We start from the raw sequence: 114652 nt of genomic DNA, 5'->3' as shown, positions 1-114652 counted from the left end.
CGTCCCCGACACCGAGGACCCCGTCGAACGGACGCACCTGCTGGCCGAGGCGACGAAACTCGCGTTCACCGACGGCCACCACTACATCACCGACCCGGAGTACGAGGATGTCCCGCCGCTGGCGTCGAAACAGTGGGCCGAGCGACGGGCCGAAGCAGTGGGTCCGGAGGCCATCGAGAACGCCGAGGTGGGGATGCTCGACTCGCCGGCCGAGGACGCCGACACCGTCCTGCTGACCGTCGCCGACGGGGAGGGCAACGTCGTCTCCTTCATCAACTCCCTGTTCAACGGGTTCGGGAGCGGCCTCGTGGCGGGCGAGACGGGTCTCACGCTCCAGAACCGCGGCGCGTCGTTCTCGCTGGACGCCGACCATCCGAACGTCGTCGCACCGGGCAAGCGGCCGTTCCACACCCTGATTCCGGGCCTCGCGCGCTTCGGTGCCGACGACTGGGCGGCCTTCGGCGTGATGGGCGGGTACATGCAACCGCAGGGCCACGTGCAGGTGCTCTCGAACCTCCTGGACCGCGAGATGCCGTTGCAGGCGGCGCTGGACGAACCGCGCTGGCGCTACTGCGAGGACGGGACGTTGGCGACGGAGGCCCGCTTCGACGAGGACGTGGCCTCGAAACTGGCCCGCCGCGGACACGACGTCGGCGTGGACGTCCCCCTCTACTTCGGCGGCGCACAGATAGCGCGATACGAGGACGGGACGCTTTCGGGGGCGACGGAACCACGGAAGGACGGCACCGTCGACGTGTACTGAGTCGGGAGAACAGCTACGTCACTCGACGAGGCGCTCGATTTCGGTGACGAGGACGTCGCTCGCGCCCACGCTCTTGAGGTCGTTGATAGTCTCGAAGACGGCCGACTCCTCGACGACGGCGTGGACGGCCACGTCGTCGGAGCCGGCGATGTCCATCACCGTCGGCCCGCCCATCCCCGGCAGGACCTCTTTCACGTCGTCTAAGGCGTCTTCGGGCGCGTTCATCATCAGGTAGCGCTTGTCCTCCGCGGAGAGGACCGAGCCCAGCGCCATATCGACCTGCTGGACCTTCTCGGCGTCGGCGGTGTCCTCGCGCGCGAACAGGCGCACGGAACTCTGGAGCACCTCGGCGACGATTTCGAGACGGTTCATCCGGAGGGTCGTCCCGGTGGAGGTGATGTCGACGATGCCGTCGGCGATGTCGACGTGGGGAGTCAGTTCCGTGGCACCGGAGACTTCGGTGATATCGACGTCGACGCCCTGTTCCTCGAAGAACCGACGGGTGATGTTCGGGAACTCCGTGGCGACGCGGCCGCCCTCGAAGTCGGCGACGGCGGTGACGCTGTCGTCGTCCTCGGGCGCCGCGAGGACGAGGCGACAGCGGCCGAAGTCGAGGTCGCGCAGGTCCACGAGGTCGACCTCGGCCTCTCGCACCTGGTCGAGGCCGGTGATGCCGATATCGGCGGCGCCGTCGGCGACGTACTCCGGGATGTCGGCGGCGCGAGCGTAGAGGACGGTGACGTCGGGGTCGACCGTCTGGGCGTACAGTTGGCGGTCGGCCCCGTCGACGAGGTGGAGGCCGGCCCGTTCGAGTAGTTCGACGCTCGGGTCGTGCAGGCGGCCCTTGTTGGGGACGGCGATGCGCATACGCCCTCTGGGCGGCGGCGGGCCAACTGTCTTTCCCTCGCGGGTCACGCCCGGTGGGGGAGCGCGAGGTAGGCCAGCGCCGCCAGCGCCGTCAGCCCGGCCATCAGGTAGAACGCGGCGTCGAACAGGCCGGCGTCGGCGAGCAGTCCGACCAGCGTCGACCCGAGCGACCCGACGGCGAAGAAGGCGGAGCGAAGCAAGCCCCACCCGGTCCCCTGCACGTCGTCGGGGAGGACGTCGACGACGTAGGCGTTCGAGAGGGGGCCGGCGCTCATCCGGATACCGATGGCAGCCGCGCCGGCGGCCAGCGCGACGGTTCCGTCGAGTCGGGGCAGCAACGCCAGCGGCACCGCGCTCACGAGCGCCACGGCGGTCAGCACGGGTGGGGAGCCGTAGCGGTCGGCGAGGCGGCCGGTCACGAACTGGGAGACGGCGCCGCCGACGAACAGCGCCGCGAGGACGGCCCCGGCGGTGCTCTGGTCCAGCGTCTTCACCGTGACGAGGTAGGTCGTCAGGAACGCCGTCGCCGCCTGAAAGACGAACAGCATGACGGTCGCACCGGCGACGGCCAACAGGAGCCGTCGCTGGCGAATCCCGGCGACGGCCGCCCGCAGGTCCTCGCGGAGACGGCGGCCGTCCGTCGCCGTCGGCCGGTCCGAAACCGAGAGCCAGAGGGCGAGCGCCACGACCAGAAAGAGGGGCGCGACGCCGCCCAGCGCGACCCGCCAGCCGTACCGGGCGGTGGCGACGCTGGCGACGAACGGGAGTGCGGCGGCACCGATAGAGCCCGCGGCCATCACCGCGCCGAAGGCAGTCCCCTCGTTCGCGTCGAACGTCCGCGAGAGGACCGTCCCCCGCGTGGGACCGTACAGTCCGGTCCCGAGGCCGAACGCGGCCGTCGCCAGCAGGAACAGAGCGTAGGTCGTCGAGACGAAGTACGCCAGCAGGCCCGCCCCCGAGAGGACGGCCGCGGCGACCAGCAGAGTGCGCTCGCCGACGCGGTCGATGAGCGCCCCCGTCGGGAACTGCATCGCGGCGTAGGTGAGCCACAGCACCGTCACCGCCAGCCCCGCCGCCGCGTTCGAGAGGCCGAACTCCTCGCTGATGGTCGGCAACACCGCCGGGACGACGAACCGCATCCCGAGGACGAGGAACCACCCGGCGGCGACGGCCCCGAGTAGGCTGCCGGGATGGCCCTCGCGGAGGCCGCTGACGGCGCGACGCACGGTGTCGGTGACGGCCATCGGAGTACCGAGCGAAGGCGCGCGACCGATAAGACGGTGACGGAAGGGGCGACGGCGGACCCGGCCGAACTAAGAGCGGGGCCACCCAACCGCCGGCCATGAGCGAACTCCTCGTGAGCGGTGGACGGGTCCTCCGTCCGGACCTGACAGTCGAACGCGCCGACGTCCTCGTCGACCAGAGCGCCGGCGAGATACTGGCCGTCGAGGCCCCCGGCGAACTCGCGGGCGACGACGAACTCGACGCCAGCGGTGGCCTCGTCATCCCGGGACTGGTCAACGCCCACACCCACGTGGCGATGACCCTCCTGCGGGGCTACGCCGACGACAAGCCGCTGGACGCGTGGTTGCAGGAGGACATCTGGCCCGTCGAGGCCGAACTCACCCCCGAGGACGTCCGCGTCGGCGCGGAACTCGGCCTCGTCGAGATGGTGAAGTCGGGCACGACGGCGCTCTCGGACATGTACTTCCACGTCGACGAGATAGCGGCGGCCGTCGAGCAGGCCGGCGTGCGGGCCGTGCTGGGCCACACCGCCGTCACCGTCGGGAAGGACGACGAGGGCGCTCGCGCCGACGTGCAGGAGAGTCTGGACGTGGCGCTGGAACTCGACGGCGCGGCCGACGGCCGGGTTCGGACGACGTTCCAGCCCCACAGCCTCACCACCGTCGGCGAGGAGTACCTGCGGGAGTTCGTCCCCGAAGCCGTCGAGGCGGGCCTGCCGATGCACCTCCACGCCAACGAGACCGAAGCCGAGGTCGCCCCCATCGTCGAGGAACACGGGATGCGCCCGCTCGAATACGCCGACGACGTGGGGCTACTCGGCGAGGACACCTTCCTCGCACACTGCGTCCACGTCGACGACGACGAGATCGACCGGCTGGCCGAGACGGGCACCGGCGCGGTCCACTGCCCGGCATCGAACATGAAACTCGCCAGCGGGATGGCCCCGGTCCAGCGGCTGCTAGACGGCGGCGTCACCGTCGGTCTGGGTACCGACGGCGCGGCCTCGAACAACGACCTCGACATGTTCGACGAGATGCGCGACGCGGCGATGCTCGGGAAACTGGCGGCCGACGACGCCAGCGCCGTCGCCGCCGAGACGGTCGTCCGGATGGCCACCGAGAACGGGGCCGACCTGCTGGGCTTCGACGGCGGCCGTATCGAACCCGGCGCGAACGCCGACCTCGCGGTCCTCGACCTCGACGCGCCCCACCTGACGCCGGCCCACGACCTCGTCTCGCATCTGGCCTACGCCGCCCGCGGGAGCGACGTGCGCCACACCGTCTGTGACGGCGCGGTGCTGATGCGCGACCGCGACCTGACGGTGTTCGACGAGGCGGCGGTCCGCGAGCGAGCGAGCGAGCACGCGACGGCGCTCGTCGAGCGAGCCGAGGAGAGTTAAACGTTCAGAGCGAGTCTTGAACCGTATCGGGCGTTCTACGCCGGTATATTCGAACGTGGGAATCGGACTGAACGGTGTGAACGAGAGGGGGGTTTAGAGGGGTATCCGGTGGACGACTGGGACGTAATGCGAAACCAAGTGATCGCCCTCCTCACGGTCGCCGCACTGTTCGGCGCTGCGCTCGCGCCGGCGGCGGCCGCCGCCGACACCGCCGACGAATCGATCGCCGTGACCGTCACACAGGACGACGACGTGACCGTCGAAGTAACGCGGAACGGTTCCACCGTCGAGAACGCGACGGTGACCGTCGCCACCGTCGACGGCAGTTACGCCGGGTCCGGCAGCTACGAGACGGACGCGAACGGCACCGTCGCGCTCCCGACGCCCGACGAGCGCGTGAACGTCACCGTCACCGCCAGCGACGACGGCGAGACGGCGGCGACGACGGCCGAGCTCGACCCCGACTTCGCGGTCGACGTCGAACAGAACCGTGACGTCGTCGTGACGGTCACGCGGGACGACGCCGCCGTCGAGAACGCGACGGTCAACGTCAGCACGCGCGAGGCCAACAGCGACTACGACGGCACCGGGAGCTACGAGACGGACGCGAACGGCACCGTGGTCCTCCCGACGCCCGAGGACGACGAACCCGTGACCCTGACCGTGACCGACGGCGAGACCGCCGAACTGAACGTCACGCTGGTCGACGACATCGACGTCTCGGCGGCCCAGAACGACGACGGGACCGTCACCGTCGACGTGACGCGCAACGACACGGCCATCGAGGACGCCAACGTCTCGGTCTCGACCGACGGCAACGCCACCTACGAGGGGACCGGCGACTACGAGACCGACGCCGACGGCGAGGTGTCGCTGGCCGCCCCCAGCGAGAACGTCACTGTCGAGGTGAACGCCAGCGCCGACGACGCCGCCGATTCCACCACGCTCGCACTCGAATACGTCAACCAGACCGCCGAGGACGAGGAGTTCGACGGCGTCTCCGCCTTCGTCCACTACCTGCTGGAGAACGGCGCCACCGGCATCGGGCCGGAGGTGTCCGAGTACGTCACCCAGAACAACCCCGGGAACGCCCCCGACGACGCGGGCCCGCCCGAGGACCGTGGCCCTGACGAGGACGACGAGGACGAGACCGAGAGCGACGACGAGGACGACGCGGACGAAGATGAGACCGAGGAAGAAACCGAGGAGGAGACCGAGGACGCGGAGACCGAGGACGAAGAGCCCGAACAGGACGACGACGATGACGACGACGAAGCGGACGAGGACGGCGAGAGCGGGCCGCCGGACCACGCGAACGGGAACGCGAAGGGCCGATAACCGGACGCCTTCGGTAGCGTTTTACGAACTCTCCGCTTTCTGTCGGGCATGACCACGCCCATTTCGGAGCGACTCGACGACGTCGAGGCCGCCCGCGAGTCGGGCCGGCGGAAGATGGACTGGGCAGCACAGCACATGCCCATCTGTGCCTCGCTGCGCGAGGATTTCGAGGCCGACCAGCCCTTCGCCGGCGAGCGCATCGGCATGGCGATGCACGTCGAAGCGAAGACGGCGATTCTCGCCGAACTGCTGGCGAAAGGCGGCGCGGAAGTCGCCATCACCGGCTGTAACCCGCTCAGTACGCACGACGACGTGTCGGCGGCGCTGGACGCCGTCGACGGCGTCACCTCCTACGCCGAACGCGGCGTCGACGACGAGGCGTACTACGCCGCCATCGAGGCCGTCATCGACCACGAACCGACGATTACCGTCGACGACGGGATGGACCTCGTCGCTGCCATCCACGAGGACTACCCCGAACTCGTCGACACCATCGTCGGCGGGTGCGAGGAGACGACCACCGGCGTCCACCGCCTGCGCGCGATGGACGAGGACGGCGAACTCGACTACCCAGTCTTCGCCGTGAACGACACGCCGATGAAGCGCCTGTTCGACAACGTCCACGGCACCGGCGAGTCCTCGCTGGCCTCCATCGCCATGACGACCAACCTCTCGTGGGCCGGCAAGACCGTCGTCGTCGCCGGCTACGGCCACTGCGGGAAGGGCGTCGCGAAGAAGGCCAGCGGCCAGAACGCCGACGTCGTCGTCACCGAAGTCGAACCCCGCCGGGCTTTAGAGGCCCACATGGAGGGGTACGACGTGATGCCGATGGCGGAAGCGGCCGAAGAGGGCGACGTGTTCATCACCACGACGGGCAACCGCGACGTCGTCGTCGAGGAGCACTTCGAGAAGATGCAGGACGGCGTCTTGCTCGCCAACGCCGGCCACTTCGACGTGGAGGTCGACCTCGATGCCCTCTCGGACCTCGCGGTGGACACCTACGAGGCCCGCGACGGCGTGCAGGCCTACGAGATGGCCGACGGCCGCCGCCTGAACGTCCTCGCGGAGGGTCGTCTCGTGAACCTCGCGACGCCCATCGCGCTCGGCCACCCCGTCGAAGTGATGGACCAGAGCTTCGGGATTCAGGCCGTCTGCGTCCGTGAGATGTTGGAGAACGGCGACGCCTACGACGCCGGCGTCCACGACGTGCCCGACAGACTGGACAAGGAAGTCGCGGAGATCAAACTGGACGCGGAGGGCGTCGCGTTCGACTCGCTGACGGATACTCAGGCCGAGTACATGGATTCCTGGCAGCACGGGACGTAGGGCGGGGCACGAGCGGAGCGAGTGGCCCGCCAGACGCGCAGCGGGGAGTGTAACGACCCGCGAGCAGTAGCGATAGCCGAGCGAAGCGAAGATTTCGGAAAACGCGAGCGGCGACCGCAGGAAGCCGCGAGAAAGAGCCGAGAACGCCTTTTCTAAGCCGTCTACGCCGCCACAGCAGCGTCGCTCGTCTCGGCCTCACCCTGTTCCTCGTCGATGACGTCGTCCAGCCACCCGCCGCGCAGGAAGAACGCGACGCCGGCGACGGCGGCGGCGACGTTGGAGGCGGCGATACCGTACCACGCGCCGGGCGCGCCCATGCCGACCACGACGACGAGCGCCGCGGCGACCACGATGCGGAAGCCCCACAGCGTCAGCAGGCCCAGCGCCATCGAGAGGCGGGTCGACCCCGCACCGTGGAACGCGCCGTTTATCATGTGGAAGACGGCCATCACGGCCCACGTCGGCGCGACGATGCGGAGGAACGCCGTGCCGTGGTCGACGACGGCGGCGGCACCCTCGCCGGTGATGAATACGCCGACGATGGCTGGGGCGAACCACGTCACGACGACGCTGGCGACGAGGAACACCGCGACGAGGATGCCGCTGGCGAGCAGGACCGTCCGGCGGGCCCGAGCGCGCTCCCCGGCGCCGAGGTTCTGGCCGACGACAGTCTCGACGGCCATCCCCATCCCTATCATCGGGAGCCACACCAACGAGGTGAGGCGGCCGCCGATGCCGTAGGCGGCGACGGCGTCGGAGCCGACGAGCGCGACCAGCGCGGTCATCACCGTCACCGACAGCGCCTGCGTGCTGGTCTCGACGCTGAGGGGCGCGCCGACGCCGACGATTTTGCGAATCTCCGACAGGTCGGGCCGGAGGTCCGACAGCGAGAGTTCGATGCCGACCCGGCCCGAGAACAGCAGCCAGAGGCCCACCGCGGCGGCCAGCCCGCGGGAGAATATCGTGGCGATGGCGGCGCCCTCGACGCCGAGGCCGGTGAACCCCGTCGCCGCCAGCGCGCTCGCGGCGAGGCTCTCTAGACCGAACCACGCGAACAGGGGGTTGTCGGCGAAGCCGAGGATGAGTAGCGGGTCCAGCACGACGTTGAGCGCGACGCTGCCGACCATCAGGTACATCGGCGTCTTCGTGTCGCCCCAGCCACGCAACAGCGCCTGAAAGACGAAGAAGCCGAGCATGAAGTACAGGCCGAGGAAGACGTAGCGGGTGTAGGTCACGGCCATCTCGTGGATTGGCGTGCCCGCCTCGGTGCCGATGACCTGCAACAGCGTCGGCGTCAGGAGGTAGCCCACGACGGAGATGGCCACCGAGAGGGCGGTGACGAACACCAGCGTCTGGCCGGCGACGTGGCTCACGCGGCCGTCGTTCTCCGCACCCGTGTGCTGTGAGATGAGGATGGTGCCGGCACCGGTCATCCCGCCGCCGACGCTCACCAGCAGGAAGACGATGGGCCACGAGAAGGAGAGGGCGCTCACGGCGTCCTGCCCGAGGCGGCCGACCCAGAAGGTGTCGGCGAGGTTGTACAGCGTCTGGAGGAGCTGTGTGGCGACCAGCGGCGCGGCCAGCGTCACCAGCGGCCAGAGCAGGCGACCCTGCGTGAACCGCTCGGACTGCTCGCTCGTCGCCGTCATCGTCGACACCTCCGGGGAGGGGAAGAGAAGGGGACCGACATGGTACTGACTGGTCGGTCAGTCAGTATAGCCGTTCCGTGAGTCTGTGACTCTTCCCCACACAAGCGATTTAGTCGGCGGTAGCGGCCGCCTCGTCGTCCGACCGGTCCTCCCGGTCGTCCTCGTCGACGACGGACTCGTCCCAGTCGCCGACGAGGAACCAGACCCCGACGAGGGCCGCGGCGGCCACGTGCGAGACGGCGATGCCCCACCAGACGCCCATGGCACCCATCCCGACGGCGGTTATCAGGACGAGCGTCGGGGGGATGCGGAAGAACCACTGCGAGGCGATGGAGAACCCCAGCGCCGTCCGGGTGCTGCCGGCCCCGCGGAATGCGGCGTTCAGGAGGTGAAAGAGGCCCATGAACACGTACGTCGGCCCGATGATTCGGAAGTAGTCGGCGCCCATCGCCAGCACTTCCGGAGCGGTCTTGCTCACGTCGAAGAAGAGGGCGACGATGGCCGCGGCGAAGGCGTACGCGCTCAGACTCGCGAGCAGGAAGACCCCACCGCCGAGGCCCGCCGCCAGCAGGACGGCCCGGCGGGCGCGGCCCGACTGGTCGGCCCCGAGGTTCTGCCCGACGGCCGTCTCGACGCCCTGTGCGAGGCCCACCGCCGGGAGGTAGACGAGCGTGTTGATGCGGTTGCCGACGCCGTAGGCGGCCACGGCGTTCGTCCCGACCATCGCCACGAGGACGGTCATCCCGGTGTAGGCCAGCGAGTCCGCCGAGCGTTCGAGGCCGGCGGGCCCGCCGACGTCCAGAATCTTCCAGACCGTCTCCCGGTCGGGCCAGAGGTCAGACAGCGAGAGCGCGAAGCCGAGGCGGCCCGAGAAGAGGAGCCAGAACCCGGCCAGTGCGGCCCCGCCCCGCGAGATGACGGTGGCGACGGCCGCCCCGGCGACGCCCATCCCCGAGAAGCCAGTCAGCGCGTACAGCGTCGCTTCGAGGCCGCCGAGGCCGAGTAGCGAGAAGACGACGTTGCCGTCGAAGCCCAGCACGAAGAACGGGTCCAGCACGGCGTTGGCGACGACGCTCCCGAACATGAGGTACATCGGCGTCTTCGTGTCGCCCCACCCGCGCAGGATGGCCTGAAACGCGAACGCGCCGAACATGAACGCCGTCCCCGCGAAGACGATGCGGGTGTACTCGACGGCCATGGCGTGAATCGCCGTCCCCGGCGTCGTCCCGATGTACGGCAACAGCGTCGGCGTCAAGAGGTAGCCAACGACCGACAGGAACCCCGAGACGACGGCCGTGACGGCGATGGTCTGGCCGGCGACGGCCCGCACCCGGTCGTCGTTGCCCGCGCCGCGGTGCTGTGAGACGAGGACGGTGCCGGCGACGGTGAGCCCGCTCCCCAGCGAGATAGTGAGGAAGATGAACGGGAGCGAGTAGGTCAGCGCCGCCACGGCCCCGTCGCCCAGTCGGCCGACGACGAACGTGTCGACGAGGTTGTACGCGACCTGCAGGAGCTGTGTCCCCACGAGCGGCAGGGAGAGAGCGAGCAGTGGCCGCAAGAGCGGTCCCTCGGTCAGGTCGACTGAGCGGTCGGTCGCTGGCACGTAGCAGGTCCAACGATATACGAGGTGATAATTCGTCGGGATTCGAAGCGGGGCGGAACGAGGATTTTATTCGGCCACACGCGCAACGCCAGTCCATGCAGCCGCTCCACGCACGCTATCCGTTCCTCGCCGCCGCCCGGGAGGCCGTCGAGGCCGCCGCGGTCGACCTCGGTGAGGTCGTCGCCACCGACGAGGCGGTCACCCAGCGGGCGCTGGAGCGGGTCGAACACGCCATCACGGACGGCACCGTCGGCGAACCACACCGGCGGACGCGGGTGGAACTGCTGTCCTATCCGGTGGCCCGCGTCCTCGTCTCGCTGGTCGACCAGCACGTCTGCACCCGCAAGTACGCCCGTGCGGAGGCCGAGACGGCCCGGGAGCGGTTCGGCGAGGAGTTCGAGGCGACGACGGAGTTCAAGTCGACCCAGAGCGAGCGCGTCGAGTTGCGGGACCTGCTGGCGGAGTTCGACCTCGCGAGCGCGGTCCACGAGGCCGAGACGGGCTACTGGGTCGACGTCGGTGCGTACCTCGATTTGGCGGCCGACCAGCGGGGCGACCAGTGGCGGCTGGTCAACCGGCCGCTGGCCGACGGTCGGGTTCGCGTCGCCGCCGAAGAACTGCACGTCCTGCTGAAACAGGCCATCCGGCACCGCGTCGCCGACGGCCTGCCGTTCGACGTGCCCGACGCCATCGCGACCGAACTCGACGCCGAGGTCGAACGGCTACGGGAGATACTCGCCGAACTCGACCTGACCCGGGAGATAGACACCGTCGTCCCCGAGATGTTCCCGCCCTGCATGCAGGCGTTGCTGGACAAGGTCCAGCAAGGCGACCACCTCGAACACCACTCCCGTTTCGCCATCGCCGCCTTCCTCACCAGCATCGGGATGACGACCGACGAGATCGTCGACCTCTTTCAGGTGAACCCGGGCTTCGGGGAGGAGGCCACCCGCTATCAGGTCGACCACATCCGCGGCGACACCAGCCCAACCGAGTACTCGACGCCGGCGTGTTCGACGATGGTGTCCTACGGCGACTGCGTCAACAAAGACGACCTCTGTGAGCGCATCTCGCACCCGATGGCCTACTACGAGCAGAAGTTAGACGACGCCGAGGACGACGAACTGGTCGACTGGCGCGAGGAGAACGGCGAGAGCGGCGAGGACGAGGCCGACGCTTAGAACTCCTGCCGTTCCATCCAGATGCCAGCGGCGAGCATCACGACGATGAACAGCCCGATAGCGCCGATTATCGCGATGCCACCCTGGTCGGTGAGCCCACCGTTGCTGGAGTAGTTCAGCGAGACGAAGACGGCGGCGGCGACGAACGTCACGAGCGCGATGGTCGAGACCACTATCTGCACGATGGCCTCCCGGTCGATTTCCATGTGGCGCGATATCGGTGGCCCGGGCAAAAGGGTGTCGAAGCGGCCCCAGACGACCCACGCAGCGGCGTGCTGGCCGAGACGTTTACCTCCGTGGAGGCCCTACGTTTCCACTGGACACACCGAGAAACACAGCCGTGTCCGCCCGCCATGACACTCATCGAGCCATCCGCCGACTCGGAGCGCACTGCACTCGCACCGGACCCCAGCAGACTCGACTCCCGGGCCCTCCGGGCCTGGACCGAGCGCATGGCCGTCCGGCCCCGCGACGGGAGTACCTACGCCGTCACCTCCGAGAGCGGCCACACGTACCTCGTCGACCTCACAGACCACTCCTGTACCTGTCCCGACCACCAGATTCGCGGCGAGCGGTGCAAACACCTCCGCCGGATCGCTATCGAGATTACGGCCCGCAGAGTGGCACCGCCACACCACCAGCGCGCCCGCTGTGACGTCTGTGGCGCCGTCACGTTCGTCGACGCGGACGCCGACCCGCCGCACCTCTGTGGACACTGCCGGGTGTCGCCGGGCGACGTCGTGGTCGACCGTGAGACGGGCGACAGCCTCGTCGTCGCCGGCGTGGCCGACCAGCGTGCCGACGAGTACGTCATCCCGGCGACCGGCCGGACCGTCGCCGCCCACGACACCAACGAGGGCTATCCCGAGGACGACGTCGTGGTCGAAGTGACCTACCTCGCCGACGCGACCCGTCGGGACGACCCGCGCCGGTACGCGTTCCCGTACAGTCGGCTCTCGCGGACGGACCAGCAACTCGTCGAATGACCGAGGGCCACTCTCCGGTCGCGTCCCTCGCTACTCCAGCATCGCCGCCGCTTCGTCTTTGTCCAAATCGCCCCGCTCGAACGCCGAGAGGATGTCGAGTACAGCCTCGTCCGGGCCGTCGTCGGCCACCTCGTCCAGCGTGACCTTCTCGGAGTGACCGACGAACTCCTCGAAGTCCGTCCCCTCCGAGAGGGCCTTCTCCTTCTTGACACGGTAGTTGCCGCCGTCGGTCGTGTAGAGGTCGCCGGGGTGGAAGAAGTACCAGTCCTCGCGGTCGAAGCGGACGCCGATGCGTGGTTTCGCGCCGAAGTTCCGTGCGAAGAACAGCAGGGCCTCGACCTCCTCGCCGGTCAGATAGATGGGGTCGCCGGCGCTGGACTTCGCCTCGATGGCGTAGAACGTCTCGCCGTCGCCGGTGAGCACGTCCGGCAGTTCCCGCTCGGTAGCGCTACCGCTGGCCGGCGCGCGCATCACCGCGAACCCGGCCTCGTCGAGGGCGTTGACCAACTCCCGCTCGCGGCGGTCCCCCTTCGCGTTCGAGTTTGCCATTGCCCGGTGGTAGGCCCTCCGCGGTAAAACCGTTCAGGTCCGTCGTTCATTCCGTTCATCCGCCGTCGAGCGCCTGAACGAACGGTCCTTTATATACAATGGTGGTCCTGACGGGTGGGTATGGACAGACGAACATTCATCAGTACGACCAGCGCGCTCGGAGCCACCGTCGTCGCCGGTTGCGGCGGGACGAGCGGCGGCGGGTCTGGCGGCGGGAGCACCGACGGCGACGCGACCGACAGCGCGGCGACGACCGAGTCGACGACGGGGACGTTCCGGTTGCTCGTCAGCGACCGGCCGGCGGCCATCGGCGACTTCGACTCGCTCGACGTGACGTTCGACGAGGCACGCGTGTTCAGTGCCGAGTCGGTCGAAGAGACAGAAGCCGAATCAGAGACCGAGGCCGAGACCGAGACGGAGACAGAAGAAACGGCCGAAACCGAATCGGAGACCGAGGCTGAGACCGAATCGGAGACGGAGACCGACGAAACGGACGAAGCCGACGACGGTGACGACAGCGACGACGGCGAGGGTGACTTCGAGGTGTTCGACCTCGACGACCCGACGGTCGACCTGACGGAAGTCGTCGGCGACAAGGCCGTCGGCGTCCTCGACGGTAGACTGGAGGCCGGCCGGTACGCGAAGATAGAGCTCTCCGTCTCGGACGTCGAGGGCGTCGTCGACGGCGAGACGGTCCCGGTGAAGGTGCCGAGCGAGAAGCTCCAGATAGTCAAGCCGTTCGAGGTGACCGCCGGCGAGGGCGTCGAGTTCGTCTTCGACATCAACGTCGTCAAGAAGGGACCGAACGGCTACAACCTCCTGCCGGTCATCAGCGAGAGCGGTGTCGCCGGCAGAGACGTCGAAGTGGAGGAAGTCGAGCGATCGTCGGACGCCGAGACGACCGAGACGGAAGTGGCCTCGGAGACCGACGACGGGGCCGCCGGCGAGTCGGGCAACCGGACGCAGGGACAGTCCGGGAACTGAACTCAGTCCTCGGCTCGCGACTCTATCTCGCGGATGATCGCCTCGTTCTCGCCGCCGTCGCTCCGGATCGCCTTCGCGTAGCGCTGGTACTCCTCGGGCGAGACCTGCACCGTCTTCGACTCGCCCCGGTGGGTGAGTTCCAGTCGGACCATCCCCTGGGGGTCGTTCCGGGCGCGGAAACTCGCCATCGCGGTGAAGACGAACCAGAAGGCGAGGCCGGCCCCGAGGAAGTACGCCATCGTGGTCTCGAAGGCCATCGTCTCGGCCCCGGTCGTCCAGCGGGCGGGATACGCTCGCTGGAAGAGGACGATACCGACCAGACAGAGGCCGGTGCCGAGGACGACGCCGGCCTGTTCGCGCTTCGAGGACGGCAGGACGGCGACGACCGAGAGGAACATCGCGGGGATACCCAGTCCGCCCAGCGTCCCGGCGAGTTTCTCGGCGGCCCGGAGGTCGTTCGCGCCGAAGACGGCCGACAGCGGCGTCGTCACCACGAGGATGGCGACGACGACGGCCAGCGCTCCCACGACACCGAGGGCGGCGCCGGCGTAGACGCGGCGGGGGTCACGCCCCGCGAAGCGGGAGTCACCGCCGTATGCGTCTCCGAGACTCTCCATGCCCCTCCGTTCGTCCTGCCCCCACAAAACGATGCGTCAGACGTGCGTCGGACCCGAGACGGCCGGAGCGGCGGTCTCAGGGGCCCACGGGCCATCGCGGGCGACCGGTGTCGAAATCCAGTTCGACGGCGACGTTACTCGCTCTGGATGCGCGGGGCCAGCATGTAGGTGACGCGGCCCTCGCCTTCGGCGAAGTTGAAGTGCATCTTGACCGGGAACTCCTCGCCCAGTTCCATCTCGACCTCGGCGTCCTTCGGGATGGCCTTGTTCATGTTCTTCAGGTAGTCCAGCGAGAACAGCGAGTGGGCGTTCCCGGCGGTGAGGTCGATGAGGTCGTCGCGGGTGAGTTCGAGGTGGACGTCGTCGGTGTCACCCTCGGCGTCGACGTAGAACAGTTCGTCGGTGGCGTCGACCCCCAGTGCGATGTGGTCGCTGACCATGTCGGCGGCGGTGACCGCGCGGTTGATGTCTTTCCCCTCGATGACGATGTGTGCCGAGAGGTCGAGGTCCGGGAGGTCCGGTTCCTGTCGGATGGAGTCGGGGTCGATGAGGGCCAGCGTGTACTCTAGCCCGTCGATAGCGATGTGGAGTTTGCGGGTCTCCTCGTCGAGTTCGAGGTGGACCAACTGGCCGGCGTCGGCCATGCCGGCGATGTCCTCGAGTCGAGAGAGGTTGACGCCGATGAGGCCGCCGTCGGTCTCGTAGGACTCGAAGGCCGCCGCCTCCAGTCGCAGGTCGACCATCCCGACGTTGGCGGGGTCCACCGCCCGAATCTCGAGGCCGTCCTCTTCGAGGTGGATCTTGCACTCGTCCACCAGCACGCTCACTGAATCGAGAGCCGATTTGAGCGTGTCCGCACTCACGATGGCGTTGAACATCTTGAACCGGGCTACGCCCCCATGCATTAAAAAGTCCCTCATTGACCCGCGTGCGCGTGCGACCCTCGGTGTGCCCGACAGCGGGCCCGCGCCCGGCCGGCGGTGGGGGAGGCGGACGCGACCGCCGTGTCGCCGACTTGTATGTGCAAGCCTGCAGTTCAGTGGCGCGGCGACCCACGTCGTCGATACGATGCCGACACCGGACAGCGCCTCGAACGCGTACTCCCGACGGGCGGTGCTGGGTGCGAGCGCGTCGGTTCTCGGTGGGTCGTTGCTCGCGTCCACCAGCGCGTCGGCACGGACGACGACCAAGGCCGTCGTCGCCGACGGGTCGGGGACCGGCGACCTGACCGGATTCTTCGTCCACTTCGGACAGTCGACGAACCCCGTCGAAGCGCAGACGGCGACCGACTGTGGGTTCGCCGACTGGCCCGACGACGAGACGACGGCGTACGACGTGACGCTCATCGACCGTGCGAGACCGGACTACGAGCAGTACGAGCGGACGGTGTACGTCCCCGATTCGACGGACTTCCAGCCGGGAAACCTCTACGTCGTCAACTCACAGGAACGGTGTACGACCGGCTACGTCGGCGTCAGACTCGTCCAACTCGGTTCGAGACAACTCGAAGCCGCCGTCAGCGGCGACGCCGAGGCCGTGACGGAGACGAGCGGCGGGAGTGGCGCAGGGTTCGGCGTGGTCGCGGCGCTCGCGGCCGCACTGGGCGTCGGTGCCCGCCGTGGCAGTCGGGACGACTGAGACGGGACGGGCGGCCCAGCGGCGCTTCAGACTTCGGGCTGGAACACGTCGTGGTTCGGTTCCCCTTCGCGGTTGATGACCGCCATCATCCCCTTGCGAGCGACGCGGGAGAGGGCGTGGTCGACCAGTTTGATGGGACCGGGCACCTCGGCGTGCAACGTCGCCACGACGGTCGACCCGGGTTTGACGGGCGTCGTCTGGACGAACCGGTGGGGGTCGCTGGCGACCGCCCCCTGTGGCCAGACCTCGTCCCACACGGAGCCGATGGGGTGGAACGACGAGTCGAGGTTCGGGCCGCCGACGGCGAAGTACACCCGGGCCGTCTCACCGGTCTGCATGCTCGGGACGCCGTAGCCGTCGGGCGTGATAGCGTACTTCTCGCCGTTCATGAGGACGTAGGTCGGCTCTTCGGCCTGCATCGACTCGACGTCGAAGTCGTGGTGTCCCTCCTCGCCGGCCTCGCCCTTGGTGTAGAGTTCGTGCTGGCCGAAGTAGAACTCGTGGTCCACCTCCGGCAGGCCATCCTTCGGTTCGACGAGTATCATGCCGAACATCCCCGAGGAGATGTGCATGTCGAGGTTCGGGACCGCACAGTGGTAGATGAAGCTCCCGGGGTAGGTGGCCTTGAACCGGAAGGTCTTGGTCTGGCCGGGCGTGACCATCGACGCCTCGGCACCTCCACCCGGCCCACGCACGGCGTGGAGGTCGACGTTGTGGGGCATCGAGTTGCCCTCCTCGTTGGTGATGGTCAACTCGACGGTGTCGCCGCGGCGGACCCGAATCATCGGCCCGGGAATCTGGCCGTCGAAGGTCATGTACGTGTACGTGACGCCGGGTTCGACCTCGGCGACCTGCTCTTTCGTGGTCATCTCGACCGACACCGTCTTCGGCGTCGACCGCTCGATGGGGGCCGGGATGTCGGTCGGGTCGGCGGCGATACGGTCGACGTCGGTCTGCTTGGCGGGGTTCATGCTTGGCTCCTGTGGGGTGGTCCGTTCGGTCGGCTGTTCGGTCTGGGCACCGGGAGCACCGGCACAGCCCGCGATTGCGGCCGTGCCGACGCCCAGCGCCTGCAACACGCGGCGCCGCGTCGCCGTCGGGATGGATGACATGAGTGGGACCTCCGTTACAGGTGTATCTCTGCACCGGACGCACATATACCGGAAAGGGAACTCTCAGGACCTGAGACGTGTTCTCACGGCGTAGGAAGACGAGTGAACGTGTTCGGGTGGGGAACGGGACTCCGTCTCAGTCCGCCGTCGCGGCCGAACCGCCTGCGGTCGGGTCCCTGTCGGTGTGGCCCCCGAGGACGGCGTTGACGACGGCGCCCAGCAACAGGACGACGCCGCTGAAGTACAGCCACGTGAGCAACAGCATGATGCCGGTGAGGACGCTGACCCCACCGCCGCCGGTGGCGACGACGACGTACACCTGAAACAGCCCCTGCAGGAGCGCCCACCCGACCGCCGAGACGAGGACGCCGGGCAACACCTCTCGGGCGGTCACGTCCGTGTTCGGGAAGACGTAGTACATCGGGAGGAACGCGACGACGAGGCCGGCCGCCAGCACCACCGGGAACAGCACACCCAGAACGGGAACCTCGCTGGCGACGGCGCCGAACGCGGTGGTGACCGCGACGGTCGCGCCGACCGAGAGGACGAGCGAGACGAGGACGACGACGCCGTCGCGGAGTTGCTGGACCAGCGAGCCGTCCGCGTCCACCTCGTAAATCTCCTCGAAGGCGGTGTCCAGCCCACGGAAGAGCTTCAGCGCCCCCCAGACGAGGACGACGACGCCGACGAGCGAGGAGGGGCCGGCGCTCCCGCCCCGGCTCTGGAGGAGTCGGTCGATTAGCTGTCCGACGACCGGCGAGACGTTCGCCGAGACGAGCGCGAGGAAGCGCTGTTCCCAGCCCGCACCGACGAGCGCGAGCGCGAGGACGACGAACAACAGGAGCGGCACCAGCGAGACGAACGCGGTGTACGCGATGCTCCCGGCGAGGAACGTGACGTTCTTCTCGCTGAACTCGGTCCCGACGGTGCGGAGAACCGACGTGACGTTCGCGGTGGAGACCATGCCCGTCGGCGTTGTGTCTCGACGTGGAAAAGGCACGTCGTCGCGGTCGGCGTCGACGGCGCGGTACGCGATTCGGCACGCCTTTCCGCGTCGGCCGCCTCCGTACCGGTATGACCGAGACGACGTGCGACACAGCGTCGCGACGCGTATCACGCCGGACGGTGACCTGACCATGTCCGGGAAAGACGACTACTACAACCGAGCCAAACAGGAGGGGTATCGCGCCCGCTCGGCCTACAAACTCCAGCAACTGGACGAGACGGCCGGACTGCTGGGTGAGGGCCGCACCGTCGTGGACCTCGGGGCCGCACCGGGTGGCTGGCTGCAGGTGGCCGCCGAACGCGTCGGCGACCGGGGCACCGTCGTCGGCGTCGACCGCCAGCGCATCGACCCTCTCGACGACCCGGCCCCGACCGTCGAGTACGTCCGCGGGGACATGACCGAGGACAGCACCAAAGCCGAGATTCGCGACGTGGTCGGCGGCGACGCCGACGAACTCGGCGGTCCCGTCGACGTGGTCCTCTCGGACATGGCGCCCAACATGACCGGCGAGTACGACCTGGACCACGCCCGGTCGGTCCACCTCGTGCGGCAGGCCTTCGAGGTGGCGACGGACCTGCTCTCGTCGGGCGGGGACTTCGCCGCGAAGGTGTTCGACGGACAGGACCTCGACGACCTGAAAGCCGACATCGAACCGGAGTTCGAGTACGTCCGGGAGGTCCGCCCCGACGCCTCGCGTGACTCGTCTTCGGAACTGTACCTCGTCGCGAAACACCGCCTCACGGCCCCCGTCCGCGAGGGTGAGGTGGTCGAGGTGACCATCGAGGACGTCGGCGAAGAGGGTGACGGCATCGCCAAAGTGGAGAACTTCACGCTGTTCGTCAGCGGCGTCGACGAGGGCGAGACGCTAGAGGTGCGCGTCGACGACGTGAAACCACGGTACGCCTTCGCGCAACCCGCGGAGTAGGGCGGCGCACTGCACCGCCGGACAGCGATCGGGCACCCGCTCACTGCACCGCCGGCGTGGCCTCGTCCTCGTCGTCCTCGACGCCGGCCAGCGCGACGACGGCGTAGACGAACGGGGTGTCCAGCAGCGCGATGAGCAGTTTCAGGAGGTACTGACCGACGACGAGCGACAGCGCCGCCGACAGCGGGACGCCCTGAAAGAGGACGAACCCGACGCCGACGAAGATGACCGTGTCGACGAGTTGGCTCGTGGCCGTCGACCCGACGTTCCGGAGCCACAGCGCCTCGCCGTCGGTGGCGTCGCGCAGCGCGTGGAAGACGAACACGTCGAGGTTCTGGCTGACGACGTACGCGCCGAGGCTGGCGGCGACGATACCGGTACTCGCGGCGAGGACGTTGCGGAACGCCGCCGGGTCGACCGGTTGGGCCGCGGCGGGGAGGCCGGGGGCGAGGATGGTACTCCAGACCAGCGCCAACAGCACGAAGTTCATCAGGAAGCCGACGTTGACGACGACGGTGGCGGCCCGGCGCCCGTACAGTTCGGCGTAACAGTCGGAGGCGAAGAACGTCAGCGCGTACGCCAGCGCCGCGCCGGGGAGGACGAGCGTCTCGCCGGCCACGGGCAGGGAGAACGGGAGACCGAAGGCCAGCAGTTTCGACGCCGTCACCTGCGAGACGACCAGCGCCGTCACGAACAGGGCGACGAGGCCGACGCGAACCGGGTGCTCGCCGCTACTGCTCATCGTCGAGTCGTCCCTGTCGCTCGTCGATGTCGTCCAGTATGTCGAGCGTCTTGCGGACGGAGGCACGGATGGCCTCGCTCCGGTTGACGAACTTCCCCTCTTCGCCGACGTGGGCGTCTAAGTCCTCCAACAGTTCCGCGGGCACCTCGACGCTTATCTTGGGCATATCGAAAGCATACCGACACCACCGCTTAAATCGGTCGTCTCGTCGCCTCAGTCGGCCGGTTCGCTCCGGCCCTTCGGCGTCCGGCGGCCGCCGAGCGTGTACACCCAGAGGATGCCCAGTCCCAGCAGGTAGGCCGCCGCCGTCGGGATGCCGACGATGAACATCGTGAAGATGCCGTTCGGCGAGAGGATAGCCGAGAGGGCGACGATGCCGATGACCACCTCGCGCCAGCGCTCGTACATCAGGTGAAACGGGACGATGCCCGCGCGGTGGAACAGGAACATCGTCACCGGGATCTCCGCCAGCAGACCGATGCCGATGGTGAGGAAGAACACCAGCCACCCGAACTTGCTGATGCGGTAGGCGATGACCATGTTGGCCTGCAACTGGTCGTAGGCGATGGCCGAGATGGTCATCGGGGCGACGTAGAGGAACCCGAGCAGACTCCCGCCGATGAGCGCCACGAACAGCGTCCCGCCCCAGACGAGGAGGACGTTCCGGTCGCCGACGACGAGGCCGCGTTCGCGCATCGCCGGCCACGCGAAGTACAGCAACAGCGGCACCACCGAGATGGCGCCGAGGATGGTCGAGAACTTCACGATGAACACGAGGTGTTCGACCGGGTGGAGCGTCACGATGTTGACGCCCTCCGCCATCCCTTCCGGGAGACGGCTGACGAAGATGCGCTGGATGCGGCCGATACCGCCCTGGTACAGGAACAGGAACGCCGCCGACAGCACGACGCCGAACACGCCCAGCACCCAGAACGCCTTCGAGGCGATGGCGTCGAAGATGAAGCGGATGTCGTAGTAGTAGCCGCCGATGTCGTCCTCGGTGGTCTCGTCGTCGGTGAAGGCGTTGACCATCCCCGCCGTCGTCGAGGCGAGGACGTCCTCTTCCTCGTCCGCCTCGGCGTCGCCGTCGGCGCTCTCCGTGGCCGTCCCCTCGGGCCCGTCGTCCTCGTGGGCCATGTCCCACCGGTCGAGGATCAACTGGGCTTTCTCCTGGTTCTCCTCGGAGAGGGCGCGGTCGGCGTGGGCCAGCGCCTCCTCCTCGGTCATCTCCTCGAAGGCCTCCGGCGGCGCGACTTCGATGGCCGACGCACTGAGTTCGCCGATGTCGATGGCCGTCGGGTCGCCGTGGCGACGGCCGGGCCCGACCGCGTTCTGGTCGAGCGCCTGCAGGACGTGGTAGTAGACGACGGCGACGGTCGCGAACGACCCGAACACCGCGGCCAGCAGGACGGCCGTCCCCTCGACGGAGAGGCCGAACAGTTCGGGCCGGGCGAGGTTCCCGGTGAGTCGGGTCGAGTACTGTGCGGCGACCGCCTCGACGGCCTGTACGTACTGGAACGCGCTCGTCGTCACCACGTAGTAGGTCAGCCCACCGACGAGGACGGCCGACCCGAGGACGGTGTTCCAGTGCTCGACGGCGACCCGGCGAGTGCTGACGAGGTCGCTGGAGCGTTTGACCGTCACCGCGAGTTTCGAGAGCGCGAGACTCAGCGCGTAGAGGCCACACAGCGGCGCGGCCCACATAATCTGCGTGAAGGGGTCCGGCGGCGAGAACAGCGCGCCGAACCCGAAGATGGCGATGACGGCGTAGCGCCATTTGTCGCGGAACGTCTCGTAGGGGACGATGCCCGTGTACGAGAGGACCGTCATCATCAGCGGCAACTGCGCGGCCAGTCCGAACGAGGCCGCCAGCAGGAAGACGAACTGTGCCCACTTGACGATGGAGTACTGGGGCACGAACCCGGCGGCGTCGGCGTTGCCGGCGAGGAAGTTGAACATCAGCGGGAAGAACAGTTCGTAGGCGTAGGCGACGCCGGCGGCGAACAGACTCAGACTGATGACGACGAACAGCGCGCCCTTCCAGAGCGGAATCTTCTCGGCGGGCCACCACCCGCGACGCCGCAACCCGTCGCGGCCGAAGTAGACGAGCAGGGGGAGCGACATCAGGATGCCGACGACGGCCCCTATCTTCACCTGCAAGAGGATGACGTCGAAGGGGGTGACGGCGACGATACTGGTCGCCTCCTGCGTGGTGAGGTCCATCTGGGAGTACAGCAGGTCCTGTCGGAGTCGGTCCCAGGCCCCGTACTGGAGGGCCATGATGGTCCCTATCATCCCGACGACGAAGACGATGAACACCTTCTGGAGGTGGGTCTGGGCGGTACTGAGCATCGCACCCAGCGTCGCACGGCCACTCTGGACCGTCTGGACCGTGTCCTCGTCGATTGCACTCGCCATCGTCCGTGAGGGTAGCCGATTCTGCGTTATCAATTTGTTCATCACACGGGCGCGTTCACGGCCCCAGCGCGGCCGCTCGAAAAGAAAGTTTACAACCACCAACCGCCAAAGCGCTTCCAGATAGATGGTGGACGGGGACGCAGACGACGACCGCCCACGGCCCGAGGACCCGCTACTGTCCTCGGACGACCGGAGCGACAGTGACGTCCACCCCGAGGAACGCGGCCACGACCGTCACGGTCGTCCCGACGAGATGGGCCCGAGCGAGGACGACCCCGGACAGGCCGACGACGGCGCGTCCGACGACGTGACCGGCCCGGGCGACAGACCGGTCGGCGGCCACGAGACGACGGCGGGCGCCCACGGCCTCCCGGGGCCGACCCGAGCGGGCCTGTTCGACCGCGACCCGGACGAGGTTAGCGCCGCGACGCCCGCCGACGTCCCGACGGACTGGGGCATCCCGGCGACGCCATCGCCGACCGGTTCGGCGGGGGCCGGTGACCCGGGGTACGACCCCGACGGCGAGGCCGGCATCGGCGGCGCGCCCGACGACCAGGAGATGCCGCTGGCCGACCACGTCGAGGAGATGGCGACGCGCCTGTTCATCGTCGTCGGCGTGATGGCCGCCGTCGCCGTGTTGACCCTCCCGGCGTCCGACGAACTCATCAACTTCCTCTGGTACTCCTTCCTCGACGGCCCGGCCGAGGCGTGCGGGCAGTTCGCCGTCGACGCCCAACCCGGCGGCGAGAGCACCGTCTCCGGTGCGGACTGCCCGCACGTCTACAGCCCGCTGGCGCTGATTCTCGCGCGCCTGAAGGTCGCCTCGCTGGTGGGCTTCATCGCCGCCCTCCCGGTGTTCGTCTACGAGACGTACCTGTTCATGCGGCCGGGGCTGTACCCCCGCGAGCGGCGCTACTACCTCGCGGCGGTCCCGACGAGTCTGGTGCTCGCGGCCATCGGCGTCGGCTTCGCGTACTTCGCCGTCCTGCGGGCGATGTTCGACTACTTCATCACCTACTCCGACCGGGCCGCCGACCTCGCGTTCGGCCTCGGTGAGACGTTCAACCTCATCATCCTGATGCTGGGCTTCTTCGCGCTCGTCTTCCAGATTCCGCTGTTCGTGATGCTCGCCATCATGATGGGCGTCACGACCAGACGGTGGCTCGTCGACCGGCGCCTCTACTTCTGGGGTGCGTTCGCCGCCATCGCGTTCGTCTTCAGCCCCGACCCGACGGGGATGGCGCCGCTGATGGTCGCCGTGACGATGATCGGCCTGTTCGAGGGGACGCTCCTCCTGCTGAAGTGGACCGGGAGCAGTTCGCCCGTCCCGACCGCCGAGGACCTCGCGAACCGGCGGCCCTACGCCTACGCCCTGTTCGCGCTGGTCGGCTACGTCCTCAGCCCCGCGCCGGTGCCGACGGGCTACTACGGGCAGTTGCCGACGAGCGTCACGAGCACGCTCGCCGAGGTCGGCCTCGCGCCGCCGATACTCGTCGGTGGCGGCCTCATCGTGCTGTTCGAACTGACCGCGTACGTCAACAAGAACTACTACGGCAGCGTGAAACTGTGGCGCGGCCTCCGGAAGGCCCGCCTGCCGGTCTGGACGGTGGCCATCGTCGTCGGCTACCTCTCCAGTCCCGACCCGACGCTGTTCCGACTGGTGAACCAGTTCGGACTGGCGACGACGGCCGCCGTCGGCGTCGCCGCGGCCCTCGTCGTCCTCTTCGAGGGCGGCCTGCTGGTCGCGCGGTACCGCGGCGGCAGTACGGCCGAACCACAGGAGTGACACCCCGTGGCGACCGTTCTCCTCGCTCGACACGGCGAGACACACTGGAACCGCGAGGGGCGGGTGCAGGGGTGGGCCCCGACGCGACTCACCGACCACGGCCGCGAGCAAGCGCGGGCGCTGGGGTCGTGGCTCGCCGACGAGCGAACGGTAGACCGCCTCGTGACCTCGGACCTCCGGCGGACCCGCGAGACGACCGAACAGGTGCGTGAGACGGCGGCGGAACTGCCCGACCCGACCGTCGACAGCGCGTGGCGAGAGCGGGGTTTCGGCGTCTATCAGGGCTTTCTGGCCGAGACATTGTTCGAGCGCCACCCCGACCACGACCCCGAGAAGAGCGTGTCGTCGCTCGACGCCACACCGGAGGACGCCGAGAGCGTCGAGACGTTCTGTGACCGGGTCTCGTCGGCGTGGGCCGGCCTGCGGGCGACGGTCGGGCCGGACGAGACGGTGGTGCTGGTCACGCACGGCGGCGTCGTCAAGGTGCTGCTCGCCGCGGTGACCGAGCGCTCGCTGGACGCGACCATCACCGCCCACTCGCCGCCGAACTGCTCGGTGACGGAGCTACGGCTGGACGGGTCGGACGCGGAACTCGTCGCAGAAGGCGTGCGGCCGTGGCGCGAGTGAGTTACTCGGCGGTCGGGTAGTCGGCGTCGAAGACGTTCGAGACGACGTCGTCCTCGTCGTCTTCCTGCTCCGGACTGACGCTCCCGGTCTGGTAGCCGTGGAGGTCCAGCGTCACGTGGTCGAACCCGCAGTCCGCGACGTGGTCGCGGGCCGCCCGGACGAAGTCTGGGTCCAGTGCCGTCTCCAGTTCGTCCTCGCCGACCTCGATGCGGGCGAGGCCGTCGTGGTCGCGGACCCGGAACTGCTCGAAGCCCCACGTCCGCAGGAGCCGTTCGGCCTTCTCGACGCGGGAGAGGCGGTCCTCGGTCACTTCGAGGCCGGTCGGGATGCGCGAGGAGAGACAGGCCATCGAGGGCTTGTCGGCGACCGAGAGGTCGTACTCGCGGGCGATCTCCCGAACCTCCGATTTCTCGATGTCCTGTTCCAGCAGAGGGGAGTAGGCGTCGAGTTCGTCGACGGCCCGGAGGCCGGGGCGGTGACCCTCGCCCACGTCGGAGGCGTTGGTGCCGTCACAGACGACGTCGATACCCAGTTCGCGGGCGCGGTCGTACATGGCGCCCAGTCGCATCGAGCGACAGTGATAACACCGCATGTCGTCGTTGCGCATGAACTCCTCGCTGTCGAGTTCGGAGAACTCCACTATCTCGTGACGGATGCCGATCTCCTCGGCGACGCGGGTGGCGTCCTGCAGTTCCTCGGCGGGCAGGGTCTCCGACTTTGCGGTACAGGCGACGGCGTCGTCCCCGAGGGCGTCGTGGGCCAGCGCAGCGACCACGCTCGAGTCGACGCCGCCGGAGAACGCGACCACCACGCCGTCTCGCGACGCGAGGTCCTCGCGGGCGGCAGCCATCTTCTCCGCGACAGCAGACATAGCGACGACTACTGGGTCGACGGTGAAAACGGCTTCGTGTCCGGTGTGACGACCGCCTGCCGGAGACACGAGATATTTACCGTCGCCTCGGGAACTCCCGGCCGATGCCCTCCACTAGTCAGCGTCTCGCCGCGGCAGTGGCCGCCCTCGCGGTCCTGCCGGGCGTCGCCGCCGCACAGCAACCGACCGGGCAGGTCACCCTGTCGCCGCTCGCACAGTTCGCCGCGGCCGGCGGGTACAGCCTCCTCGTCGGCGCTCTCCTACTCGCTGCCGCACCCGCCTGGACCAGAAACGCCGTCGACGACATCTTCGAGGACCCCGGCGTCGTCGTCGCCGTCGGCACGCTCGGCTACCTCGCAATCATCGTCGGCCTCGTCCTGCTGGCGCTAACGCTCATCGGACTCATCGTCACCATCCCCGGCCTGCTGGCGCTGTTCGTCGTCGCGCTGGTGGGGACGCCGCTGGGCGCGTACGCCGTCGGCCGGTGGCTCACCGGGGTCGGCGACGTCGACAACCGCTGGGCGGCGCTGGCGGTGGGTGCCGTCGTCGTCGGGGCGGTCAGCGCCGTCCCCGTCGTCGGGGACCTGCTGAACGCGCTGGTCGCCAGCCCCGGCATCGGCCTCCTCCTGTTGCGGGGGAAAGCCAGTCTGCTGGACTGACGAGGACGCCCGAGAACGAGCGGAGCCTTCTTGCCGCCGACCCCCGGAGTTCGGATATGGACATGACACGTCGCCCCCGACGGCTCCGGACCGACGGGGTTCGCCCGCTGGTACGAGAGACCGAGGTCTCGGCGTCGGACCTCATCGCGCCCGTCTTCGTCGACGCGACGACGGACGAACGGGTCCCCATCGAGACGATGCCGGGCCACGAACGCGTCCCCGTCGACGAGAGCGTCGCCCGCGTCGAGGACGTCCTCGAGACCGGCGTCGAGGCGATAATGGTCTTCGGCATCCCGGAGTCGAAGGACGAACGCGGGAGTCGGGCGTGGGCCAGCGACGGCGTGGTTCAGGAGGCGGTCCGACGAATCACCGACGAGACGGACGCCTACGTCATCACGGACGTCTGCCTCTGTGAGTACACCGAGCACGGCCACTGCGGGGTGCTGGAGGAGACGGCCGAGTCCGACCCGGACCTCACCGTCCGCAACGACGAGACGCTCGGCTTGCTGGGCAACATCGCCGTCAGTCACGCACGCGCAGGCGCGGACATGGTCGCGCCGTCGGGCATGATGGACGGGATGGTCGGCGCCATCCGCGAGGCCCTAGACGAGGACGGCCACAGCGACGTGCCGGTCATGAGTTACGCGGCGAAGTTCGAGTCCTCGTTCTACGGGCCCTTCCGCGACGCCGCCGACGGCGCGCCGGCGTTCGGTGACCGGCGACACTACCAGATGGATCCCGCGAACGCACGCGAGGCCCGCCGGGAGGTCGAACTCGACGTCGAACAGGGCGCGGACGTGTTGATGGTCAAGCCCGCCCTGCCGTATCTGGACGTCGTCCGGGACGTGCGGGAGACCTACGACCACCCGGTCGCCGCCTACAACGTCTCCGGCGAGTACGCGATGTTGCACGCCGCCGCGGAGAAGGGGTGGCTGAACCTAGAGGAAGTCGCCTACGAGTCGCTGCTCTCCATCAAGCGGGCCGGTGCCGACCTTATTCTCACCTACTTCGCAGAGGACGTGGCCGACCGCCTCTGAGAGCGGCGGGCCCCGTGACCGCCCACTCCGTTCGTCGGTATCTCGCCAACCGTCCAGTAACGTGTGCCGAGAGTAGACGCGCGTCCAGAGGGAGCGATATCGAGAGCGCGCGCAAGCGAAACCGGCCGATTTCGGCCCGTTCGGCCGGACTCGCGGTCGACATTCGTCCAAAATCCCGGCAGACAGCTGCCGAGTTTCTTGACGGAGAACAACCTTATATCCATAATATCATACGGTAATCTGGACGGTCGTCTACCCAACGCCCCGAAATTTGCGATTTCGTAAACCCAATCCTTATGTAGTGTTGTTGCCAGAGATTTCTCCGTGAACGAGTTGACAAAGTCGGCACCGAATACGATAAAGTTGGACGTTCAAACGCAATAACCACAACACGATACAAATCATGGTACTCGAACCTCTGCAAACCTCACCGGAAACGCTCGAAACGTTGGTCACGGGAGTCAACCTCCTGTGGGTACTCGTCGTAACGTTCCTCATCTTCTTCATGCACGCCGGCTTCGCCATGCTCGAGGCGGGGCAGGTGCGCTCGAAGAACGTCGCGAACCAGCTCACGAAGAACCTCCTCACGTGGTCGGTCGGGGTGTCGGTGTTCTTCGTCATCGGTGCGGGCGTCTCGTCGCTCGTCGGCGGCGGCGGCTTCTCGCCCGCCTTCGTCGCCGAGAACCCGAACGACTGGGTCGGCTGGCTGTTCGGCGCCGTCTTCGCGATGACGGCGGCGACCATCGTCTCCGGGGCCGTGGCCGGTCGCGCGAAGCTCCGTGCCTACGTCACCTACACGTTCCTGCTGGCGGCGGTCATCTACCCGGTCGTCACCGGCATCACGTGGGCAGGTGCCTACATCAGCTTCGGCGGCGCCGCGTTCCACGACTTCGCCGGCGGCATGATCGTCCACGGCATGGGCGGCATCGCCGGCCTCACCGCCGCTTACGTCCTCGGCCCGCGCATGGGTCGGTACAACGAGGACGGGTCGGTGAACGTCATCCCCGGCCACTCGCTGACCTTCGCCGTGCTGGGGACGCTCATCCTCGCCTTCGGCTGGTACGGCTTCAACGTCGGCACGGCCGCGAGCGTCTTCGTCTTCACCGACGGCTCGCTCCAGCTCGGCGCGTTCTCCTACGTCGGTCGCGTCGCCATGACGACGACCATCGCGATGGCCGCCGGCGCTATCGGCGCCGCCGGCGTCGCGTGGGCGAAGACCGGGAAGGTCGACACGCTGTACGTCGCCAACGGGCTGCTCGCCGGTCTGGTCGGCATCACCGCGATTCCGGACACCACCTCGTGGTGGGGCGCCTTCCTCGTCGGCGGCCTCGCGGGTGCACAGCTCCCGATCGTGTTCAGCTTCATCGAGAAGCGCCTCCAGATAGACGACGTCTGTGCGGTCTTCCCGGTCCACGGGAGCGCCGGCGTGCTGGGGACGCTCATGTTCCCGTTCGTCGCCGCCGAGGCACCCGCAGGCGGCATCGTGAACGCCTTCATCGCACAGGTCATCGGCGTGGTCGCCATCGCCGCGTGGACCATCGTCGCGACGGCAGCGGTGTGGGGCGTCCTCAAGGCCATCGGACAGGCCCGCGTCACGCCAGAACACGAACAGGAGGGCCTCGACGTCAGCGAACACGGCGTCGAGACCTACCCCGAGTTCGGCTCCGGCGAGAGCGTGGTCGCCGACGGTGGCATGGTGAGCGAGAACGTGCGTACTGACGGAGGTTCCAAAGATGACTGAAGACACTGACATCAAGATGATTGTCGCAATGGTTCGACCGGACAAACTCGGCGACGTCAAGCAGGCGCTCGCGGAAGTGGGCGCGCCCTCGCTGACAGTCACCAACGTCTCCGGCCGCGGCTCACAGCCCGCGAAGAAGGGGCAGTGGCGCGGCGAGGAGTACGTCGTGGACCTCCACCAGAAGGTCAAGATCGAGACGGTCGTCGCAGACATCCCCGCTGACGAGGTCGTCGAAGCCATCGCCGAAGGCGCCCACACGGGCGAGAAGGGCGACGGCAAGATATTCGTCCTCCCGGTGGAGGACGCCTATCAGGTCCGGACGGGTAAGACCGGCCCAGAGGCAGTCTGAGCGGCACGCGATGGTCGACGACATCGACAGGCAGGTCGTGAACGCCTTGCTCCGGGACGGCCGGGCGAGCGCTCGTGACGTCGCCGCCGAGACCGGCGTCGCGGCCACGACCGTCTCGCGCCGGATGGACCAACTGGTCGAGTCCGGCGTCATCGAGGAGTACACGCCCCGACTCGACTATCAGGAGCTGGGCTACGAGGTCACCGCCGTCTTCCAGCTATCGGTCGACGGCAGTGGTCTCGTGGACGTGACCGAACGCCTGCGCGACCTGAAGAACATGGTCGCGGTGTACGAGGTCACGGGCAGCCACGATATCGTCGCCGTCGGGAAGTTTCGCGATACGAACGAGATGAACGCTCGCATCAAGGACCTGCTCACGGACCCGGACGTCGAGAGCGCGTCCACCTCGGTCGTGCTGAACACCGTCCGCGAACACGAGCAGTTCCCGGTCGACGACACCGACGCGTAGTCGGGCCGTCGGGGCCGCAGTTCTCTCCCTTTCGATACCGCCGAGCCCGTGGCTCGCCGTTCGCTGTCGGTTCGCCCACGGCACCACCGTCGAGGCCGGTGCCAGCCCCGCCGTGCGGTGGCGTTAAGCCGTTCGCGCCGTTCGAAGGGGTATGGGCCTGCAAGTCGACGTGCGGAAACTCGACCTCTTCAACCAGATGGCCAAGGAGGGGTCGGGGACCGTCGCGGACAACCTCGGCCAACTGACCGGCCTGAACGCGTCGGTACACACGTCACAGATCAACTTCCTCGACATCTCGGACGTCAAGACCCACATCGGGAGCGAGCGACAGGTCGGCATCTTCGTCGAGCTGAACGAACCGCCCTACGGCTACGTCCTGTTCATGCTCGACCCGGCCGACAGCAAGCGACTGGCCGGGGCGATGATGGGCGGGATGGGTGACCCGAGCGACGGCGACGGCTTCTCCGACATGGAACGGTCGGCCATGCAGGAGATAGGCAACATCATGACCTCGGCGTTCATCGACGGGTGGGCGAACGTGCTGGACACGACCATCGACATGGGGACGCCGAACTTCGTGTACGGCCCGGCGAGCGGCATCGTCGACAAGATGGGCGGGTGGCCGGAGTCGGAACTCGTCTTCGTCATCGACTCCCAGATCACCGTCGAGGACGGCGACCTCGGGATGACCGTCTACACGTTCCCGGAACTCGAATCGCTCGTCGCCCTCATCCAGAACATCGACGCCGACACCGACGTGGCCGTGGACACGAACGCCGGCGACGTGTTGTAGTCAGTCGTCGAGGTACCGCTCGCCCCAGTCCTGTAGCGCCTCGATTGCTGGGGCCAGCGCCTCGCCGTCGTCGGTCAGCGAGTACTCGACGCGGACCGGGCGGTCGTCGACGACGGTCCGGTCGACGACGCCCGCCGCTTCGAGGTCCGCGAGCGTCTCCGAGAGGACCTTGTTGGTGACAGCGCCGATGTCGTCGGCCAGGTCGCCGAACCCCAGCGGCCCGCGTGCGAGCAACCGGTGGACGACGACGGGATGCCACTTGTGTCCCAACACGTCCACGGCACAGGTCAGCCCACACCACGGGTCGTCGGTACACCACGACGCCGCACAGTCGGCGTCCGAACGCGTTTCGCTCATACCGTCACTACGCCGGCCGGAGCCCAAAAGGACGGGGGCGGGTTTCCGCACGGTAACCCGGTTCCCTGCGGCGTACAGCCGTTTTACGGCCGCTCGTCGCCACGAGCCACACGTGCACGTCGACATCGAGTACTGTGTCCCCTGTGGACTCCGCGACCACGCCATCGACCTCCAGAGAGCCCTCCTCGACGAGTACGGCCGCGGCCTCGACGGCGTCCGCCTGAGGCCGGGCCACGGCGGCGTCTTCCGCGTGACCGCCGACGGCGAGACGGTCTGGGACAAGGACGAGGAGGGTGGCATCGACGTCGACGCGATACTCTCCCGCGTCGGCGAGTGACAACGCCCAACTGGCCGGCCCGTCCACGTCCGGGCGTGTCGGTCACCGACCTCGTCGAGGACTACCTGCTGGGGTGGGTCCTGCTGGCCGTCGCCGTCGGTGTCCTCGTCCCCGAGGTGGCCGTCGTCACTCGGGCCGCGACGCCGATGCTCGCCGTGATGGTCGGGAGCGTCTCGCTGACGCTGTCGGCCGACCGGTTCCGGGCCATCGACCCCCGGCCGTTGGCGACGACGCTCCTCGCCCACCTCTCGATGCCGATAGTGGCGTTCGGCCTCGCACGTGCCCTCTCGCTGTCGCCGGCCCTGACCGTCGGGTTCGTCCTGCTGGGCGCGGTGACGCCGGAGCTCGTGACGCCGACGATGACCGAACTGGCCGGCGGGAACACCGCCCTGTCGTCGGTCGTGCTGGTCGTCGCGGGCGTCGGGAGTACGGTCGTCGTCCCCGTCGCCACCGGCCTGTTCGCCGGCGGCGTCACCGTCGACACGTGGCCCGTCGTCGAACAGTTGCTCGTCGCCGTCGTCGGGCCGATGGCGCTGGCTATCGCCGTCCGCGCGCGGTTCCCGACGCGCGTCGCCGCACACGAGGGCGTCTACCCGGCCGTCTCCGCGGTGATGGTCGTCCTCGTCATCGGCGGCGTGACAGGGGCGAACGCCGCGCTGTTGCGGAGCGACGGCGCGGTCCTCGCCGTCGTCGCGGCCGCGGCGCTGGCGCTCAACGGCGTGGGGTACGGCCTCGGATGGCTCTCGGCGAGTGGGAGCGACCGCCCGACCCGCATCGCCGGCGCGCTCTCGGTGGGGATGCGCGACTTCGCCGTCGCGGCGGCGCTGGTCGTCGCGGCGGGGTTCCCGCCGGACGCCGCGCTGCCGGCAGTCGTCTTCGGCGTCGTGGAGATGGCGACGAGCGCAGGGCTGGCGCGGTGGCTCTGAGACGGGGCGAGCGCAGAACGAACCGACGGAGGTGGACGGATACGACCAGCCCTCCGTCGGGGTGCCGGACTCCGGGCCGGCGGCCGCGTGTGGTAGCTCCGTGGGGCCGACGGACGGCCGCGGGCTACTCTACGAGTTCCGGTGCGGCGTCGTATGCCACCGCCTGTCGGCGTGGGACCACCGATTCGTCGCGGTCCTCGCTGTCGTCGTGCACGGTCAGTCGTCCGCCGACAGCCGTTCGCCGCTGGCGTCCGTCGGCGCCGGACTCTCGCCGTCGTCGAAGGGGTACCACGACTGCTTGCCGTCGGCGAGACAGGGGTCGGTGTACCCCTCGACCTCGTGTGGTTCGGCCAGTTCCACGATGGTCTCGTGGCCGGTGGCGTCGACCCACTCGCCGAAGGTCTGGCCCTCCGAGCGCAGCGCCGCGTACGCCTCGACGATGTTGGCTATCATGCCGGGCACCTCGTCGGCGGGCACGCGCTGGCGTACCCACTCGATGAAGGTCGGGTCCTCGCCCATGCCGCCGCCGACGCCGACGTCCATCGCCTCGACCATCTCGCCGTCCTTCCGGGCGCGCATCCCCTGGAGGCCGATGTCGGCGGTCATCGCCTGCCCGCAGTCGGCCGTACAGCCCGAGAAGTGCATCTTGATGCGGTCGACGTCGTCGGGCACGTCGACGTTGTCGCCCAGCCATCGCAGGAGGCGGGCCATGCGCGCTTTCGTCTCGGTGAGCGCGAGCGAGCAGAACTCCGTCCCGGTACAGGCCATCGCGCCCTGCACGAACGGGTTCGGTTCGGGCGAGTACGTCTCGAGGAGCGGTTCGTTCAGCAGGTTCGCGAGGTTCCCGTCGGGCACGTCCATGACGAGGGGGTTCTGCCGACGGGTCAGTCGCACCTCCCCGGAGCCGTAGGCGTCGGCGAGGTCGGCCAGTTCGATGGCGTCCTCGGCCGGGAGCCGACCGACCGGCACCGAGAGGCCGACGTAGTTCTCGTCGTCTCGCTGGTCGTAGACGCCGACGTGGTCGTGGGCACCGTGCGTCGCGTTCTTCCCGGCGTTGTACGTGTACTCGCCGCGGAAATCGGTGCCGGCGGTCTCGAACTCGAAGTCGAGGCGCTCGTCCAGTTCCTCGCGGATGGCGTCGGTCCCGTGTTCGTCGACGAAGAAGCGAGCGCGGTTCTTCGAACGGTTCTGTCGGTTCCCCGCCTCGTGGTAGAACTCGACGAACGCCCGCACCGTCTCGACGGCGTGGTCCGGCCGGACGAACAGGTCCAGCGGGCGCGCCTCGCGCGGTTCGCGGCCGCCGAGGCCGCCGCCGACGCGGACGTTGAACCCCTCGACCTCCTCGCCGTCGATTATCTTGTGGGCCGGTTCGAGGCCGACGTCGTTGATGGCGTCTTGCGCACACCCCTGCCGGCACCCCGACACCGAGATGTTGAACTTCCGGGGCATGTTCGCGAGGTCGTCGTCGTCGCGAATCGTCTCCTGAATCTCGTCTAAGATGGGGCGGGACTCGACGTACTCCTCGGCTTTCCCGGCGACCGGACAGCCGGAGATGTTGCGCATCGTGTCCCCGCCCGCGGAGCGAGAGGAGACGCCGACGGCTTCGAGTTTGTCCCAGATTTCGGGGATGTCCTCGAGTTTCAGCCAGTGCAGTTGGATGGACTGACGGGTCGTGAGGTCTATCCAGCCGTTGCCGAACTCGGGGTTCTCCGCCGGACCCTTCGCGTAGTCGCGGGCGACTTCGCCGATAGCTCGGAGCTGTTCTGGCTCCAGCACCCCGCCACAGTTCGTCAGTCGCATCATGAAGTACGACTCCTGCCCGCCGCGGTGGTGGAAGACGCCCCAGAACTTGAACCGCGAGAACCACGCCTCGCGCTCGTCCTCGGGGATGGACTCCCATCCCTGTTCGGCAAACTCCTCTAGCTTCTCGCGCACGTCGTCGCCGTACAGTTCGCCTTTGACGTCCTCTTTCTTGTGTGCCATGGTCAGACTCCCTCGGTTACGAAAGTTCGTTTACTTTTGTCGTTCATATATTGTCGAACGTCCGCTAATTCACGTTTTGTCGTTGCATCTAGAACCCTAAAACGGTAGTCCTTGACAAAATAGCCATTACGACCGCTCCGGCGGACGACCGTCCAGAACGGCCCCGTGGATGCGGAGTGAGGACGGCGACTTTGACGAACGTAACATTCCCCCTGCTGGGGCGGACGACCGTCCAAAACCGCTCGGGTGGTGACGGAACCGACGCAGGACGGGAAACGACGAGAGCGACGACGGGTCGGTCACGTCGACTGGGACTCGGCGGCCCGCAGGCCGGCGCGAGTGTCGATGTCGCTGACGGCACGTGCCGGCGCGGGGCCGGGCACGACCGTCATCGTCAGGCGGTCGAGCAGGACCCTGAGCGCACCCGACCCCAGTCCGAGCGTGGTGTCCGCGGCCTCGACGGCGGCCCGCGTGTCGTAGACGGCCGCGAGCGGTCGGAGGCGCCCACCGATACGGGGGACGGCTCCGTCGTCCTCGCTGGCCTCGAACAGCCGTTCGGCCAGCCGCGGTCGGACGAAGGGCATGTCACAGGCCGTGACGAACGTCTCCCGCCCGCGGGCGATCCGACAGCCAGCGCGGACGCCGGCGACCGGGCCGCCGTCGGGGACGGGGTCGACGGCGAGGCGGTAGTCGTGGCCAGCCAGTGCATCGGCGATGGCCGCGCGCTGTCCGCGTCGGCAGTTGACCACCACCTCGTCGACGGCAGGGTCGATTCGGTCGACGACGCGGCGGACGAGCGGCGTCCCGTCAAGTTCCGCCGTCGCCTTGTCTTCGGCACCGAAGCGGGTCGAGTAGCCGCCCGCGAGGACGACGCCACTGCGCATCAGTCGTCTCCGGACGCCACCGCCTCCGTCCCGCTGCTGTCGCCGACAAAGCCGGCCGTGTTGGCGACTTTCGCGACTTCCGGGCGGAACACCCACGCGGCCAGCAGGACGATGGGAATCATCGACGCCCCCACGATGGAGTAGCCGAGGTGGAGGTTCGCCAGCCACGGGGCGGAGTAGACAAGCGGGTAGAGGATGCCACCGACCGTGCCGACGCCGCCGACGACGCCCGCGACCGCACCGGAACTGTTGGGGAACATCGAGGGGACCATCGCGAAGATGGAGCCCTCGGCGAAGGCACAGGCCGTGCCGACGAGGAAGCCGACGACGACGGCGTTCAGCAGGACGCCCGAGAGCCCGGCCAGCGTCATCCCGAACATCGTCACGACGATGAAACACAGCGTGACGAACGTCCACTGCTCGCGGTAGCGGCCGTGGAAGAACGGTAGGATGTCCATCTCCTTGCGAGCGAGCACGTCGCTGACGTAGCCGCCGATAGGCCGGAGCAGGCCGGCGGCGATGGAGAAGGTGGCGGCGAACGTGCTCGCGAGCACGAGGTTGTTCTGGTTGAACGCCTCGCGGTAGTAGGTCGCGAGCCAGCCGTTCATCGACAGTTCGAGGCCGAAGGACATGATGTACGCCAGCGCGAGGACGACGGTGCCGTAGCGCGTGGCCGTGTGAATCCAGTCCTTGAAGCTCGCGTTGTCTTTCGTGGCCTGCCGTTTCTCCTCGCTCTTCGCGGCCTCGCCGAGCGTGTAGTACGCGATAGCGAGGAAGATGGAGACGACGCCGGTGTAGAAGAAGGCCGCGCGCCAGTTCGTCGAGAACAGCGGGCCGCTCCAGCCACTGCCGAACACGCGCGGGAGGACGAGTGCCCCGCCCGCGGCACCGGCGTTGCCGACGCCGGCGTAGATGCCCTCGGCGAGACCGAGGTTCTCCTCCTCCCACCACTCGGCGACGTGCTGGATGCCGATGACGAACGTGATGCCCGCCGTCGCGACGATGATGCGGGTGGCGAAGAACAGCGAGTACGTCTCGATGAACGCGCTCGCCATCGAGAACACGCCGACGTACGCCAGCACGATGGCGAAGATGGTCGGCGCGCCGAACTTGTCGGAGAGCCACCCCGTGAGCATCCGGCCGAACGGCGCCATCCAGATGGCCGAACTGGCGAGGATGCCGATCTCCGCCGTCGTCAGACCGAACTCCTCGGCCATCGGCCCGGTGAACGGGGCGAACGAGAACCAGATGAGAAAGGAGAAGTTGAACCCGATAGTCGCCAGCAGCAGCGTCCGGTACTTCGTCATCCGAATCAGTCCCATGAGGCCACCTCCGCAGACGTGGTCGGCTGTCCACTTCCGACCGATTCTGCTTGTACTTCATGAACTTTACTTCGCTTTTCTCTGACGTTCGCACACATTGATACAGAATGTCGTAACGAACACGAGATAATAACCCTATCCGTTTACAAAATCGTAACTTTCTGCTCCTACGCGCACATCCCACCAATCCGGACGGCTCTGTCTCGCTGCGACGAGCGTTTTTTCGTAACACCAGCAAAGACGGCGGTCCAACTGTGCAATCGTCAATCCGTCGCGTCGGCAGCGCAGTTTCTCGAATTATTTCGCAGTCCAAAGTGTCTATATACGCTGTCTCGCTCGCTTTCGGCGTCGAACCGGGACATATACTCGGCGGCGCGAGTGCCGATATTTTCGTGCAACGAAAGCGTTATTCGTGCAGTTGCACGATAATAGAATCGATAAATCGCCGTCGATTGTGCGCACTTATGAGAGAAGACAGAGAGGAGACGGCAGAATAATGTACGAACGTCAAACCCAACCGCGACGCACCCACGCCGACCGTCCGCGGGCCCGGTTCCCGTGGACGGGACGAGGGACGGCCCGTCTCGACAGATGACCTACTGGAAACCGACCACGTGCATGCGGTGTGCGGTCGGCTGTGGCCAGCAGCAGCGCGGCGTCGACGAGGGGTACGGCGTCGACAAGGTGCGAGGCGACTACGACCACCCCGGGACCAGGGGACTCTCCTGCGAGCGCGGCATCAGGGAGACGGCGGACCCGGCGGGCGAGTGGCTCACGGAACCGCTGGTCCGCCGGGGAGACACGCTCAGACCCACGTCCTGGGAGACGGCGCTCGGCCTCGTCGCCACGGAACTCATCCAGGCGATAGCCGAGGACCCGGATTCGGTGGCGGTCCTCGGGAGCGGGCAACAGACCAACGAGGCCGCCTACGCGCTCGGCAAACTCGCCCGCGGTGGTATCGGCACCAAACACTTCGACGCCAACACGACGCTGTGCATGTCCTCGGCGGTGGCCGCGTACTACGACGCCTTCGGCAGCGACGCCCCGCCGCCGACCTACGACGACGTCCCCGAGGCGAAGACACACGTCGTCTGGGGGGCCAACCCCGCCGCGGCCCACCCCGTGCTGTACCGCTGGATTCTCGACAGCGCCGGCGACGACGACAGCCGACTCGTCGTGGTCGACCCCGTCGAGAGCGAGACGGCGGTCGACGCCGACCAGTTCGTCCAGCTCGAACCCGGCACCGACCTCGAACTCGCTCGGGCGGTCCTCGCCCACGTCGTCGACACCGACGGCGTCGACCGGGCGTTCGTCGACGACCACACCGACGGCTTCGACGAGTTGGTGGCGTCGCTCCCGGACGTCGACGCCGCGGCGAGCACGGCCGGCGTCGACACCGACACGGTCGAGACGCTGGCCGCGGCGTTCGCCGACCCGACGCTGTTGTACTGGGGGATGGGCGTCAACCAGAGTGCCAACGGGACCGACGCCGCTCGGATGCTCGTCAACCTGTGTCTCGCAACGGGCAACGTGGGCCCGGGGTCCGGCCCGTTCTCGCTGACCGGACAGGCCAACTCGATGGGGGCGCGCGTGGTCGCCTCGAAAGACACGTGGCCCGGCCACCGGCCGTTCACCGAGAAGGAACACCGGGAGGCCGTCGCCGAGACGTGGGGCGTCCCGCTCGGTCGGTTGCCCGAGTCGTCCGGCCCCGGTCCGGTCGGCATCGTCGACCAGATGAACCGGGGTAACGTCGACATCTGCTGGACGGTCGCCACGAACCCCGTCGCGGGGATGCCCGACGCCAGCAACGTCACGCGGTCGCTCGACGACGTCTTTCTGGTCGCACAGGACGCGTTCCGCTCGGAGACGGTCGAACACGCCGACGTCGTCCTGCCGGCGGCGACGTGGGGCGAGACGGAGGGGACGACGATGAACATGGAGCGGCGCGTCTCCAGAGTGACCGCCGTGAGCGACGTCGTCGACACCGTCCGGCAGGACATCGACATCATCGCCGCCGTCGGGAACCGCGTCGACGACGCCCTGTTCCCGGAACCGACGCTGGACCCCGAGGCGGTGTTCGACGAGATTCGCGACCTGACCGCGGGGACGCGGGCGGACTGCTCGGGCATCACCTACGACCGCCTCGACGCGGAACTGGCCGTCCGGTGGCCGGCCCCGGACACGTCCACGCAGGGCGGCTACCGCTACTACGACGACGGCGACTGGTCGTTCCCGACCGACTCGGGCAACGCCCAATTCAGGACGGCGACGTTCGACGGACTCCCGGAACCGACCGACGCGGCCTATCCGCTCCTCCTGACGACCGGCCGCCGGGCCGAGGCGTACAACACGGGTGTCCGGACCCGGAAGGAGGGCGGTGGGGTCCCGACGGCGCGCATCCACCCCGAGACGGCCGGCCAGTACATCGACTTACTCGACCGTGGTCGGACCGTCGTCGAGTCGCGCCGGGCGCGCGTGACCGTCGACCTCGCGCCGGACGACAGCATCCCACCCGGTGCCATCTGGATGGACGTCCACAACCCCGCGGTCAACGAACTGACCCTGCCGGTCGTCGACACCGAGTCGAAGGAACCGAACTACAAGCAGTGTGCCGTCAGGTTGTCGTCGCCGGACACCTCCACGACGGTGACCCGGAGCGGCCTCCCTCGGACGGGCACGTACGGCGACGACTGAGCGGTCGCCGTTCGCCACCGCGTGGCCGAGAACTCCCGCTCCCGAGGCGTCGGGTCAGTCGGCCGCGGCCGGCGGCACCTCGATGTCGGGCGCGACGAGACGCACCGCACACTGCTTGAAGTGCGGTTCCTTCGATTGCGGGTCCCGTTCGGAGAGCGTCAGGCGGTTCGTCGCCGGGTGGTGGATGGGGAGCCACACCATCCCACGCGGGACGCCCTCGTCTTCGTCGACGAGGACCGTCGCGGACCCGCGCCGGGAGGTCACCGTCAGGCGGTCGTCGGTCACGCGGTCGGCGTGGGCCGCGACCGTCTTGGGATGGATGCGGGCCACGAGGTCACCGGCGGCCCCGTCGCGCGAGCGGACGCCGGTGTTGTACCCGTCGGCCTCGCGGGCGGTGGTCAGCGTCAGCGGGTAGTCGTCGTCGGTCGGTTCCGGCAGGTCGCTCTGCCGGCCGGTCGAGAACTGGGCGTTGCCGCTCGCGGTGGGGAACGCCCACGACTCCGCGCCGTCCGCCTCGTCCTCGTAGTACCGGTAGCCGCCGGCGCTGTCCGCGTCGGGGGCCGGCCACCGGACGGCGTGGGCGTCCTCCAAGCGGTCGTAGGTGATGCCCGAGCAGTCCGCGACGGTGCCCTCGGTGAGCGCCGCGAACTCGTCGAAGACGTCGCTCGGGTCCGGCGACGTGCTCTCGAAGAGGCCGGGGAACAGGCGGGACCCGATGGTCGCGACGATGTCGAGGTCCTGATGGACGCCGCTGGGGACCTCCGTCGCGGCACGGACCCGCGAGATGGTCCGCTCCATGTTCGTCGTCGTCCCCTCGCTCTCGCCCCACGTCGCCGCCGGTAACACTACGTCGGCCAGTCGGGTCGTCTCGGTGTGGAAGGCGTCCTGTGCGACGAGGAAGGTGTCAGCGAGCGTCTCGCGGGCGCTGTCGGCGTCGGGCATCCCCGCGACGGGGTTCGTGGCGACGGCCCAGACGGCGTCTGGGTCGGCTTCGAGCATCCCGACCGGCCCCGGCCCGGTGTCGTCGGGCAGGCGGTCGACCGGCACGTCCCACGCGTCGGCGACCAGTCGGCGGTGGTCCGGGTCGCCGAAGGCGCGCTGGCCGGGCCAGGACCCCTTCGAGGAGCAGACACGGGTGCCCATCGAGTTGGCCTGCCCGGTCAGCGAGAACGGGCCGCCACCGGGTCGGAGGTTCCCCGAGGCCAGCGTGAGGTCGACGAGTGCGCGGGCCGTCTCGGTGCCCTGAACGTGCTGGTTGATGCCCATGCCCCAGTACAGCAGGGCGCGCTGAGCCATCGCGTCGGCCAGCAGGTCGACCTCGGCCATCTCGACACCCGCCTCCTCGGCCGCCTCGGTGGCGGTCGGCAGCGCCGCCAGCAACTCGTCGAACCCGTCGGTCGCCTCGGCGACGAACGCCTCGTCGACGCGGTCGGTCTCGACCAGTCGCGCGAGGACGGCCCGCGCCAGTGCGAGGTCCTTGCCGGGGTCGAGCGCGACGTGGTGGTCGCTGTTCTCGGCCGTCTCCGAGCGGATGGGGTCGACGGTGAGGAGTTCGACGCCCTCGGCGTCGGCCGCTTGCCGAATCCAGCGGAACATCACCGGGTGGGCGACGGCGGGGTTGGCCCCCCAGACCACGTGTCGGTCGGCGTCCTCGATGTCGGCGTAGGTACAGGGCGGGGCGTCGCTGCCGAACGCCTGATAGTACGCCGTCACGGCGCTGGCCATGCACAGCGTGGTGTTGGCGTCGTACAGTCGGGTTCCGAAGCCGCCGCGAGCGACCTTCCCGAGGGCGTAGGCGGCCTCGTTGGTCTGCTGGCCGCTCCCGAGGACTGCCACCGAATCCGGGTCGCTCTCGTGGGCCTCCCGCAGGCCCTCGACGGCCCGGGCGAGCGCCACGTCCCACGTCGTCTGGCGCAACTCGCCGTCGTCGCGGACCATCGGCCGCGTGAGCCACTGGCCGTCGGGGTCGCGGCTCTCCTGGATGCCGCGAGCGCAGGCCAGTCCCTGATTGACGGGGTGGGCGGCGTCGCCCCGCACCGTGTCGATGCCGTACCCGATGTCGGCGGCGCGGTGCATGTGCCCACACCCGACCGCACACCGCATACACGTCGTCGGGACCCAGTCGCTCATGCCACACCACGCGCCCGCTGGGCGCACGACCGTCCGACCGGGACCGAGAGGTAAACACGTTCGGCAAACATTTCTCTGTCTATCCGAAAGGTGAGGCAATACAAAACGCTATCTCTTGACGAAAGTCTATCTTTCACGAGTTTCAGACAGTGTTCGTCCAGTACCTGTGGGTCGGGCGGCGTGACCCGTCAGGTTCTTTCTGACAGCGTTCGAACCCAGCGGCATGAACCACGAGCAGTCGCGAGCGCTGTACGACCGCGCGCTGTCGGTGATGCCGGGTGGCGTGAACTCGTCGGTCCGGGCCGTCCGCCCGTACCCGTTCTTCGTCCAGAAGGGCGACGGCGGCCACGTCGTCGACGCCGACGGCAACCGCTACATCGACTTCGTGATGGGCTACGGCCCCCTCTTGCTGGGCCACGACATGCCCGAACAGGTCCAGTCCGCCGTCCAGCGACACGCCGCCGAGGGGCCGATGTACGGCGCGCCCACCGAGGTAGAGGTGGAACTCGCCGAGTTCGTCACCCGCCACGTCCCCAGCGTCGAGATGCTCCGGTTCGTCAACTCCGGGACGGAGGCCACCGTCTCCGCCGTGCGACTCGCCCGTGGCTACACCGGCCGGGACAAGATCGTCGTGATGCAGAGCGGCTACCACGGCGCACAGGAGTCCACCCTCGTCGAGGGCGAGGGCGACCACACCCACCCGTCGAGTCCGGGCATCCCCGAGAGCTTCGCCGAACACACGCTGACGGTGCCGTTCAACGACCCCGAGGCCGCCCGCGCGGTGTTCGACGAACACGGCGACGACATCGCCGCCGTCCTCACCGAACCAATCCTCGGGAACTACGGCATCGTCCACCCCGTCGACGGCTACCACGAGACGCTCCGGGGCCTCTGTAACGACCACGGGTCGCTGCTCATCTTCGACGAGGTCATCACCGGGTTCCGCGTCGGCGGCCTCCAGTGTGCACAGGGGAAGTTCGGCGTCGAACCGGACGTCACCACCTTCGGGAAGATAGTCGGCGGCGGGTTCCCCGTCGGCGCCATCGGCGGCAAGAGCGAGATAATCGAGCAGTTCACGCCGGCCGGCGACGTGTTCCAGTCCGGCACCTTCTCCGGCCACCCGGTGACGATGGCGGCGGGGCTGGAGACGTTGCGGTATGCAGCCGAACACGACGTATACGGCCACGTGAACGAACTCGGGGACCGGATGCGCTCCGGCCTGCAGGACATCCTCGAAGACCAGGCCCCAGAGTACACCGTCGTCGGGACGGACTCGATGTTCAAGGTCGTCTTCACGCGTGACGGCCCCGATACCTTCGAAGGTCACTGCGAGGGTGGCTGTCAGCAACGGCCCGAGTGCCCCCGGTACGACTACTGTCCGAAGGACGGCAGCGACGTGAAACAGGCCGAGACCGAGCGGTGGGAGCGCCTGTTCTGGCCCGCGATGAAAGAGCAGGGCGTCTTCCTCACGGCGAACCAGTTCGAGTCACAGTTCATCTGTGATGCCCACACAGCAGAGGACGTAGACGATGCCCTCGAAGCCTACAAAGAGGCGATATGAAGTGAGCGACGACGACATCGCCCTCTCGGAGAAGCGGATGTACGGGGAGAAACGGCCGGAGACCCACGCCTACGTCGCGTCTGGCCTCGGCGTGACCCGGGTCGAGACGGCCGGCGGACAGGTCGGCCGGTTCAGTCTCGAACGGCGCTGTACCGCCCGTGACGTCGCCGGCGCGAACGGCGAAGTGGCCGTCGCCACCGACGAGTCGGTGCTGGTCTCGACCGAGGACGGCTTCGCGACCACGGGATTCGGACCGGCGACGGCCGTCGGCTACGACGCCGACGGCCTGCTGGCGGCGGGCGACGGCCGCGTGGCCCGCTACGCCGACGGCGAGTGGGTGACACTGGGCGAGGTGGCCGACGTTCGGGCCGTCGACGGCGACCTGCTGGCGGCGGCCGGCGGCGTCTACCGTCTCCCCGACTGCGAGCGCCTCGGCCTCGCGGACGTGACGGACGTGGCGCCGGGCTACGCCGCCACCGCCGACGGTCTCTACGCCCTCGACGACGGCGAGTGGACCGAGGTCCGGTCGGGCCGCCACAGCGCGGTGGCGAGCGACGACACCCGCACCCACGCGGCCGACGACGACGGCCTCTCCGAACTGGTCGACGGCGACTGGCGAGCGTGTGACCTCCCGGTGCGCGAACGGGTCGTCGACGTGACCTACGGCGAGGACACCTACGCGATAACCGAGGACGGCACCTTCCTCGTCGACACCGCCGACGAGGCCACCGCCGACGGCCGCGGTGGGTGGCGCCAGCGTTCGCTCGGCGTCCCCGACGTCGTCGGCGTCGCCGTGGCCTGACCCGCGACCGTCTGCCGACCGGGACAGCCGCCGGGTTTCGGTCGTGAGACAACTGCCGGTCGTAGCCGGTGACACAGCCGCAGGGTGGGACTGAAAGGGGCGACGCGTTCGGCGAAGCACGCCGACGCAAGCACTGGACTGAGCGAGCGGAGCGAGCGAAGGAAGCGCACAGCGAGGCGCGCGAGTCGAGCGCGTCGGGGCTTTCTGACGGTCTGCTCGATAGCGTCGGTACGTCCCAGAATCGCCCTCGCTAGCCCTCGAATCGAAAAGGGGTTTAGCCCGGCCAGCCACCCCTCGCACATGATTATCCCCGGGGCCGACACGCAGGCGTTCGCCGCGGCGCTGGCCGACGCCACCGACGAGCGACTGGGGCGGGTCGAGTACGAACAGTTCGCGGACGGCGAACACGTGGTGCGCGTGCCCGAGGCCGTCGCGGGCGAGCGTGCCGTCGTCGTCGCCTCCACCGTCGACAGCGACGCGCACGTACAGGTGCTCCAGTTGCAGGACGCGGTCCGCGAGGCCGGCGCCAGCGAGGTGGTCACGGTCCTGCCGTACATGGGCTACGCGCGACAGGACGAGGCCTTCCGCGCGGGGGAACCGGTCTCCTCGCGGGCGATGGCGCGGGCCATCTCGACGGGCACCGACCGCGTGCTCACCGTCAACCCCCACGAGCCGTCGGTGTGTGACTTCTTCGACGTGCCGACCACTCACGTCGACGCTGCCGGCGTCCTCGCGGACCCCCTCCCCGAAGATTTGGCGGACCCGCTCTTTCTCTCGCCCGACGAAGGGGCCATCGACCTGCCGATAAGCGCCAGAGACGCCTACGGCGAGGGCGAGACGGACTACTTCGAGAAGGACCGGGACTACGACAGCGGCGAGGTAGAGATCACGCCGAGCGACGCGCCCGTCGCGGGGCGGGACGTGGTGCTCGTCGACGACATCATCGCGACGGGGTCGACGATGAGCGAGTCCGTCGAGGTGCTGAAAGAGCGAGAGGCACGCCGCGTGTTCGTCACCTGCGTCCACCCGATGCTGGCGAGCAACGCGCTGACGAAACTGGCGGCGGCCGGCGTCGAGGCCGTCTACGGCACCGACACGTTAGAGCGCGCGGTCAGCGAGGTCAGCGCTGCGCCCGTCGTCGCCGCCGAACTCTGATTACCACTCGGCCAGGCCCGCCCGACCGTGCCGGACCGTGAGGATGCCCAGAAACGCCGCGACGCCGGTGAACGCCGACGCCGCGCCGAGGTAGAACACCCACTCCATCCCGACGTTCGTCGTGAGCCACCCACCGGCGAGCGGCGCGAGGACGGCCCCGGGCCGCCAGACCAAATCACGGACGCCGAAACTGGAGGCGACGCCGCTGCCGCTCCCCTCGTCGGCGAACAGCGCCATGCTCGCCGGTTCGCGGATGGAGTCCGCGACGCCGAGGAGGGCGTTCAGGGCCACGAGCGGGAGAAACGCCGGCGAGAGGTCGCCGAAGTAGGGGAACACCGCCGGGAGCCCCAGCGCCGACCCGATGCCCGGCGTGAACGGGACGACGAGCGCCACGAGTCCGTAGCAGAGGCCGCCGACGAAGACGAAGCGGGCGCGGCCGAAGCGGTCCGAGAGACTCCCGGTGTAGGGCTGGACGAGCATGTTGGTGAACTTCTCGGCGGCGAGGACGACGGCGACGGCCGTCGCGCCGTGTATCGCCGCGTTGTACCCCAGCCCGCCGCGAGCGGCCGCCACGCCGGCGAAGATGGGCACCCACGTCCGGACGAGGGTGACGGCGACGGCGTACTGGGCGCGGAAACTCGTGATGGTGAGGATGCGGCGGTTCAGCGCGAGGTCGGTGAAGGCGAACCCGTCGGTGGTCGTCTCGTCGGGGTCGACCCAGACGAAGACGGCGGCGAACGCCAGTGCGCTGATGGCCATCAACAGGCCGAACACCGCGTCGAAGCCGAACGTGTCGTAGAGGATGCCCGCCGACAGCGACCCGCCGATGGCCGCCGCGAACCGCCAAGAGTTGGACATCCCGATGGTGGTCCCCCGTTCGCTCTCGCGGGCGAGTTGCCCGACCAGCGACAGTCCCAGCAGTCCCGCGACGGTGGCGGCGACGCCCTGCAACCCGCGGACGAAGACGAACCCCCAACTGGACCCGACCAGCGGGAACAGGCCGTAGACGGCGGTGGCGAGCGTCAGCCCCGCCAGCAGTATCGTCCGCTTGTCGAACCGGTCGCCCAGATACGACACCGGGACGACGGTGCCCGCCTGTGCGAGCGTCAGCCCCGTGGCGAACATCCCGAGGACGAACCCCTGTGGGTCCAGCAGGTCGATGTACGTCGGCAGGAGCGTCAGCAGCGTCACGATACCGAACGAGTTGGCGAAGCGAGTGAAAAAGAGCGCCTGCAGTTGCCGTCGGTCTGTCACTGCTCGGTAGCAGCCTACATCACAGCAAATCCGTTACGGTCTGTCGAAGATATAGTCGAAAAGTCGGCGAAAGAAAGGGAAGGAGCGGGCGATCCACTCAGTTCCCCGGCAGGTCGACGGCGCCGACCTGTTGCATGAGGCCGAGCATGTCCGGTTGGACCCACCGCTCAGCTATCTGACCGCCCTCGAACCGAGTGAAGACCATGTTCTCTATCTCGACGTCGCGGTCGGTCGCCGGGACGCCCATGAACTCCCCGACGTGTCGCCCGCTGAGGTGTACCCGCATGGCGACCGTGTCGCCCTCGGCGACGATGTCCTCGACGGACGCCGTAAAGTCCTCGAAGGACTCGCGGATGCCGCGTATCTGTGCTTTCAGGTCCTCGCGGCCGGCTATCTCGCCCAGCGGGCTGTGGTCGACGACGTCCGCCGTGCAGATGTCGTCGACGAGGTCGAGGTCGCCGCCGGTGGCGACTTCTTCCGGGAACTGGCGCGCGATTCGTTTCTCCTCGTCTAGTGGTGCTGTTGCTGCCATCGGTGTCTCCGTGCGCTCTCTCGACGTGTCCCCCCGGACTGCGTGACTTCGGAGTGAGCGCTACGAGGAACTACGTCGTGCGAGACGGTAGCATTTGTTACCAGATGCTCCCGAAGGAGGCGGCGAAGAGAAGACGGACCGTTTCAGTCGGACGCTTCTGCCGCCGCGACCGGCGAAATAGCTATCTCCATCTCGACGCCTTCGACGTCCCACGTCTTGCGGTGGCCGTCCTCGACGGCCCCGAACTCGTCGGCACGGACCTCCTCGGCGACGAGCGCTTCGTGTTCGCGGACCAGCGAGTCGACGCGGTCGTCCGCAATCGAGAGGTCCACGACGATGCGGGCCTCGATGTCCAGTTCGAGGTCCTTGCGCATCTCCTGGACCCGGCGGATGACCTCGCGGGCGTACCCCTCGCTCTCGATATCCTCGGTGAGCGCCGTGTCGACGTAGACGACGCCGCCGCCGTCCAGCGCCGAGAACTCCGTCCCCGTGACGCCCTCGGGCGTCTCACGGCGGAAGGTCACCATCTCGTCGGTCAACTCGACCGACTCACCGAGCGCGTCCTCCACGTCTCCTTCGAGGGCATCGAGAGACGGCTCCTCGAGTCGGGCGTCGTTCATCGCGTTCATCACGCGGCCGGCGTCGTCGCCGAACGCCGGGCCGAGTTCGCTCATGTCGGCCTCGGCGGAGTAGTGGAGTTCCCCCCACGCCTCGTCCGGGCCGACGACGTCGACGGTGCGAGCGTTGAGGCGGTCGCCGACGATGGCCGCCTGCGCGCGCACGGCGTCGGCCACGGCCTCGCTGTCGGTGTCGACGACGACGCGCGTGACCGGCCAGCGGAGTTTCCGCTCGGCCTGCTGGCGGGCGTTCGAGCCGGCCTCCTCGACTTCCCGAACGACCTCCATCTCGTCCTCGAGGGCGGGGTCGTGGAGGTCGTCGGTCGCTTCGGGCCAGTCGCACATGTGGACGGTGGGGTGGCCCGCGTCGCCGGTCAGCGAACTGTATATCTCCTCGGCGACGAACGGCGTGAACGGGGCGAAGAGGGCGGCCACTTCTTCGAGGACGCGGTACAGCGTCGCGTAGGCGGCCTGTTTGGAGTCGCTGTCCTCCTCCTCCCACATCCGCTCGCGGACGACCTGGATGTAGAACCGGGAGACGTCCTCGACGACGAAGTCCAGCAGTTCGTGAGCGGCCTTGTCGTTCTCGAAGTTCTCCATGTGCTCGGTCATCGCCGCCTCGACGCTCTGGAGGCGCGAGAGGACCCACTCGTCGGCGAGTTCGAGGTCCTCGCGGACCGACTCGACCGTCGTGGCCTCCGGGTCGAAGTCGTCGGCCCGCATGTACGGCAGCGGGAACCGGGCGACGTTCCAGAGGATGTTGAGGCGGCGCTGCATCTCCTGAGTCTCCTCCCACGAGAAGTTCATGTCCTCGCCCTGCGCGGTGACCGACAGCAGGAACAGGCGCATCGGGTCCCGACCGTGCTTCTCGATGACCTCGTGGGGGTCGACGAGGATACCCTTCGACTTCGACATGCCGCGGCCGTCGGGCATGTTCGCGTAGCCGTGCATCAACACCTCCTCGTACGGTGATTTGCCGGTCGCCGCCGTCGACATACCGAGCTGGGACCAGAACCACCCGCGGGTCTGGTCGTGGGCCTCCATGATGAGGTCGGCGGGCCACAGGCGCTCGAAGTCCTCCTCCTTCTCGGGGTAGTCCAGCGTCCCCCACGTCGCCACGGAGGAGTCCAGCCACACGTCGAAGACGTCGCCGACGCGGGTGTACGTGGTCCCGTCCTCCGTAATCGTGAGGTCGTCGACGGTACCCTTGTGCAGGTCCACCGTCTCGGGGTCGATATCTTGGTCGACGCGGTCGGCGAGTTCCTCGCGGTCGCCGACGACGATGGCGTCGTCCATCGACCCGCTCCAGTCGTCGGGCAACCAGATGGGGATGGGGATGCCCCAGTACCGCTGCCGAGAGACGTTCCAGTCCGGGGCGTCCTCGACGAAGTCCCGGAAGCGGTTGTCACGCGCCCACTGGGGGTGCCACTCGCTGTCCTCGATGTTGGCCAACAGTTCGTCCTTGATGTCGGTGACCGTGATGAACCACTGGTCGGTGACGATGCGGACGATGCCGGTGTCACAGCGCCAGCAGTGCCCCTCGTTGACGGTGTAGCCCGACTCGCTGGCGAGCAGGTACCCCTTCGCGTCCAGGTCGGCGACGACGTCGTCGTTGGCGTCCCGGACGAACGTGCCGGCGTACTCGCCACCCTGTTCGGTGTAGACGCCGTCGCCGCCGACGGGACAGAATATTTCGAGGCCGAGTTCCCGACCCCGTTCGAAGTCCTCCTCACCGTGACCGGGCGCGGAGTGGACCAGCCCGGTCTGGTCCTCGGCGTCGACGTAGTCGGCGGTGTACACCTGTCCCGACCCCTCGCCTTGGGCGTGGTCGGGCACTTCCTCGGCCAGCGGGTGATCGTACTCCCAGCCGACCATCTCCTCGCCGGTGACCTCCTCGATTACCTCGTAGTCCTCGTAGCGGCCCTTCGAGAGGACGTCCTCGACGCGCGGTTCGGCGACGTAGAGGACCTCGCTCTCGCCGTCTCTCTCGGCGCGGACGCCCTGATAGGTCACGTCGCCGTCGACGGCGACGAAGGTGTTTGCGGGGATGGTCCACGGCGTCGTCGTCCAGATGACCAGATGCCCCTCCCGGTCGGCCAGCGGGAATTTGACATAGATAGAGGGCTTGCCGACCTCCTCGCGTTCGACCTCGTTGTTGGCGATGGCCGTCTCACAGCGGGGACACTGGTTGATAGAGCGCTGGCCCTGTTCGACCAGTCCGCGTTCGTGGGCCTGCTGGAACCCCCACCACGCGGCCTCCATGTACTCGGGGTCGACCGTCTTGTAGGGGTCGTCCCAGTCCATCCAAACGCCGAAGTCCTGAAAGTCCGTCTGGAGGCCCTCGAGTTGCTCCTCGGCGAAGGCCTTGCACTCCTCGATGAAGTTCTCCTCGCCGAAGCGTTCGATGTCCTTCTTGTTCTCGAAGTCGAGTCGCTCCTCGACTTTCGTCTCGATAGGGAGGCCGTGCATGTCGTAGCCCGGCCGGTCGGTCACGTCGTAGCCCTGCATCCGGTGGTAGCGGATGTAGAGGTCCTTCAGCGTCTTGTTCCACGTCGTCCCCATGTGGGCGGCCCCGGAGGTGTAGGGCGGCCCGTCGACGAAGAAGAACTCCTCCCCGTCGGCGCGGTGCTCGACCGTCTGCTCGTAGGCGTCGACGTCGTCCCAGTACTCGAAGACCCCGTCCTCGACAGACTCGGGGTCGTACTGGTCGTCGACCGCGGCGAACCGTTCCATATCGGTCACATTCGCCGCCGGCATTAAAGGGCAATCGGTTGTCAGCGTGGCCGTCGGCCGTCAGCGCTCGCGCTCGAGCAACAGGCCGGCGGTCTGGCCGCTGTGCAGGCGACCGTGCCAGTCTCGGGGTCGCGCCACTCGGCCGTGCGAGATGAAAACACAATTAGTCTCTCCACCTCGTCCGGTGGACTAGAGACTATGGTACGTACGTGTGTCATCGGCTGCGGGAACATGGGCAGCGCTCTCGTGAGGGGGCTCTACGCGTCTGGCAACCACTCTGTCGTCGCCTGCGACCTCGACCCGGACGCGCTGGCCGCCGTCGCCGACTACTGCGAAGCGACGACCGACGACGTGGGGCGGGCCGAAGACGCCGACGTCGTCTTCCTCGCCGTCAAGCCGGACATCGTGGAAGCGGTGCTGGACGAACTCGACCTCTCGGCCGACCAGACGCTGGTCTCCATCGCGGCCGGCGTCCCGACGGCGTTCGTCGAGGCCCGGACCGACGCGCGGGTCGTGCGAATCATGCCGAACCTCGCCGCCGAGACGCGGGACATGGCGGCCGCGGCGACCGGCGACGTCACCGACGAGGTCCGCGAACTGCTGGACGACGTGGGCGAGTTCGCCGAAATCGAGGAGTCCCAGATGGACATCGCCACCGCGGTCAACGGGAGCGGCCCGGCCTTCGTCTTCTACTTCATCGAGGCCATGACCGAGGCCGGCGTCGCCGGCGGACTGGACCACGAGGAGGCGCAGGTGCTCGCCGCCCAGACGTTCAAGGGCGCGGCCGAGACCGTCCTGCAGGACGACCGCACCGCCGACGAACTCATCGACGCGGTCTGTTCGCCCAACGGGACGACCATCGAGGGCATGGAGGTCCTCTGGGACAGCGACGCCGACGCGGCCATGGCCGACGCCGTCGCGGCCGCCGAACGACGCTCGGAAGAACTGGCGGCCGCGTTCGAGGATGACTGAGCACGTCGACAGCGCCGCGCTCTCCCGCGCCCGCGAACAGGCCGCCGCGGCCGAGCGCGTCATCGTCAAGGCCGGGACGAACTCGCTGACCGACGCGGCCTCGAACTTGGACGACGAGAAACTGGACAAACTCGTCGACGACATCGAAGCGCTGCTGTCCCGGGGCAAGGAGGTCATGCTGGTCTCCTCCGGGGCCGTCGGCGCCGGCATCGGCCGGGTCGACCACGACACCGAGACCGTCGAGAAGTCACAGGCGCTCTCGACGGTCGGCCAGAGCCACCTGATGCACCGCTACACGGAGAGTTTCGCCCGCTACGACCGCAAGGTCGCCCAGATACTCATCACGGAACACGACTTAGAGAACCCCGAGCGGTTCACCAACTTCCGCAACACCGTCGAGACGCTGCTGGACTGGGGTATCGTCCCCATCATCAACGAGAACGACGCCGTCGCGACCGAGGAACTCCAGATAGGCGACAACGACATGATTTCGGCCTCCATCGCCATCGGCGTCGGCGTCGACCTGCTGGTGACCCTGACCGACGTCAGCGGCGTCTACACCGGCAACCCGAAGGAGGACGACGACGCCGAGCACATCCCGGTCGTCGGCGAGAACTACGGCGAGGTCGAAGACGTCGTCACGGAGAGTTCGACCGGCGGGTTCGGCGGCATCCAGACGAAGGTCCGCGGCGCGCGGGACGTCAGCGAACACGGCATCCCCGCCATCATCGCGGAGTCGACGGAGCCAGACGTCCTGCGGAAGGTCGCCGAGGCGGAATCGGTGGGCACAATATTCGTCCCGATAAACGGTGAGACAGATGACTGAGACGACCGAGCAACAGGTGACCGCTGCACAGTCCGCGGCCCTGCGGTTGGCCAACGTCGACGCCGCCGAGCGCGACGCCGCGCTCTCGGCCATCGCCGACGCCATCCGCGACAACAGCGACGCCATCCTCGCGGCCAACGAGGAGGACGTCGCCGCCGCCGAGGAGATGCTCGCGGAGGGCGAGTACACGCAGGCGCTCGTCGACCGACTGAAACTCGACGAGGGCAAGCTAGAGAGCATCGCCGAGATGGTCGAGTCCGTCGCCGAGCAGGACGACCCGCTGGGGGAGACGCTGGCCGCGCGCGAACTGGACGAGGACCTCGAACTGTACAAGGTCGCGGTCCCCATCGGCGTCGTCGGGACCATCTTCGAGTCCCGCCCCGACGCGCTGGTCCAGATAGCCGCGCTCGCGCTGAAGTCCGGTAACGCCGTCATCCTGAAGGGCGGCAGCGAGGCCAGCGAGTCCAACCGCGTCCTCTACGAGACCATCGTCGAGGCGACCGGCGACCTGCCGGTCGGCTGGGCGACGCTCATCGAGGCCCACGAGGAGGTCGACGCCCTGCTGGAGATGGACGACAAGGTCGACCTCGTCATGCCGCGTGGCTCCTCGGAGTTCGTCTCCTACATCCAGGACAACACTCAGATTCCCGTGCTGGGCCACACCGAGGGCGTCTGTCACGTCTACGTCGACGAGGCCGCCGACCTCGAGATGGCCGGGGACGTCGCCTTCGACGCGAAGGTGCAGTACCCGGCGGTGTGTAACGCCGTCGAGACGCTGCTCGTGAACGACGCCGTGGCCGACGAGTTCCTCCCCGAGATGGTCGCGCGCTACCGCGAGGCCGGCGTGACGCTGCGCGGCGACGCGGCCACCCGCGACGTCGTCGACGTCGACCCCGCGACCGACGACGACTGGGAGACCGAGTACGGCGACCTCGAACTGTCCATCAAGGTCGTCGACGACGTCTACGAGGCCGTCGACCACGCCAACACCTTCGGCTCGAAGCACACCGAGTCCATCGTCACCGAGGACGCCGACACCGCCGAGACGTTCATGACCGGCATCGACGCCGCCAGCGTCTTCCACAACGCCTCGACCCGCTTCGCCGACGGCTACCGCTACGGCCTCGGTGCCGAAGTCGGCATCTCGACGGGCAAGATTCACGCCCGCGGCCCCGTGGGGCTGGAGGGCCTGACGACCTACAAGTACTATCTGGAGGGCGACGGACAGTTGGTCGCCACCTACGCCGGCGACGACGCCCTGCCCTTTACCCACCGCGAGTTCGACGGCGAGTGGCGTCCCGGTCACCTGTCCGACGAGTAGCGTGCCGCAGTTTCCGGACGGCGACGAGCGCCGCGCACTCGCGGCGGACTGTCACCGCTGTCCCGTACTGGCCGAGAGCCGCGAGTGTATCTCGTGGGGGAACGGCCCCCTCGACGCCGCCCTCGTGGTCGTCGGCGAAGCGCCGGCACGCGGCGACCCCGAAGCCGAGCAGTGGCGCGGCGGGAACCTGACCGGGATGGCCTACACCTCGCGGGCCTCCGGCCGGAAGGTCCGCGAACTGCTGGCCGACGCCGGCTTCGGCCACGAGGACTGTTACTACACGAACGCGGTGAAGTGCCACCCGCCGGAGAACCGGGACCCGACGGACGAGGAACTGGCGAACTGTCGGCCCTATCTGGTCGAGGAGGTCGAGACGGTCGCGCCGCGAGCGGTCCTCACGACCGGGCGACACGCCACCGAGACGGTGCTGGCGCTGGACGACGATTCGCTGGACGGGTTCCTCGACAGCGTCCTCACGGTTCGCCGGAGCGAGACGCTCGGCGTCCCCGTCGTCCCGCTCCTGCATCCGAGCTATCAGGAGGTGTGGCTCTCGCGACTGGGCTACGACTACGAGGCGTACGTCGCCGCCATCGCCGAGACGGTGCCACAGCCGAACTGAACCGCCCCGGCCCAGCAGCCGTCGTCGGTAGCCCAACCTTGATGTGAAAACCGGACGACCACACAGCTATGGACGACTGCATCTTCTGGTTTGAATCGTACATAGGATTTATAGACAAGGCGAGAGACAGTGCGAGATATGACGGACCGACAGCAAATCAACGTCCGACTGGACCCTGAACAGAAAGAACGTTGGGAGCGTTACGCAGAGGAGGATAAACGAGTTAGCGGTGGTATCTCGGGACTCGTCCGAACAGCAGTTGAGGCGTTCATCGACCCCGAGCAATCACAATCAGCGTCGTCGTCGGAAAGCGTTGACATACCCGACGACCTATCCGACCGCCTTGCAACCATTGAGGACACCGTTCAAGACGTACAGACCACCGTTGAACGGACTGACGAGTCGGTTGGATACATCGAACAAGAGTTGTTTGGGTCCGACGACAGACCATTCAGCGACCAACTCATTCGAGCGATTCCACCCGCCCGTCCTCATTCCGAGACATGGGAGGGTGACAAACAGCAGTACGAAGACACTCGGTGGGGCGAACCCGTCATATGGGAAGGTACAGTTGACGCCTTTGTCGAACAGTTGGACGTTGACCGAGGGACGGTAGAACAGTCCCTCAAAGCCCTCACGATGCAACAAGACTCGTTCGTGGAGACAGGGACGGTGGATGAAGTTCGACGGTATTGGTCGGACCGTGAGTTAGAATTTCAACCGTATGCCGACGGTCGAAATGTCGATGAGGAACAGAAACGGCGAAAGTTCCGTAACCGACAGGAGTCGAGAGAATGAGCGAGCCATACAATCCCTTCGAGGATGCGACCGAATACGAGGATAAAAAAGCGTCAGAGATGTCCAACGAGGAGCTTCGTGACGCTTTCGAGGGATGGGCAGAGTCCAACAAGAAGGAGAACACAGCATCATTCTATAAGGTCAACTTCGGTCCCTTCTACGACGCAATCAACGACCACGGCAAGCATCTAACTGAGGACGTAACCCGTAACGTCGTCAAATCTTTCCTCGAAAACGAAGCCGAGACGTTGCAACCTAAGACCGTTGGACACCGCTACTCGGCAATCAGTCGATTCTATTCCGTCTTGAAGGGAGAGATGGACCTACTCCCTCACGACGAACCGACGCCGACAGAACGTCTTGACAGAGGGGATGTGTCGGGATTGGGTGAGACAACGATGAAGGAGTCGGACGACACCAACGACGACGCATTCCACTACCTCGAACCTGAAGAAATATCGGAGTTGGTCAACCACGTCCCCGAGCCGACGGTTCGGAATCGAGCGATGTTACTGCTGATGGCGAACACGGGACTCCGAGCGTCTGAGATTCAAGAAGCCAAAGTTGAGTCGGTTGATTGGAACGAGCCGTCGTTGACGGTCAAGTCCCCGAAACTATCCGAGGAGAACGACCCTGAGATTATTACCGTCTATTGGCGCTCGGAGAAGGTGACAGACGCACTTGATGCGTATGTCAACCTCGACCGTCCGTCCTATCCATCTGCGGAATCCTCACCGTATCTGTTTGTCTCAAGACAGAGCGAACAAATTGGATACGAGTCGATTCGGCACATCGTTCGGACGGCGGCTGATAAAGCAGGGCTTCAGGAGGTTATTGGGACAGATGCAAACGGCGATGAACGTGTCGCAATCACGCCTCATACCCTACGACATTCGTTTGGGATGATGGCCTTAGAGAACGGCATGAACGTCAACGAAGTCAAGAACGCCATGCATCACGAGAAAATCGAGACGACAATGGTCTACCTTCGAGAACACGAGGAAAAGACAAAGAAGGCGATTCAGAGCAAGGGTCCTGTCCTCGGATTCGACTGATAACGGATACAGATATATTTCACCCACTCAGCAAAGGACTCAACGACTTCTAATTTATCCCACAGATTTATGTTTATGATACGGACATTCTGGAGTATGAGTGAACGGACAGAAGCATTATACAAATCGATGGGGCACGCTTTCGGGACGATAATGTTTGGTGCCATTGGTGGATTCATCGGATACGTGATTACTCCGTGGGTCGGGGGACTTCTCGGTTCATTCGTCGCACTGACGTACATCTTCATGACTGTGCAAGGACAGTTATCGTAGGTCCGTTCTGTCTGACGACAACGGAGAGACGTAGCCCTTATTCTCGATGGTGTATCGACGGACAGTACCGTCTACTAATATACTGTCAAAAGATATACGAGTATCTTACAATCACCATCATCATACAGAGTTGAGGATTGGTGTCGTAAGACACTCACTTGCTGTATATCGATGGATTTTGTGTCCACCTATGAGGTGAACGATTCCCCTGTCGGTCCCTCACCACATCCGTTGATTCGGAGTGGTTGGCTGTATCCATTTAGTAGACGGACGTAGTGTCCCTCGGTCGAGCTTACCAAGTTATCGACCGACGACGCAGTTAGACGTGTTTTGTCTGTTTCTGCGAAGTCCCTGAAGGACTCATTCAAGGGGCTATCTGTGTAGTTCATCGTTGGTTACGGAGGTACCTAAAGCGTCCCGATTGTCGAAGAACCCAAGGACGGCGAATAGCAGTATCGAGATTCTGAGGATTTACTGTATTCACCATATCTCAATAATATCTTATATGCTCTGAGACGGCACACAATCGATTTGAGGGATTGTATGATGTTTCCCTCTTGGATAGAGTATAGAACGATTTCACGGCGCCTGAACAGCCTTAGAACTGACTGTGGATATGATGGAGTATGTGGTTAGAAGATAGCCAATTAAGAACTCCGTATCTGTCTCAACTGAATTACTGAGAATATGAGAATTCGGGGACCGTCTCCGTCGATAGCAATCTTTCAACGACCATCGAAAAACACACTCTTGCTGTATTCACCATCCCTTTTTTGAAGAATTGGGAGATGTTGTTAGTCAATCAAGAGTCAGAGGAGGGTTACGCGTATGGGGGATGAGAGGAGTTAGAATATTACTTTCATTGAGGAGAGAAGGGGGAAAGAGGAAGGGAGGAGATAGAGATAATAGAAAGAAGAAGGGGGAAAAGAAACAATCGCAAGACGTTGAAGTCATGAGTTGGCGGGTTAGTGCTTGAACCGTCCGCCGACCGTTGATTTGATGTCGTCAACAATGTGGAGCAATCCTAAGGTTGGTCCCGAAGTACGGGATACCAAGAGCAATAACGAGCATGACAATTCACAATAGTGGTATCGAGGAACTCCCTCTTACAGTAAGAGATAGTTCGCTTCGAGAGGAAGCGGAGTATGACGACGGCACTGTCAAGACTGTTGATGACACCCTATCTGCCTTTCAGTCGTATCTTCGGAGACAGAAATCAAGAGAAATGCGCCTTGAAGACGGTAGTTGGTCTACGAGTAACCGTTTTGTCGACAGATATGCAAAAAGGCACTACGGAAAGGTAGCAGGAGCGGACAGACAGCTTCAACACCAGTTTGAGGACCTTCATTGTGTCATGATATCTCTCTCCTCACCACTGCATAACGACCGTGGTGAATACCGTCCACCAGCAGACTATCTTGACGATTTACTCTCGCCTATGCAGAGTGTAACAGACGCAATCGGCTACAAACTTGGAGAGAGCTTGAGTCTTGATTATGCTCGACACTGGATACTTTGTCCGAACCAAGATGGAAGCGTTACGCTGAAGCATAGTCTATGGGTGGACGGAGATGTAGAATCGGCTGATTTTGAGTCCACAGTGGATAAGCATCTGAAACACTGCCCACAGTTGTCGAGAGAAGATAGACAATTCGTTGACGTTCAGATATGGGAACCAGAAGATGGCACCAACACGGATTTGTTGGAAATGCAAACTGAGGACCTTGTTGGGTGGAACGGGACGCTTGACGCTCAACGATATATCAGACGTTTTGGGGCGGTACTGTGGGCCAGAAAAAGAAGGCAATTCAATGGTGGTGATACGTTCCAAGAGTTCGTACGCAGAAGTGTTCAGTAGACCGCTAATTCACGACATTTGCTGTCCTTAGTTAGTACATAGATACTATATAGCCCAGAATTCTGAGAATAGCCCTTGTGGTGTCTTGTGATTAGTCAGAAATCGTGCGACTTCTGTTGGGTGGTCGCTGTTTTTAAGTACCAATCCCCCGAATCCTTAATCGCATCGTGCGAAAACGGGGCTGAGAAGCCCTGAAAACGATGAATACGTGAATGGTAGCACCCGAAGAGTGGCATCGCTATCGTTCACAATGTGTGAACGTGTGTCGCAGGCCGACCAAGCTCGACGACACACGTAGATAGCACCCACGGCCACCGAGGTGCTTCGATGACCGAGGGATGAATAGCCCTTCGTCGTTTGGGGTACTCATTCCTTCGGTCATTTCAGAATCGGTGGGACCACGAAGAGAGACATCTATGAGTCGAGACAACAATCCGACGCCGCAAGAAGAACCAGCACCGACACCTCTTGTGTCGGCGGCACAGCTGTCACTCTCCGACCATCCGCTTGTACATATCCCTGATGGACGATTCTACGCGTTGGGAGAACACGCAAGCCGTATAGCCAATAGTGCAAGAGGAAAGTCGGACAATCACCTCATCGGCCTACTTGGTGAGGATGCCGTGGCACATTACCTCCACATCGAGGACCGACTTGATGTGGAGGTCTACGCCGATGGTGGCGACGGTGGCGTTGACTTACCGTATCAAGGGGCGACAATCGATGTGAAAACAGTTGGACGACATCGACAGTCGCCCGCACTCACCGTTGACGCATACAAGCCACTGACAGCAGACTATTACGTCCTCGCAAGTCGTGCTGACAGAACAACGTGCCGATTGATTGGGTATGCACCACGCAAGTTCGTCGCTAATGCCCCGACCCAACTCTATCGAGGAGAACCGTACCACGTGATAGAACAGGAGTACCTCTTCCCATTTTGCAGAGGAGTGGATATACAGTAGGTACTTAGAGTGAAACGAGTGCGCTGAGCGAAGAGAACACGGATAGTCGCCATCGGAACAACACCGACTGCCCGATGGATTACAACATCGTCGGTCACATAGTCGGCTGAATTAGTCTTCGAAGACGCGATATCGGGATGCCCTCACCCGTATTCTGAGAAGCGTTCTTGCCCCTGTATCTTTCGTCACCCCCTCTCAATGTCGTCTGTCGCCGTCGGATGGCCGTTGTCGTCGGCGTCTTCGGTCGACGGAAGTTGATAGCCGAGGGTTGCACGCCCATGGCACATCGTCGTCTGTCCGAACATCGTGCAGTGATATTGGTAGACCATACAATCTTACTGAAGTACTCCTTTGGTCCACAGAATTAGATTGGAGATATGATTGTCACATACATGAGTGAGATTACAGACTGTATCACTATTCCACTACCCGTTTTCAAAAAGTTACCTTCAGTCAACACATCTCTTGCAGTCTCAGTTAGAGGACCTAAGACTGTGAACCCTGAAACGACTATAAATCCCCCCAACAGCAAGACTGCTCGGGTCAGATGTACGTCCAAAAACGGCAGTAGAACCTTGATACTTTCGTAGACAGCAAGTATAAGTACAAACCACGATGTGTAAGTGGCATTGACCCAAAAAATCACATCACTCGTGCGAAATCCTTCTTTCCGTTCATTATATTCTCCTACTTTTGTAGTAATATAGCGAACAGATGCCATATAGAATGGCGTCACAACTAAAACGGCTTGAAACAGTCTCGTAGCAATATCTACTTGCTGTACAGCTGAAGACTGTAGCACAATGTGTGCTTAGTTAAGTCGTCTTCAATTATATTTTCTCATGTATCGCTTGAACTGATATACAAATATAGAGTTGTTACCTCGACGGACCGTTGATAGCGATTCGGTCAATATTTGTTCAACTGCTATTATGACGGATAATAAGTGGACCCTCCATCACGTTCATCATCTACGGGGCCAACATTTTGAGTGAACCCAACGAGGTGTCTATACAATATATGAACGACAAAGTTGACGACTGCATCTTCTGCCAGATAGTCGCTGGCGACATCCCGAGCCGAACCGTCTACGAGGACGACACGGTGCTGGCGTTCCTGGACGCGAACCCGCTCGCACGGGGCCACACGCTCGTCATCCCGAAGGCCCACCACGAGCGCGTGGGCGATATGCCCGGCGACGTGGCCGAGGCGGTGTTCGCGGCGGTCAACGACCTCACGCCGGCCGTCGAGGCCGCCGTCGACGCGCCCGCCAGCACCGTCGCGTTCAACAACGGCGAGGCGGCGGGACAGGAGGTCCCCCACGCTCACTGCCACATCGTTCCGCGGTTCGACGACGACGGCGGCCGGCCCATCCACTCGCTGTTCGGCGACCGACCGGACCTCTCCGAGGACGAACTGGACGGCATCGCGGCGGAAATCGGCGACGCCGCCTGAGTCAGCGGACGGTCAGCGCCGCGTCGGCGGCGGCGACGACCGAGCGGTAGCGGTCGAGGCGCTCCTGTGAGACGTAGCCGTCCGCACCGACGAACGGCCGGTCGGGTTCGAGGACGTCGAACCCGTGGACGCCGGCGCTGACGACGACGTTGTCGCCGCGCTCGACGCGTGCGAGGTGGAGGTAGACGACGCTGGGACCCGACCCCGCGAGGATGCCAGCGTGAGTCTCCATCGTCACCGAGTCGCCCAGCATCGACGTCGTCCCGGTGTCGAGCAGGGCCGGGCCGCGCGCCCACTCGACGCCGCCGTCCCCGACGCCGGCAGAGACGAGGAACGACTCCGCTCGGGCGTCCGTCAGCAGGTCCGAGAGGCGCACGGTCGCGAGCGTGTCGAGCGACTGGCCCGCGACGCTGGCGACGGGCGTACTGAGGACGCCGAGAGCGAGCGGTGCGGTGGCAAGTTCGGACGCGTGCTGTTCCTCGGTCGCTGCCGAGCGAGCGTGCCCGACCGTCGTCCCCGCGGACTCGAACAGTTCGGGCGAGAAGCCGACGTCGCCGGGGAGGTGCAGTACCCCGGTCGGCGAGAACGTCCCGTCCGGGACGAAGACCGAACGCGGGAACGAGGCCGGGAGTTCGGTACGCGTGGCGGGGTGTCCGTTCGTCTCCATCGAGAGGACCACGTCGTCGGGAAAGAGCGGGCCGTCGGGCCAGACCACCGAATCCGGCCACGAGAGCGACCCGGGAGCGTACACGCCGCTCGGATAGAACGGCGACTCGGGGGCCCCGGTGGTGCCGGCGCCGTCGACGGTGGCCGGCGCAGTCGGGAAGAACAGCATCACGCCTCTGGGCGAGAGGTCGGCGTCCGAGTCGACGACGGTGAAGGGGTCCGGGACCGACGAGAGCGGTCCGGACGGGAAGAACAGCGCCAGCGACTCCGGGTTCAACAGCGACCCCGAGAGCGAAGACGAGTCCGGGAAGAACGTCCGGTCGCAGAACAGGTCGCCGAGCGACGCGGCGAGCACCGGTCGGTCGGCGGCGAAGACGGCGTCGGGGACGAACGTCGACTCGGGGAACAGCGTCTCGCCGGGGACGTACGCGAACGGGACGCCGCGCTCTCGGTCGGCGAAGACGACGACGCCGGCGTCGGCTATCGTCCCGTCGGGGCCGGCCGCACCGAGTTCGCCAACGTCCGTGCCGAGGACCGTGCGCGTCCGTTCGGGGTCGGCCACCGAGACGCCCGTGTCGAAGAACACGTCCGCCGGTGCGGCGACGTACGTCGCGTCGAGGGCCGTCCCGGCCTCGAACCGCCGCGCCCCGGCCCCGAGAGCCTCGGTGTCGACGCCGGACCCCGGAAACACCGCCACGGTCGAACCCGCCCCCTCGTCCGGCAGCGTCCAGTCCCTGTCCGGGAACCACTCAGTGTCGAGGTCGAACACCGAGTTCGGGAAGAACGCCGAACCGGGGACGGTGACGCCGGCGTCGTCGGCCACGAACTGCGCCGCGGAGAACGCCGAGCGGTGGACGACTGCGAGGACTCGGTTCGCGCCGAGTCCCGTGCCGGACAGCGCCGTCGCCGGGGCGAACAGGACCACGCCGCGCGGGTCGACGACGCCGTCACGGAGGACGGGGAGCGTGCCACCTACCGTGTCGAACGCCGTCGCGGGCGCGGCGAGCAGTCGGTCTGTCGACCCGCCGACGGTGGGAGGCCCGCCGCAGAACCGGAGCAAGAGCGGCGCCGGCGGGCCCCCGGATGCCAGTTCGCCGCCGGTCTGTGCGTACACCGAGCGGAAGCTCTCGACCGTCGCCGTGACGTCCCGTCCACCGACGGTTCGCTCGACCGCCCGTCTGCGCGACTGTTCGGCGACCGGGGAGAACCCCAGCGACGACTGCGCCGCCGCGGGCAACACGACGGCGTCTGCGACGAACTCCCGGTCGGTGAGACTCCCGCACCCGGCGAGCGCCGCAGTCGTGGCTGTCAGCCCCAGCGTCCGGAGCAACGCACGCCGGTCCCACGGCGCACGACCGCCGTCTCGTGTCATTCGGCCACCCTACTAGGTCGTACGTAACACCGGCGGACGGCATAACTATTCTCGTCAGCCGAACGACTGAATTTTCGGTCCGGTTCGTCTAGAACTTTTTATTTCGTCCCGCGGGAGAGTGGTCGTATGGGGTGTACGACACTCGCACTCGCAGGGGTGACCGGGGGTGCCGGGACGACGAGAACCACAGTCGAGGTAGCGGCGACGCTGGCCCGCGCGGGTCGGTCCGTCGCCGTCGTCGACGCCGCGTTCGCCACGCAGGGACTGGCGACGCACGTCGAGGGGCGACTCTCGGCCGACGTGACCGCCGTCGTGACCGGCGAGGCGGTGCTGAACGAGGCGCTGTACGACGCCGGGTTCGACGTGCCCGGTCGGGTCGCGTTCTGTCCCGCTCACGCACCGTTCGAGCGCCTCGCTCGCGCGAAAACCCCCGAACACGCACGGGCCTTCGAGACGGTCGTCGCCGACGCGGCGACACGCTTCGACCACGTCCTGCTCGACGTTCCACCGGTCGCGGCGAACCAGTCCGTCGCGGCGCTGACGACCGCACAGCGCCGCGCACTCGTCGTCCCGGCGACCCAGCGCGGCCGGGACCTCCTCCCGCGACAACAGGGCCGGTGTCGTGACCTCGACGCGCCGGCGGACGCCGTCGTCGCCACGCGAACCGACGCCGACCGGGCACTCGCCGTCGAGGCCGCCGACTACGAGGTCCCGGCCGCCGACCCGACCGCTCCGGTCCCGACGGCGCTGGACCCGGACTCGGCCCTCGCGCCGGCCGTCACCGTCGCCGCCGAGGGACTGCTGGACGTGGCCCTCGACCTCGAGTTCCCGGACGAGGGGTTGCTCGAACGGGTCGGCCGTTAGCGGTCCGGGAGCGGGACGACCACGACCGGTCGGTTCACGCGGGCCAGCAGGTTCGTGACCGTCGACCCGACGCCGTCGGCCCCCTCGGTGCCGCGGTTCGCGCCGAGGACCACCACGTCGGGGTCGTGGTCGTCGATAGCCGCGAGTAGTTCCGCGACCGGGTCGCCGTCTCTGGTCTCCGTCGTCGGCAGCACCGACGCGAGGCGCGAGCGAGCGACGTTGACGGCGTCGCCGGCGTCCCGAGACGGCGCGTCGGGTTCTCCGACGGCGACGACGACGACGCTGTCCTCGCTGGGGTCGAGGCGGTCCTGCAGGTAGTCCGCGGCCGCCGCGGTGACGTGAACCGACGACGCGCCGACGAGATAGTCGGTCATATTGGAGGGTGGGCGCTCGGGTGGCTTCGGCGTTTCGGGAGTGCTCGGTGTTCGAGGCGGGCGCTGCCTCACTACTGCTCGCGGTTTCACCGCTCGCTGTCCGAGGGCCCCTCGCGTCGCTCGCGCCCCTCGCTACTGCTCCGCGGTTCACTCCGTTCGCCGCGTCGCTTCGAGGACGGCTGTTGGCCGATTCCTCGCTACCCGACGAACTTACATACACCGCCCCCACTACCCGAGAGCGTGCGCGTCGAGAACAGTTTCATCGGAGTCGACGGCGTCGGCGAGCAGACAGAGCGGTCCATCTGGGAGCAGGGTGTCACCCACTGGGACGAGTTCGAACCCGGCGTCGTCGGCGGGAAGCGCGGCGACCGCATCCAGCGGTTCATCGAGGAGGGACGCGACCACCTCGACGCGGCCGACGTGGCGTACTTCGACCACCAGTTCCCGAACAGCGAGCAGTGGCGCCTCTACGAGACGTTCCGCGACCGGGCGTGTTTCTTCGACATCGAGACGACCGGGCTGGACGAACAGCGGAATCAGGTGACGACGGTCAGCCTCCATCAGGACGGCGAGACGGAGACGCTGGTGGCCGGTGACGACCTGACCGCCGGGAACCTCCGGGCGGCCTTCGCCGACGCCGACCTGCTGGTGACGTTCAACGGCAAGCGCTTCGACGTCCCCTTCCTCGAAGCGAACTTCGACATCGACCTCCAGCGCCCGCATCTGGACCTGATGTACACCTGCAAGAAAATCGGACTCTCGGGCGGGCTGAAGCAGGTCGAGAAAGATATCGGCATCGAGCGCGACCGGCCCGACATCTCCGGACGCGACGCGGTCCGCCTCTGGCGGGAACACGAGAGCGGCCGCGACGGAGCCCTAGAGACGCTGGTGTCGTACAACCGCGAGGACACCGTCAACCTCCGCACCCTGGCCGACGAGGTGACGGGGAGCCTCCACGACGACGTGTTCGTCCGCTGACTCAGAACCGTGCCGGGTCGGCCTCCGGCGCGGTGTCGGCGGGTCGCAGCAGGTGGGCCCGACCGGCCAGAAAGCCCAGCAACAGGCCGGTGAAGTGGGCGACCAGCGCGACGCCGGGGTTGGCCGTCAGCAGGGTTATCGCCGCCGCGAGGACGCCGCCCAGCGCCAGTTGCGCGCGAGCGGGGAGTTCGAACCCGCCGACGACCGTCTCGGTGAAGCGGTTGGCCGCCAGCAGATACCCGAAGAGACCGAAGATGGCCCCGCTGGCCCCGAGGACGCTGACGCTCGCCGGGATGCCCGGGAGTAAGGGTCCGAACGTCCCGACGAAGGCGACCTGTGCGACCCCGGAGAGAGCACCGACCGTGACGAAGAAGCCGTGGAAGCGTGCGCTGGTCGTCGTCCGTTCCAGCAGGAGCCCCGCGAGTGCCAGCGCCGCGGCGTTGGCGAGCAGGTGCGAGGGCCCGGCGTGGGCGTAGACGCTCGTGACCAGCGTCCACGGCTGGTCGAGCAGCGGGTTCGACAGCGCGAAGACGTGGCGCTGGCGGGCGACGAGTCCGACGACCTGCTGCAGCGCGAACACGCCGACGACGAGGAGCAGCGTCACGAGCGTCGGACTCTCGGCGGGACGGCGCATGGAGTAGTGTTGTCGAGCAGCGCACAAGAAAGGTCAGGGTGCCCCGGTCGTCGGAGTCCAGAACGCATACGTGACCGCGTGCCGTTCCACCGCACATGTCCGACATCAGCGAGACGCTCGCCGACGCCTTCGGCGAGGAGACCGACGCAGACACCGCAGCGACCGCCGCCGAGAACGTCGCCGCCTTCGCCGAGCAGTACGACGAGGACCTCACGGCCGACGCCGTGCTGGAGACGTTCGAGGAGGCTCCCTACGACGGGTTCGAGCGCCGCTTCGACTGGCTCGTCGGCGAACTCGCCGCCAGTACCGAGGACTGCACCGACTCCCGGGAGTTCCGTCTGGACGGGTTCGGCGACCTCGCCGCGGACCCCGAAATCGGCGCGTAAGGGATGGACGGCGGGACGTACACGCTCGTCTGCGAACGCGACAGCGGCGGGACCGTCCCGGTGGGTGCGCTCGGCGACCTGTCGCTCCCCGCGGGGTGGTACGCCTACACCGGGAGCGCGCTCGGGACCGGCGGGTTCTCGCGGGTCGACCGCCACCGCGCCGTCGCCAGCGGCGACAACGACGCCCGCCACTGGCACGTCGACTACCTGCTGGGCGACGACGCCACGCGGGTCGCCACCGTGGTCACGACCCACGCCGACGTCGAGTGTGCCGTCGCCGAGCGCGTACAGGACCACGGAGCGACCGAGTCGGTACCCGACTTCGGCTGTTCGGACTGTGGCTGTCGCTCGCATCTGGTGTGCAGCGACGGGCGGGACGCGCTCCTGACGGCCGTCGAGACGGCCCACGTCGCGGTCGACGACTGATTACGAGACGACCTCGTAGCCGGCGTCCGCGACGGCCGACGTGAGCGCGTCGTCGTCGACGGCGCCGCTGGTCTCCACGACGAGGGTGTCCGCGTCGTGGTCCGCCGTGGCCGCTTCGACGCCGGAGACACCGAGAACGGCGGCCTCGACCGACTCCTCGCACCCTGTACAGGACATGCCACTCACCGAGAGTGTCCGTTGCTCCATAGCCGCCGGTAACGACTGCGGGGGGAAAACGGTTGGCCCCAACGCTCGCGTCGACGCTGTCGAGCGAGCGCCGGCCCTCAGCAGTCCTGTGGCTCGACGTGCGTGGTCGGCGACTCGCCGTCGGGGACGCCGAGGAACAGCGCGTAGGCGACGGCCTGTTGGGTGTCGCTCGGGTTCCTCGCGACTTCTTCGTGGCCGCCGGGGTCGACGAACGCCTCGCCGGCAGCGTAGGTGTGGGTCGTGCAGGTGTGTGCGAAGACGACGTCGAGTTCGCCCTCGACGAGGGTGACGACGACGGGTCCCGGGTGGGTGTGCCACCCGGTCGTCCCACCCGGTTCCAGCGTCACCCGAGCGAGAAGGATAGTCGACGCGTCGGGGAGGAACGCCGCTTCGTCGCCGTCCTGTTCGAAGGAGACGCCCAGCGCCATCCCCACGTCGTCGGTGAAGCCCGCGTGCGGGGCGAGAACCTCGATGCTGGCTCCCTCTGGCTGGTCGACCTGTCCACCCTCGGTCTGTCCGTCGTCGGTCTGGCCGTCGGCCTGCGCGGCGGCGCCGCCCGTAGCGGAGAGCGCGAGCGCGCCGGCGCCGAGTTTCGCGGAGTCGGAGAGGAAGTCGCGCCGCAAGAACGGCAGTGCCCTGAAGCGGTCCGTGCCGTCCCGGTCGGACGAGTCTGTCCCGGTCCGTGTCGGTGGTCCGTCGTCTCGTGTCATGGTATACTCCGGGCTGAGACGCCCGTCTAGGGTACCGCGACCGCCGAGCGTAGTTATGCGGTGACAGCGTCGGCGGCGCGTTCGGTTGTGTGATGGTACCAATGAGCAGGGGCTCGTGACGCTCGATAAGACGGCGTTACCGTGGCTGGTGCGGTACGCTCGGCTCTCGACCCGAATCCGGGCGTCGGTGCCCGGTTCTGACTCAGGAGATGTGGATTGCAGGCTTGTTGGGCCGGGCTTTCCCCGCCAGTTCGTCGTCGCCGTCGGCCCGCCGGACCGTCACGTCCGCGCCGAACTCGTCCTCGAACAGCCACGCGGCCTGCGAGAGCACTTCGAGTTCCCGGTCGCCGGCGACGACGGGTTCGAGCCCCGCACCCTGTTCGGCGAGTTCGGCGGCGTAGTCGGCCGCGGCGTCGCCGTGGGCCTGTATCGACGCATCGCTCATGATTGCGCCGACGATGGCGTCGCCGGGGTCGGCGGCGCGGGCGACGTCGTAGGCACGGTACTTCCAGTCTTCGGCGACGACCACCTCGATTTCGTCGGGGTCCGCGATGTCGACCACGTCGGTGATGTCGCGCACGTCGTCGAGCGTCGTCCGGACGAGCTGGCGCTCGATGCGAAAGTCGGCGACGTCCCGGAGCGACTCGGGCCAAGGTGCCTCGACGACTAAGCCGTCCTCGTCCAGCATGTGCCACAGTTCCTCGGCGAGGTACGGGGCGATGGGTGCGACCAGTTTCGTCAGCACGCGCAGGCCGCGACTGTAGGCGAAGCGGTAGGGGGCCTCGTAGCTCGCGTACCGCCGGAGTAGACGGGCGAATCGCTGGAGTTCGCCGACGACGCGGTGGAACCGGAAGCGGTCGTACTCCTCGGTGACGGCGGCGATGGTCCGGTCGATTTCGCGTTCGAGGTAGGCGTCGTGTGGGGCGCTCTCGGTGCGGGTCTCCTGTCCGGCGGTGTAGGTGTCGACCATCTCGTAGAGGGTCTGCTGGAACTCGTAGGCCGTCGAGACGTCCTTGACCGTCCACTCGAAGTCCTGTGCGGGGTGGGCCGCCGACAGGACGAACAACCGCGTCGTCTCGGCGCCGTACTCGTGGGGTGCGACGGCGTTGCCCTTCGACTTCGACATCTTCTCGCCGCTGTGGAGCACCGTCCCCTGATTGATGAGTCGCTCGACGGGTTCCCGGCGGTTCAACAGGCCGAGGTCGGCGAGCGCGCGGGTGAAAAAGCGGATGTACAGCAGGTGGAGGACGGCGTGTTCCTCGCCGCCGACGTAGACGTCGACCGGGAGCCACTCGTCCGCGGTCTGCTGGTCGAAGGGGGCGTCCTCGAAGTGCGGCGAGAGGTAGCGCAGGAAGTACCACGAGGAGTCGACGAACGTGTCCATCGTGTCCGTTTCGCGCGTGGCGGGTTCGCCGCAGTCGGGGCACTCGGTCTGCTTCCACTCCTCGGCGGCGTCGAGCGGATTGCCCGTCGTCTGGACGTACTCCGGTAGTTCGACCGGCAGGTCCTCGTCGGGGACCGGGACCCGGCCGCAGTCCTCGCAGTGGACCATCGGAATCGGCGTGCCCCAGTACCGCTGGCGGGAGATGAGCCAGTCCCGCAGGCGGTAGGTCGTCGCTTCCGCGGCGGCGTCGTCCTCGAGCAGTCGGTCCCGCGCCGCGGTGCTCGCCAACCCGTCGTACGCGCCGCTGTCGGTGAGCATCCCGTCGTCGGTGTAGGGCTCTTCGGGCAGGTTCGTCCCGGTGCCGTCGACGGGTTCGACCACCTGCTCGACCGGCAGGTCGTGCTCGCTGGCGAAGGCGTGGTCCCGTTCGTTGTGGGCGGGGACGCCCATGACCGCGCCCGTGCCGACGTCGTCTAAGACGTAGGCGGCGACGTAGACCGGTATCTCCTCGCCGGTGTAGGGGTGGATGGCAGTGAGGTCCGTCTCGACGCCGCTGAGACCGGCGTCGTCCGTGCTGGCCACCGATTCGACGTACTCCGCGATACGGTCGTCGTCCTCGGCCAGTTCGCGGACCACCTCGTGACCCGGTGCGAGCGCGAGGTACGTCGCGCCGTAGACGGTGTCCAGCCTCGTGGTGAACGCGTCCACGTCGTGGCCGTCGACCACGAAGGTGACGCGAGCGCCCTCCTGTCGCCCTATCCAGTTGCGCTGGCTGTCGCGGACCCCCTCCGGCCACCCGTCTAAGTCCTCGAGGCCGTCGTACAGTTCGTCGGCGTAGTCGGTGATGGTGAGGAACCACTGGTCCAACTCGCGCTGTTCGACGGCGGTGCCACACCGCCAGCAGACGCCGCCGTGGGTGTGGTCGTGGCCGCCGCCGTCCTCGGTCTCGACCTGTGCGTCCGCGAGCACCGTCTCGCAGTCTGGACACCAGTTGACCGTCGCCGAGTCGTACTCGACGAGGCCGGCATCGTGCAGGCGGGTAAAGAGCCACTGGTTCCACCGGTAGTACTCGGGGTCGCAGGTGGTTATCTCACGAGACCAGTCGTAGCCGAAGCCCATCTCCTCTAAATCGCCGCGCATCCGCTCGATGCAGGCCCGCGTCCACGACTCGGGGTCGGTGTCGCGTTCGTAGGCCGCGTTCTCGGCGGGGAGGCCGAAGGCGTCCCACCCCATCGGGTGGAGAACGTCGTCGCCGGCCATCCGCCGATACCGGGCGTAGGCGTCCGTGATGGCGTAGTTCCGTATGTGGCCCATGTGCAACGAGCCGGAGGTGTAGGGGAACATCCCCAGCACGTAGGTCGGGTCGTCGGCGTCGGCGGGGCAGTCGTAGACGCCCTCGCGCTCCCAGACGTGCTGCCAGTACTCCTTGACCCGTGCGTGGTCGTAGCGGCGCGACATTCGATACCTCGGAGTGGGACGGCGTGGCACATGAGTGTTCGGCTAGCGACGACCGCTCGCCGGCCCGTCAAGCACGGTGCGGCATCTCGGCAGAACGGGTGTGGGCTGGCTGGGAGACGGCGCCGACAGTGAGGCCTACTCCTCGCCGGACTCGTAGTGCTCGCCGGCGGCCTCCGGCAGTCGCGTCTTGCCGACGAAGGCGAGGACGACGATGACGGCGACGAACGGAATCGTCTGGACCAGCGAGTCCGGCAAGGCGTACAGGTCCGTCGTCTGCAGGCGGAGTTGAACGGCGTCCAGCCCCGCGAACAGCGCCGTCGACAGCAGCGCGCCGACCGGGTTGTAGTTCCCGAAGAGGTACGCGACGATGGCGATGAACCCCTTCCCGTTGACCATCGTCGGGCCGTTACCGGTGAACTGACCGATGCTGAACGCCAGCGACGCGCCGCCCATACCGGAGAACGTCCCCGACAGCAGGACGGCGGCGTACCTGACTCGCGAGACGTCGACGCCGGCGGTGTCCAGCGCCTTCGGGTTCTCGCCGGCGGCCCGCACCCACCGGCCGAAGGTCGTCCGGTTGAGCGTGTACCACCCGACGGCGACGGCGAGGAACATCAGGTAGACGGCCGGCGAGGCGTCGAACAACGCCCCGAAGAAGGGGACGTCGGACAGCACCGGCACCGTGACGGTCCCGAGCGTGTCGACGCTCTTGGTGTTTGGGCCGCCGTAGATGACCTGCGACCCGAACGGCGCCAGTCCGAGCGCGATGAGCCACACCGCCAGCCCGGCGATAATCTGGTCGGCCCGGAACTCGATGCAGACGACGGCGAACAGGCCGGCCAGCGCCGTCGACGCGACGACGGCGACGAGGTAGCCGAGCCACAGCGACCCCGTCAGGTCGGCGCCGAACACCGCCGTGAAGGCCGAGATGATGAGCAGACCCTCGAGGCCGATGTTGATGACGCCGGACTTCTCGGCGAAGATGCCGCCGATGGCGGCGAACACGATTGGGACCGAGAGCCGTAGCGTGGCGGCGAGCGTCGAGGCGGAGACGACGATGCCGAACAGTCGCCCGACCTGTGACTCGGGCGCGACGAGGGCGGCCACCCCGAGCGCGACGAACACCAGCGCCGCCACGCCCGCGACGAGCAGTCGGCCGGAGGGCCGACCATCCAGCAGGTCAGTCATCGGCCCCACCTCCGACGGCGGCGGCACCCGTCTCCTCCTGCCCGGCGGCCAGTCGACGGCCGACCAGTCGGAAGAACTCCGGCATGGCGACGAAGAGGATGATGAGTCCCCGGAGGACGCCGACCAGTTGCGGCGGGACGTTCGTCGCGAACGCGACGACCGTCGACCCGGACTTGAGGACGCCGAACAGCGCCGCCGCGAACACGACGCCCAGCGGGTTGTTGCCCGCGAGAATCGAGACGGTGATGCCGTCGAACCCGTAACTCGGGACACCCGTCTGGAACTTGCCGAGTATCATCATCACGTAGACGGCCCCGCCGACGCCGCCGATGGCCCCCGACAGCGTCAGCGACGCGACGATGGTCCGGGCGGCGTCGACGCCGCCGTACTCCGCCGCGGTGGGCTGGATGCCCGCCGTCCGGAGGTCGTAGCCGAAGGCGGTGTACGCGAGCAGGTAGTACAGGCCGCCCACGAAGACGAAGGCGAGCAACAGCGCGAACAGCGAGAAGTCGGTACGCGGGTCGAACACCACCGACGGGAACTGCCCGACTTCGGGGAGCGGCGGCGTCTGGTTGGCCTGACTGTTGGGGTCGCCGAACGGCCCTGTCACCAGATACCGCGTGACAAGCACCGCGACGAAGTTGAGCATGATGGTCGTGATGACCTCGTTCGCCTCGGCGTAGGCCTTCAGCGCACCCGGTATCGCCCCGTACGCGCCGCCGCCGACGGCGCCCGCCGTGACGCCCAGCGGCACCAACAGGACGGCACCGAGGCCGCCGCTCAGGAGCGGGGCGGCCCACAGCACCGTCAGCGCCGACAGCAGGCCGCCGACGACGAGTTGCCCCTGCGTCCCGATGTTGAAGATGCCGGCCCGGAACGCCAGCGCCACCGAGAGGCCGGTGAACACCAGCACCGTCGTCTCCCGGAGCGTGAGCGCGAACTGCGGGTTCAGCGGCGACCACCCGCCGGCCAGCGGGTCGCCCAGCGCCCCGAGGAACAGGCGGTCGAAGACGAAGAACGGGTCGTAACACAGTGTCGTCCCGCCCATCGTCAGCACGGGGTCGCGACAGGTGGCGACGAGTCCGGCGACGAAGACGATAATCGTCCCGACGAACACCGACAGCGCCAGCGCCGAGGCGGCGATGAGCACGCGTTCGCCCGCCGACGTCTGCCCGAGGGCGATGAGTCGCTGGCGAACGGTGTCGACCCACTCTCGGTCGGCGTCGCTCATCGGTCCGTCCCCCCGTCGGTCGGTGTGACTCGGGAGACATCGTCCGGTCGCTCGCCGGCCATCAGCAGGCCCAGTTCTTCCTCGGTGACGGCGTCGGGGTCGACGACGTCGACGAGTTCGCCTTCGTACATCACGCCGAGGCGGTCCGAGAGCGAGGTCACCTCGTCGAGTTTCGAGGAGACGAGCAGGACGCCGACCCCGGCCGCCCGCAATGCGTCGATACGGTCGTGGATGAACTCCATCGACCCCACGTCGACCCCCCGCGTCGGGTGAGAGGCGACGAGGACGCTCGGGTCGCGGGCCAGTTCCCGGCCGACGACGAACTTCTGTTGGTTCCCCCCGGAGAGGTCCGCGGCCGTCGCGTCGGCGTCCGGTGGCCGAACGTCGTACTCCTCGACGATGGACTCGGCGTGGTCGCGGGTCTGCGCCCAGTCGATGCGACCGGCGCTGGCGTAGGGCCGACTGTGTTGACTCCCGAGCAACCCGTTGCTCACGAGGTCGAAGTCCATCACGAGGCCGCGTTCCTGTCGGTCCTCCGGGATGTAGGCCATCCCGGCCTCGATGCGGTCCCGACGGCTGGCGTCGGTGACGTCGGTCCGGTCCAGCGCGACGCCGCCGGACTGCACCCCGCGGAGGCCGGTGATGGCCTCGACCAGTTCCGACTGCCCGTTGCCGTCGACGCCCGCGATGCCGAACACCTCACCGGCCCGGACCGAGAACGAGACGTCGTCGACGGCCCGGACCCCACGGCTGTCCTCGACGGAGAGGTCCGCGACGCGGAGGCGTTCCTCGCCGACGTCGGCCGGTCGGCGGTCGACGTCGAGCAACACTTCGCGCCCGACCATCAACTCGGCCAGTTCCTCGCGCGTGACCGCGTCGGCGTCGACCACGCCGACGTTCTCGCCGCCGCGAAGGACGGTTATCTCGTCGGCGGCGGTCATCGCCTCGCCGAGTTTGTGCGTGATGAAGATTATCGTCTTCCCCTGTGCGGTGAGTTCCTCGAACACGGAGAAGAGGTCCGCGACCTCCTGTGGCGTGAGGACGGCCGTCGGTTCGTCGAGGATGAGGACGTCCGCACCCCGGTACAGCGCCTTCAGAATCTCGACCCGCTGTTGGACGCCGACGCCGATGTCCTCGACGATCGCCGTCGGGTCCACGTCGAACCCGTAGCGGTCGGCCAGTTCGCGGACCTCGCGGTCGGCGCGTTCGCGGTCGACGGTCAGTCCGAGCAACTTCCGCGGTTCGTTGCCCAGCGTGATGTTCTCGGCGACGGTCATCGGGTCGACCAGCATGAAGTGCTGGTGTATCATGCCGACGCCGGCGTCGATGGCGTCCCGCGGCGAGTCGAACTGTCGCGCCTCGCCGTCGACGACGACGCGGCCCTCGTCGGGTTGATACAGGCCGTAGAGGACGTTCATCAGCGTCGTCTTGCCGGCCCCGTTCTCGCCCAGCAGCGCGTGGACCGTCCCCCGCTCGACGGTCAGGTCGACCTCGTCGTTGGCGACGACGCCGGGGAACCGCTTCGTGATACCATCGAGGTGGACGGCCCTACTCATTATCGGGAGTCGTCGAGACGACGACGCTTCAAGCTAGCGAAGCGGTTCACGACACCTGATTGGGGTCGGTCGGCACGGATATCTCGCCGGCGATGATGTCGTCTCGGGCCGTACTCATCTCGTCTTTGACCTCCTGTGGGACGTCGCCGCCGAGGTCCTGCCCGAAGACGGCTTCGACGCCGTTCTGTTCGAGGCCCAGTGTCGTGACGGACCCGCCCTGGAACTCGTCGTTGACGACGTCCTCGACCGAGGAGTAGACGGCGTTGTCCACGCGCTTGACCATGCTGGCGAGGATGACGTCGCTGTACGAGGACTTCGTGACCGACTGGTCCCGGTCGACGCCGATGGCGAACCGACCGGCCTCCTGTGCGGCCTGGAAGACACCGGTGCCGGTGTTGCCGGCCGCGTGGTAGACGATGTCCGCCCCGGAGTCGTACATCGAGATGGCCGCCTCCTGTCCCGCGGCGGGTTTGTTGAACCCGCCGACGTAGGCCGTCTGGACGTCGACGTCGTCGCTCGCGTACTTCACGCCCGCGGTGAACCCGGCCTCGAACTTCTTGATGAGGTCGGACTCGACGCCGCCGACGAAGCCGACGTTCGTCGAGTCGCCCGCGGTCGACCCCGCGCCCGCCGAGAACGACGTCGTCGTCAGTCGGCCGGCCATGAGGCCCACGAGGAACGACCCCTCGTGTTCCGCGAAGACGTACGACCCGACGTTGGAGGCGTCGACGACGGAGTCGACTATCATGAACTGCTGGTCGCTGTACTGGCTGGCGTTCTCCGTCAGCGCGTCGGCCTGCAGGAAGCCGATACAGCAGACGAGGTCGTAGTCGGGGTCGCTCGACTGGGCGTACTGTTGCTGGAGCGTCCCGAAGTCGGACGTCGACTCCGGTTGGGACTCGTCGTAGGCGATGCTCAGGTCCTCCTCGGCCCGGACGATGCCGGTCTGGGCCTGGTCGTTGAACGACCCGTCTCCGAGGCCGCCCGTCGCGTACACCATCCCGACGCGTGCGGCGGCGTCGCTGCCGCCACCGCCACCGATACAGCCGGCGAGGCCGGTCGCAGTCGCGGCACCGAGGCTACCGAGTAGCGTTCGACGTGATACTGGCATGTACTACGAGGTGTTTCCACGACCGTTAAAGACTTCGATGGGTGCAGTTACCGCGACACGCGAGCTATATAGACGGGCGAGAACATCAGAGCCGGTACGCACTGGCACGTACATCGGTGTGGCCCGGTGACAGCGACGTTCGCGAGTCGCTCGGCTACTGAACGCTCGCCCGCCGCGTTCGGTCTCGACCCCGCCGCCGCGGGAACGTTTATCGGTCGTGCCTGTGAACGGCCGACAATGACTACGACGCGACCACCTCGGGAGGACTGAGTCGTCGGTGCCGGGACTCGTCTTCTGGGCGCTGGTCGTCCTCGCGACGCTCACCGGCCTCGTAACCGCGTGGGCACTCGGTGCCAACAGCAACTCGCCCCCCTTTGCGCCGGCCATCGGCGCCAACGCCATCTCGACGATGCGGGCGGCGTTCCTCATCGGCATCCTCGCGGCGCTCGGTGCGCTCACACAGGGCGGGAGCATCTCCGAGACAGTGGGGGCCGGCCTCATCGACGGCGTCCAGATTACGTCGCTGGCGGCGACGGCCGGCCTGCTGACGGCGACGCTGTTCATGGCCTTCGGCGTCTACAGCGGCTACCCCGTCCCCGCCGCCTTCGCGACGACGGGGGCGATGATAGGCGTCGGCCTCTCGCTGGGCGGCGCGCCCGTCTTCGGCACCTACCAGCGCATCGCGACGTTCTGGGCGCTCGTCCCGCCGGTCTCCGGGGGGCTGGCCTACATCACCGCCACCATCCTCCGCCGGGACGACATCCCCGAGACGGTCGGTGTGCCACTGCTCGCCGCCGTCGTCGGCGGCATCGTCGCCAACGTCGAGTTGAGCGTCATCCCCGCCCCGGCCGACGCCACGCAGAACTCCATCGCCGGGTTCGCCGCGATGGTCGTCCCCCTGCCCGGCGTCGTCGTCCTCGTGACGGTACTGGCCGCCGCCGCGAGTTTCCTGTTCATCCGCCGGCGCACCCAGCAGTCCGTCGACAAGGGCATCAAGACGTTTCTGGTCGTCCTCGGGAGCGTCGTCGCCTTCTCCAGCGGCGGGAGTCAGGTCGGACTGGCGACCGGTCCCCTCGAAAATCTCTACCGCGTGGAACTGGGGCTGCCGGGCCTCCTGTTGCTGGGCCTCGGCGCCGTCGGCATCCTCGGTGGCGCGTGGATGGGGGCGCCCAGACTCCTGCAAGCGACCGCCCGCGAGTACGCCCAACTCGGGGTCAGGCGCTCCATCGCCGCGCTCGTGCCGGGGTTCATCATCGCCCAGACCGCCATCGCGCTGGGCATCCCCATCTCGTTCAACAACATCATCATCTCCGGCGTCATCGGCGGCGGCCTCGCCGGCGGGTCGGCGGGCGTCTCCAGGCGGAAAATCGGAGTGACGCTCGGCTTCTGGGTGCTCACGCTGTTCAGTTCGGTAGCCGTCGGGTTCGCCCTCTACCGGGCGTTCGCGACGGTGCTGGGCTAACGGACGACGGTCACCGTCACCGGCGCCTCGCTGACGACGGCCGTCGCCACCGTCCCGAGCAACCGCCGGGCCAGTTCGTTCCGGTCGCCACCGTGCCCGCCCATCACTATCTGGTCCACGTCGTTGGCCTCGGCGAAGCCGAGAATTGTCTCCGCGGGATCGCCCGTCTCCACCGCCGTCTCGACGGTCCGGTCGACTTCGGCGGCCGTCCGCTCGGCCCGCTCGACGAGGCGGTCCGCACGTCGCATCGCCGCCTCGCGCCGCTCGTCACCCGGTTCGAGGATGCCGCCCTCGCTCATGGCGCTGTCCAGCGGCGCGACGACGTTCAGCACCGTCAACCGACAGTCGAACGTCTCTACGGCGTGGACCAGCGCCTCGTCGGCCAGCGGTGAGCCGTCGAGGGGGACGAGGACGTGTTCGGGTGCCATACCACATCTCGTGTGTGCAACGACAAGTAGCCGGGTGGTGACGGCGCGGTCGCTCGCCGGTCGGGAACGAAGGAGAGTAGTTCCGGGAAGATTCGAACTTCCGTCGTTGCCCCCAGAAGGCAACAGGATTGGCCACTACCCCACGGAACTTTGACACGTTCGCCACTGGTTTCGCTCAGCGACGTACACTACTGTATACCCGGCTGCTGTATTTCAGTGTTGCGGACTCGAGTTGGCATGTCAGTCGTCGGCACCCGGCGAGGTGCCGTCGGGCGGTCGGACGTGCGGTGGGTTGTCACGGCGTGGCTGGCCCCCGTCGGTAGTCGAACCCTCGCCCGAACATCGACACGGCTTTGCCACGCTGGCCGCCCATGTCGGGTATGTACGTCGGACGCTTCGTCGTCGTCGGCCCCGAGGTAGGCGCGTATCGAGTCTCCTCGCGGTCGTTCCCGAACCGGCAGGCTGTACAGCGAGACGGCACCGTCACCGTCGAACCGACGCCGGACGCCCCGGAGACGGACAACCCCTACATCTCCTACAACGGCGTCCGCGTGACAGAGCGCGGCGCCGTCGTCGGCAACGGCTCACACGTCGACCCCATCGCGGAGAAACTCGAACTGGGCTACCCCGCACGGGACGCGCTGGCCGAACCGCTCCTCGCGCTGGACTTCGAGAAGGACGACTACGACACACCCCGCATCGCGGGCATCGTCGGCGTCGACGCCGACGACCCGACGACGAACGCCGACGGACCGGGGGCAGTCGTCGGCACCGTCCGCCGGGACGCCCTCGTCGTCGAGGAGGTCACCGAACCGACGCTCGTGGCCACCTACGAGGAAGACAGCCCGACGGCGTTCGACCTCTCGGCGACGGTCGCCGACGCGGCCGCCCGCGAGGTGTACGACCACGAGTTCGAACACGCCGTCTGTGCGGCCGGTGTCGACGGCGCGGCCGGCGACTTCGACGTGTCGGTGTACAACGGCGAGTGAGCCACGACGGCGGGGCGCGATAGCTGACGCAGTGCTGACACTCAAGACCCCTCACCCGTTAGGACTACACGATGAAGGTAGGCGTTCTCTCCGACATCCACGGCAACCGAGTGGCGCTGGACGCGGTGCTCGCGGACATGCCGCCGGTCGACCGGCTGGTCTGTGCGGGCGACGTCGTCGGGTACAACCCGTGGCACGCCGACTGCGTCGACGCGATGCGGGGGCTGGGGGACGGCGAGGACTGGCCCGACACCGAGGTGCCGACGGTGATGGGCAACCACGACCGGGCCGTCGCGGCCACGACCCCCTTCGCGTTCAACGGGATGGCCAAAGCCGGCGTCGACCACGCCCGCGAGCAGCTAGACGAAGCACAACTCGACTGGCTCGCGGCCCTCCCGGACGAGCGACGGACGTGTGACGACCGGGTGAAACTCGTCCACGGCCACCCCGACGACCCGGACCACTACACCTACCCCGACGAGTTCGGGCCGGACCTGCTGGGCGAGGAGGACGTCCTCGTGATGGGCCACACCCACCACCAGCACCACGAGGTGTACGACGACGGCGTCGTGATGAACCCCGGGAGTGTCGGCCAACCGCGCGACGGCGACCACCGCGCGGCCTACGCCATCCTCGACCTCGATACGATGACCGTCGAGGACCGCCGCGTCGAGTACGACACGACCGAGGTCATCCACGCCGTCGAGGACGCCGGCCTCCCCCGGGAAATCGGCTTCCGACTGACGCAGGGGCGGTGAGGATTCGCCGTCGGTCGTCACGGCGGCCGTCGAGCGACGCGCTGGCCAGTCCTAGCGGAATTCGCTGCCTTCCGAACGTCTCTGCGCGGAAGAGTCTCGACGGGGGAAACGTGGGTCAGAAGGTGCTCTGGACCAGTTCGAGCGCCTGTTCGCGGTCGTCCCACGGGACGAACACGGACACGGACGTCGCGGAGGTGACGACGTCGTAGAGGTGGATGTGCGCTTCGGCGAGCGGTCGGGTGACGCGGTAGGGAAGCGCGTGTTCGCTGGGGTCGCCGCCAGTGACGCGGATGACCGCGATGTCGTCCTCGACGGTGACCGACGAGAGGGTCTCGTCGTCGACGATTTCGTCGTGGAGGAGCGCCTCGACTTCGTCGGCGTCCTCGGCGTCGACGTAGAACGTCAGCGAGTCCATCCCCGAGGAGTTGGCCTCGATGTTGATGCGCTCGTCGCCGATGGCGCTGGACAGTTCCGCGAGGATGCCGGGACTGTTGCGGATGGCGCGCCCGGCGACGGTGACACACGCCAGCGGTTGCTCCTGCAGGTCGATGAGGTTCTGGAACTCGCCCTCGATGGAGGTGCCGCCGGTGAGCAGGTCACCGTGCTGGTAGTGGGTGACCCGCACCCCGAGGTCGGCGTTCTTGTACGAGAGGGCGGAGGGGGCGACGACTTCCGCGCCGCGGAAGGAGAGCGAGCGGAGTTCGTCGACGGAGATCTCGCCGACGTTGCGGGCGCCTTCGACGACGCGCGGGTCGCCGGTCATGACGCCCTCGACGTCGGTGACGATGACGACTTCGTCGGCGTCCATGTAGTTGCCGAGCATCACCGCCGTCGTGTCGGAGCCACCGCGGCCGAGCGTCGTCACGTTGCCCTCGTGGTCCTCGGCGAGGAACCCGGTGATGACCGGGACGACGTCTTTCATCTGCCCGGCGAGCGCGTGGGCGCGCTTCTTCGTCTCCTCGACGTCGACTTCGCCGTACTCGTCGGTGATGATGGGCCACTCCTCGCTCCCGGGTTCGAGGAAGACGGCCTCGATACCGCGGGCCGCGAGTGCGCCCTTGAGCATCCGGACGGAGGTCCGTTCGCCCATCGAGACGATCTCGGCTCGGTCCTCGTCGGCGGCGTCGTACTCGATACCTTCGAGGAGTTCGTCGGTCGTGTTGCCCATCGCCGAGGCGACGACGCCGACTTCGTGGCCCTGCTTGACGGCGGCGGCGATGGAGTCTGCGGCCCGGTTGATTCGGTCGCCGCTGCCGAGGCTGGTCCCCCCGAACTTCGCGACTACGCGCATCGTACCACCTGCGCCGTGCGTGATTGAGTCATGCCCCCGCGTTCGCCGTGGCCGGGGATAACTGTGTTCATCTGCCCCGATTCACGGCCCGGGTGGTACTGTCCGACACACCGTTTATTTACGTGGGGCACACAGTCACAGGCATGGAGATACGTGACGCCGTCGAGGCCGACGCCGGGCGTCTCGCCGACCTCGCGGACAGTCCGCCGGACGTGATGCGCAACCTCGTCCACGACCGGACGGTACGAGTGGCCACGGGCGAGGACGCGACCGGGGAGAACGGGGCGGAGGAGGGTGACGGGGAGACCATCGTCGGGTTCGTCAGCTACGACGCCAAACAGGGCACCGTCCACGTCACGCAACTCGCGGGGTCGGCCGACGCCTGCGAACGGTTGCTCGACGAACCGATCACCTTCGCCGAACGGGAGCACATGAACGTCGAGTTGCTCGTCCCCGACGGCGAATCCGCCGTCGAGTCCGCCGTCGAGGCCTCCGGGTTCACACGCACGGGACAGGGGCCTCGCTTCGAAGGGAAGCCGACAGTCCGGTATCGCCTCGAACCCGGTCGCCCGGAGCAGTAGCCGTCGCGAGGCGTAGCAGTCTGCTCGACCGGGACGGAACGGTCACCGCCGCACTGGCCGTCCCGGCCACCGTCGCCGTCGTCGGCCGCCTGTTTCTCGACCCCTCCGGGTGGGCGCTGGCCGTGTTCGTCGTCCTCGCCACGTTCCCTTCGCGGCGCTCGGCAGCGCCGTCGACAGCGCGGCGAGGACCGACGAATGCGAGCACTGCGGGACGGCGCTGACGGGCGATTCGCGTCTCACGTGCCGCCCGTCGGCACCGGCCGACCGCCCCGGTCATCGCGGCGGGAGCGTCGGGAGGTGGCGGATCGGTCGGAGGTCCGCAACCTCGTCTCGCCCGGTCAGTTCCTGCGTGAACGACCCGCGGTAGCTGAGGACGTGGCCCGCGAGGGCGTTCTCGACGGTGGCGAGGACGTAGTAGCACTCGCCGGCCTCGTCGTAGCGGTCACGCACCTCGACGTCCGCGACGAGAGGGGCGGGAAGCCGGACGTAGCGGTCCCCCCGGTGGAGCCACTGGCGACCCGCCTCGACGACCAGCGCGCCGTTCTCGACGCGCGGGTGCAGTTCCGTCGCGATGGGGCCGCCCCGGCCCAGAAAGTCGAGCAGGCGCTCGCCGTCGCTGTCCCACACCGTCACGGAGTCGAACCGCCGGGTCTTGCCGCCGAACTCGAAGGAGCGGCGGGTCGTCATCGCCTCGTGCCCGTCGAGGTCGTACCCCACCGTCGTCACCGAGAACGGGACGTCGTGACCGGCCTCCGGGAACAGCATGTCCCGGGCGGTCATCGCGTACAGCGCCGGGAGGACGTGCGTGCCGCGGGAGATATCCATCTCGCCGCGGCCGACCGTGACGCCGTCCTCGGGACCGACGCTGTACCGCTCGCGGACCTTCGGGTGCAACTCGTCGGCCGCCTCGCCCAGCGCCCGTTCGTAGACGCCGGTCATGCGGTCCTCCGGTCGAGTGGCGTGCCTGTCGGCGTCTGACGGTCCGGTCGGTCCCGGCGTGTGTCGACCATATCGAGTTGATTTCGCCCGCCAGAATGATAAGAATTGTTCGCCACCGAGGGCGAACGGTCGGTCAGTTCTCGGCCAACTGCTCCAGCACGGCCTCGGTGCTGTTGGCGACGGGTTCGGCGTCGTGCCAGCCACGGCGGGGGCCTCGAGCAGGTGACCCGTGGTCGGATAGCCGACCGACTCGTCGCCGTCGGCCTCGCCCGCCGACGTTACTCCTTCGAGCGGAGTTTCCGGTAGAGGTACGCGACGCCGAGACCGCCGGCGACAAGCGCCGGGACCAGCGGCGAGTCGGCGGCCTTCGAGGTCTGTCGCCGAACCGCCTCGGCGACCGACGAGGAGGCGCCGATGTGCTCCAGGATGGCGTCGGTGTCGTTGGGCACCGGTTCGGGGTTGGCACCCGCCTCGGCGGCCGCGTCGGGGTCCTTCAGCAGGTGGCCCGTGGTCAGGCAGACGACGGACTCGTCGTCTGAGACGACGCCGCGGTCGCGGAGTTTCCGCAGGCCGGCGACGGAGGCGGCCGACGCCGGTTCGACGCCGACGCCCTCGCCCGCGAGGTCACGCTGGGCTTCGGTAATCTCCTCGTCGGAGACGGCGACGGCCGTCCCACCGGTCTCTCGGATGCCCGGCAGCGCCTTCGGGGCGTTGACGGGGTTGCCGATGCGGATGGCCGTCGCGCGGGTCTCGACCTCCTCCCAGCGACGGGTCTCGTCTAAGCCTTCTTCGATAGCTTCGACCATCGGCGCGGCGCCCTCGGCCTGTGCGCCGGTGATTTTCGGCACCTGCTCCTCGGTGATGGCCCCGGCCTTGACGAGTTCACGGAAACACTTGTACAGCGCCGCGGTGTTGCCGGCGTTGCCGACCGGCAGGACGATGCGGTCGGGGTACTCGCCGTAATCGGCGTAGTGTTCCTCCATGATTTCGAGGCCGATGGTCTTCTGCCCTTCCAGACGGAAGGGGTTCAGCGAGTTCAGGAGGTACGCCTCGCCGCGCTGAGCGAGGTCCTGCACGATGTCGAGACACTGGTCGAAGTTGCCGTCGACTTCGAGGATGCGGGCCTTGTGCAGGGCCGCCTGTGCGATCTTCCCGGCGGCGACTTTCCCGGCCGGGAGCAAGACGAGCGTCTCCATCCCGCCTCGGGCGCCGTATGCCGCAAGCGCCGCGGAGGTGTTCCCGGTCGAGGCACACGCGAGGCGGTCGACGCCGACCTCCTGTGCGACCCGGACGCCGACGGTCATGCCGCGGTCCTTGAACGAGCCAGTGGGGTTCATCCCCTCGTGTTTGACGCGCAGACTGTCGACGCCGACCTCGTCCTCGATGCGCGGGACGCGGTGCAGCGGGGTGTTCCCCTCGGGCAGGGTGACGCCGACGTCGAACGGCAGCGCGTCGTGGTAGCGCCAGACGCCCGACCCCTCGCCCTCGAAGTCCTCGAAGGTGGGGAGGTCGGCGTAGCGGACCTCCAGCAGGCCGTCACAGTGGTCGCAGGTGTAACGAACCGCATCGAAGGGTGCGAACGACTCGCCGCACTCGATGCAGGCGAGCCAGGCGCCGTCGTCGGCCGCCGACGGCACGTCGTCGGTGAGTTGCAGGTCAGCCATTGTTCGAGGTGATGGTCCGCCCGGGCAAAAGTCGGACGGTTACGGTCGGCGAGGAATCGGGACCGTGCGCCGGCGACGACGGCGTTCTCGGCGCGATTAGACGTCGGTCGCGTCGAACTCGTCGATGCGCTCGTGGACGGCCGCCGTCCACTGGTCCAGCGTCTCGTGCATCAACTCGCGGGCGTCGTCGAGCGGCGTCGCGGTGTACTGGTAGACGTGGCCGCCGCCGTCCAGTAGCCGTCGTTCGCGCTTCGCGAGTCCCTTCTCGCGGAGCGTCGACAGCGAGCGGTTGACGTTCGAGCGGTCACGGTCGAGTTCGGCGGCGAGTTCCTCGACGGTGCTCCCCGGGGTGTCGAGGAGCGTCCGATAGGTCCGGACCTCGTGTCGCTGGACGCCGAAGACGCAGGCCATCACCTCGTCGAGCGACGGTTCGTCGTCGACCATGAGTTCACGAAAGGCGTCGGGCGATGGGTCGATTGCCATGTATCGGCGGATAGGCACGCGCCACGCATAAACGGAGCCGTTACCTGCGGCTCACCGGGTGAAACCGGCGTAACGCTCACTCCTGTCCGTACCCCTGCCGCTCGAGACAGGTCCGCATCTCCTCGCGTGAGTCGTGCTTGTGCAGTCGCGTCGGCGTGTCACAGTACCAGACGCCGTCGTAGCGCAACGTCACCTCGTGGGACTCGCCGAGGAACTGCGTGCGGACGACGACCCGCCGGCCGTCTTCGAGGACGTCCAGTAGCGCTTCGACGTCGGCTTCGCCGGCGTCGACGACGAGTGGTTCCATCGGGTTGCGGTACCAGCGCCACCGGCTTATACTGTCGGGCATCTCTGCGTCGGTCGGACGCTACCGCGAGCGAGGTGTGACACACAGCCACACAGTCGAGGGACGACGATACGTGTCGAGCGACGCTGGTATCTAATCGTTGGGTGTCGGTGTGCCGGCCTCACGCTGGCGGGGTACCGCTTCGACGAACTGTGGGACGACGACGCCGACACGTTCGCCTCCGGCAGCGGCGACGCCCGGCCGCTGTTCGCGCGGTTCTTCGACAGCACGTTCGACACCGGCCGCCTCCAGCGCGCCCAGCGCCCGCCGTCGACGAACCAGTCGAAGGACGACGAACCGCCGCTGCCACCGACCGCTGGCGGGGAGTTCGGACAGGCTAGCTCCCGGCACGGACGGTGCCAACCGTTGTCGAACGTAGCGAAAAGGGTAGCGTTTCGGGTGGAACCGGACGATTCAGGGACGGCCGGGGCTGTGTCAACTATTGTCGAACGTATCGAAAAGGGCACCGTTTCGGGTGGAGTCGACGGGTTTACTCGCCGCCGAGTTCGTGAGCGACGGGCGGCCGGACCCACACTCGCCGGCACAACGTCTAAGCCCCACTCGGACGGGGAGTCACGTATGACGAACGCGACACTCTCCGGAGAGACGGTTCTCGTCACTGGCGCGAGTGCGGGCATCGGCGCGGCGACCGTGCGGCGCGTGGCCGAGGACGGCGCGGACGTGGCGTTGCTCGCGCGGCGCGAGGATCGACTGCGCGAACTGGCCGCCGAGGTGGCCGACGCCCACGGCGTCGAGACGCACGTCCTCCCGGCAGACGTGAGCGACCCCGCGGCGGTGGCGGCCGCCGTCGAGTCCACCACCGAGACGCTCGGGTCGCTCTCCGGCGTCGTCGCGAACGCCGGCCTCGCCCGTGGGAGCGACGTCGAGACGATGACCGACGAGGCGTTCGAGACTATGCAGTCCGTCAACGTCGCCGGCGCGTTCTACACCGCTCGCGAGGCGCTCCCACACCTCCGCGCGGCCGCGGGCAACCTCGTGTTCATCGGGAGTTTCGCCGGGCAGTACCCCCGACCGTTCAACCCGGTCTACGCCGCGACGAAGTGGTGGGTCCGCGGGTTCGCGCTGAGTCTCGCCGGGCAGGTCGGCGACGACGACGTGGGCGTCACCGTGGTCAACCCGACGGAGGTCCGCTCGGAGTTCGGTAGCGAGGAAGGGACGGCCTTCGAGGAACGCTTCGACCCCGGCGAAGTGACCGAGCCCGAAGAGGTGGCCGACGCCGTGGCGTTCGCACTCGCTCAGAAACCCCCGACGACGGTCAACGAACTCGACGTCTACCGACGCGACAAGTTCAGCGGGTTCTAGCCACCGTCTCGGGACACGTGGGTGTCCTTCGGCCGCCCCAGATTCTTCGTTTGGGCGTTCGGCCATATTCCTGACCTGTATCCACTCATTCGTACTGTTCTACCAGATTTATCGAAGTTTCGAGGTAGTGTGTGCCACAGAATGTTTAATACCTAGTACCGGTATGCTACGACCGTCGAAAGAATGTCATCCAAGTCCCTCACGACGGCGCTGACGCTGTACCGCAGTAAGACGTACACACTGGAGCAGGCCGCCGACTTCAGTGGGCGTTCGGCCGGCGACGTGGCGTCCGCGCTCCGTTCGCGCGGTATCGCCGTGCGCGAGGCCGACGAACAGTCGCTGTCCGAGACGGTCGGGAGATAGGGCCGTTCCGCTCACGACCACTCGCGCGCGAGCGTGGTGAAAAGTAGCCGCTCGCTACGCTCCGTCCCTCGCTAGCCACGCCAGCAACCCTTTCTGGGCGTGGAGACGGTTCTCCGCCTGGTCCCAGACGACGGCGTTGTCCGACTCGATGACCGCGTCGGTGACCTCCTCGCCGCGGTGGGCGGGCAGGCAGTGCATGAGCGTGCGGTCGCCCAGCAGGTCCGTCGTTATCTGGAAGCCGTCGAAGTCGTCCAGTTTCTCGTGGCGGCGGTCTTCCTGGCCCATGCTGACGAAGACGTCCGTGTAGACCACGTCGGCGCCGTCGACGGCCGCCTCGGGGTCCGTCGTGGTCGCGGGCGCGTCGCCGACCTCGGCGGCCCGGTCGAGCACCGCGTCGGACACCTCGTACCCCTCGGGCGTGGCGACGGTGAGGTCGATGCCCGTCATCGCCGCGCCGAGGACGAACGACTGACAGACGTTGTTGCCGTCGCCGACCCACGCCACGTCCACGTCGAACCCGTCGAACTTCTCGCGGATGGTCAGCAGGTCGGCGAGCGTCTGACAGGGGTGGGCGTCGTCGGTCAGCGCGTTGATGACCGGCACGTCGGAGTACGCGGCCAGTTCCTCGACGTCCTCGTGGTCGAAGACGCGGGCCATCACGAAATCGACGTAGCGGGCCAGCGCCCGCGCCGTGTCCTTGACCGGTTCACCGTGACCCAGGTGGATGTCGTCGGGGCCGAGGAACAGGGCGTGTCCGCCCAGTTGGGTCATCCCCGTCTCGAAGGAGACGCGGGTTCGCGTCGAGGGCTTCTCGAATATCATCCCCAGCGTCTGCTGGTCCAGCAGGTCCTCGTACTCGCCGGGGTCGGCTTTGATTTCGGCCGCGCGAGCGAGCACGGCGGACAGTTCGTCTGTCGTGAGGTCGTCGACGTCGAGCAGGTGCATGGTTACAGGAGGCGTTCGGTGACGTCCGTGAGGACGCCGACCGCGCGGTCGTACTCCGCGAGGTGGATGTGTTCGTCGGGCGCGTGGTCCAAATCGGAGTCGCCGGGGCCGTAGGTCGCCATCGGGCAGTCCCACGCCTTCGCGAAGACGTTCATGTCGCTGGTGCCGGTCTTGCGAAGCAAGGTGGGGTCGCCGCCGTGTTGGCGGATGGCGGCCCGGAACGCCCGCGCGACCGGGGTCCGGGGACTCTGCATGACGGGTTCGACCTTGTCGTCCCAGTGAACCGTGCCGTTGGTGAGGTGGCCGTCGGCGATTTCGCGAATCTCGTCGGTGGTGTACTCCGGGGGGACGCGTAGCTGTACGTCCATCGTCGCCTCGACGGAGAGGCCGTCCTCGGAGATGCCGCCGTCGATGTCGACGGGTTTGCAGGTCACCCGCTCGAACACCGGGACCCAGTCGTCGGGTTCGAACTCGTCCTCGACGGCGGCCCACCAGTCGATGGCGTCCTGAATGGCGTTGTTCTCCGGGCGCGAGGAGTGACCGGACTCGCTGGTGGCGACGTAGGTCCCACCGAGCAGCCCCCGGTAGCCCAGCGTGATGCCCTCCCAGCCGGAGGGTTCGCCGTTGACGACGGCGTCCGGTTCGGCGTCGCGGTCGGAGACGAGGTAGCGCGCGCCGCGGGAGTCGACCTCCTCGCCGACGACGCCGACGAAGGAGGCCCCGGTGCGAACGGCGGCAACGGCCATCGAACACAGCGGTCCTTTGGCGTCGACGCTGCCGCGGCCCCACAGCACGTCGCCCTCGTCGGTCTCCTCGATTCGGACCGGGATGTCACCCGGCACGGTGTCGACGTGGGAGGTCAGGAGGACGCCGTCGTCGGCGGGCGCGCGGACGTTGCCGACGTCGTCCAGCCACACCTCGCGGTCGTGAGCCTCGAAGAACTCCACGAGGCGTTCGGCGGCCTCGCGTTCCTCGGGGGTGATCGAGGGGATGCGGACGACGTCTTCGAGCAGTTGCCGGGCCTCGGCGTCCGCGTCCTCGCTGACTGCTTCGCTCATCCCACCACCTCGGCCATCGCGTCGACCACGGCGTCGGCGTGTTCCTCGTCGATGGTCAGCGGCGGGAGCAGTCGGACCACGGTCCGGCCCGCGGGGAGCGCGAGGATACCGTGGTTCAAGGCGAGTTGTTTCAGCGCCTTGTTCGCGCCGCGACCGACCTCGACGCCTATCATCAGGCCCTCGCCGCGGATGTCCCGAACTTCGTCGCCGATGGCCGCCTCGAGTTCCGTCTGGAGGTACTCACCCATGTCGGCGGCGTGTTCGGGGACGGACTCCTCGACGATGGTCGAGACGGTCGCGCCGGCGGCGGCGGAGATGACCGGGCCGCCGGAGAACGTCGAGGCGTGTGAGCCGTAGTTCTCGGCTATCCAGTCCCGACAGAGCGTCGCGCCGACCGGGAAGCCGTTGCCCAGTCCCTTCGCCGACGTGATCATGTCCGGCGTCACGTCCGCCCGCTGAGAGTCCCACAGCGCGCCGGTCCGGCCCATTCCGGTCTGGACCTCGTCGAAGACGAGCGCAGTCCCGGTCTCCTCGGTAATCTCGCGGGCCGCTTCGAGGTAGCCCGCCGACGCGGGGTTGATGCCGCCCTCGCCTTGGACCGGTTCGACGATGAACGCGGCGGTGTTCTCGTCGACAGCCTCGTCCAGCGCCTCGGCGTCGTCGTAGGGGACGAACTCCACGTCGCCGATGAGCGGTTCGTAGGGCTTCTTGTACTTGTCCTTCCACGTGGTGGCGAGCGCCCCCATCGTGCGGCCGTGGAACCCCTGCATCGTCGCGACGATTTTGGAGTTGCCCGTCGCCGAGCGCGCGAACTTCAGCGCCGCCTCGTTGGCTTCGGTCCCGGAGTTACAGAGCCACGTCTTGTCGATTGGGTCCGGGGCAGTGTCGGCCAGTAGGTCGTACAGCGCCGTCCGTTCGGCGTTGGGGTAGGAGGCCTGCACGTAGGTTATCTTCTCGAACTGCTCGGTGACCGCGTCCTGTACGGCCGGGTGGCCGTGTCCCAACGGGACGCAGGCGTAGGACGCGCCCATGTCGAGGAACTCCGTGCCGTCGTCGCCGTAGACGTAGGCACCGTCGCCACGCTCGATCTGGATGGGTTTCTCGTTGAAGACGAATCCGCTCATGAATCTACCTCCGAAATCGCACTCGCTTGCACGTGTGTTCCGTCGCCGGAGAGCGCCGACAGAATCGGCTCGTCGGCGTTCGCGTCGGCCACCACCACTTCGGGTGCGCCGCCGGAGAGCGCCTCTTCGGCGGCCATTATCTTCCGGCCCATGAATCCCTCGGCGGCGGCTTCGAGGGCCGTCCAGTCGTCGGCCGTCTCGACGGACTCGATGAGCGTCGACGGGTCGTCGGGGTCCTCGTAGACGCCCTCGACGTCTGTCAAGAGGACGAGCGTCGCGTCGAGTTCGGCGGCGATGGCCGCCGCCGAGCGGTCGGCGTCGGTGTTGACGGGGATGATTTCGCCGTCGTCTTCCCCGGCCATCGGCGGGGCCGCCACGGGCGTGTAGCCGTCCGAAAGCAGCGACCGCAGGAGGTCGCCGTTGACCTGCTTGATGGTCCCCGAGTGGTCACCGCGGCGAATCTTCTTCTTGCCGTCCTCGACGACGCGGACCGCGGACTTGCGTGGGCCGTACAGCAACTTACCGTCCACGCCGTTCAGACCGACGGCGTCGACGCCCTCGCTCTGGAGGCCCGCGACGAGTTGGGTGTTGAGGTGACCGAAGGCCATCTCGAACACTTCCATCGTCGTCTCGTCGGTGAACCGGCCGACGACGCCGCTCGGCGTCTCGACGTACTCCGGGTCGATGCCGAGTCGTTCGAGCGTCTCGTCGACTTTGGTAGAGCCGCCGTGAACCACGACGACCTGCTCTCCGTCCGCTGCGAGTGATGCCACGTCCGCGAGCGCCCCCGCTGGGTCGACCGCGCGAGCGCCACCGACTTTGATAACTACTGTCATGAAAACTACGGTCAGGGATTACGGTGCGCCGACGGGGTGGAGTCCCTGGAACTCCAGTCCCGCCGTCTCCTCGATGCCGAGGGCGACGTTGGCGGCGTGGACCGCCTGTCCCGCCGACCCCTTCATCATGTTGTCGATGGCCGAGAAGACGACCAGCCGCTTGTTGGCGGGGTCGAGTTCGAAGCCGACTTCGGCGCGGTTCGTCCCCGCGACGGCCTTCGGTTCGGGGTAGCGGTAGACGCCGCCACCGCCGGCGACCAACTCGACGAACGGTTCGTCCTCGTACTGGCCCCTGTACGCTCCCCAGAGGTCCCCTTTCGAGACGGGGCCGTCCGGGAAGACGTGACAGGTCGCGCTCGCGCCCCGGACCATGTCCACCGCGTGGACGGTAAAGGAGACGTCGACGCCGAGGAACTGCTGAATCTCGGCCTCGTGGCGGTGGCCCGTCGGCGCGTACGGGCGGACGACGCCCGAGCGCTCCGGGTGCGAGGAGGCCTCGCCGCCGCCGGCCCCGCCCTCGCTGGACCCGACCTTCACGTCGACGACTATCTGCTCGTCGCCCGAGAGCACGCCGTGTTCGAACAGCGGGAGCAGGCCCAGAATCGTCGCCGTGGCGTTACAGCCGCCGGAGGCGACGAGGTCCGCGCCCGCGAGGTTGTCGCGGTTCAGTTCCGGGAGCGCGTACTCGCTCTGTTCGAGGAGTTCGGGTCGCGTGTGCCCGTCGTACCACTCGTCGTACTGCGCCTCGGTGTCCAGACGGAAGTCCGCCGAGAGGTCGACGACCGTATCGGCCGCGTCCTGGAACTGGTCTATCTGCTCCATCGAGACGCCGTGTGGCGTCGCGGCGAACAGGACGTCCACCGATTCGAGGTCCTCGGGCGAGGAGAAGCGCAGGTCCGAGTGGCGGAGGTTGGGGTGCTGGTGGCCGACGGTCTTGTTCTCCTTCGAGCGACTCGTGGCCTGTGCGAGTTCGAACTCCGGGTGGCCGTCGAGGATGCGGAGGAGTTCCCCGCCGGTGAACCCGGAGCCGCCGACGACGCTGGCGGAGTACGTCATGCGGTGACCTCCGCGTCGCTCTCGCTTGCCGCCTTCGATTCGAGCCAGTCGACGACCGCCGCGGGCACGTCCACGTCGGTGACCTCGTTGAGCGCCTTGAACTCGACGGTGTGGTTGACCTCGTGGACCGTGTAGTCCTCCGCTCGCGGCTCGTCGCCGCTCGCGTCCCGGGTGTCGCTCTGCGACACCCCGACCTCCATCAGGTCGATACCCAACAGGCCGCCGCCGACGGCGGCCGACGCCTTCTCGACCAGTTCGAGCGCGCGGTCGTCCAGTTCGAACTCGTTCGTCTCGGCGCCTTTCGCGGCGTTGGTGAGCCAGTGGTCCGACGAGCGGACCATCGCCGCGATGGGTTCGCCGTCGACGGCCAGCACGCGGATGTCCCGGCCGGGCTTGTCGACGAACTCCTGCACGTAGAATATCTTGTGCTCGTAGTGGCCCAGCGTCTCCTTGTGCTCGAGGATGGCCTCGGCGGCCGAGCGGGAGTCGATTTTCGCCATCAGACGCCCCCACGACCCCACGACGGGCTTCAGCACGCAGGGGTAGCCGAAGTCCTCGATGGACTCTAGGGCGGCGTCCTTCGTGAACGCGACGTCGGTGTCGGGCGTCGGGACGCCCGCGTCGACCAGCGCGAGGCTGTTCTTCACCTTGTCCGCACAGGTCTCGGCGACCTCGGGGCCGTTGACGACCGGCACGTCGTAGGCCTTCGCGAACTTCGTCGCGTAGACGCTCCGCGAGGTGGCCAGACAGCGGTCGACGACGATGTCGAGGTCCGTGAACGCCTCGGGGGCCTCGCTGATGTTGAACTGCTGTTTGCGGACGTCTATCTTCACTACCTCGTGGTCGCGGTCGCGCAGTTCCGAGAGCAGGAGCTTCTCGTCCCGGCGGATGCGCGAGTAGAGTATCCCGACTCTCATGCTGTCTCCTCCGTGTGTCCGCGGGTCGCGGCGTCACGGGTCACGGGCGACGCGACGTGCCGCGCCACCGCGGCCACCTCACTCACCCCAGTCCTCTTCGAGCTCGGGTGCGCTGTCGAGCTCGACGGGGTCAGTGCCGACGACTTCGAGTTCGGCACCACAGGTAGCACAGTCGACGATCTCTCCGACTTCGAGGGAGTCGTGCAGGGAGACTTCCGCCCCGCACTCGATGCAGTCTGCCATTGTACCTCTCTCTCGCGGCCGCACCCACTTAAAACCTCCGAACTTATCAGAATAGAATAGTAACGCACACTACCGCCTAGCGCCGTCTAAATCCAGTATACCGCACGTGTCCGATTTCCGTATCAGATTTATGGTACAATCGCCCCCGACGGGGCTCGTCGTCGCTCACACATAGCGGTCGACCTCCGAGTGCCGGCGTTCGTGTGCGCGCTCGACGGCGGCGGCGGCCGTCTGGACCGTCTCGCCGTGGCCGGCCAGCACCTCCTCGGCGACGGACAGTTGGTCGGCGACGGCCTCGGGGGCCGGACCGCCGCGGGAGTCGCGCGTGGCGACGCTCTCGGCGGGGTCGAGGGCGGCCTCGACGGCCGCCCGGTCGACGAACTGGGAGAGCGGGTCGCCGAGAACGTCCTCGGCGATAGCCGAGATGGCCTCGTAGTCCGGGGCGTCCTCCTCTGGACCGAGCCCCGCGGCCGCCTCGGCGACGACTTCGTGGGCCGTGCGGAAGGGGACGCCGGCCATCGCCAGCAAGTCGGCGACGCCGGTGGCGGTGGCGAACCCCTCGCTCGCGGCGGCTTCGAGCGTCTCGGCGGGCCACTCCGCGGTGGCGACGGCGCCGGCGGCGACTTCGACGCTCTCGGTGACGCTGTCGATGGCGTCCCACGCGTGGCGGCCCGCGCGTTGCAGGTCGCGGTTGTACGCGCGCGGTTGCCCCTTCAGGTTCGTCAGCAGGCCGTTCAGCCCCGCCGTCGCGTCGCCGGTGCGGCCCCGCACCAGTTCCAGCGTGTCGGGGTTCTTCTTCTGGGGCATTATCGAGGAGGTGGAGGCGTAGTCGTCGTCGAGTTCGACGTGGCCCTTGCTGGCCATCACGACCACGTCCTCCGCGAGTCCGGAGAGCGTCGTCGCCAGCGTCGCGACGGCGCTCGTGACCTCCACGAGGAAGTCCCGCGCGGCGGAGGCGTCCATCGAGTTCTCCGCCACCGAGTCGAAGCCGAGCAGTTCGGCGGTTCGCTCGCGGTCCACGTCGAACGGCGTGCCCGCGAACGCGGCCGACCCCAGTGGGTTCTGGTTGACGCGCTCGTAGGCGTCGAACAAGCGCGCGGTGTCGCGCTGGAGCGCCTGCTCGTAGGACAGCACCCAGTGGGCGACCGTGGTCGGCTGTGCGGGCTGGAGGTGCGTGTAGCCGGGCATCACCGTCTCGACCTCCTCGCGGGCGACGGCGAGCAACTGCTCGCGGGCGCCGACGACCGTCTCGACGAGTTCGACGAGGTCCTCGCGCAGGCGATACCGGATGCAGGCGGCCACCTCGTCGTTGCGCGAGCGGGCGGTGTGCATCTTCCCGCCCTCGGGGCCGACGCGCTCGATGACCGCGCTCTCGATGGCCTCGTGGACGTCCTCGCCGTCGGGCAGTTCGGCGTGCCCGGCCGCCTCGACGTCGTCCAGCGCCGCCAGAATCTCGCCGACCGTCTCGCGGTCGACGACGTCCTGCTCTTCGAGCATCACGACGTGGGCGCGGTCGACGGCGAGGTCGGCCGCGAAGATGCGCTCGTCGTCGGCGAGCGAGGAGAGGAACGAGCGCGCAGGCCCGCCCGCGAAGCGGTCCCGGCGGACCACCGTCTCGTCGTCGGCGTCCCCGGCGTGGTCCTCCCCGTCGCTCATTGGGTTACTCCTCCGAGCCCTCCCCGTGGTCGTCCTCGCCGCTCCCGTCCGGAACGGCCGTCCCCTTCTTCGCGTTCTCTAAGATGCCGTTGGCGAGACGGGACTGGAAGCCGTGGTACTTCGCGACGCCGGTGGCGTCCTGCTGGGTGATGCCGCCGGTGACGTCCTCCTCGTCGAAAGACGCGGCGGACTCGCTGTAGACGGCGTAGTCGGACTCGCGGGAGACCGGACGGCAGTGGCCGCCCTCGAGTTTCACGGTGACTGAGCCGGTGACGCGCTCGTTCGTGTCGTCGATGAACGCTTCGAGTGCGCTCACGAGCGGCGCATCCACGAGGCCCTCGTAGGCCTTCTGGGACCACTGCTGGTCGACCTGGGCCTTGAACGCGCGCTCCTCCTGGGTGAGGACGAGGCCCTCCAGCGCCTCGTGGGCCGTCAGGAGCACCGTCGCCGCGGGGTGCTCGTAGTTCTCGCGGACTTTGAGGCCGAGCATGCGGTCCTCCATCATGTCCGTGCGGCCGATGCCGTGGGCACCGGCCTGTGCGTTGAGTCGCTCGATGAGTTCGACCTTCCCCAGTTCCTCGCCGTCGATAGCGACGGCCTCGCCGTCTTCGAACTCGACGTCGACGAGTTCGGCGTCCTTGCCCGAGGGGTTCTCGGTCCACTTGTAGATGTCGTCCTCGGGGATGGTCGAGGGGTCTTCGAGTTCGGAGCCCTCGATGGAACGGCTCCAGAGGTTCGTGTCGATGGAGTAGCGGCCGCCGTCGCCGCCCTCGACGGGCAGGCCCTTCTCCTGGGCGTACTCGTTCTCCCACTCGCGGGTCAGGCCGAGTTCGCGTACCGGGGCGATGACCTCCAGGTCCGAGTCGCGCCAGATGGCCTCGAAGCGCAGTTGGTCGTTGCCCTTGCCGGTACAGCCGTGGGCGATGCCGTTACACCCCTCCTCCTCGGCGACGGAGAGGATGGCCTTCGCGATAACCGGGCGGGCGAGCGCGGTGCCCAGCGGGTAGCCCTGATAGTCGGCGTTGGCCTTCACGGCCTTGAGACAGAGGTCCGCGAACTCCTCCTTCGCGTCGACGACGTGCTGCTCGACGCCGAGCGCCTCGGCCGTCTCCTCGGCCTCCTCGAACTCGTAGTCGGGCTGGCCGACGTCGACGGTGACGCCGATGACCTCGTCGTAGCCGTACTCCTCTTTCAGCAGCGATACGCAGACTGTCGTGTCGAGCCCACCGGAGAAGGCGAGCGCGACGGTTCCGTTTCCTTCTGGCATAGGTGTGTACTGTGTGGGTTCCGTGGTGTGACTGTCGGTTTGGACTGACACGCCGGACAGCCGACCGGCGGTACTCGGAGTCGAGACGAACCGTGAAACGAAGTGAGGAGAGTAGTGGGCCTAGCAGAGGGCCCGTCGTCGTCGTCGGCTCGGGGAGAAGCGGACGGACCGCTCGTCGGCGGCGGCGAACGCGTCGGCGACGGTGGTCCGCGTCATGTACGTCCGACTACTGTAGGTCCCGTACTAATAGCTTCCGTGTTAGAAACAGTGTGGCCGAGAGTCACACGGGAACCACTGTCAGGGTGTCGTCAGTAGTCGCCGTCGGGCGAGGGCTCGGTCTCGTTGGTCGCCGTGGTGTTGGTGTCGGGCAGGTCGCCGGTCTCGGCTTCGACGGACGTGTTCGCCGTCGTCTTCACGGTCGTCTGGGTGTCGTTCGTCTCCACGTCGACCGTGCCGTTCGTCCCGGCGTCGGCGTCCGCTCCGTTGCGTTCGCCGCGGTCCGCTCGTTGCTCGGGCCCGCGGTCCTCGGCCGGTCCGACGCCCTCGCCGACGTCGTTCCCGGCGATGCTGCGGGCGATTTCGGCCACTTCGGGGCCGGTCAGTTCCGCGGAACGCTGGGCCAGCGAGCGGACCGCTTCCATGTCGACGCCCTTCGCCTCGAGCGCCGCGGCGGGCAGCGTGCTCGCCGTCTCGTTGGTCTGGCTGGCCAACCGCTCGACGGTCCGGGTCTCGGCGTGGAGCTGGGCCATCCGGGCGCGGTACTCGCCCTCGCTCATCGACCCGTTCTCGCGGGCCTGCTGGAGGGCGGCCTTGCGCTGTCGGAGCTCTTCGAGACGGCCCTCTAGCTCGCCGGACTCGTCGGCGACGATGGCCGCGCGGGCGGTGTCGGTGTTGGCCTTCGCGACGCTGATGCCGTACGCGCGGGCCTCGACCTCGCCGCCGAGTTCGGCGCCCTGCACGCCGACCGCGCCGGCGAACTGCGCGCCGGGGGCGACGGTCGCGTTCTCACCGCGCTGTTCGGTCTGGGTCGACGTCTCCTGTGCCATCGTGGCCGCTGGCACCGCAGCCAGCGCGCTCGTCACGAGCAGGAGGGCCAGGAGTGCCGGAGTGGCTCGTCTCATCGTACCCACTGCTTGGCCCCCTATCCACGTATAAACCCCACACGATCAGCCCGGTTCGTCGCCGATTAACCCGGATTAAACCGCACGACAGCGGCGTAGTACTCCGCTTGCGGGGTGTGAAATGCCGGAACAGTTATTACTCGTCGTTCTCGTCGCCGCCGTTCGTCTCGGTCACGTCCGTATCGGGGAGAGTGACGACGTTCTCGCGGCCGATGCGGAACGTCTCCAGTTCGTCGTCCTCGCGGAGGCCGCCGATGACCTGACTCGTCTTGGCGTCGGTCCAGTCGAGTCGGCTCGCGACCTCCTGCTGTTTGATGCGCCCGCCGTTCTCGTTCAGCAGTTTCAACACCTGCTCCTCGTTGCTGAGCAGGTCCGCCGGAGGTTCGGACGCCCCGTTGCCGGCGGCCCCGGCGCTGGCGGCGTTCCCGGCGGCGCCACTCGCGTCGTCGGTCACCGATTGGCTCGCCCCGCCCTCGGACGCCGCCGTCGACTGCTGGGCCGGTTCGTCGCCCTCGCGGCCGTCGCCACCGTCGCCGGCGAGCAGGCCCGACCGGCGCGCCCAGTAGGCGGCCCCGACGAGGCCGAGGACCACCACTAGCGCCCCGCCGACGAGCGTCGTGTCGAGGCCACCGTCACCGCTCCCGCCGCCCTCCTGCGCGAGGACGACCCGTGGCTCGTCGGTGCCGAACTGCTGTTGGCCCCGCCACGTGGCCGACGTGTTCGAGCGGTCGTCCGGTTGGGGCGTGACGCTCTGGGCGCCGTACCCCGCGGGCCACGACAGCGTCAGGGACGTCTCGCTGTCGAGGAACAGCCCCGAGAGGGCGTCGCCGGCCGTGAGACGGCCGTCGTCGGTGGCGGCGAAGTTCGTCCACTGGAAGCGGTAGGTGACGACGCCGTACGTCTGCCCGAACGACTCCTGTGTGGCCGTGACGCTGACGTTCTCGATGGCCATCTCCCGGCCGGTCGCGTTCTCGGCGGCGCGGGCCGTGCCGGCCATCCGGTCGCCGAACCGGTCCGTGTAGGCCGTCTCGTTGGCGCGGATGTCGGCCTGTAACTCCTCGAAGGCCTGCGTGTCGTTGTCGGTCTCCAGTCGAATCCGGTAGGCGACGGTCCACTGCGCGTCGCCGTCGGCCTGCACGTCGGCGGTCATCACGACCACGTCGGGGTCGACCGACTGCTGGGAGAGACCGCCGAAGGCGGCGCCCGCCGCCGTCGCGGTCAGCGTCGCAGTCACGAGCAACAGAGCGACCAGTAGGCTACCGATTCGTCGCATTCTGTGGGCAGTTTACGCTCGGCGACAATATGACTTGTTGCCGAACGCTGGCCACAACTGGTTTCACCCGCCGACCGGAAGCCAGGGCCATGAACCGCGGGAAAGTCGACGTAGACACGCTGCTGAAAGTACTGCTCCTCCTCGTCGTGGTCTGGATAGCGCTGGAAGTCGTCGAGGGCGTGCTCGGCATCCTCGGGTGGCTCCTCGGCCCGCTCCAGCCGCTCCTCGGCATCGCGCTCATCGTGCTCATCGTCCTCTACCTGACCGACCGCCTGTAGACGGCGGACCGCGCCCCTTTTGCCGACCGCCCGACTCGCTAGCGGCGTGTACAGCCTGAACGTGTCCCTGCCGTCGTCGGTGACGGCGCTCGCGGGCCGCCTCGCGAGAGACGTGCCGCGCGCGCAGGCACGGCCCCGCGGCGAGCACACGCTGGTCGTCAAACGACTGGGGGGCGGCGACCACGCCGCCTACGCCCGCATCGAGGGGTGCGCCCGGGACGCCCTGCGGGGCACCGACCCCTTCGCCGTCCGGGTCACCGGCGTCGAGCAGTTCGAGACGGCGGTGACCGGTCCCTCCCCCGTCGTCTACCTCGCCGTCGAGAGCCCCGGCCTGCGGGCGCTCCACGAACGCCTCTGTGGCGAGTTCGACCCCGTCGACAGGATGGAAGGCGACGCGTACGTCCCGCACGTCACCGTGGCACGGGGCGGCGACCCCGCGGCGGCCGACCGACTGGTCGACCGGGAGCTAGACCCCATCGAGTGGACCGTCGAGGAACTCGTCTTCCACGACGCCGACCGCGGGCAGTCCGTCAGTCGGGTCACCCTGCCGGCGTAGGGGGCGGCGAGTCAGGGCGGTACGTTTTTGCCGTCCCCTACCGTCCCGTTCCAGTATGGATTATCGGGAGGTCGACACCGCCTCGGAGTACGTCTGCCGACTGGACCACGGCGCCGACTGGCGAGCGCAGATAGAGTCGTTCGCCGACGACGAGGACGTCGACGCGGCTTTCTTCTACGGCCTCGGCGCGGTGCAGGACGCCGAAATCTGGTTCTACGACCAGGACCGGACCGAGTACGACGCCGTCACCTTCGACGAACCGCTGGAAGTGGCCGCGTGCGTGGGCAACGTCTCGTGGCTAGAGGGGGAGCGGTTCGCCCACACCCACGCCGTCCTCTCTCGCCCGGACGGCGAGGCCGTCGCCGGCCACCTGAACGCCGGCACCGTCTGGGCCGGGGAACTGTACGTCCGCGCGTTCGACACCCACCTCGAACGCGAACACGACGAACGGACGGACCTCGACCTCTGGGACCTCTGAGATGCGCGAGGCCGACGAACAGTACTTCGAGACACTCGAGACGGAACTCGAGTCGGCGATGGACGTCGCCCAGCGCGCCCGCCAGCGCGGGGGCGACCCCGAACCCGAGGTCGAGATTCCGACCGCGCGGGACATGGCCGACCGCGTCGAGAACATCCTCGGTATCGACGGCGTCGCCGAACGAGTGCGGGAACTGGAGGGCGAGATGTCACGCGAGGAGGCCGCCCTCGAACTCGTCGAGGACTTCGTCGAGGGGACCGTCGGCGACTACGACACCCGCGAGGGGAAGGTCGAGGGAGCCGTTCGGACCGCGGTCGCCCTGCTGACCGAGGGGGTCGTCGCCGCGCCCATCGAGGGCATCGACCGCGTCGAACTGCTGGAGAACGACGACGGGACGGAGTTCATCAACGTCTACTACGCCGGCCCCATCCGTTCGGCGGGTGGGACCGCACAGGCCCTGTCGGTGTTGGTCGCCGACTACGCCCGCGCACTGCTGGGCATCGACCAGTACAGGGCCCGCGAGGAGGAGATCGGTCGCTACGCCGAGGAGATAGACCTCTACGACAAGGACACCGGCCTCCAGTACTCGCCGAAGGAGAAGGAGACGAAGTTCATCGCCGAGCACATGCCAATCATGCTGGACGGCGAGGCCACCGGCGACGAGGAGGTGTCGGGGTATCGGGACCTCGAACGGGTGGACTCGAACTCCGCCCGCGGCGGGATGTGTCTCGTCCTCGCGGAGGGCATCGCGCTGAAGGCCCCGAAGATTCAGCGCTACACCCGTAATCTGGACGAGGTCGACTGGCCGTGGTTGCAGGACCTCATCGACGGCACCATCGGGAAAGACGGCGAGGCCGATCAGGGGGAGGCCTCGGAGAGCGCGAGCGGTGAAACCGCGAGCGATGCGGGCACTGACGACGACGGCGACGAGGACCCGAGCGAGGAACAGGCCGGCCCGCCCCGCGTCGAACCCGCGAAGAAGTACCTCCGTGACCTCATCGCCGGCCGGCCGGTGTTCTCACACCCCTCGAAGTCGGGCGGCTTCCGCCTGCGCTACGGCCGGGCGCGCAACCACGGATTCGCGACGGCGGGGGTCCACCCCGCGACGATGCATCTGGTCGACGACTTCCTCGCGACCGGGACCCAGATAAAGACCGAACGGCCCGGGAAGGCGGCGGGCGTCGTCCCCGTCGACACCATCGAGGGGCCGACGGTCCGGCTCGCCAACGGCGACGTCCGGCGCATCGACGACGCCGAGGAGGCGCTCGAGGTCAGGAACGGCGTCGAGAAGATACTCGACCTCGGCGAGTACCTCGTCAACTACGGCGAGTTCGTCGAGAACAACCACCCGCTGGCCCCGGCCTCCTACACCGTCGAGTGGTGGGAGCAGGACTTCGAGGCCGCGGGCGCGGACGTGCAGGCGATGCGGGACAGTCCGACCGTCGACCTCGCGGACCCCAGCGCCGAGGAGGCCCTAGAGTGGGCCAGCGAGTACGACGCACCGCTCCACCCGAAGTACACCTACCTCTGGCACGACGTGAGCGTCGAGCAGATGGGGGCGCTGGCCGACGCCATCGACGAGGGACGGGTCGCACACACCGACGGTGCCGTCGTCGAGGGGCCGGGGAGCGCCGCCGCCGACGGCGACCTCGTCCTCCCGCGGACCGACGACGCACGGGCCGCCCTCGAACGGCTACTGGTCGAGCACTCACAGGACGAGGACCGCCTCGTCGTCCCCGATTGGCTCCCGCTGGTCCGCACGCTCGGCTTCGACCGGTCGCTCGAACGGACGTGGGCTATCGAGGACCTCTCGGACCGCGCGAAGACCTACGGCGAACAGGAGGCGGCCGACGCCATCGGCTACGTCGACGACGAACTGGGCGACGAGGCGGGTCGGAACGCCGTCCTCGCGGTCGACGAGGTGTCGCCCTTCGAGATACGGGAGCGCGCCCCGACCCGCATCGGCAACCGGATGGGCCGGCCCGAGAAGTCAGAGCGGCGGGACCTCTCGCCGGCGGTCCACACGCTCTTCCCCATCGGCGAGGCCGGCGGGGCACAGCGGAGCGTCGCCGACGCGACCAAACACGCCGACTCGATGAGCGAGACACCGGGCCGCGTCGAGGTGGAGGTGGCCCGGCGGCGCTGTCCCGACTGCGCCACGGAGACCCACGAAGCCCGCTGTCCGGAGTGTGACGCCGTCGCCGAGACGGTGTACGTCTGCCCCGACTGCGAGACGGAGGTCGAACCCGACGAGTCCGGTCGCGCGGAGTGTGGCCGCTGTGAGACGCTGGCCTCGCCCACCCAGTACACGGAACTAGACATCCGGGAGATATACCGCGACGCCCTCCAGAGCGTGGGCGAGCGCGAGACGGCGTTCGACACGCTGAAAGCGGTCAAGGGGCTCACCTCCGAGGAGAAACTTCCCGAACCGATGGAGAAGGGGATTCTGCGGGCGAAACACGACGTCTCGGCGTTCAAGGACGGCACCGTCCGGTACGACATGACCGACCTGCCGGTGACGGCGGTCCGACCGGCCGAACTCGACGTCGACCCCGACCGCCTGCGCCATCTCGGCTACGAGACGGACATCCACGGCGACCCGCTGACTCGCGCCGACCAACTGGTCGAACTGAAAGTGCAGGACATCGTCCTCTCGGACGGCGCGGCCGAACACATGCTCCAGACCGCGGCGTTCGTCGACGACCTCCTGGAGCAGTACTACGGTCTGGACCCGTACTACGAGTTCGACGACCGCGAGGAACTCGTGGGCGAACTCGTCTTCGGGATGGCCCCCCACACCTCCGCCGCGACGGTCGGCCGGGTCGTCGGCTTTACCTCGGCGGCCGTCGGCTACGCCCACCCGTACTTCCACGCCGCCAAACGGCGGAACTGCTTCCATCCAGAGACCCGCCTCTGGCACCGCGACGAGGACGACGAGTGGGCCTACGGCACCATCGAGGAACTGGTGGAGTCTCGGCTCGACGACCCCGAAGCGGACGACTTCGGGACGCTCATGCAGGAACTGGACGGCGACGTCGCGGTGCCCTCGCTGGGGGCGGACGGCCCCTGCCGCAGACCGGTCGAGGCCGTCTCGAAACACCCCGCGCCGGACCACCTCGTCCGAGTCGAGGTCGGCGACCGGACGCTGCGGGTCACCCCGGACCACACGATGCTCCGGGCCGGGGCCGACGGCGTCGAGGAAGTCCCGGCCAGCGACATCGACGTCGGCGACGACCTGCCGGCGTACGACGGCGGCGAGACGACGATGACCGGTGCCGGGGCGGCCGTCCCGGTGGCCGACGGCGCGGGCGTCCCGACGGACGCCGTGACCGCCGTCGAGTACGTCGAGAGCGACGTCGACCACGTCTACTGTCTCACCGTCGCCGACACCCACCGGGTCGCCGTCGAGGGCACCTACGTCGGCCAGTGCGACGGCGACGAGGACTGCGTGATGCTCCTGATGGACGGCCTGCTCAACTTCTCGAAGTCCTACCTCCCGAACAAGCGCGGGGGGCAGATGGACGCCCCGCTGGTGATGTCCTCGCGAATCGACCCCAGCGAAATCGACGACGAGGCCCACAACATGGACATCATGGACCGCTACCCTCGCGAGTTCTACGAGGCCACGCGGGAGCTGGCCGACCCCGCCGAGGTGGAAGACGTCATGACGATAGCCGAGGAGACGCTGGGCACCGACCGCGAGTACACTGACTTCCGGCACACCCACGACACCACCGACCTCGCGGCCGGGCCGGACCTCTCGGCGTACAAGACGCTCGGGTCGATGGAGGAGAAGATGGACGCCCAGTTGTCCCTCTCGCGGAAACTGCGGGCCGTCGTCGAGTCCGACGTGGCCGAGCGCATCATCGAGTACCACTTCCTGCCGGACCTCATCGGTAACCTCCGGGCGTTCTCCAGACAGGAGGTGCGGTGTCTGGACTGCGGGGAGTCCTACCGCCGGATGCCGCTGACCGGCGACTGCCGGGAGTGTGGCGGCCGCGTGAACCTCACCGTCCACGAGGGGTCGGTGACGAAGTACATCGACACGGCCATCCGCGTCGCCGACGAGTTCGGCGCCCGCGACTACACGAAACAGCGGTTGAAGATCCTCGAACGCTCTATCGAGTCGGTGTTCGAGAACGACCACAACAAGCAGTCCGGCATCGCGGACTTCATGTAGGTCGGCCTGCGCTCTCAGGCCGCCGACGACCGCATGACGGGCGTGTGACGACCGTCCGATGGGTGCTTTTGACACTCGACACCAATCGTGGTGTGTGACCACACGACCCACCCAAGTGGCGACGCCCGAGTCCGGGTCGGACGTCGACCGCACGTCCACCCGGGCCACCCCGACGAGCATCGCACAGTTCGAACTGACCGTCCTGCACTGTCGCATCGCCGCGCTGGAGGCGGCGCTCGAGTCCGAGCGCGAACGCCGTCGAGCGGTCGTCGAGCGGTACGAGCGGTTGCTCGACGAGCGCTAATCAGTGGCCGGCCACGTCGCTGACCTCGAACCGAGCGCCGCCGGCGTCGCTCTCGGTGACCGCCACCGACCACCCGTGTGCCTCCGCGATGGTCTTCACGATGTAGAGCCCGTACCCCGTGCCGTCCTCGCTGTCGGTGTACCCCATCTCGAACACCTTCTCGCGTTCGCTCTCGGCGATACCGGGGCCGTCGTCGGCGACGTAGAACCCCTCGCCGTCCGGGAGCATCCCGACGGTGACGGTGACCGCGTCGCCGCCGTCATCACCGTGTTCGACGGCGTCGCCGGCGGGCGTCCGAGTGCCCGTAGCGCCGTGCTCCACGGCGTTCCGGAGGAGGTTTTCGAGGAGTTCGACCAGTCGGGAGTCGTCGGCCTCGACGGTGCCGAGGTCGACGGTTCGGACCGCGAGACGGTCGGCGTCGACGGAATTCCGGGCCTCGTCGACGGCGGCCTCCAACTGGACGGGCGTCGTCTCGCCGACGGCCTGACCCTTCTTCGCGAGCGTCAGCAGTTCCTCGGTCAACTGCGCCATCCGGTCGAGGGCGTCGTCTATCTTGTCGAAGTGCTCCGGTTGCGGGTCGTCCCTGGCGAGTTCGGCGTAGGCGTCGGCGACGGTCAGCGGGTTCCGCAGGTCGTGGCTGACGATGCTGGCGAACTCCTCTAACCGTTCGTTCTGGCGTTCGAGTTCGCGCTCGCGTTCGGCCCGGTCCAGTGCGGCCTCGACGTTGGCCGCGAGGATGTCGGCGAGGTCCAGCGTGAACTCGTCGACGGTCCCCTCTCCCGTCGTGACGCCGAAGACGCCGTGGTCGCCCACGGGGATGAGGGCGGCGGCGGGTTCGTCGACGGCCGTCCACTCGGCCGTCGCGTCGGCCCCGCCGGCGGTGACGAACAGCGTCTCGCCGCGGTCGAAGGCCCGGTCGTACCACCCCGCGTACTGGTCGTATATCTGCCCCCCGTCGTCCGGGTCGACCGGCCGGAGGTCGCCGCTGTCGGCGTCGACGAGGGCGACCTGCACGCGCGGGAGCGCCGGGATGTCCTCGGCGATGGCGACGGTCACCTCGCCGATTTCGGTCCGGTCGCCCGCCCGCACGAGGTCACGGCTGGCCTCGTGGACCGCCCGCACCATGTGCTCCTGTCGCTTCTCGTCGGTGACGTCGCGGGCGCTGCCGACGATACCGATGGGGTCGCCGTCGGCGTCGAATCGGGGCGCTTTCGCCGTGTTGACCCAGCGACTGCGGCCCTCGATGTCGACGTAGTGTTCGACCTTGTGCAGCATCGGTTCGCCGGCGGCCATGATGCGCTGTTCCTCCGCGTAGAGGTCCTCCGCGAGGTCGTGCGGGAGCAGTTCGTAGTCGGTCAGGCCGACCAACTCGTCCCGGTCGAAGTCGTACTCGCTGGCCGTGACCGCGCTGGTGTCGACGAACCGGCCGACGTCGTCCTTGACGAACAGTTGGTGGGGAAACGAGTCCAGCAGCGAGTCCAGCAGGTCGGGGTCGGACTGGAAGTGCGTCTCGCGGCCGGCGGCCTGCTCGACCCGGCGGACGACGAGTTCCGGGCGGTCGGCCGTCATCGTCATCGCGACGTCGGCGCCCGACTCGACCACCCGGTGGGTGAACGCCCGCGTCGTCGTCGCCATCGACCCGATGTCGTGGCCGTAGATGGCGACCGGCACGTCGGGTCGGGCGTCGGTGAGCGCGTCCAGTTGGGCGAAGGCGTCGACGGCCGGGAGCGACGCCGTCGCCGGCGCGTGTAACAGGACACAGCAGTCCGCGGTCGCCGGCACGTCGGCGACTGTCTCGACGGTCGTGACCACCACGTCGTCGGCCCCCCGGAGCGCGGCGACGACCGGGTCGAGTCGCCCGTCCGGGTCGACGCAGGTGACCGCAAGCGGGTCGGGTTCGCTCATCGCCGCGCACCACCCGGCGTCATCGTCCCTCCAGTCCGGTTATCTCGAACCGGACGTGGTCGCCGCCGGTGTCGACCGCGGTCACGTCCCAGCCGTACGCTTCCGCGATAGTCGAGACGATGTACTGGCCGTACTGCGTCCAGTCCTCCGTATCGAGTGGGGACGCGGCCAGCGGGTCGCCGTCACCGTCTGTCGCCGTCCGGTCGGCGTGTTCGATGTAGAGACCCCCCGTGCCGAGCGACCCCACGCGGACGGTCGGGTCGGCCGCCGAGCGTTCCAGCAACACCCAGAGGAGGTTCTCGAACAGCTCCCGCAGGCGGTCGCGGTCGGCGACGACGGTGCCGGGGTCGTCGAGCGTCAGCGTCGCCTCGCCCGTGTCGACGGCGCTCCACGCGGCACCGGCGAGGGTCGCGACGTCGACGGCGACGCGGTCGCCGACGATTTCGCCCCGTCTGGCCAGCGTCAGGAGTTCGTCGACGAGACGGTCCATCTGGTCCAGCGCCGTGTAGATGCGGTCGACGTGTTCGGACTCCTCGTCCAACAGGTCCGTGGCACCGAGTGCGACCTGCAGCGGGTTCCGCAGGTCGTGGCTGACCATCGTCGTGAACGCCTCCAGCCGTTCGTTCTGTGTCTCTAGCTCGCGTTCGTGTTCGCGCAGTTCCTGTTCGCGCTCGGCCCGGTCGAGCGACGCCTCGACGGTCGCCGCGAGCACGTTCGCGAGGTCCAGCGTGAACTCGTCGAGGGTGTCGCCGGGCGATAGCCCGAGCGCCCCGTGGTCGCCCAGCGGTAACACCACGGCCTCGATTTCGGTCGGGTCGGCGCCGTCGGTCCGTGTCGTCCGCCCGTCGGGGCCGGTCGTGACGTACTGTGGGTCCCCCGTCTCGAAGGCCCGCCAGAACCAGCGCTCGTGGGTCTCGAACAGCGCGGGGCCGTCGTCGTCGACGTCGGCGGGCGTGAGACGGGTGCCGTCGTCGAGGACTACCTGTGCCGACGGGAGCGTGTCGATGTCCGCGGCGATGGCCGCCGTCAGCCGGCAGATGTCGGCGGCCGTCTCGGCGCGCATCAGGTCGCGACTCCACTCGTTGAGCGAGGCGACGAGTTCCTCCCTGCGGCGCAACTCCGTCACGTCGCGGGTCCCCCCGACGATACCGGTCACCGCGCCGTCCTCGTCGTACCGCGGGACCTTCGTCGAGGACACCCAACAGTCCTCGCCGTCTTCGACGTAGTGTTCGACGACGTTCACCTGCGGGTCGTCTTCCTCCCGGATGCGCCGCTCCTGTTCGTACAGCGCGTCCGCGAGGTCCGGGTGGAACAGTTCGTAGTCGGTCAACCCGACGAGCTGGTCGCGGTCGTACCCCTGTGGCCGGGTCGTCTCGTGGCTCCCGATAGCGATTCGGGAGCTGTCGTCCTTGACGAACACGTCCTCTGGGTAGTGCTCGAAGAAGTCGTTCAGCAGCGCCTCGGGCGAGTCGAACGAGGTCCCGTCGGTCGCCGCACAGTCGAAGCGGCGGGCCAGCAGCGACGCGCGTTCGGGCGGGACGTAGACGGCGTCGGTGGCCCCGGCCGCGAGGGCGTCGACGGCTACGTCGGCACCCGGGAAGCCGACGGCGTACAGGACGACCGGACAGTCGACGGCGGCGACCGCCGTCTCGACGCCGGCGACGCCGTCCAGTTCGGGCGTCGTCGTCTCGTCGTGTGCGACCACGACGAGGTCGTAGGCGTCGGTGTCGGCCCGTCCGAGGGCGGCGGGGCTCTCGACGTGGTCGACGTCGAACCCGCGTTCGGTGAGGACCGCCCAGACCGCGTCGAGTCGCTCGCCGGCGTCAGTTGACAGGACCCGGACCTGTCGGCTGTCGTTCGTGTCCATCCCACCAACTCGTTACTCGACAGTGATTAGCGGAACAGATAACGGTTCCCCTAAAGATTCAAAACCGAAAACGCGGGTTACTCGTCGCCGAGGGCGACGTAGGTGGTCTCGATGATGCGGTCGTCGGTGCTCAGGGCGTCGAACACCTCGGCCGTCGGCGGTTCGTCGAGGTTGTACACCGACATGGCCTCGCCGCCGATGGTCTCGCGGCCGTTGAACATCCCCGCGATGTTGATGTTCGATTCGCCCAGCACGGTCCCGATGAAGCCGATGGTGCCCGGTTCGTCCTTGTTGCGCACCACGAGCATGTGGCCGTGGGGCACCGCTTCGATGCGGTGGTCGTCGATGCGGACGATGCGGGACTCCTCGCCGCCGAACTGCGTCCCACAGACGGAGACGGAGTCGGTGCCGTCGGAGACGGTGACGGTTATGAGGCTCTGGTAGTCCTCGGCGGAACTCGTCTTCGACTCGGTGACGTCGATGCCGCGCTCCTTGGCCACTTGCGGGGCGTTGACAGCGTTGACCTGGATGTCCGAGGGGGCGAAGACGCCCTCGAGGGCGCTGGCGGTGACGTACTCGACGTCCTCGTCGGCGATGTCGCCCGCGTAGGTGACCTCGACTTCGGACATGTGACCGTCGAACAGTTGGACGGCGATGCGGCCCGCCGTGCTCGCCAGTTCGAGGTACGGTTCGACCTGTTCGAAGGTGGCGCGGTCCAGCGACGGCGCGTTCAGGGCGTTCGCCACGGGTTCCTGATTGAACGCGGCGATGATCTGGTCGGCGGTGGAGGTAGCGACGTTCTCCTGTGCGGCCTCCGTCGACGCCCCGAGGTGGGGCGTGACGATGATGTCCTCGACGTCGAGCAGCGGCGAGTCGTCGGGGAGCGGTTCCTCGCCGAAGACGTCCAGCGCCGCGCCCTTGAGGACGCCGTCCTCGACGGCCTCGGCCAGCGCGGGTTCGTCGATGATGCCGCCGCGGGCGCAGTTGACGACGTAGCCGCCTTCGAGTTGGGCGAGTTCCTCCTCGCCGATCATGTTCTCGGTTTCGGGGGTCAGCGGCGTGTGGATGGTGACGAAGTCGGCCTTCTCGAGGCACTCGTCGAGTTCGTCGACCAGTTCCGCGCCGAACTGTTTGGCGCGCTCCTCGCTGATGTAGGGGTCGAACGTGACGATGTCCATGCCGAGGTTGCCCAGCCGTTTCGCGACTTCCTGGCCGACGCGGCCGAAGCCGACGACGCCGAGCGTCTTCTTGTTGACCTCGGTGCCGAGGAACGCGCCCTTGGCCCACTCGCCGCCCTTGAGGCGGTCGTGGGCCTGCGGGATGGAGCGCGCCGTGGCGAACGCCATCGCGACGCTGTGTTCGGCGGCGGCCCGGACGTTGCCCTCGGGGGCGTTGGCGACGATGACGCCGTGTTCGGTGGCGGCGTCGATGTCGATGTTGTCGACGCCGATGCCGGCCCGACCCACGATGACCAGTTCGGGAGCGGCCGAGAGCACCTCGTCGGTGACCTCGGTGCCCGACCGGACGATGAGTCCGTTCGCGTCGGCCACGGCGTCGAGCAGCGCGTCGCCCTCGACGTCGTAGGCTGTCTCCACCTCGTGGCCCGCCTCACGTAGCCGAGCGAGGCCGGCGTCGGCGATGGGGTCCGTGACGAGTACCTTCATATCGAGAGGAACCGAGTCAGCGTGTATAACATTTGTTTTCTCGTCCCGGAGGCGAGGCGGCTGCCGGGCCGAAATCGTATAAACACCTGTAGTATCGAACACGCCCGTTCTTGTGGGTCCGACCTGAACGGTAGCCGACGCCCGTTATACGTATGTTGTAAAACCTCAACATTTATTCAATCGGTCCCCCAACACCGTCCCATGACAGGCGACCGCACGGAACTGAGCAGACGCCGACTCCTGCTCTCGGCGGCGATGGCCGGACTAGCGGGCTGTCCGAGCGGTGGCCCCGTCGAGGGGACGACCACTACAGAGACCCGCGAGGCGACCGACGGCGGGAGGCCGACCGACACCGGCCTCGCCGTCGCGGACGCGCCGCAGGCCGCCGTCGACGGGGCCCACGCGCCGGGCCCGCCCGTGTTCACGAGCATCGGCGAGACGGTTCGGGCCCCGGAGTTCGCCGGCGTCGAGAGCAACCTCGCGCCGTGGAATCCCGACCGCGAGGGGGCCTACGCGTGGTCGGTCGTCGACGCGCCCGGCGGGAGCGAGGCGACGGTCGGTGACGGCGCCGCCGTCGAGTTCGAACCCGACGAACCGGGGACCTACGAACTGGAACTGGACGCCCCCGACGGCACCCACCCGCTCACGGTCCGGGCGTTCCCCCGGCAGACGGCGGGCGAACCCCGGCCGACCCTGACGCTCTCTGGCGACGGTGAGGCGGACACCGACGGAATACTCCTCCGCGCGGACGCTCGTGCGCCCGCGAGTAGCGACGAGTCCGACGACGACCTCACCGTCGAGTTTCTGGTCGACGACCGGGACCGGGACGCGTTCTCGGGGTCGCTCGCCGTCGAGGGTCACGAGGCACGCCTCTCGCCGGGCGACCTGTCGGGGCCGGTCCGCGTCCACGCGGCCGCCGCGGGACGGACCGGCCGGAGCGTCGCCGACACCGTCCGGGTGGACCCGGACGGGACCGTCGCACGGCCGACCGAGCCACCGGCGTGGGCCGAGGACGCCGTCGTCTACGAGATTTTCGTCCGGCGGTTCGGCGCGGACGTGGACTTCGAGTTCCTCGAATCGAAGGTGGAGTACGTCGACTCGATGGGCGCCGACGCGGTGTGGCTGACGCCGATACTGGACGCCCACAGCCACCGCGACGAGACCCAACCCGGTGGCCCGCACGGGTACGACGTCGTCGACTACTTCGAGACGGCCGACGCGCTGGGCACCCGCGAGGCGTTCCAGTCGTTCGTCGACGCGTGCCACGAGCGAGACATCGAGGTGATATTCGACCTCGTGGTGAACCACACCGCCCGGGAACACCCATACTTCCAGTCCGCGACGGCGGGCGAAGACGCCCCCTTCCGCGACTGGTACCGCTGGGAGGGCGAGGAGGCACGGTACTACTTCGGGTGGCGCGGTATCCCTCTCCTCGACTTCGACGAACCGGCCGTCCGGTCGTGGGTGCTGGCCGTCGCCGAGGAGTGGGCCGAGGTGGTCGACGGCTTCCGCTGTGACGTGGCGTGGGGCGTCCCCCATAGCTTCTGGAAGGAGTTCCGTGCCCGCATCAAGCGCCAGCACCCCGACTTCCTCCTGTTGGGCGAGTGCGTGCCGTGGGAGGACGACTACGCCGACTTCGCCGAGAACGAGTTCGGCCTCCACTACGCCGAGGGCCTGTTCGAGACGCTCGGAGCGATAGGGGCCGGCGAGGAACCGGCAGAGGCCCTCCACGACGTAGCAGCGTGGCGGCGCGACGCCGGCTACCCCGACCACGTCGGCCTGTTGAACTACGTCGAGAACCACGACACCGACCGTTACCTCGCTGGGGCGACCCGGCGCGCGCAGATGGCCGCCGGCGCCGCGACGTTCACGCTCCCCGGCGCGCCCATGGTGTACTACGGACAGGAGACCGGCCTGACCGGGATGCGCGAGCGGATGAACTGGGACGACGCCGACGAGGCGTTGCGGGCGTTCTACCGGAACCTCGCGGACGTTCGCCACGAGGAACCCGCCCTCCAGTCCGACGCCGACGTGGTACCGCTCTCCGTCACGCCCGGGAACGACCGCGTGACCGGATACGCCCGCGAGGCCGACGGCCGACGGGTCCACGTCCTCCTGAACTTCGGCGAGGACCCCGTCGAGGTGGCCCAGCACCCCGCCGTCTCCCGGACCGACCGCATCGCCGGTGCGGACGTGGGCACCGACGACGGCGCCGTCACCGTCGACGCGGCCGTCGTCCTGCGTGCCGACGCGCTCTCCGGTCGCGGGGCCCCGCTGGCGACGTTTTCGGACCCTACGGGCGACGCCACTGCGCCGGACGGGACGCAGGCGTCGGCACTGGACCTCCGTGCGCTCGACGTCTACGAGAGCGACGACGCCCACCAGTTCGTCTGGTCCTTCGAGAACCTGCCCGGTGACGGTGCGAGCCAGCATCTCCAGCTGTACCTCCGCGACCCGGACGCCGACGGCGGGACGACGGCCACCCGGACGGGCATCGACGCGTCGCTGGCCGACCCCGCGCAGTACCGGGTCGTCGTCACGCCCCAGACGGCCGTGCTCGAAGCGAGCGACGGCGAGGCCGTGACCGACCTCGACGCTCGGGTCGTCGGCGACCAGATTCGGGTCGACGTGCCGAACGAGTATCTCCCCGAGGACCCGCGCGACCTCCGATTTACCGCACTCGTCGCCGGCTACGACCCCGACGCGCCCGGTGACGTGGCTCAGACCAGCGAGTCGAACGTCGCGGATTTGCTCGTCGGCCCGTCGACCGACGAGGCGGCAGTTCGGTCCGATGCGGGCGCGACGCTCCCGTCCGTCTCGCTGTCGACCGGCGTCCAGAACCGCCTGCTCGGCGCGGACCTCGTGGCCGCGTGGGACGACCCGACCGGTGACGACCACGGCCCCGGTACGTACACCTACCCCGACTCCTCGCGGTGGCCCGACGGGGCGCTGGACCTCACCCGATTCGCCGTCTTCGAGGGCGAGGAGCGCTACCGCGTCCAGTTCGCGTTCCGCGGCCCCGTCGAGACGGACGGACCGGGGAGTCGGCCCCAGCACCTCCAGTTGTACCTCCGTTATCCCGAGGAGAGCGGCGGCGCGACGGCGGCCCGCGAGGGCGTCGGCGCGACGCTGGCGGCACCGTACCACAGTCGGGTCGTCGCGAGCGAGACGACGACGGCCGTCGAACGGCCGGACGGCACCGTCGTCACCGACGACGTGACCGTCGACACTATCGACGGCGTGCGGGGCCTCTGGCTGTCGATACCGAAAGCCACCGTCGGCGACCTCTCGACGACCGAACTCGTCCCGCTGGTGCTGGGCAACTCCCTGACCGGCGACGGCGGCGTCGCCCGAGTCGAGCGCGAACGGGACGTTCGGGACTTCGGCGGCCGCGAGTCCGAGAGTCAGTCGAACGTCCTCGACCTGTTGACGCCCGACGGCGTGCGCCAGTCCGAGGTGCTAGCCGCCGACGGCGAACCCCCGTCGATACCGCTGCTCGAGTTCGAGAGCGGGACCTGACCGGTCACGCGTCGCCGACCGGGCGCCAGACGCCCCGACGCCAGCGGCGGCTACAGGGCGCGTACGGCGAAAAGGTGAAATCGTCGGGTCGAACCGCAGTGACCCGGACCGCGCGTTACCGCCACTCGGGCAGCGAAGCGGCGTCTACCAGCGGGAGTGTCATATACGCCTCGTCGGTCGAGACGTCTGCGATGACGAGCGTGTCAGTCGTGCCTTCCTCGACGGAAGCCATAACCTCCGCGTCCTCAGCAACCTCCGCTGGGGCAACCGTGTCCGGCTCCATGCATGACAATATGTAACACCCATATATAAACGTAGCGAAATCCCCAGAGGGAATCGGGCCGACTGTCAGACATCTGTCTGCCACACGTCGAGCCGTGTTCGTACTCGGCATTCAGACGGCGACCACCGTATCCGGTTTCCCTACAGTGGTTTTCCACTCGGCTCGGTGCGGCCGTCTGCGGTACGACGAGCTTACCGTCCCCGTTAAGTAACGGATATGAACGTATCCGTTCGCGGGAAGGACGTAAGAGGGCGACTTCGGGCCAGCCCTCGCCCGCGCGGCAGGGTTTCGACCGGTCGTCGCGAGGGCGCACACCCTCGTCAGCGGGGGCCGCGCACCGGGGTGAAAACGGTGGATGTTAAGGACTTAGTAGGTGCGGGCAGGAAGTTTTGCCAGTATGAACGTCGCAGACGCCATGACGCCGCGCTCGGAGGTCGTCACGGTCGAGATTCCGGGCACCCGTGACGACGTGCTGGAGTACCTCCAGAAGCGGGCCTTCTCGTCCGTCCCCGTGATCAAAGAGACCGACGACGGCGAGGAGTTCCGCGGACTCATCTCGCGGGACGCCCTCATCGACCAACCCGACGAGGACCAGTTGGCCCTCCTGGTCGAGGAAGTCCCGACCATCAGGGCCGAGGCCACGATTCAGGAGGCCGCCGAACTGATGCTCACCGAGGGCGAGCGGCGTATCCCCGTCGTCGACGGCCGTCTCGAAGGTATCGTCACCGTCACCGACGTGGTCCACGCCATCGCGAACGGCGACGTCGACGGAAGCGCCGTGGTCGGCGACCTCGCACGCAGCGACATCAACTGCATCTACGTCGAGACGCCGCTGACCGTCGCCGAACGCGAACTGTCCCACGCCGAGGTGCCCTACGGCGTCGTCTTGGACGACGAGGGCGAGATGACCGGGATGCTCACGGAAGTCGACATCATCGAGGTGGCCCGCGTCGTCGAGGGCGAGGACGACACCGGCGAGTCCATCGCCAACGAGGACGACGAGTGGGCGTGGGAGGGCATCAAGGCCGTCGGCGGCCGCTACATGCCCACCCGGAACGTCGAGATTCCGGTCGAACCCGTCAGCGAGTTCATGACGGACGACGTCGTAACGGTGAGCAAGCGCCTCACCGCAGAGAAGGCCGCTCAACTGATGATAGAGCACGACATCGAACAGATTCCGCTCGTCGCGGGCGACGAACTCGACGGCATCGTCCGCGACGTCGACCTGCTGGAGGGCCTATGAGCGAGGGCGAACGCCTGACCGAACTGGCCAAGCGCCGGGGCTTCTACTTCCCCGCCGCGGGGGCCTACGGCGGCGCGGCCGGGTTCTGGACCTACGGCCCACAGGGTGCGGCGCTGAAGTCGAACGTCGAGGACGCGTGGCGCGACCGGTTCGTCGTCCGGGAGGGCCACCAGGAGATTTCGGCCCCCGACGTGATGCCCGAACCCGTCTTCGAGGCGTCGGGTCACCTCGACGGCTTCGACGACATGATAATCGAGTGTGCCGAGTGTGGCGCGACCCACCGCGCCGACCACCTCGTCGAGGACAACACCGACATCGAGGAGGCCGAGTCCCTGCCCAACGAGGAGGTCATGGACATCATCGCCGACCACGACATCGCCTGTCCGTCCTGTCACGCCTCGCTGGCCGGCGAACCCGTCGACAACTTCAACCTGATGTTCGAGACGAACATCGGCCCGGGCACCTCCTCGCCGGGCTACCTCCGCCCGGAGACGGCACAGGGCATCTTCGTGGAGTTCCCGCAACTCTCGGAGTACGCCCGCAACCAACTCCCCTTCGGCGTCGCCCAGATCGGCAAGGCCTACCGCAACGAGATCTCCCCGCGGAAGTCGCTGGTGCGCGTCCGCGAGTTCACGCAGGCCGAACTCGAACACTTCGTCGACCCGGAGGAGGACGAACCGCCGCTCTCGGAAGTCGAGGACGTCATCCTGCCACTGTACTCGGCCGAGAGCCAACAGGCCGACGACGGCGGCGTCGAACACCTGACCGTCGGCGAGGCCGTCGCAGACGGCGTCGTCACGAGCGACTGGGTGGCCTACTACCTCGGCGTCGCGAAGGGCTGGTACGAGCGCATCGGCGTCGACATGGACCGGTTCCGGTTCCGCCAGCACCTGCCGGGCGAACTCGCTCACTACGCCTCGGACTGCTGGGACGCGGAAGCCGAGATAGACGGCGACTGGATAGAGATCACCGGGTTCGCCTACCGGGGCGACTACGACCTCGAGAAGCACGCCGAACACTCCGGCGAGGACTTCACCGTCTTCAAGCAGTACGACGAACCCGTGACCGTCGAGCGACCGACCGTCGACCCCGACATGAGCTACCTCGGCCCCGAGTTCGGCGGCGACGCCCAGACGGTGGCCGACGCACTCGAAGCGCTGGCCGAGCGGAATCCGGAGGCCTTCGACGGCGACGAGGTCACGGTCGAAGTCGACGGCGACTCTTTCACCGTCCCCGTCGCGGAGACGAACTTCAGCGTCGAGGAGGTCACCGAGAACGGCGAGCACGTCCGCCCGCACGTGGTCGAACCCTCCTTCGGCGTCGGTCGCCTCGTCTACACCGTACTGGCCCACGCCTACACCGAGGACGAGGTGGACGGCGAGGAGCGGACCTACCTCGACCTCCCGCCGGAACAGGCTCCGACCACCGTCGGCGTCTTCCCGCTGATGGACAAGGACGGGATGGCCGACTACGCCCGGGAGATAGCGGGCGCGCTCCGCGAGGCCGGTCACTCGGTCACCTACGACGACTCCGGTGCCATCGGCCGCCGCTACCGCCGGCAGGACGAAATCGGCACGCCCTACTGCGTGACCGTCGAC

The 114652-nt window shown here is 67.6% G+C and carries 104 protein-coding genes (2 of these 104 cut by a window edge); 50 read left to right on the top strand and 54 right to left on the bottom strand.

The window, feature by feature from the left end; translation table 11 throughout:
* Window positions 1-763, top strand: partial view of a gamma-glutamyltransferase family protein gene (locus tag EGH21_RS06330; protein WP_220617632.1) — the end only. Its footprint begins 863 nt before the window's first position; only the last 763 of its 1626 coding nucleotides appear in the window; the start codon falls outside the window, past its left edge; its stop codon occupies window positions 761-763.
* Window positions 764-781: 18 nt separating this feature from the next.
* On the opposite strand, the gene hisG is transcribed toward EGH21_RS06330, so the two are convergent.
* Both hisG and EGH21_RS06320 read right to left on the bottom strand, forming a co-directional pair.
* Window positions 782-1630: an ATP phosphoribosyltransferase gene (gene hisG, locus EGH21_RS06325; RefSeq protein WP_220617631.1), complete on the bottom strand. Its 849-nt coding sequence runs from the start codon at window positions 1628-1630 to the stop codon at window positions 782-784.
* A gap of 44 nt (window positions 1631-1674) precedes the next feature.
* Window positions 1675-2874 carry an MFS transporter gene (locus EGH21_RS06320; protein WP_220617630.1) on the bottom strand — a complete coding sequence of 400 codons (1200 nt, stop codon included), beginning with the start codon at window positions 2872-2874 and terminating at the stop codon, window positions 1675-1677.
* 98 nt (window positions 2875-2972) lie between these two features.
* On the opposite strand from EGH21_RS06320, the gene EGH21_RS06315 reads away from it, so the two are divergent.
* From EGH21_RS06315 to EGH21_RS06305, 3 genes are all read left to right on the top strand, one after another.
* Window positions 2973-4274, top strand: a complete 1302-nt coding sequence (locus tag EGH21_RS06315) for an amidohydrolase (RefSeq protein ID WP_220617629.1) — start codon at window positions 2973-2975, stop codon at window positions 4272-4274.
* Between the two features lie 126 nt (window positions 4275-4400).
* Window positions 4401-5612, top strand: a complete 1212-nt coding sequence (locus tag EGH21_RS06310; RefSeq protein WP_220617628.1) for a hypothetical protein — start codon at window positions 4401-4403, stop codon at window positions 5610-5612.
* A 48-nt stretch (window positions 5613-5660) separates the two neighbouring features.
* On the top strand, window positions 5661-6938 hold the full coding sequence (locus EGH21_RS06305; RefSeq protein WP_220617627.1) for an adenosylhomocysteinase: 1278 nt from the start codon (window positions 5661-5663) through the stop codon (window positions 6936-6938).
* Between the two features lie 161 nt (window positions 6939-7099).
* Here the strand turns inward: EGH21_RS06305 and EGH21_RS06300 are convergent, their stop codons facing one another.
* A complete protein-coding gene (locus EGH21_RS06300; protein ID WP_220617626.1) occupies window positions 7100-8587 on the bottom strand; it encodes an MATE family efflux transporter in 1488 nt (495 codons plus the stop codon).
* Between the two features lie 109 nt (window positions 8588-8696).
* Window positions 8697-10190 (bottom strand): MATE family efflux transporter, encoded by a 1494-nt coding sequence (locus EGH21_RS06295; RefSeq protein ID WP_220617625.1) that lies wholly within the window; start codon window positions 10188-10190, stop codon window positions 8697-8699.
* Between the two features lie 95 nt (window positions 10191-10285).
* On the opposite strand from EGH21_RS06295, the gene priL reads away from it, so the two are divergent.
* On the top strand, window positions 10286-11371 hold the full coding sequence (gene priL / locus EGH21_RS06290) for a DNA primase regulatory subunit PriL (protein WP_220617624.1): 1086 nt from the start codon (window positions 10286-10288) through the stop codon (window positions 11369-11371).
* Here the strand turns inward: priL and EGH21_RS06285 are convergent.
* On the bottom strand, window positions 11368-11577 hold the full coding sequence (locus tag EGH21_RS06285) for a DUF7472 family protein (protein WP_220617623.1): 210 nt from the start codon (window positions 11575-11577) through the stop codon (window positions 11368-11370). The genes priL and EGH21_RS06285 overlap by 4 nt on opposite strands.
* Window positions 11578-11724: 147 nt before the next feature.
* On the opposite strand from EGH21_RS06285, the gene EGH21_RS06280 reads away from it, so the two are divergent.
* Window positions 11725-12357 (top strand): SWIM zinc finger family protein, encoded by a 633-nt coding sequence (locus EGH21_RS06280; protein ID WP_220617622.1) that lies wholly within the window; start codon window positions 11725-11727, stop codon window positions 12355-12357.
* 30 nt (window positions 12358-12387) lie between these two features.
* On the opposite strand, the gene hjc is transcribed toward EGH21_RS06280, so the two are convergent.
* Entirely contained in the window at window positions 12388-12906 is a 519-nt protein-coding gene (gene hjc / locus EGH21_RS06275) for a Holliday junction resolvase Hjc (RefSeq protein WP_220617621.1), read from the bottom strand.
* A gap of 120 nt (window positions 12907-13026) precedes the next feature.
* Between hjc and EGH21_RS06270 the strand changes: the two genes are divergently transcribed.
* A complete protein-coding gene (locus EGH21_RS06270) occupies window positions 13027-13890 on the top strand; it encodes a DUF4382 domain-containing protein (RefSeq protein ID WP_220617620.1) in 864 nt (287 codons plus the stop codon).
* A gap of 2 nt (window positions 13891-13892) precedes the next feature.
* Here the strand turns inward: EGH21_RS06270 and EGH21_RS06265 are convergent, their stop codons facing one another.
* On the bottom strand, window positions 13893-14507 hold the full coding sequence (locus EGH21_RS06265; protein ID WP_220617619.1) for a cell division protein CdpA domain-containing protein: 615 nt from the start codon (window positions 14505-14507) through the stop codon (window positions 13893-13895).
* A gap of 134 nt (window positions 14508-14641) precedes the next feature.
* Window positions 14642-15385, bottom strand: a complete 744-nt coding sequence (locus EGH21_RS06260) for a DNA polymerase sliding clamp (protein ID WP_220618001.1) — start codon at window positions 15383-15385, stop codon at window positions 14642-14644.
* A 190-nt stretch (window positions 15386-15575) separates the two neighbouring features.
* Between EGH21_RS06260 and EGH21_RS06255 the strand changes: the two genes are divergently transcribed.
* A complete protein-coding gene (locus EGH21_RS06255; RefSeq protein WP_220617618.1) occupies window positions 15576-16145 on the top strand; it encodes a hypothetical protein in 570 nt (189 codons plus the stop codon).
* 26 nt (window positions 16146-16171) lie between these two features.
* Here the strand turns inward: EGH21_RS06255 and nirK are convergent, their stop codons facing one another.
* Together nirK and EGH21_RS06245 are read right to left on the bottom strand one after the other, a co-directional pair.
* Entirely contained in the window at window positions 16172-17257 is a 1086-nt protein-coding gene (gene nirK / locus EGH21_RS06250; protein ID WP_220617617.1) for a copper-containing nitrite reductase, read from the bottom strand.
* Between the two features lie 136 nt (window positions 17258-17393).
* Window positions 17394-18221 carry a YihY/virulence factor BrkB family protein gene (locus EGH21_RS06245; RefSeq protein ID WP_220617616.1) on the bottom strand — a complete coding sequence of 276 codons (828 nt, stop codon included), beginning with the start codon at window positions 18219-18221 and terminating at the stop codon, window positions 17394-17396.
* Between the two features lie 172 nt (window positions 18222-18393).
* Here EGH21_RS06245 and EGH21_RS06240 point away from each other — a divergent pair, with 172 nt between their 5' ends.
* Window positions 18394-19188 carry a 23S rRNA (uridine(2552)-2'-O)-methyltransferase gene (locus tag EGH21_RS06240; protein ID WP_220618000.1) on the top strand — a complete coding sequence of 265 codons (795 nt, stop codon included), beginning with the start codon at window positions 18394-18396 and terminating at the stop codon, window positions 19186-19188.
* Window positions 19189-19228: 40 nt separating this feature from the next.
* On the opposite strand, the gene EGH21_RS06235 is transcribed toward EGH21_RS06240, so the two are convergent.
* From EGH21_RS06235 to tatC (EGH21_RS06225), 3 genes are read right to left on the bottom strand one after another with little or no spacing between them, the layout of a single operon-like run.
* On the bottom strand, window positions 19229-19930 hold the full coding sequence (locus EGH21_RS06235) for a queuosine precursor transporter (protein ID WP_220617615.1): 702 nt from the start codon (window positions 19928-19930) through the stop codon (window positions 19229-19231).
* Window positions 19920-20096, bottom strand: a complete 177-nt coding sequence (locus EGH21_RS06230) for a ribbon-helix-helix domain-containing protein (protein WP_220617614.1) — start codon at window positions 20094-20096, stop codon at window positions 19920-19922. The genes EGH21_RS06235 and EGH21_RS06230 overlap by 11 nt, the downstream gene beginning before the upstream one ends.
* A 47-nt stretch (window positions 20097-20143) precedes the next feature.
* Window positions 20144-22348 (bottom strand): twin-arginine translocase subunit TatC, encoded by a 2205-nt coding sequence (gene tatC, locus EGH21_RS06225; protein ID WP_220617613.1) that lies wholly within the window; start codon window positions 22346-22348, stop codon window positions 20144-20146.
* 124 nt (window positions 22349-22472) lie between these two features.
* Between tatC (EGH21_RS06225) and tatC (EGH21_RS06220) the strand changes: the two genes are divergently transcribed.
* Window positions 22473-24134, top strand: coding sequence for a twin-arginine translocase subunit TatC (tatC, locus tag EGH21_RS06220; RefSeq protein ID WP_220617612.1), 1662 nt, complete (start codon window positions 22473-22475; stop codon window positions 24132-24134).
* A gap of 6 nt (window positions 24135-24140) precedes the next feature.
* Window positions 24141-24761, top strand: coding sequence for a histidine phosphatase family protein (locus EGH21_RS06215; protein ID WP_220617611.1), 621 nt, complete (start codon window positions 24141-24143; stop codon window positions 24759-24761).
* Window position 24762: 1 nt separating this feature from the next.
* Here the strand turns inward: EGH21_RS06215 and larE are convergent, their stop codons facing one another.
* The gene (gene larE / locus EGH21_RS06210; protein WP_220617610.1) at window positions 24763-25632 is read right to left on the bottom strand and encodes an ATP-dependent sacrificial sulfur transferase LarE; all 870 of its coding nucleotides are present in this window, start codon (window positions 25630-25632) and stop codon (window positions 24763-24765) included.
* A 104-nt stretch (window positions 25633-25736) separates the two neighbouring features.
* Here larE and EGH21_RS06205 point away from each other — a divergent pair, with 104 nt between their 5' ends.
* From EGH21_RS06205 to EGH21_RS06180, 6 genes are all read left to right on the top strand, one after another.
* On the top strand, window positions 25737-26291 hold the full coding sequence (locus EGH21_RS06205; RefSeq protein WP_220617609.1) for a DUF8173 domain-containing protein: 555 nt from the start codon (window positions 25737-25739) through the stop codon (window positions 26289-26291).
* Between the two features lie 56 nt (window positions 26292-26347).
* Window positions 26348-27328 (top strand): porphobilinogen synthase, encoded by a 981-nt coding sequence (hemB, locus tag EGH21_RS06200; RefSeq protein WP_220617608.1) that lies wholly within the window; start codon window positions 26348-26350, stop codon window positions 27326-27328.
* A gap of 403 nt (window positions 27329-27731) precedes the next feature.
* The gene (locus EGH21_RS06195; RefSeq protein ID WP_220617607.1) at window positions 27732-29069 is read left to right on the top strand and encodes an ammonium transporter; all 1338 of its coding nucleotides are present in this window, start codon (window positions 27732-27734) and stop codon (window positions 29067-29069) included.
* Window positions 29062-29418 carry a nitrogen regulatory protein GlnK1 gene (gene glnK1 / locus EGH21_RS06190; RefSeq protein WP_236035434.1) on the top strand — a complete coding sequence of 119 codons (357 nt, stop codon included), beginning with the start codon at window positions 29062-29064 and terminating at the stop codon, window positions 29416-29418. Before EGH21_RS06195 ends, glnK1 begins: the two co-directional genes overlap by 8 nt.
* Before the next feature lie 10 nt (window positions 29419-29428).
* Window positions 29429-29887, top strand: a complete 459-nt coding sequence (gene lrp / locus EGH21_RS06185; protein ID WP_220617606.1) for an HTH-type transcriptional regulator Lrp — start codon at window positions 29429-29431, stop codon at window positions 29885-29887.
* A gap of 151 nt (window positions 29888-30038) precedes the next feature.
* On the top strand, window positions 30039-30680 hold the full coding sequence (locus EGH21_RS06180) for a chemotaxis protein CheC (protein WP_220617605.1): 642 nt from the start codon (window positions 30039-30041) through the stop codon (window positions 30678-30680).
* Here EGH21_RS06180 and EGH21_RS06175 read toward each other — a convergent pair whose 3' ends face one another.
* Entirely contained in the window at window positions 30681-31037 is a 357-nt protein-coding gene (locus EGH21_RS06175; protein ID WP_220617604.1) for a winged helix-turn-helix transcriptional regulator, read from the bottom strand. It lies immediately after the preceding gene.
* A gap of 112 nt (window positions 31038-31149) precedes the next feature.
* Here EGH21_RS06175 and EGH21_RS06170 point away from each other — a divergent pair, with 112 nt between their 5' ends.
* Together EGH21_RS06170 and EGH21_RS06165 are read left to right on the top strand one after the other, a co-directional pair.
* Window positions 31150-31374, top strand: a complete 225-nt coding sequence (locus EGH21_RS06170; protein WP_220618010.1) for an Rdx family protein — start codon at window positions 31150-31152, stop codon at window positions 31372-31374.
* Window positions 31375-31409: 35 nt separating this feature from the next.
* Window positions 31410-32300 (top strand): bile acid:sodium symporter family protein, encoded by an 891-nt coding sequence (locus EGH21_RS06165; RefSeq protein ID WP_220617603.1) that lies wholly within the window; start codon window positions 31410-31412, stop codon window positions 32298-32300.
* Between the two features lie 216 nt (window positions 32301-32516).
* On the opposite strand, the gene EGH21_RS06160 is transcribed toward EGH21_RS06165, so the two are convergent.
* The 3 genes from EGH21_RS06160 to EGH21_RS06150 all read right to left on the bottom strand — a co-directional run bounded on the left by EGH21_RS06160 (window position 32517) and on the right by EGH21_RS06150 (window position 36489).
* Window positions 32517-34283, bottom strand: coding sequence for a nitrite/sulfite reductase (locus EGH21_RS06160; protein WP_220617602.1), 1767 nt, complete (start codon window positions 34281-34283; stop codon window positions 32517-32519).
* A gap of 299 nt (window positions 34284-34582) precedes the next feature.
* Window positions 34583-35167, bottom strand: coding sequence for a molybdenum cofactor guanylyltransferase (gene mobA, locus EGH21_RS06155; RefSeq protein WP_220617601.1), 585 nt, complete (start codon window positions 35165-35167; stop codon window positions 34583-34585).
* Window positions 35167-36489 carry an MFS transporter gene (locus EGH21_RS06150; RefSeq protein WP_220617600.1) on the bottom strand — a complete coding sequence of 441 codons (1323 nt, stop codon included), beginning with the start codon at window positions 36487-36489 and terminating at the stop codon, window positions 35167-35169. Before EGH21_RS06150 ends, mobA begins: the two co-directional genes overlap by 1 nt.
* A gap of 591 nt (window positions 36490-37080) precedes the next feature.
* Here EGH21_RS06150 and nasA (EGH21_RS06145) point away from each other — a divergent pair.
* Window positions 37081-39183: an assimilatory nitrate reductase NasA gene (gene nasA, locus EGH21_RS06145; RefSeq protein ID WP_220617599.1), complete on the top strand. Its 2103-nt coding sequence runs from the start codon at window positions 37081-37083 to the stop codon at window positions 39181-39183.
* Window positions 39184-39237: 54 nt separating this feature from the next.
* Here nasA (EGH21_RS06145) and nasA (EGH21_RS06140) read toward each other — a convergent pair whose 3' ends face one another.
* Window positions 39238-41313, bottom strand: coding sequence for an assimilatory nitrate reductase NasA (nasA, locus tag EGH21_RS06140; RefSeq protein ID WP_220617598.1), 2076 nt, complete (start codon window positions 41311-41313; stop codon window positions 39238-39240).
* A 223-nt stretch (window positions 41314-41536) separates the two neighbouring features.
* On the opposite strand from nasA (EGH21_RS06140), the gene hemL reads away from it, so the two are divergent.
* The 3 genes from hemL (at window position 41537) to prs (ending at window position 44831) form a co-directional block, all read left to right on the top strand.
* Complete coding sequence (gene hemL / locus EGH21_RS06135; RefSeq protein ID WP_220617597.1) at window positions 41537-42874, top strand: glutamate-1-semialdehyde 2,1-aminomutase; 1338 nt, start codon at window positions 41537-41539, stop codon at window positions 42872-42874.
* 1 nt (window position 42875) lies between these two features.
* The gene (locus EGH21_RS06130) at window positions 42876-43676 is read left to right on the top strand and encodes an HVO_0234 family beta-propeller protein (RefSeq protein ID WP_220617596.1); all 801 of its coding nucleotides are present in this window, start codon (window positions 42876-42878) and stop codon (window positions 43674-43676) included.
* A 300-nt stretch (window positions 43677-43976) separates the two neighbouring features.
* Window positions 43977-44831 carry a ribose-phosphate diphosphokinase gene (prs, locus tag EGH21_RS06125; RefSeq protein ID WP_220617595.1) on the top strand — a complete coding sequence of 285 codons (855 nt, stop codon included), beginning with the start codon at window positions 43977-43979 and terminating at the stop codon, window positions 44829-44831.
* On the opposite strand, the gene EGH21_RS06120 is transcribed toward prs, so the two are convergent.
* The 3 genes from EGH21_RS06120 to ileS all read right to left on the bottom strand — a co-directional run bounded on the left by EGH21_RS06120 (window position 44832) and on the right by ileS (window position 49967).
* Entirely contained in the window at window positions 44832-46085 is a 1254-nt protein-coding gene (locus EGH21_RS06120; RefSeq protein ID WP_220617594.1) for an MFS transporter, read from the bottom strand.
* Window positions 46086-46182: 97 nt separating this feature from the next.
* Complete coding sequence (locus tag EGH21_RS06115; protein WP_220617593.1) at window positions 46183-46617, bottom strand: ester cyclase; 435 nt, start codon at window positions 46615-46617, stop codon at window positions 46183-46185.
* Between the two features lie 143 nt (window positions 46618-46760).
* Window positions 46761-49967, bottom strand: a complete 3207-nt coding sequence (gene ileS / locus EGH21_RS06110; RefSeq protein ID WP_220617592.1) for an isoleucine--tRNA ligase — start codon at window positions 49965-49967, stop codon at window positions 46761-46763.
* A gap of 198 nt (window positions 49968-50165) precedes the next feature.
* Here ileS and proC point away from each other — a divergent pair, with 198 nt between their 5' ends.
* The 9 genes from proC (at window position 50166) to EGH21_RS06065 (ending at window position 60109) form a co-directional block, all read left to right on the top strand.
* Entirely contained in the window at window positions 50166-50939 is a 774-nt protein-coding gene (gene proC, locus EGH21_RS06105) for a pyrroline-5-carboxylate reductase (protein WP_220617591.1), read from the top strand.
* Complete coding sequence (gene proB / locus EGH21_RS06100; protein ID WP_220617590.1) at window positions 50932-51765, top strand: glutamate 5-kinase; 834 nt, start codon at window positions 50932-50934, stop codon at window positions 51763-51765. Before proC ends, proB begins: the two co-directional genes overlap by 8 nt.
* Window positions 51758-53086 (top strand): glutamate-5-semialdehyde dehydrogenase, encoded by a 1329-nt coding sequence (locus tag EGH21_RS06095; protein ID WP_220617589.1) that lies wholly within the window; start codon window positions 51758-51760, stop codon window positions 53084-53086. The genes proB and EGH21_RS06095 overlap by 8 nt, the downstream gene beginning before the upstream one ends.
* A gap of 1 nt (window position 53087) precedes the next feature.
* On the top strand, window positions 53088-53705 hold the full coding sequence (locus tag EGH21_RS06090; protein ID WP_220617588.1) for a uracil-DNA glycosylase: 618 nt from the start codon (window positions 53088-53090) through the stop codon (window positions 53703-53705).
* 138 nt (window positions 53706-53843) lie between these two features.
* Window positions 53844-54503 (top strand): hypothetical protein, encoded by a 660-nt coding sequence (locus EGH21_RS06085; protein WP_220617587.1) that lies wholly within the window; start codon window positions 53844-53846, stop codon window positions 54501-54503.
* Complete coding sequence (locus tag EGH21_RS06080; protein WP_220617586.1) at window positions 54500-55558, top strand: tyrosine-type recombinase/integrase; 1059 nt, start codon at window positions 54500-54502, stop codon at window positions 55556-55558. The genes EGH21_RS06085 and EGH21_RS06080 overlap by 4 nt, the downstream gene beginning before the upstream one ends.
* Before the next feature lie 96 nt (window positions 55559-55654).
* Complete coding sequence (locus EGH21_RS06075; RefSeq protein WP_220617585.1) at window positions 55655-55831, top strand: hypothetical protein; 177 nt, start codon at window positions 55655-55657, stop codon at window positions 55829-55831.
* Between the two features lie 1069 nt (window positions 55832-56900).
* Window positions 56901-57689, top strand: a complete 789-nt coding sequence (locus EGH21_RS06070; protein ID WP_220617584.1) for a hypothetical protein — start codon at window positions 56901-56903, stop codon at window positions 57687-57689.
* A gap of 1985 nt (window positions 57690-59674) precedes the next feature.
* On the top strand, window positions 59675-60109 hold the full coding sequence (locus EGH21_RS06065) for an HIT family protein (protein ID WP_220617583.1): 435 nt from the start codon (window positions 59675-59677) through the stop codon (window positions 60107-60109).
* Window position 60110: 1 nt separating this feature from the next.
* On the opposite strand, the gene EGH21_RS06060 is transcribed toward EGH21_RS06065, so the two are convergent.
* Complete coding sequence (locus EGH21_RS06060; RefSeq protein ID WP_220617582.1) at window positions 60111-62147, bottom strand: DUF6517 family protein; 2037 nt, start codon at window positions 62145-62147, stop codon at window positions 60111-60113.
* Between the two features lie 126 nt (window positions 62148-62273).
* Here EGH21_RS06060 and EGH21_RS06055 point away from each other — a divergent pair, with 126 nt between their 5' ends.
* Window positions 62274-63011, top strand: coding sequence for a MinD/ParA family ATP-binding protein (locus EGH21_RS06055; protein WP_220617581.1), 738 nt, complete (start codon window positions 62274-62276; stop codon window positions 63009-63011).
* On the opposite strand, the gene EGH21_RS06050 is transcribed toward EGH21_RS06055, so the two are convergent.
* Window positions 63008-63385, bottom strand: a complete 378-nt coding sequence (locus EGH21_RS06050) for a universal stress protein (protein ID WP_220617580.1) — start codon at window positions 63383-63385, stop codon at window positions 63008-63010. The two genes, EGH21_RS06055 and EGH21_RS06050, sit on opposite strands and share 4 nt — an antisense overlap.
* Window positions 63386-63625: 240 nt before the next feature.
* On the opposite strand from EGH21_RS06050, the gene EGH21_RS06045 reads away from it, so the two are divergent.
* Window positions 63626-64363, top strand: coding sequence for a ribonuclease H-like domain-containing protein (locus tag EGH21_RS06045; protein ID WP_220617579.1), 738 nt, complete (start codon window positions 63626-63628; stop codon window positions 64361-64363).
* Between the two features lies 1 nt (window position 64364).
* On the opposite strand, the gene EGH21_RS06040 is transcribed toward EGH21_RS06045, so the two are convergent.
* Complete coding sequence (locus tag EGH21_RS06040) at window positions 64365-64997, bottom strand: rhomboid family intramembrane serine protease (RefSeq protein ID WP_220617578.1); 633 nt, start codon at window positions 64995-64997, stop codon at window positions 64365-64367.
* Between the two features lie 95 nt (window positions 64998-65092).
* Here EGH21_RS06040 and EGH21_RS06035 point away from each other — a divergent pair, with 95 nt between their 5' ends.
* Both EGH21_RS06035 and EGH21_RS06030 read left to right on the top strand, forming a co-directional pair.
* Window positions 65093-65383, top strand: coding sequence for a hypothetical protein (locus EGH21_RS06035; RefSeq protein ID WP_220617577.1), 291 nt, complete (start codon window positions 65093-65095; stop codon window positions 65381-65383).
* 3 nt (window positions 65384-65386) lie between these two features.
* Complete coding sequence (locus EGH21_RS06030; protein ID WP_220617576.1) at window positions 65387-65809, top strand: GIY-YIG nuclease family protein; 423 nt, start codon at window positions 65387-65389, stop codon at window positions 65807-65809.
* Here the strand turns inward: EGH21_RS06030 and EGH21_RS06025 are convergent, their stop codons facing one another.
* The 7 genes from EGH21_RS06025 to EGH21_RS05995 all read right to left on the bottom strand — a co-directional run bounded on the left by EGH21_RS06025 (window position 65810) and on the right by EGH21_RS05995 (window position 74654).
* A complete protein-coding gene (locus EGH21_RS06025; RefSeq protein WP_220617575.1) occupies window positions 65810-66016 on the bottom strand; it encodes a heavy-metal-associated domain-containing protein in 207 nt (68 codons plus the stop codon).
* Window positions 66017-66093: 77 nt separating this feature from the next.
* On the bottom strand, window positions 66094-66726 hold the full coding sequence (locus EGH21_RS06020; RefSeq protein WP_220617574.1) for a cupin domain-containing protein: 633 nt from the start codon (window positions 66724-66726) through the stop codon (window positions 66094-66096).
* A gap of 202 nt (window positions 66727-66928) precedes the next feature.
* Complete coding sequence (gene leuS, locus EGH21_RS06015; protein ID WP_220617573.1) at window positions 66929-69568, bottom strand: leucine--tRNA ligase; 2640 nt, start codon at window positions 69566-69568, stop codon at window positions 66929-66931.
* A 135-nt stretch (window positions 69569-69703) separates the two neighbouring features.
* Window positions 69704-70756 (bottom strand): ABC transporter permease, encoded by a 1053-nt coding sequence (locus EGH21_RS06010; RefSeq protein ID WP_220617572.1) that lies wholly within the window; start codon window positions 70754-70756, stop codon window positions 69704-69706.
* Window positions 70749-71987, bottom strand: coding sequence for an ABC transporter permease (locus tag EGH21_RS06005; protein WP_220617571.1), 1239 nt, complete (start codon window positions 71985-71987; stop codon window positions 70749-70751). Before EGH21_RS06005 ends, EGH21_RS06010 begins: the two co-directional genes overlap by 8 nt.
* Entirely contained in the window at window positions 71984-73543 is a 1560-nt protein-coding gene (locus EGH21_RS06000) for an ABC transporter ATP-binding protein (protein ID WP_220617570.1), read from the bottom strand. Before EGH21_RS06000 ends, EGH21_RS06005 begins: the two co-directional genes overlap by 4 nt.
* Window positions 73544-73589: 46 nt before the next feature.
* Window positions 73590-74654, bottom strand: a complete 1065-nt coding sequence (locus EGH21_RS05995) for a BMP family lipoprotein (protein ID WP_220617569.1) — start codon at window positions 74652-74654, stop codon at window positions 73590-73592.
* Between the two features lie 277 nt (window positions 74655-74931).
* Here EGH21_RS05995 and EGH21_RS05990 point away from each other — a divergent pair, with 277 nt between their 5' ends.
* On the top strand, window positions 74932-76116 hold the full coding sequence (locus EGH21_RS05990) for an inorganic phosphate transporter (protein WP_220617568.1): 1185 nt from the start codon (window positions 74932-74934) through the stop codon (window positions 76114-76116).
* Here the strand turns inward: EGH21_RS05990 and EGH21_RS05985 are convergent.
* Window positions 76113-76544 carry a universal stress protein gene (locus EGH21_RS05985; protein WP_220617567.1) on the bottom strand — a complete coding sequence of 144 codons (432 nt, stop codon included), beginning with the start codon at window positions 76542-76544 and terminating at the stop codon, window positions 76113-76115. The genes EGH21_RS05990 and EGH21_RS05985 overlap by 4 nt on opposite strands.
* Window positions 76545-76924: 380 nt before the next feature.
* Here EGH21_RS05985 and EGH21_RS05980 point away from each other — a divergent pair, with 380 nt between their 5' ends.
* Together EGH21_RS05980 and EGH21_RS05975 are read left to right on the top strand one after the other, a co-directional pair.
* Window positions 76925-77533, top strand: coding sequence for an IMP cyclohydrolase (locus tag EGH21_RS05980; RefSeq protein ID WP_220617566.1), 609 nt, complete (start codon window positions 76925-76927; stop codon window positions 77531-77533).
* Window positions 77534-77604: 71 nt separating this feature from the next.
* Window positions 77605-78291 (top strand): metallophosphoesterase family protein, encoded by a 687-nt coding sequence (locus EGH21_RS05975; protein ID WP_220617565.1) that lies wholly within the window; start codon window positions 77605-77607, stop codon window positions 78289-78291.
* A gap of 115 nt (window positions 78292-78406) precedes the next feature.
* On the opposite strand, the gene EGH21_RS05970 is transcribed toward EGH21_RS05975, so the two are convergent.
* Entirely contained in the window at window positions 78407-79582 is a 1176-nt protein-coding gene (locus EGH21_RS05970) for an aspartate kinase (RefSeq protein WP_220617564.1), read from the bottom strand.
* Between the two features lie 143 nt (window positions 79583-79725).
* On the opposite strand from EGH21_RS05970, the gene EGH21_RS05965 reads away from it, so the two are divergent.
* Window positions 79726-80163 (top strand): hypothetical protein, encoded by a 438-nt coding sequence (locus EGH21_RS05965; RefSeq protein WP_220617563.1) that lies wholly within the window; start codon window positions 79726-79728, stop codon window positions 80161-80163.
* 273 nt (window positions 80164-80436) lie between these two features.
* On the opposite strand, the gene EGH21_RS05960 is transcribed toward EGH21_RS05965, so the two are convergent.
* From EGH21_RS05960 to EGH21_RS05940, 5 genes are all read right to left on the bottom strand, one after another.
* On the bottom strand, window positions 80437-81102 hold the full coding sequence (locus EGH21_RS05960; protein ID WP_220617562.1) for a DUF4166 domain-containing protein: 666 nt from the start codon (window positions 81100-81102) through the stop codon (window positions 80437-80439).
* A gap of 278 nt (window positions 81103-81380) precedes the next feature.
* Window positions 81381-82766 (bottom strand): threonine synthase, encoded by a 1386-nt coding sequence (gene thrC, locus EGH21_RS05955; protein WP_220617561.1) that lies wholly within the window; start codon window positions 82764-82766, stop codon window positions 81381-81383.
* A 96-nt stretch (window positions 82767-82862) separates the two neighbouring features.
* Window positions 82863-83249, bottom strand: a complete 387-nt coding sequence (locus EGH21_RS05950; RefSeq protein WP_220617560.1) for a helix-turn-helix domain-containing protein — start codon at window positions 83247-83249, stop codon at window positions 82863-82865.
* Window positions 83250-83325: 76 nt separating this feature from the next.
* Window positions 83326-83598, bottom strand: coding sequence for a DUF8001 family protein (locus EGH21_RS05945; RefSeq protein WP_236035433.1), 273 nt, complete (start codon window positions 83596-83598; stop codon window positions 83326-83328).
* Between the two features lie 90 nt (window positions 83599-83688).
* Window positions 83689-83946, bottom strand: coding sequence for a hypothetical protein (locus EGH21_RS05940; RefSeq protein WP_220617559.1), 258 nt, complete (start codon window positions 83944-83946; stop codon window positions 83689-83691).
* A gap of 228 nt (window positions 83947-84174) precedes the next feature.
* Between EGH21_RS05940 and EGH21_RS05935 the strand changes: the two genes are divergently transcribed.
* Both EGH21_RS05935 and EGH21_RS05930 read left to right on the top strand, forming a co-directional pair.
* Entirely contained in the window at window positions 84175-84918 is a 744-nt protein-coding gene (locus tag EGH21_RS05935; protein ID WP_220617558.1) for an SDR family oxidoreductase, read from the top strand.
* Window positions 84919-85101: 183 nt separating this feature from the next.
* Window positions 85102-85281 (top strand): DUF7317 family protein, encoded by a 180-nt coding sequence (locus EGH21_RS05930; protein WP_220617557.1) that lies wholly within the window; start codon window positions 85102-85104, stop codon window positions 85279-85281.
* A gap of 54 nt (window positions 85282-85335) precedes the next feature.
* Here the strand turns inward: EGH21_RS05930 and argF are convergent, their stop codons facing one another.
* The 11 genes from argF to EGH21_RS05875 form a co-directional block, all read right to left on the bottom strand.
* Complete coding sequence (gene argF, locus EGH21_RS05925; protein WP_220617556.1) at window positions 85336-86226, bottom strand: ornithine carbamoyltransferase; 891 nt, start codon at window positions 86224-86226, stop codon at window positions 85336-85338.
* A 2-nt stretch (window positions 86227-86228) separates the two neighbouring features.
* Window positions 86229-87284: a [LysW]-lysine hydrolase gene (locus EGH21_RS05920; protein ID WP_220617555.1), complete on the bottom strand. Its 1056-nt coding sequence runs from the start codon at window positions 87282-87284 to the stop codon at window positions 86229-86231.
* Entirely contained in the window at window positions 87281-88408 is a 1128-nt protein-coding gene (locus EGH21_RS05915) for an aspartate aminotransferase family protein (protein ID WP_220617554.1), read from the bottom strand. The genes EGH21_RS05920 and EGH21_RS05915 overlap by 4 nt, the downstream gene beginning before the upstream one ends.
* Window positions 88405-89244 (bottom strand): acetylglutamate/acetylaminoadipate kinase, encoded by an 840-nt coding sequence (locus tag EGH21_RS05910; protein WP_220617553.1) that lies wholly within the window; start codon window positions 89242-89244, stop codon window positions 88405-88407. The genes EGH21_RS05915 and EGH21_RS05910 overlap by 4 nt, the downstream gene beginning before the upstream one ends.
* A gap of 18 nt (window positions 89245-89262) precedes the next feature.
* The gene (gene argC / locus EGH21_RS05905) at window positions 89263-90300 is read right to left on the bottom strand and encodes an N-acetyl-gamma-glutamyl-phosphate reductase (RefSeq protein ID WP_220617552.1); all 1038 of its coding nucleotides are present in this window, start codon (window positions 90298-90300) and stop codon (window positions 89263-89265) included.
* Entirely contained in the window at window positions 90297-91217 is a 921-nt protein-coding gene (lysX, locus tag EGH21_RS05900) for a lysine biosynthesis protein LysX (RefSeq protein WP_220617551.1), read from the bottom strand. Before lysX ends, argC begins: the two co-directional genes overlap by 4 nt.
* A gap of 78 nt (window positions 91218-91295) precedes the next feature.
* Entirely contained in the window at window positions 91296-91460 is a 165-nt protein-coding gene (lysW, locus tag EGH21_RS05895) for a lysine biosynthesis protein LysW (RefSeq protein ID WP_220617550.1), read from the bottom strand.
* 165 nt (window positions 91461-91625) lie between these two features.
* Window positions 91626-93116: an argininosuccinate lyase gene (gene argH, locus EGH21_RS05890; protein WP_220617549.1), complete on the bottom strand. Its 1491-nt coding sequence runs from the start codon at window positions 93114-93116 to the stop codon at window positions 91626-91628.
* 4 nt (window positions 93117-93120) lie between these two features.
* The gene (locus EGH21_RS05885; RefSeq protein WP_220617548.1) at window positions 93121-94383 is read right to left on the bottom strand and encodes an argininosuccinate synthase; all 1263 of its coding nucleotides are present in this window, start codon (window positions 94381-94383) and stop codon (window positions 93121-93123) included.
* A gap of 308 nt (window positions 94384-94691) precedes the next feature.
* Window positions 94692-95504 carry a DUF7096 domain-containing protein gene (locus EGH21_RS05880; protein WP_220617547.1) on the bottom strand — a complete coding sequence of 271 codons (813 nt, stop codon included), beginning with the start codon at window positions 95502-95504 and terminating at the stop codon, window positions 94692-94694.
* A gap of 136 nt (window positions 95505-95640) precedes the next feature.
* Window positions 95641-96777 carry a helix-turn-helix transcriptional regulator gene (locus EGH21_RS05875; protein WP_220617546.1) on the bottom strand — a complete coding sequence of 379 codons (1137 nt, stop codon included), beginning with the start codon at window positions 96775-96777 and terminating at the stop codon, window positions 95641-95643.
* An 89-nt stretch (window positions 96778-96866) separates the two neighbouring features.
* On the opposite strand from EGH21_RS05875, the gene EGH21_RS05870 reads away from it, so the two are divergent.
* The 5 genes from EGH21_RS05870 (at window position 96867) to EGH21_RS05850 (ending at window position 102573) form a co-directional block, all read left to right on the top strand.
* Window positions 96867-97055, top strand: a complete 189-nt coding sequence (locus EGH21_RS05870) for a DUF7554 family protein (RefSeq protein WP_220617545.1) — start codon at window positions 96867-96869, stop codon at window positions 97053-97055.
* A 46-nt stretch (window positions 97056-97101) separates the two neighbouring features.
* Complete coding sequence (locus EGH21_RS05865) at window positions 97102-97611, top strand: 2'-5' RNA ligase family protein (protein WP_220617544.1); 510 nt, start codon at window positions 97102-97104, stop codon at window positions 97609-97611.
* A gap of 55 nt (window positions 97612-97666) precedes the next feature.
* Complete coding sequence (locus tag EGH21_RS05860) at window positions 97667-98089, top strand: PPC domain-containing DNA-binding protein (protein WP_220617543.1); 423 nt, start codon at window positions 97667-97669, stop codon at window positions 98087-98089.
* Window position 98090: 1 nt separating this feature from the next.
* The gene (locus tag EGH21_RS05855) at window positions 98091-102269 is read left to right on the top strand and encodes a DNA-directed DNA polymerase II large subunit (RefSeq protein WP_220617542.1); all 4179 of its coding nucleotides are present in this window, start codon (window positions 98091-98093) and stop codon (window positions 102267-102269) included.
* 94 nt (window positions 102270-102363) lie between these two features.
* Window positions 102364-102573 (top strand): hypothetical protein, encoded by a 210-nt coding sequence (locus EGH21_RS05850; RefSeq protein WP_220617541.1) that lies wholly within the window; start codon window positions 102364-102366, stop codon window positions 102571-102573.
* Here the strand turns inward: EGH21_RS05850 and EGH21_RS05845 are convergent, their stop codons facing one another.
* The 3 genes from EGH21_RS05845 to serA form a co-directional block, all read right to left on the bottom strand.
* Window positions 102574-104478, bottom strand: coding sequence for a sensor histidine kinase (locus EGH21_RS05845; protein WP_220617540.1), 1905 nt, complete (start codon window positions 104476-104478; stop codon window positions 102574-102576).
* 19 nt (window positions 104479-104497) lie between these two features.
* Window positions 104498-106345, bottom strand: coding sequence for a sensor histidine kinase (locus EGH21_RS05840; protein ID WP_220617539.1), 1848 nt, complete (start codon window positions 106343-106345; stop codon window positions 104498-104500).
* A 77-nt stretch (window positions 106346-106422) separates the two neighbouring features.
* Window positions 106423-108009, bottom strand: a complete 1587-nt coding sequence (gene serA, locus EGH21_RS05835) for a phosphoglycerate dehydrogenase (protein WP_220617538.1) — start codon at window positions 108007-108009, stop codon at window positions 106423-106425.
* Window positions 108010-108210: 201 nt separating this feature from the next.
* Between serA and EGH21_RS05830 the strand changes: the two genes are divergently transcribed.
* Window positions 108211-111528 carry an alpha-amylase family glycosyl hydrolase gene (locus EGH21_RS05830; RefSeq protein ID WP_220617537.1) on the top strand — a complete coding sequence of 1106 codons (3318 nt, stop codon included), beginning with the start codon at window positions 108211-108213 and terminating at the stop codon, window positions 111526-111528.
* Between the two features lie 115 nt (window positions 111529-111643).
* On the opposite strand, the gene EGH21_RS05825 is transcribed toward EGH21_RS05830, so the two are convergent.
* Entirely contained in the window at window positions 111644-111811 is a 168-nt protein-coding gene (locus EGH21_RS05825) for a DUF7556 family protein (protein ID WP_166967271.1), read from the bottom strand.
* 397 nt (window positions 111812-112208) lie between these two features.
* Here EGH21_RS05825 and EGH21_RS05820 point away from each other — a divergent pair, with 397 nt between their 5' ends.
* The gene (locus EGH21_RS05820) at window positions 112209-113054 is read left to right on the top strand and encodes a CBS domain-containing protein (RefSeq protein ID WP_220617536.1); all 846 of its coding nucleotides are present in this window, start codon (window positions 112209-112211) and stop codon (window positions 113052-113054) included.
* Window positions 113051-114652: the 5' portion of a glycine--tRNA ligase gene (gene glyS / locus EGH21_RS05815; protein ID WP_220617535.1), read on the top strand. Its footprint extends 135 nt past the window's final position; the window shows 1602 of its 1737 coding nt (coding positions 1-1602); its start codon is at window positions 113051-113053; its stop codon lies off the right edge, out of view. The genes EGH21_RS05820 and glyS overlap by 4 nt, the downstream gene beginning before the upstream one ends.

This window comes from Haloarcula rubra (genome assembly GCF_019599465.1).
Lineage (GTDB): Archaea > Halobacteriota > Halobacteria > Halobacteriales > Haloarculaceae > Haloarcula > Haloarcula rubra.
Note: the sequence above shows the minus strand (reverse complement) of the source record. Positions and strands in the feature narration are given on the sequence as shown.

Coding starts and splice junctions, on each gene's coding strand:
- hisG (WP_220617631.1), bottom strand. CDS start 1,630: ATGCGCATCGCCGTCCCCAACAAGGGCCGCCTGCACGACCCGAGCGTC.
- EGH21_RS06320 (WP_220617630.1), bottom strand. CDS start 2,874: ATGGCCGTCACCGACACCGTGCGTCGCGCCGTCAGCGGCCTCCGCGAG.
- EGH21_RS06315 (WP_220617629.1), top strand. CDS start 2,973: ATGAGCGAACTCCTCGTGAGCGGTGGACGGGTCCTCCGTCCGGACCTG.
- EGH21_RS06310 (WP_220617628.1), top strand. CDS start 4,401: ATGCGAAACCAAGTGATCGCCCTCCTCACGGTCGCCGCACTGTTCGGC.
- EGH21_RS06305 (WP_220617627.1), top strand. CDS start 5,661: ATGACCACGCCCATTTCGGAGCGACTCGACGACGTCGAGGCCGCCCGC.
- EGH21_RS06300 (WP_220617626.1), bottom strand. CDS start 8,587: ATGACGGCGACGAGCGAGCAGTCCGAGCGGTTCACGCAGGGTCGCCTG.
- priL (WP_220617624.1), top strand. CDS start 10,286: ATGCAGCCGCTCCACGCACGCTATCCGTTCCTCGCCGCCGCCCGGGAG.
- EGH21_RS06285 (WP_220617623.1), bottom strand. CDS start 11,577: ATGGAAATCGACCGGGAGGCCATCGTGCAGATAGTGGTCTCGACCATC.
- EGH21_RS06280 (WP_220617622.1), top strand. CDS start 11,725: ATGACACTCATCGAGCCATCCGCCGACTCGGAGCGCACTGCACTCGCA.
- hjc (WP_220617621.1), bottom strand. CDS start 12,906: ATGGCAAACTCGAACGCGAAGGGGGACCGCCGCGAGCGGGAGTTGGTC.
- EGH21_RS06270 (WP_220617620.1), top strand. CDS start 13,027: ATGGACAGACGAACATTCATCAGTACGACCAGCGCGCTCGGAGCCACC.
- EGH21_RS06265 (WP_220617619.1), bottom strand. CDS start 14,507: ATGGAGAGTCTCGGAGACGCATACGGCGGTGACTCCCGCTTCGCGGGG.
- EGH21_RS06260 (WP_220618001.1), bottom strand. CDS start 15,385: ATGTTCAACGCCATCGTGAGTGCGGACACGCTCAAATCGGCTCTCGAT.
- EGH21_RS06255 (WP_220617618.1), top strand. CDS start 15,576: ATGCCGACACCGGACAGCGCCTCGAACGCGTACTCCCGACGGGCGGTG.
- nirK (WP_220617617.1), bottom strand. CDS start 17,257: ATGTCATCCATCCCGACGGCGACGCGGCGCCGCGTGTTGCAGGCGCTG.
- EGH21_RS06245 (WP_220617616.1), bottom strand. CDS start 18,221: ATGGTCTCCACCGCGAACGTCACGTCGGTTCTCCGCACCGTCGGGACC.
- EGH21_RS06240 (WP_220618000.1), top strand. CDS start 18,394: ATGTCCGGGAAAGACGACTACTACAACCGAGCCAAACAGGAGGGGTAT.
- EGH21_RS06235 (WP_220617615.1), bottom strand. CDS start 19,930: ATGAGCAGTAGCGGCGAGCACCCGGTTCGCGTCGGCCTCGTCGCCCTG.
- EGH21_RS06230 (WP_220617614.1), bottom strand. CDS start 20,096: ATGCCCAAGATAAGCGTCGAGGTGCCCGCGGAACTGTTGGAGGACTTA.
- tatC (WP_220617613.1), bottom strand. CDS start 22,348: ATGGCGAGTGCAATCGACGAGGACACGGTCCAGACGGTCCAGAGTGGC.
- tatC (WP_220617612.1), top strand. CDS start 22,473: ATGGTGGACGGGGACGCAGACGACGACCGCCCACGGCCCGAGGACCCG.
- larE (WP_220617610.1), bottom strand. CDS start 25,632: ATGTCTGCTGTCGCGGAGAAGATGGCTGCCGCCCGCGAGGACCTCGCG.
- EGH21_RS06205 (WP_220617609.1), top strand. CDS start 25,737: ATGCCCTCCACTAGTCAGCGTCTCGCCGCGGCAGTGGCCGCCCTCGCG.
- hemB (WP_220617608.1), top strand. CDS start 26,348: ATGGACATGACACGTCGCCCCCGACGGCTCCGGACCGACGGGGTTCGC.
- EGH21_RS06195 (WP_220617607.1), top strand. CDS start 27,732: ATGGTACTCGAACCTCTGCAAACCTCACCGGAAACGCTCGAAACGTTG.
- glnK1 (WP_236035434.1), top strand. CDS start 29,062: ATGACTGAAGACACTGACATCAAGATGATTGTCGCAATGGTTCGACCG.
- lrp (WP_220617606.1), top strand. CDS start 29,429: ATGGTCGACGACATCGACAGGCAGGTCGTGAACGCCTTGCTCCGGGAC.
- EGH21_RS06180 (WP_220617605.1), top strand. CDS start 30,039: ATGGGCCTGCAAGTCGACGTGCGGAAACTCGACCTCTTCAACCAGATG.
- EGH21_RS06175 (WP_220617604.1), bottom strand. CDS start 31,037: ATGAGCGAAACGCGTTCGGACGCCGACTGTGCGGCGTCGTGGTGTACC.
- EGH21_RS06160 (WP_220617602.1), bottom strand. CDS start 34,283: ATGGCACACAAGAAAGAGGACGTCAAAGGCGAACTGTACGGCGACGAC.
- mobA (WP_220617601.1), bottom strand. CDS start 35,167: ATGCGCAGTGGCGTCGTCCTCGCGGGCGGCTACTCGACCCGCTTCGGT.
- EGH21_RS06150 (WP_220617600.1), bottom strand. CDS start 36,489: ATGGGACTGATTCGGATGACGAAGTACCGGACGCTGCTGCTGGCGACT.
- nasA (WP_220617599.1), top strand. CDS start 37,081: ATGACCTACTGGAAACCGACCACGTGCATGCGGTGTGCGGTCGGCTGT.
- nasA (WP_220617598.1), bottom strand. CDS start 41,313: ATGAGCGACTGGGTCCCGACGACGTGTATGCGGTGTGCGGTCGGGTGT.
- hemL (WP_220617597.1), top strand. CDS start 41,537: ATGAACCACGAGCAGTCGCGAGCGCTGTACGACCGCGCGCTGTCGGTG.
- prs (WP_220617595.1), top strand. CDS start 43,977: ATGATTATCCCCGGGGCCGACACGCAGGCGTTCGCCGCGGCGCTGGCC.
- EGH21_RS06115 (WP_220617593.1), bottom strand. CDS start 46,617: ATGGCAGCAACAGCACCACTAGACGAGGAGAAACGAATCGCGCGCCAG.
- ileS (WP_220617592.1), bottom strand. CDS start 49,967: ATGGAACGGTTCGCCGCGGTCGACGACCAGTACGACCCCGAGTCTGTC.
- proC (WP_220617591.1), top strand. CDS start 50,166: ATGGTACGTACGTGTGTCATCGGCTGCGGGAACATGGGCAGCGCTCTC.
- proB (WP_220617590.1), top strand. CDS start 50,932: ATGACTGAGCACGTCGACAGCGCCGCGCTCTCCCGCGCCCGCGAACAG.
- EGH21_RS06095 (WP_220617589.1), top strand. CDS start 51,758: ATGACTGAGACGACCGAGCAACAGGTGACCGCTGCACAGTCCGCGGCC.
- EGH21_RS06085 (WP_220617587.1), top strand. CDS start 53,844: ATGACGGACCGACAGCAAATCAACGTCCGACTGGACCCTGAACAGAAA.
- EGH21_RS06080 (WP_220617586.1), top strand. CDS start 54,500: ATGAGCGAGCCATACAATCCCTTCGAGGATGCGACCGAATACGAGGAT.
- EGH21_RS06075 (WP_220617585.1), top strand. CDS start 55,655: ATGAGTGAACGGACAGAAGCATTATACAAATCGATGGGGCACGCTTTC.
- EGH21_RS06070 (WP_220617584.1), top strand. CDS start 56,901: ATGACAATTCACAATAGTGGTATCGAGGAACTCCCTCTTACAGTAAGA.
- EGH21_RS06065 (WP_220617583.1), top strand. CDS start 59,675: ATGAACGACAAAGTTGACGACTGCATCTTCTGCCAGATAGTCGCTGGC.
- EGH21_RS06060 (WP_220617582.1), bottom strand. CDS start 62,147: ATGACACGAGACGGCGGTCGTGCGCCGTGGGACCGGCGTGCGTTGCTC.
- EGH21_RS06055 (WP_220617581.1), top strand. CDS start 62,274: ATGGGGTGTACGACACTCGCACTCGCAGGGGTGACCGGGGGTGCCGGG.
- EGH21_RS06050 (WP_220617580.1), bottom strand. CDS start 63,385: ATGACCGACTATCTCGTCGGCGCGTCGTCGGTTCACGTCACCGCGGCG.
- EGH21_RS06040 (WP_220617578.1), bottom strand. CDS start 64,997: ATGCGCCGTCCCGCCGAGAGTCCGACGCTCGTGACGCTGCTCCTCGTC.
- EGH21_RS06035 (WP_220617577.1), top strand. CDS start 65,093: ATGTCCGACATCAGCGAGACGCTCGCCGACGCCTTCGGCGAGGAGACC.
- EGH21_RS06030 (WP_220617576.1), top strand. CDS start 65,387: ATGGACGGCGGGACGTACACGCTCGTCTGCGAACGCGACAGCGGCGGG.
- EGH21_RS06025 (WP_220617575.1), bottom strand. CDS start 66,016: ATGGAGCAACGGACACTCTCGGTGAGTGGCATGTCCTGTACAGGGTGC.
- EGH21_RS06020 (WP_220617574.1), bottom strand. CDS start 66,726: ATGACACGAGACGACGGACCACCGACACGGACCGGGACAGACTCGTCC.
- leuS (WP_220617573.1), bottom strand. CDS start 69,568: ATGTCGCGCCGCTACGACCACGCACGGGTCAAGGAGTACTGGCAGCAC.
- EGH21_RS06010 (WP_220617572.1), bottom strand. CDS start 70,756: ATGACTGACCTGCTGGATGGTCGGCCCTCCGGCCGACTGCTCGTCGCG.
- EGH21_RS06005 (WP_220617571.1), bottom strand. CDS start 71,987: ATGAGCGACGCCGACCGAGAGTGGGTCGACACCGTTCGCCAGCGACTC.
- EGH21_RS06000 (WP_220617570.1), bottom strand. CDS start 73,543: ATGAGTAGGGCCGTCCACCTCGATGGTATCACGAAGCGGTTCCCCGGC.
- EGH21_RS05995 (WP_220617569.1), bottom strand. CDS start 74,654: ATGCCAGTATCACGTCGAACGCTACTCGGTAGCCTCGGTGCCGCGACT.
- EGH21_RS05985 (WP_220617567.1), bottom strand. CDS start 76,544: ATGGCACCCGAACACGTCCTCGTCCCCCTCGACGGCTCACCGCTGGCC.
- EGH21_RS05980 (WP_220617566.1), top strand. CDS start 76,925: ATGTACGTCGGACGCTTCGTCGTCGTCGGCCCCGAGGTAGGCGCGTAT.
- EGH21_RS05975 (WP_220617565.1), top strand. CDS start 77,605: ATGAAGGTAGGCGTTCTCTCCGACATCCACGGCAACCGAGTGGCGCTG.
- EGH21_RS05970 (WP_220617564.1), bottom strand. CDS start 79,582: ATGCGCGTAGTCGCGAAGTTCGGGGGGACCAGCCTCGGCAGCGGCGAC.
- EGH21_RS05965 (WP_220617563.1), top strand. CDS start 79,726: ATGGAGATACGTGACGCCGTCGAGGCCGACGCCGGGCGTCTCGCCGAC.
- EGH21_RS05960 (WP_220617562.1), bottom strand. CDS start 81,102: ATGACCGGCGTCTACGAACGGGCGCTGGGCGAGGCGGCCGACGAGTTG.
- thrC (WP_220617561.1), bottom strand. CDS start 82,766: ATGGCTGACCTGCAACTCACCGACGACGTGCCGTCGGCGGCCGACGAC.
- EGH21_RS05950 (WP_220617560.1), bottom strand. CDS start 83,249: ATGGCAATCGACCCATCGCCCGACGCCTTTCGTGAACTCATGGTCGAC.
- EGH21_RS05945 (WP_236035433.1), bottom strand. CDS start 83,598: ATGCCCGACAGTATAAGCCGGTGGCGCTGGTACCGCAACCCGATGGAA.
- EGH21_RS05935 (WP_220617558.1), top strand. CDS start 84,175: ATGACGAACGCGACACTCTCCGGAGAGACGGTTCTCGTCACTGGCGCG.
- EGH21_RS05930 (WP_220617557.1), top strand. CDS start 85,102: ATGTCATCCAAGTCCCTCACGACGGCGCTGACGCTGTACCGCAGTAAG.
- argF (WP_220617556.1), bottom strand. CDS start 86,226: ATGCACCTGCTCGACGTCGACGACCTCACGACAGACGAACTGTCCGCC.
- EGH21_RS05920 (WP_220617555.1), bottom strand. CDS start 87,284: ATGAGCGAAGCAGTCAGCGAGGACGCGGACGCCGAGGCCCGGCAACTG.
- EGH21_RS05915 (WP_220617554.1), bottom strand. CDS start 88,408: ATGAGCGGATTCGTCTTCAACGAGAAACCCATCCAGATCGAGCGTGGC.
- EGH21_RS05910 (WP_220617553.1), bottom strand. CDS start 89,244: ATGACAGTAGTTATCAAAGTCGGTGGCGCTCGCGCGGTCGACCCAGCG.
- argC (WP_220617552.1), bottom strand. CDS start 90,300: ATGACGTACTCCGCCAGCGTCGTCGGCGGCTCCGGGTTCACCGGCGGG.
- lysX (WP_220617551.1), bottom strand. CDS start 91,217: ATGAGAGTCGGGATACTCTACTCGCGCATCCGCCGGGACGAGAAGCTC.
- lysW (WP_220617550.1), bottom strand. CDS start 91,460: ATGGCAGACTGCATCGAGTGCGGGGCGGAAGTCTCCCTGCACGACTCC.
- argH (WP_220617549.1), bottom strand. CDS start 93,116: ATGAGCGACGGGGAGGACCACGCCGGGGACGCCGACGACGAGACGGTG.
- EGH21_RS05885 (WP_220617548.1), bottom strand. CDS start 94,383: ATGCCAGAAGGAAACGGAACCGTCGCGCTCGCCTTCTCCGGTGGGCTC.
- EGH21_RS05880 (WP_220617547.1), bottom strand. CDS start 95,504: ATGAGACGAGCCACTCCGGCACTCCTGGCCCTCCTGCTCGTGACGAGC.
- EGH21_RS05875 (WP_220617546.1), bottom strand. CDS start 96,777: ATGCGACGAATCGGTAGCCTACTGGTCGCTCTGTTGCTCGTGACTGCG.
- EGH21_RS05870 (WP_220617545.1), top strand. CDS start 96,867: ATGAACCGCGGGAAAGTCGACGTAGACACGCTGCTGAAAGTACTGCTC.
- EGH21_RS05860 (WP_220617543.1), top strand. CDS start 97,667: ATGGATTATCGGGAGGTCGACACCGCCTCGGAGTACGTCTGCCGACTG.
- EGH21_RS05855 (WP_220617542.1), top strand. CDS start 98,091: ATGCGCGAGGCCGACGAACAGTACTTCGAGACACTCGAGACGGAACTC.
- EGH21_RS05845 (WP_220617540.1), bottom strand. CDS start 104,478: ATGAGCGAACCCGACCCGCTTGCGGTCACCTGCGTCGACCCGGACGGG.
- EGH21_RS05840 (WP_220617539.1), bottom strand. CDS start 106,345: ATGGACACGAACGACAGCCGACAGGTCCGGGTCCTGTCAACTGACGCC.
- serA (WP_220617538.1), bottom strand. CDS start 108,009: ATGAAGGTACTCGTCACGGACCCCATCGCCGACGCCGGCCTCGCTCGG.
- EGH21_RS05830 (WP_220617537.1), top strand. CDS start 108,211: ATGACAGGCGACCGCACGGAACTGAGCAGACGCCGACTCCTGCTCTCG.
- EGH21_RS05825 (WP_166967271.1), bottom strand. CDS start 111,811: ATGGAGCCGGACACGGTTGCCCCAGCGGAGGTTGCTGAGGACGCGGAG.
- EGH21_RS05820 (WP_220617536.1), top strand. CDS start 112,209: ATGAACGTCGCAGACGCCATGACGCCGCGCTCGGAGGTCGTCACGGTC.